The organism is Qipengyuania sp., assembly GCF_965277845.1.
In the GTDB taxonomy this organism is placed as follows: domain Bacteria; phylum Pseudomonadota; class Alphaproteobacteria; order Sphingomonadales; family Sphingomonadaceae; genus Qipengyuania.
The window spans coordinates 1855007-1965777 of record NZ_OZ255844.1 but is presented as its reverse complement, the minus strand read 5'-3'; the positions used below and the strand labels follow the sequence as shown (position 1 = coordinate 1965777).

Here is a 110771-nt window from a genome sequence, read left to right as displayed (position 1 = left end):
TCGAACGCGCACGCACGCCCCTGCTGGAGAAGATTGCGCTGAGCCGCCGCGAGAATGGCTGGTGGCTGGGTGCGATCGACGAGGCACAATTGCGCGCCGACCGGCTCGACCGCGTCCGCAGCTACGAGGACCGCATCCGCGCGGTCACGCCCGCGATGTTGCAGGACGCCGCGCGGCGCTATCTCGACCCCGCCGAGGCGCTAAGGATCCGCATTCTGCACGAAAGCCTCGTGCTCTGACCATACGAAAAGGGCCGGGAGGATCGCTCCTCCCGGCCCCTTGTCTCAATCCTTCGATCGCGCTCAATAGTTGAGGCGTGCCGAGATACCGAACACGCGCGGATCGTTGACGAAGGCGGTGTTGTTGTTGAAGTCGATGGCCCCCTTAACATTGTCCGCATCGGTGATGTTGCGGACGAACGCGGCCACTTCGAACAGGCCGTCGTTGCGGGCATAACCGATGCGCAGGCCGCCTTCGATCTGGTTGCTCGCGTTGAACTCGAGGCTTTCGTAGATCAGGAAGTTGGTCGCCCCCTGATAGGTCCAGTCGGTGAAGACGAAGACCTCGCCGGCATCGCTCACCGGGAAGGCGTAACGCGCGGTCACGTCTGCGATCCATTCGGGAGCGTTGGGGAACGGGTTGCCGTCCACCAGCGCGCGGGTAGTGCCCGAGAGCACGACTGTCGGGTCGGTCACGGTGCACTGCGCGCAGATGCCCACCGCCAGCGTGTCGTCCTGGATCTTGGTGTCGTTCCAGCTCACGCCGGCAGTGATCAGGAAATCGGGCGTGATCTGGAAAGCGCTGTCGAGCTCGAAGCCCAGGCCGCGACCCTTGTCGGCATTGACCAGCTGCACGAGATTGCCCGCACCGCCCACGGCGGTGAACTGGGGGTCCTCGATCGTGTAGTAATACACCGCGCCGTTGAGGCGGATGCTGCGACCGGCGAATTCCGACTTGAAGCCCGCTTCGTAGCTCATGATCTTTTCCGACGTCGCTACCGAAGGCGGCGAACCGAAGGCCACGTCGCGGCCCTGGATGGTCGGCGCGCGGAACCCGTTGGCCAGACGCGCATAGACGCTGGCCTCGTCGCTGACGTCGAGGAAGGCCGACAGATCCCAGCTCAGGCGATCGTCCTCGACGCTACGGAACTGTGCGCCCGGGCCCGAGATGAACGAGGGCGAGACGACGGCGAACTGCTTCTCGTCGTCCGTCCAACGCAGGCCGCCCGTGAGCTTGAGCACATCGCTTGCCTGTGCGGAAACCTGGCCGAAGACCGCCCAGGCGTCATTGGTGTGACGCACGGTCACCGACGGCGGGAAGTTGAAGCCGACCGTCGTGACGTCGAAATCGCTCTCGAACACGAACATGCCGACCTGCCAGTCGATCATGCCGCCCGGGTTGGAGGCGAGACGAACTTCATGGGTGAACTGATCGAGGTCGATCGAATCCTGCGTGTCCGACGGGAAGGGAATGAAGCCCGGGCCGGTCACGAGGTTGCCACCATCGATATCGCCGCGGCTCGAGCCTTCGCTTTCGGCATAGGCGGTGATGCTGGTCAGCGTGGCGAAATCGGCTTCGTAATCGAGACGGAAGCTGGCGATGAGGGCATCGTAGTCGGCCGGATTGCCGCCGCCCGCGTCGTAGAACACGGTGTCGCGATCGTAATTGGCGTTGAGGTCGTTATTGCCCGGACCGAGGATATTGGCCCGGAACGGCGTGGAGGTGGCGTCGAGATCGCGGAAGGCGATGGTGCCGAGCATCGACAGGCGGCTGTCGGGCGTGATCAGCAGCTGGGCACGACCGGCAAGCTCGTCGAACCCGCCGATGAAATCGTCTTCGCCGGTGAAGCCGTTGTCGATCCAGTTGTCGCGATGCTGGTAAAGGCCCGACAGGCGCAGCGAAGCGACACCGGGAGCGATCGGTACGGTCACGCCGCCGTCCATCGACAACGAGTTGAAGCTGCCATAGCTGGCCGAAAACTGCGCGGTGAATTCGTCGCCCGGCCTGGCGGTATCGATCTTGACGATCCCGGCAGGCGTGTTGCGGCCGAACAGAGTGCCCTGCGGGCCGCGCAGGACTTCGATCCGCTCGACATCGAAGATCGGGAAGGACTTGAGCGTGACATTCTCGAGCACGATCTCGTCCATGACGACCGAAACCGGCTGCGAGGCGGCAAGATCGAAATCGGTGTTGCCGAGGCCGCGAATGTAGAAGCGCGGGGCGGCGCGACCGTTCGAGCTTTCGACGAACAGGCCGGGGACGCGCGCGGCGAGCGCGGTCACTTCGGCGCCGGCATCGAAGATCGTCTTGACCGTGCCGGCATCGAGAGTGGCGGCCGAAACGGCGACGTCCTGGAGGTTTTCTTCACGCCGGTTGGCGGTCACGATGATGGTGTTGAGCTGGCCGTCGGCCGCTTCTTCGGCACCGGTTGCGGCTGCGTCCTGCGCCAGCACGGGTTGCGCGGCAAAGGCCGCCAAAGCGAGAGTGCTGGCACCGAGAAGACGGGCAGCGGTGGAACGGATGGTCATTTGGGGAGAGTTCCTGCTTGAGCACGCGCATGTCGGAGCGGGCATTTGGAGGGATGCGGCGTCATCGCCGTGCGATCCCGATAGCAGCTTGCGCGCCCAAGTGGGGGAACGACGCGGCGCTGTGCGGCAGAATCATTACAATTGTTGCAATCCCGCTACAGCCGTGACTCATATGTCACTTGCCTGACTGCTGCGGGAGGAACTGCGCGAGGCGCTTGAATGCGCGCGGCGGCTGCGCCATAGGCGCGCCAAACGAAAGGCCTCAACGCATGAAGATCCGCGTCCATGTCTCGCTCAAGCCCGGAGTCCTCGATCCGCAAGGTCGGGCCGTCCATCACGCGCTCGAGGGGCTCGGCTTTTCGGGGGTCGAGGATGTTCGCGTGGGTCGGCTGATCGAACTCGACGTCGCCGACGACACCAGCGACGCGGCGCTCGACGAGATGTGCGAGAAGCTGCTCGCCAACACGGTTATCGAGAATTATCGCATCGAGAAGGTCGGCTGATGGCTTTCCGCGCCGCCGTCATCACCTTTCCCGGTTCGAACTGCGACCGCGACATGGCGGTGGCGATCGAGACGGTATCGGGCATCGCACCGATCCGCGTGTGGCACGGCGATGCGCACTTGCCGGAGGATCTCGACTTCATCGCGCTGCCCGGCGGTTTTTCCTACGGCGACTATCTGCGCTCGGGCGCAATGGCGGCGAACAGCCCGATCATGCGCAGCGTGAAGCGCAGGGCCGAGCGCGGCGTGCCGGTCCTGGGCGTGTGCAACGGCTTCCAGGTGCTGACGGAGGCCGGATTGCTACCCGGTGCGCTGATGCGCAATGCCAGCCAGAATTTCATCTGCCGAACCGTCGCTCTATCGGTGGAGAACAACCAGTCGCTGTTTACCGCAGGCTATGACAGCGGCCAGACGATCGACATCCCCGTTGCCCACCACGACGGCAATTATTTTGCCGACGACAACACGCTAGACCGGCTCGAGGGCGATGGGCGCGTGGCCTTCCGCTATGTCGAGAATTGCAATGGCTCGCGCCGCGATATCGCCGGCGTCCTCAATGCGGCGGGCAATGTGCTCGGAATGATGCCGCACCCCGAGCGTGCGGTCGATCCGGCGCATGGCGGAACCGACGGTCTCGCCCTTTTCGAAAACGCGATAAAGGCTTTGGCCGAAGCCTGATCAGGCGCGGGCCAGCCGCTGTTCCATCGCCCGGCGAGCAAACAATCCGCAGACATCCTGAGCGGGCATCGGGCGACCGAAATGGAAGCCCTGGATCTTCGTGCAGCCCATGCCGCGGATCATCGCCGCTTCCTCCTCGTTCTCCACGCCCTCGGCGGTGGTGGTCATGTCGAGGCTGTCGGCCATGGCTATGACCGCGCGGATAATGGCGATCGATTCGGGGCTGTGCTGCGCCGCGCCCTGGACGAATGTGCGGTCGATCTTGATGGTCGAGAATTTCAGCTTGCGGAGGTAGCCGAGCGAAGAATAGCCGGTGCCGAAATCGTCGAGCGCGACCGAACAGCCCAGCGCCATGCACTGTTCGAGCGCCTTGCGGGCCACGCTGGCGTCGCGCATGAAGATGCTCTCTGTCACTTCGATCTCGAGCCGTTTGGGTTCGAGCCGGCTATGCGACAGTGCACGCACGACGGTAGCGGCGAAATCGGGTTCGAGCAGCTGCTCGGGCGAAACGTTGACGTTGACCTTGACGTGCTCGGGCCAGTTCTCGGCCGCCTCGCGGCATGCTTCCTGGAGGACCCAGGTACCGATCGGCACGATCAGCCGCGTGTCCTCGGCCAGCGGGATGAACTTGCCGGGACTGACAAAACCGTGTTCGGCGCTGTTCCAGCGGGCCAGTGCCTCGAAACTGACGATATCTTCGGTCTTGGCATTCACCACCGGCTGGAAATGCAGGAGAAATTCGTCGCGATCGAGCGCATGGCGCAGGGCATGCTCGAGCTGACGCTTCTCTTCTGCATTGGCGTGCAAGGCGGGCTCGTATTCGCGGTGCGTTCCGCCGCCTTCGTCTTTGGCGCGATAAAGCGCGAGGTCGGAATTGCGCAGCAGCTCTTCGACCGTACTTCCATCGCGCGGCCCCATTGCCGAGCCAACGCTGGCACCGACATAAAGGACGTGGTTTTCGATCTCGTATGGTTCCGACAAACGCTCGATAATGGCGCGAGCCAGAAGTTCGATCCTGCCCTTGTGCGGGGCGTCGCGGATGACGACGGCAAACTCGTCCCCGCCGAGCCTGCCGCAAATCTCGCCTTCCTGGATCAGACCCCTGAGGCGGGCTGCGACTTCGGCGAGCATCTGGTCGCCGACCAGATGGCCGAGCGAATCATTGACCGCCTTGAACCGGTCGAGGTCGATCATCAGGAAAGCGCAGCGCGAGCGCCACTTGGCGGCATATTGCAGGGCATCCCCCAACGCTTCGTTGAGCATCCGCCGGTTGGGCAATTGCGTGAGCGTATCGTAGCGCGCCAGATATTCGATCTTTTCCGATGACTTGCGCTGCTCGGTAACGTCTGAGCCGACGCCGCGAAAACCCTGATAATTGCCGAGTTCGTCGACGATCGGCGTACCCGAAAGCTCCCACCAGCGGTCTTCTCCGTCGATCGAGACCTTCACGCTGAGGTTGGAAAAGTTCTCCTTGCGCTTCAGCTTCTCGGCCAGCTCATGCAGGCTTGGCGGAAATTGGCCGCTTTCCCAACCATCGCCCGAAATCAGCTGGAGGAAGGACTGCCCTTCGGTTTCTGCGGGTTCCTTGCCAAGAGCGAAGGCGAACCGGGGCGATACGGCTTTCAGTCGGCGCCTGGTATCGACCTGCCACAACCAGTCGGCCTGACCTTCCTCGAATTCGCGCAGCAGCATGGAGACCACTTCGCTCTGTTCCTGCGATGCGGATTCGGCGAGACGCGCCGTCACGGCCACTCGCGCGCTTTCGACCACGCCGAAGCTGGCAAGCAAGGTGGTCACAAGGACTATCGCTGCCAGGGTGAATTGCAGTGTCACCAGGCTGGCTACCAGGCCGCCAATGCCGGCGGCCACTGTGAAGGCAATGGTGCTGAGCGGCGCGCTGAAACGGCTGGCACTGCTGCCCACGACCAGCATGGCGATCGCGGCCCAGACCAGAACCATCGCGGCGGCATCGGCTACGAGCGCCGAAGCTATCACGCCGAGGGACCAAACCGCGCCCTTGGCTGCGCTGGTGACGGCATGCGATTTCACTTCCGCGAGCGAAATCGGACGCCGGTCCGCATCGCCGAGCCTGATGTCGCCCCGCGCGGAATACACTACGGTGACGAGCAGGCCGATCCCCCATACCACAAGCACGGGGATCGGAACTGTGCGATAAAGCGTCGCAGCTATCAGTGCGAAACCGACCAGATGGAGCGCGAAGCGCGCCACGACGCGATCCTTGAGCACCGCATATTGCTGGCCATGGACCACCGCCCAATCGGTGCCCTCGGGCGCTTCAAGCCCGATAACCTGCCGTATCGACAGCGGCGTCGCTCCTGCGTCCGCGGATGGGGTCTGCTCGCTCACACGCGTAGGGTTAACCGCAAAGGGTTATCTCCGGGTAAAGACCCGATACACCAATTGTTACAGTCGGTTGTCCGCCTTGCGACGCTAAGTCATTCCACCGTAACGGATTTTGCCAGGTTGCGCGGCTGGTCGACATCCGTGCCTTTGACGCAGGCCACGTGATAAGCGAGCAGTTGGACCGGGATGGCATAGACCAGCGGCGCGATCAGCGGGTGGACACGCGGCATTTCGATGGTCGCCAGGCAGCCCTCGCCGGCTTCTTGCAGACCCTGCGCATCGGAAATCAGCACGATCTTCCCACCGCGGGCGCGTACCTCTTCCATGTTGGATACGGTCTTTTCGAACAGCGGCCCGGACGGCGCCAGAACGATCACCGGCACATCGTCGTCGATCAGCGCGATGGGGCCATGCTTCATCTCGCCGCTGGCATAGCCTTCTGCATGGATATAGCTGATTTCCTTGAGCTTCAGTGCCCCTTCCAAGGCCAGCGGAAAATCGGGACCCCGGCCAAGATAGAGCACGTCGCGCGCCGGGGCGATGAGATGCGCCATGCTGGCGATATCCTCGTCATGATCGAGCGCGGCATTGAGGCAGGCGGGCGCCTCGAGCAGATGTGCCACAACGTCCTGCTCCTCCTCACGGCTCATCAGACCTTTCTTGACCGCCATATGCGCGGCCAGCGCGGCCAGCACCGCCAGCTGGCAGGTGAAGGCCTTGGTCGAAGCGACACCGATCTCTGGCCCGGCATGGGTCGGAAGCAGCAGGTCCGCCTCGCGTGCCATCGAGCTCGTCGGCACGTTGACGATGACCCCGATCGTCTGGTCGTTTTCCTTGCAATGCCGCAGCGCCGCGAGCGTATCCGCAGTCTCCCCGCTTTGCGAGATGAACAGCGCAAGGCCGCCTTCTTCCAGCACCGGCTCGCGATAACGAAACTCCGACGCCACATCGATATCGACCGGTACACGCGCGAACTGTTCGAACCAGTATTTCGCCACCATGCCGGCATAGAACGAGGTACCGCAGGCGACGATCGTGATGCGCTTGATGCTGGAAATATCGAAATCGAACTGCGGTAGGGCCACCGCATTGTCCGACCGGCGCAGGTAGGAGCCGAGCGTCTGCGCGACCACGGTGGGCTGCTCGAAGATCTCCTTCTGCATGAAGTGCCGGTAATTGCCCTTCTCGACCGCCGCCGCCGAAGCTCCCGAAGCGCGGACTTCACGCTCGACCTGCTCGTTTTCGGCATCGTAAATGGTCGCGCCCTCGCGCGTGACGACCACCCAGTCGCCTTCCTCGAGATAGCTGATCTGCTGGGTCAGCGGCGCCAGCGCCAGCGCGTCCGAACCGATATAGGTCTCGCCCTCACCATAGCCGACCACCAGCGGCGAGCCGCGCCGCGCTCCGATCAGCAGGTGGGGATGGTCGCGGAAGGCGATCGCCAGCGCGAAGGCACCGCGCAGGCGCGGCAGGACATCGGCCACCGCCTCTTGCGGGCTTGCGCCCTCTTCCACCCGACGCGAGACGAGGTGGGCGACCACTTCGCTGTCGGTATCGCTTTCCAGCGTCCGCCCGGCCTCGCGCAATTCGGCGCGCAATTCCTTGAAATTCTCGATAATCCCATTGTGGACCAGCGCCACGTGATCGGTCGCATGCGGATGCGCGTTGGTGGCCGTAGGCGCGCCATGCGTGGCCCAGCGAGTGTGTGCGATACCGATCTCGCCCGGAGCGGGATTGCTCGCGAGTTCGGCAACGAGATTGTTGAGCTTGCCTTCGGCGCGCCGACGAACAAGCTGACCGTCGTGTAGTGTGCAGATCCCGGCGCTGTCATAGCCGCGGTACTCCATCCGGCGCAGGCCGTCGACGAGCCGATCCGCGACCGGCTGAGCACCGACGATACCGATAATTCCACACATGAACCCACTTCTCCAAATAGCTGATCGCGCCGAGACTTAGCCGTTATTCGGAAGCAATCAATCGGTCCACCGGAAAGGCCGCTCCGGACCCGGGAAAATCGCACGGTTTCAGGCCGTGGTCGGCAGCGTTCAGGGCCCTCGGCCATTAGGGAAAAATCAAGGTTTCCTTTCTATTCACCACGCCTAGAGAGACGGGCTTTGCCGTAGGTTCGCAAAGGCTGACTGGATCAAACTTGAGTTTCCTCGGGGGTTACCGGAATGAGCGCATTCGGACGGAAGAACGGACCGGCAGGCATGAGCGCCGGTGCCCGTCCGCAGTTCGGTGTCGCCAAGCCCATGCGTGGCGGCACGCCCACCCCCGCGCAATCGCGTAACGATGGCGACAAGGGCGGCGAGCAATTCCCGCCGCTGCCCGAAACTGACGCGCCTTCCGCTCCGACCGGCGCCGCCATGAACGGCGACGCAATGTCGCGGCTCGAAGAGCGCATGAATTCCACTCATTCGAACCAGAGCGAAGTCGGCGGGTTCGAAGCGAGCATCCACAAGATCAAGGAACAGGTGCTTCCGCGCCTGCTCGAACGCGTCGACCCGGAAGCCGCGGCCACGCTGTCGAAAGACGAGCTGTCGGAAGAATTCCGCCCGATCATCATGGAAGTGCTGGCCGAGCTCAAGGTCACGCTCAACCGCCGCGAACAGTTCGCGCTCGAGAAGGTTCTCGTCGACGAACTGCTCGGCTTCGGTCCGCTCGAAGAATTGCTCAACGACCCCGATGTTTCGGACATCATGGTCAACGGCCCCGACCAGACCTACATCGAAAAGAAGGGCAAGCTGGTCATCGCGCCGATCAAGTTCCGCGACGAGACCCATCTTTTCCAGATCGCCCAGCGCATCGTGAACCAGGTCGGCCGCCGCGTCGATCAGACCACGCCGCTGGCCGACGCGCGCCTCAAGGACGGCTCACGTGTGAACGTAATCGTGCCGCCGCTTTCGCTGCGCGGCACTGCGATTTCTATTCGTAAATTCTCCGAGAAACCCATCACGCTCGATATGCTCAAGGACTTCGGTTCGATGAGCGAGAAGATGTGTACCGCGCTCAAGATCGCGGGCGCGTGCCGTATGAACATCGTCATTTCGGGCGGTACGGGCTCGGGTAAGACGACCATGCTCAACGCCCTGTCGAAGATGATCGACCCGGGCGAGCGCGTGCTGACCATCGAGGACGCCGCGGAACTTCGTCTGCAGCAACCGCACTGGTTGCCGCTCGAAACGCGCCCGCCCAACCTCGAAGGCCAGGGCGCGATCACCATCGGCGACCTCGTTAAGAACGCCCTGCGTATGCGTCCCGACCGCATCATCCTGGGTGAGATTCGCGGCGCGGAGTGTTTTGACCTCCTCGCCGCCATGAACACCGGCCACGACGGGTCGATGTGTACGCTTCACGCCAACAGCCCGCGCGAGTGCCTCGGCCGTATGGAAAACATGATCCTGATGGGCGACATCAAGATCCCGAAGGAAGCGATTTCGCGCCAGATCGCGGAATCGGTCGACCTGATCGTGCAGGTGAAGCGGCTGCGCGACGGTTCACGCCGCACCACCAACATCACCGAGGTGATCGGGATGGAAGGCGACGTGATCGTGACGCAGGAACTGTTCAAGTTCGAATATCTCGAAGAGAGCGAGGACGGGAAGATCATGGGCGAGTTCCGCTCATCGGGTCTGCGCCCGTATACGCTCGAAAAGGCGCGTCAGTTCGGCTTCGACCAGGCCTATCTCGAAGCTTGTCTTTAGGATCGCGCCGGGCGGCGTCGAGTCCATACAATCAGGCACGGCTCCGATGTCGTATACCTCCGCAAGAGGCAGGACGACTCGATGCTCGACAAGATTCTCTTTCCGAAGGCTACGAAGGCCAAGCGCAAGCAACGGCAGCGCAGTTGCGATCGGGAAAGGCATTTCGAAGCGCTTTACATGCAGAGCTTCACCGAAATGCGCGCACGCAGCCACAAGGATTGAGCGCTAGCCCTTGATGATCCCCGGAATGGCGACGGCCAGCAATCCGCCGCCGATCACCGCGAAGACCAGGAAGAGCCCGGTCCAAGGCATCCAGCCCACCCGGTTGATCTGCGCGCGCTTCAGCCGGCGCCGCTCCATCGCCATGCAGACCAGCGCGGCGAACAGGAACGCGCCGCCCCAATAGGCGACCAGTTCGGCATCGCTGGCGAAACGCAGGAAATCGGGTTTGAACACGGCCCGGCCATATGGGTGCCGCGCCCCTTCAGCGCAACAGGCCGGGGAACCGCGGCGCCATGCTTCCGTTGTCGTATCGGAAACCCGGACGGGGTACCTTTTGGGAAGGACCGACGATGATCAAGAAAATCCTGCTCGCACTCGGCATTACCTCGATGACGCTGACCGCAGCCGCATGCAACACCGTGCGCGGTGTCGGCAGCGACCTGCAATCGGCCGCCAACGCAGTCGACGAGGAAACCTGAGCCACTCGCACAAGCGAAAGTGAAACGCCCGCCCTGACCCGGCGGGCGTTTTCTTGTGTGCGCTGGGAGCTTGCGCGGCGACCGCGCATGGTTTGGCTTGTTTTGGGGTGGAAAGCGGACCTTGCTCAGCCCGCAATTTTTCCCTGCTGCCGCTTCTGGCGAACCTTACTCTTAACTCGACGCTTCTCGAGAATTTCAAGCGCGTCTTCATCGCCCTCGGCAAACATCACGTCGATCTCAGCGGCGGATTTGTCGTCAAACACCTCTTTGTAGGTTTGGTGCTTACTACGGCTCATAAAAAGCAATGTATTGTGCAGTGCCGATGTCCGCAATGGCGTCGTTAGCGGTCATTGCGATTAATGCTTGCGATACACCAGCACGAGATTGTTTGCCGGCATTTCATGGCGGGCAGTACGGCGCAGGTCTTCGGCCGTGGCAAGGTCGTCGAGGTCGGCAACATCGCGCAGGCCCCAGCGGGGATCGCGTGCCTTAAGGCTCTGGTCGAAAGCGAGATTCGAGGGGGCCGTCTCCACATCGTTCTCGATAAACGGGCCATAGAGGATCAGCGGGGCGCCGGCGGCCAGCAGCTTGGCCGCGCCTGCGAACAGGCCCACGGTCGCCTGCCACGGGCTGATGTGGATCATATTGACGCACAGGACCGCATCCGCGCTCTCGACCGGCCAATCGCCCGCTGCCGCATCGAGCGCGATCGCGGGACGCAAATTGGAAAGCCCCGCCTCCTGCGCCCACGCATCGACCGAGTGCAGCGCATCTATTGCGCAATCGCTGGGTTGCCAATCGAGATCGGGAAAGCGCCGCGCCATGAACACTGCGTGTTCGCCGGTCCCGCTGGCCACTTCCAACACGAGGCCGGAACCCGGCAATTCGCGCGCCAGCACATCGGCGAGCGGTTCGGAATTGCGCGCGGTGGCGGGCGCGTGGCGTTTCACGCGAGCGCCCTCAATTGACCTGCCGCTCGCGGCCTTCCCAATAGGGTGCCCGCAGCTCGCGGCGCAGGATCTTGCCGCTGGCATTACGCGGCATCACTTCGATTACATCGACCGACTTGGGCACCTTGAATCCGGCCAGTCGCTCGCGCGTGAAGGCGATGATGTCCTTGGGATCGACCTCGCTGCCGGGCCTTGGCACCACGCAGGCCTTGACCGCCTCGCCCCAGGTGTCGTCGGGCACGCCGATCACCGCAACCTCGCCAACCGCCGGATGGCCGTAAATCGCGCTTTCGACCTGTGCGGGATAGACGTTCTCGCCGCCCGAAATGATCATGTCCTTGATCCGGTCCTGGATGTAGACGTAGCCGTCCTCGTCCATATAGGCGGCATCGCCGGTGTGCATCCAGCCGTCCTTGAGCGCGCTTTTCGTCGCATCGGGCAGGTGCCAGTAGCTCTGCATGTTCGACGGGCTCTTGCAGATCAGCTCGCCCACCTCGCCGCGCGGCAATTCCTGGCCATCCTCGCCCACCACCTTGAGCTCGGCGCCCGGGACCGCCCTGCCCGCCGACTTCATCCGCTCGTTGCCTTCGAGCGTATGGTCCTCGGGCGGGAGCATGGCGATGGTCCCGGTGGTTTCGGTCATGCCGTAGCATTGCAGGAAGCCCGCGCCGGGGATCGTCTGAACCGCCTCGCGCAGCAGGTCGAGCGGAATCGGCGCCGCGCCGTAGAGCACATATTTGACCGCCGACATGTCGGTATCTTTCGCGCGCGGATGCTGGATCACCATCTGCAGCGCGGCGGGAACGATGAACAGGCGGGTAATCCCCTGTTCGAACCCGTCGAGCACGCCGTCGGGCGTGAATTCCGCCTGCACGATGGCGCGAATGCCCGCCGCCATGGCCATGATCCCCAGCCCGGTCCCGCCGATATGCGCGCAAGGCATGCAGATCAGGATCGCCTCGTCATCGTCCCATTGCGACCACGGCTGCGCGGCTTCTTCGGCGGGCTGGCGGAGCGAAAACAGATTCGCATTGGTCAGCACCGCGCCCTTGGGGTTGCCAGTGGTGCCCGAGGTATAGAGCTGGAGCACGGCATCGTCGGGCCCTGCGGCAGTGAATTCGTCCGCCGGCGCGGCGGCGATCTCCGCTTGCGCCGTGGGTGTATCGATCACCGTCGGCGGGCTGTCCATTTCGGCGCAGGCCTTGGCTGCAAGGTTCTCGAAGCCATTGTCGAGGAAGAGCAGCTTGGCTCCCGTATCGCCGAGGATGTAGGCGACTTCGGGCGGGGCCAGCCGCCAGCCGATCGGCACCGTGACCACACCCATGCGCGCGGCGGCATAGAACAGTTCGAAGTAAAGCCGCGCATTCTTACCGAGCCAGGCGATCCGGTCGCCCTTCTTCAGGCCCTTTCCGCCCAGCATCGCCACGATCTGGCGCGAACGATCGTCCAATTTCGCGAAAGTCAGCGCCTCACCATCCTGTTCGAGCGCCACCTGGTCGGGCTTTTCCTGCGCCCAGTGCCGGATCAGCTCATCGAAAGTGAGCATCTCGCCGTCTGCCATTCATCCTCTCCGCTGTTTTCAGCTGTGCGAGGCATCATGGCATGGCGGTTGCTGCGCGCAACCCGATTTCGGCGCAGGATTATTGCCAGCGTCCCTGCTCGCGTGCGCGTCTCTCGCGGATCGCGAGCCACAGGAACAGGCCGAGCGGGCCGGCGAAGAATGTCGCCAGCAGGATCGGTGCCTGGAGCAGGCGCGAAAAGCCCTTCGCATCGGCATCGCGCGCGATCCACAGGCCGACGAAGAGGTCGAAGGCGAGGTAGTGGATCCAGCCGATCGTCACCCCGCCATCGCTGGCGAAGATTGCCCTTACGCCTTCGATGGTCGAGAAATCGGCCGAACCATCGGACCCGCCCGGATCGAACGCACCCGAGAGTATCCCGACGATGCCGACCGAATAGGCGAGACACAGCAGGCCCACCCCGACATACAACACCGCCGCCAGCAGCGCGGGCCAGCGCGGCGCGAGGATCAACGCCGCCCACATGACCATGGCGAGAATATTCGCAGCGCCGAAAGCCGTATCCCACATCAGACCGCCTCCCGTTCGATCTGCGGCAGGGTCTTCGCTGCGCGCAGGATTGCGTCATTGTCGTGCACGAAGCGCCCGCGCGCCGCGCGCTTGGCGAGCGCCAGCGCGGCCTGCGCGACGATCTCCGCCTTGATACCGCGATATTTCCGGTACTTGCCGTGAAGCAGCAGGTTGGCGACCGGCGCCGCCGCGATGCCGAGGCGTTCGGCGGGACGCCGGTCGTTCTCGCGCTTCCCGCGCAGCAAGCCGGGCCGCAGGATATCCAGCCGATCGAAACGCAGCTTGGTCAGATCGCGCTCCACCTCGCCCTTCACGCGCAGATAGAAGGCCCGTGCCATCGGGTCCGCACCGACCGAACTGACATGGACGAAGCGCTCGACGCCCAGTTCATTCGCTGCCCGGGCGGTATCGAGCACCAGATCGTGATCGACCGCGCGGAACGCCGCTTCGTCCTCGCCCGCCTTCTTCCAGGTCGTGCCCAGCGCGCAGATGACCGCCTTTGGACGCACCGCCTCGATCACCTCGCCCCATTTGGCGGGCTCGGCCACGAACAGCTCCATCCTGATGCCGCGCGGCAGCTTGACCTCGCGCCGGGCGATGCCCGTGAGGCGGACGTCTTCGCGACCGATGCATTGCTCGATCACGGTGGTACCGATCAGGCCGGTGGCACCGATCAGGGCGATGCGGATCGCATCAGACATTGCTCAACCCTTCCGGCGCGCGACCGTATATCCGGCGGCACTGGTCGATGGCGTAGCGATCGGTCATTCCGGCGATGAAATCGGCGATATGGCGGCTTCGTTCGGGTTCCTGTTCGGGAAGCGAGGCGAGCCAGGCGTCGGGCATGGTCGTCGGATCCTGGTGGTAGGCCGCGAACAGACGCGAAATGACATCGCGCGCACGCTCGGCGGTATCGATCTGCTCCTTGTGATAGTAGAGCCGATCGTACATGAACCGCTTGAGCGCGCGTTCCTGGTCTTGCATCGCGGGCGAGAAGCCTGCCAGCTGGCGCCCGGCGCCGCGCACGCCTTCGACGCTGTCGATATCCCCGAGCTGCCTGCGTGTGTGAGAGAGCAGATCGTTGACCATCAAGCCGATCTGCGTGCGCACCAGTTCGCGCAATTGCCGTTCGCGCGGGGCACGGGGAAAGCGCTTTTCGACCGCACGCCACTGTTCGGCGAGCCAATCGAGCGCAAGCAGGTCTTCCAGATCGAGAAAACCAGCACGCAGCCCGTCGTCGATATCGTGATTGTCATAGGCGATATCGTCCGCGATCGCAGCCACCTGAGCCTCGAGGGAAGGCCATGTCGACAGGTCGAGCGCAAAAGCCCGGTCGATTTCCGCCAGCGCCCAGTTGGGAGCAGTCACCGGCCCATTGTGCTTCGCCAGCCCTTCCAGCGTTTCCCAGGTAAGGTTCAGCCCCTCGTGATCGCAATAGGGGCTCTCGAGACGCGCCAGCGTTCGCAGTCCTTGAGCATTGTGATCGTAGCCACCGGCATTTGCCATCGCGTCTTCGAGCGCCTTTTCGCCCGCATGGCCGAAGGGCGGATGGCCGATATCGTGACCGAGGCACAGCGCTTCGGTGAGATCCTCGTCGAGGCCGAGTTCACGCGCGAGCACACGCCCGATCTGCGCAACCTCGATGCTGTGGGTCAGGCGGGTGCGATAGTGATCCCCGTCGGGTGCGATGAAGACCTGCGTCTTGGAACGCAGTCGACGAAAAGCGATCGAATGGACGATCCGGTCGCGGTCGCGCTGGAATTCGCTGCGCGGCCCGCGCGAGCCCTCGCGTTCCTCGTTGAATTCGCGTCCGCGGCTGGCGGCGGGATCGGAGGCATAGGGAGCTCTGTGCATGCCCGGGGAGGCTTAGGTGAGCGCCCCGAGTGCGACAACGTGAACGAAATGCGAACCCGCACGGTTTTCGGCAGAAAGAAGGGGCTGCGCGCCAGACGACACGCAGCCCCGTCGAGGTGAAGGTTTGCGACCCTCGTCGATCAGCGAACGCCGATCCTGTCGGCAGTGCCATCCGGGTCGCCCGCTACGGTGCGATCCCAATTGATGGTGCCGAGCAGCAGGATGCCGGCGGCATGCGGGGCCGCCATCGAGGTTCCCGAAAGCGTGGCATAGCCGCCGTCCTTGTAGGTCGAGGGTATGGCCGAGCCGGGCTCGGCATAGTCGACCGGCGGATTGCCGTAGTTCGAGAAGCTCGACCAGGTATCGCCCTGGGCGAAGCTGGAAATAGTGTAGATGTTCGGCCCATTCGCCGAAGCGGGCGACTTGGTGGTCGCGCTGGTGGATTCATTGCCGGCCGCGAGCGTAAACTTGAGGCCCGTGGAAGCAGCGGCGATCACAGCATCGTTGAGCGCCTGGCTGAAGCCGCCACCGAGGCTCATATTGGCGACATCGCCGTTACCCGCGATCTGGGCCGCGTAATCCACCCCCGCGATCACGCCGCTGGTCGAACCGGAACCGCGCCGATCGAGCACCTTGATGCCGATCACCGTGGTTCCCGGAGCAACGCCGACAACACCGATGCCATTACCCGCAATCGCAGCGATCGTACCGGCGACGTGAGTACCATGGCCGTTGCCGTCATCGGCGTTCTTGTCGCGGGTGAAATTCACCGAGAGCGAGGCATCGACGTTGAGATCGGGATGATCGAGATCGACGCCGCTATCGATCACCAATGCGCGGCCTGCCGCGGCTTGGGTCCCGCCGCCGACGCGTGTGACACCCCAGGGGGTGGTCTCGGCCGGGTCGCTGGAGCCGCCACCCGGCCCCTTGCCCGGTGGCGGGGCGACGATGCTCATCACCTGGTCCTGTTCGCAATAGGCGATGCGCGGATTCTTCGCCTGCATGTTTGCGACCCCGCGAGCCGAAGCATTCAACGCGAACCCGCGAATGGTGTTTCTATATTCGTGCTTCACCTGACCGCCCGCTGCCTGGGCGGCGCGATTGGACTCGGCCTTCACATTGCCCTTGGACACGAGGCCGGGCTGGAAGACGCAGATATAGCTGTTTTCGATCTTTTGCGCCGCGGCAGGCGCAGCAAGACTCGCACCGGCAAGCGCAATAAGGCTCGCGGTCGCGAGGCGACCCATTGTAATCTTCATAAACGCAGTCCCTTCCCTTGGATTAGGAAGGAAAACATGCCTTACGCTGCGACGACATCAATACAGCTAAAGTTAATTGCCGTCGGAAAACTTCCAACTGTCACCAAAATGTCGCGTTCTTACAAGTCGGGGCTCATTCCAGAATCCAATTCGCGGCAGCGCGGCAGTGGATATCGGTGGAGTCGAATACCGGAAGCACGTTGGCATCGGTGTCGACGACCATCTCGAGTTCGGTACAGGCAAGCACGATCGCCTGCGCGCCCTCTTTCTCCTTCATGGTGATGATCGTCTTGAGCGCGCGCTCCGCATCGCGGGTGACGCGGCCCAGCATCAATTCCTTGTAGATGATCCCGTCGACCATCTCGACGTCGTCCGGATTGGGCGGCAGCAGGTTGACGCCGTGGTCGACCAGCCGCTTGCGATAGAAGCTCTCGGTCATCACGAAACGCGTGCCCAGCAATGCCGCGTTCTGGCAATCGGTCTGCGCCATCGCGGCCCCCACGCTGTCGGCTATGTGCAGGACGGGAATCGAAACCGCTTCGGTGATCCGGTCGTGGACCTTGTGCATGGCATTGGCGGCGATCACGAGGCCTTCGGCACCGGCGCTTTCGAGGCGGCGGGCGGATTCGACCAGCGTCCCGGCGATGGCGTCCCAATCGTCGGCATTCTTGGCTGCGGCTATCGGGGCATAGTCCAGGCTTTCGATGAGCAGCGGAGGGCTCGCCAGTGGCGGGGCCTGCTTCTGCACGAATTTGTTGATCCGTTCGTAATAGGCGCGGGTCGAGATCCAGCTCATACCCCCAATGATGCCGAGCTTGCGCAAGCGTCCGTCCTTTTCCACCCTGTTGATCGCGTGATCGCGGTTGGCCCGCGTATCAGGGGCTTAGAACGGACGGGCTACGAGGCGGTTCCTTCGTTTTCGCCCGCTTCGGATGAGAGCGCTTCCGCCAGCCAGGCCTGGAGGTCGGCAACGCTGCGTTCGGGCGCTTCTTCCATCGGGATATGGCCGATGCCGGGATAGCTGGCGAGCGTGGCATTGGGCAGATGATCCATGTACCAGCCCGCTGCGGCATAGGGGATCAGGCTGTCTTCCTCGCCCCACATCACCAGCGTAGGGACTTCGACGGCGGCGACCTGTTCGGCGGAAAAGGCCTCGCGAGGCGTGGCGAAGCGCTGGCGCGTCGCCGTGCGGTTGCCCGGATAGCGGGCGAGTTCCCAATAGCGATCGACCGCTTCGGGCGTAACGATGCTCTGATTGCTGACGCTTTGCGACAGGCTGCGTTCGATCAGCGAGCGCGGCAGCAGCTGGCTCATCGCATCGCCGATCACCGGCACGCCCGCCAGCGTGAAAGCCAGATTGCCGCCGCCTTCGCGCTCGATCGGGGCACCGCTGGCATCGACCAGTACGAGACCGTCGAGCCGGTCCGGGTTCTCGATCGCGTAGCCCATCGCGATCGCGCCGCCCATCGAATTGCCTGCCAGCGTGAAGCGCTCGATATCGAGCGCATCGGCAACCGCATCGATATCCTCGATGAAGCCGTCCAGCGCGTAATTGCCGTCCGCTACCGGGCCGGTCAGTCCGTGACCGCGCTGATCGTAACGGACCACGCGATAGTCGCTCTTCAGGGCATCGGCCCAGTGCTGCCAGGTATGCAGGTCGGCGTTCGAGCCGTGCAGCAGCATAATCACCGGCGCATCGCGCGGGCCCTCGTCGCGCACATGCACGCGCCGGTCGCCGTCGATGGCGAGCATGCGCGAGGGCGCGGCGCCGTATTTCGCCTGCATCTCGGCCGGATCGGTATCGGGGACGCGCAGCACGAGGAATGCGACGACCAGCACGAGCGCCAGAACGCCGAGCACACGCCAGAACCATTTCAAGGGGCCATCTCCTCGATCCAGCGACGCACGATGTCGAGTCCTTCCTCGTCCACCGTGGCCTTGCCCAGTTCGGGCATGGCGATGCCCGGTTCGGGGCTTGCCATCCGATAGGTGAGGATCGAGCTGTCGGGCGATCCCGGCACGATATCGTACAGATGCCCGCCCGCCCCGCGCCCGGCGGCGACGGGCCGCTTGCCCACGCCGAGCGCTTCTGGCGATTGCTGTTCCCAGCGCAGGTCGAGCCCGCTGTTCGACGCCATCGCGCCGGGACGGTGGCAATGCGCGCAATTGACGTCGAGATAGGCGCGCGCAGCGGCGGTCAGATCGGCGCTTTCGCGGTGCTCCCACACGGGGAACTGATCCGCATCCTGCGGCATGCGGTCGACCAGCCCGGCCTCGACCACGCCGGCCAGCCATTCGCCGGAAAGGTTGCGCGCCTTGGGGCCGATGGGAACCACCTGGCCGTCGAGGCCGTGGCATTCCTTGCACTGGTTCTTGTTCGGAACGCGGTAGCTGATCGCCTCGCCCCTGGGCGTGGTCAGGTCGAGCCGGGCACCTGCAATGGCGAGCCGCGCCTCGGTCTGTTCCTCGTTCCACAGATAGGGCAGCGCGAGCCAGCCGCTGGCGCGATGGAGCAGCACGCGGGTTTCGATGAGGCGGCGATCAGCGCCCTCGCCGAAAGCGAAGGTCTTGATCAGCGCGGTACCGACCGGAAACTCGAGCAGCCCCTCGCCCTGCGCGCCCATCTGCGCTCCCTCGGGCAAATAGACGAAGCGCAGCTTGTCCGCCCCGTCCGAATAGAGCGGCGTGTTGAGCCGGTAGGGCGTGACGCGCGCTTGGGGGACCTGGCCCGCAGGATCGGCAAAGAACCCGAAATCGGACAGGCTGCGCGGCAGGCCTTCGTCCATGATCGCCGCATCGGTGTCGATCCGCGGCGTGCCTGTGCTCGCCACCGCCGCAACCGCACTGGCCAGTGCGGCACAGAAGATGGCGCGGCGAATCATCCGCCCAGCCTTTCGTCGAGTGCGGCGGGTGCGCCGATGCCGCTGCGGTCGAAGTCACCACTCGGCGCAGAAACCGCCAGTGGAGAGGGCTGCGCGCCTTCGAGGCCGACGCCCTGCTCCGTCAGATTGAGGCTCCATCCCGCAGTCCCCTCGACCACTGCAAGCGAACCAAGCCCGTCCCACATCACCGGCGGCAATTCGCCACCGAAAGCCGCGAGCAGCGTGTCCGCGCCATCGAGCTGCGGATCGTAGCCGCCGCCGTCATAAATGTTCTCGCCCACCACGACCTCGCGCGGGAACGGGTTGTAGCGCTCGTCCTCGAAGCTCTGCGTATAGGCGATGACCATGATCGGCGCGGTCGGGTTGCCCGAGAGGATATTGTCCTCGACCAGCACATTGTCGTTGGCCATCACCATGATACCCGTGCCGCGCCGCACGCCCGCCACGATATTTCCCGGAGGGGCGAAATTGGGCGTGTCGTTGGCGACCACGAGATTGTTCGCCACGACCACATTGCCGCCGCCCATTACCGGCAGGTCGGGGAGGTCGAACACGAGGATCCCGCCCGTATTGCGCGTGGCGATATTGTGCTCGACCAACGCATTGCGGCTGTTCTCGATCTCGATTCCAGCGACATTGGCCTCGGCGATCGAATTGCGCACGGTGATGCGGTTCGACTGGCCGACATAGATGCCCGCATCGCTCGCGCCGGTAACCTTGACCCCGTCGACCAGCACGCCGGTGCTTTCGACCGGATAGATGCCATAGGCACCGTTTTCGGGATGCGGGCCGCGGGTCCACGTCACGCGGAGGCGGTGATAGACGATATTGTCCGCGCCCTTGGACTTGATCCCGTCGCCCTTGGGATTCTCCAGCGCGAAATCGCGCAGCGTGACATTGTCGCTGGTGACCAGCATGCCCTCGCCCGAGCCCGCTTGCGTGGTGAAATCGAGTATGGTCCCGTCCATCCCCTCGCCCCGCACGGTCACACCGTCCACATCGAGGCTGAGGCCATCGGTCAGCACATAACGCCCCGCGGCGAGCACGATTTCGTCCCCCGGCTCGGCGAGAATCAGCGCTTCCTGCAACTCCTGCTGCGCGTTCTCGCCCGGCGCGATATTGTGCGTGGTGGCAAGGGCCGGTGCGGCAGTCGCCAGCAGAACGGCGGCAATCGACAGTCTGGTCATCATGAGTCTCTCCCCTGCAACCTATTGTGCCGCAAGGATTTGCGATTGCAAGCGTATCAAGTGCCGGAAAAGGCACAGATCGCCGCCGAACTGGCGGCCACCTCGACAACCTCGGGATCGTCGACGCGGCGCACGCGTTCGAGAAATCCTGCCACGCTCAGGGGAATGTCCGCCTCATCCTCCTCGGGGCGCAGGTTTTCGAGCTTCCGGATTTGTCCGACGGACAGCCGCTCCGCCATGCGGGTGGCCATGCATTCGGCCATCGGCTGCGGCAGGCCGCGCGCGACCAGTTCGTTCTCCAGCCGGTCCTCCACCGTGCCCTGTAGACCGCCGCCTATGGTAGCCCAGACGACAGCCGCGCCCGCCACCAACAGGGCCAGCACGATGAGGACGCGTTTCATGGCGGTCCGGCGTCCCTAATCCAGCGCCTTGACGATTTCCTCGACCATCTTCTTCGCGTCGGACAGCAGCATCATGGTCTGGTCCATGTAGAAGACGTCGTTGTCGACCCCGGCATAGCCGACGCCGCCCATGCTGCGCTTGATGAAGAAGACCTGTTTGGCCTTGTCGACGTCGAACACGGGCATGCCGTAGATGGGCGATGACTTGTCGGTCTTGGCGGCCGGATTGACCACGTCGTTCGCGCCGATGATGAAGGCGACGTCGGCTTGCGCGAATTCGCTGTTGATGTCCTCCAGTTCGAAGACCTTGTCGTAATCGACGCTGGCTTCTGCGAGCAGCACGTTCATGTGTCCGGGCATGCGGCCCGCGACGGGATGGATGGCGAACTTCACCTCGACGCCCTTTTCCTCGAGCAGGTCGGTCATCTCGCGCAGCGCGTGCTGCGCCTGTGCCACCGCCATGCCGTAACCGGGGATGATGATGACCTTATCGGCCTGTTCGAGCATGAAGGCCGCATCGTCGGCGCTGCCCTGTTTGTAGGGACGCTGCTCCCTCGCCTCGCCGCCGCCCGCGGCATCGTCGGCGCCGAAGCCGCCCGCGATCACCGAAATGAAGCTACGGTTCATCGCGCGGCACATGATGTAGCTGAGGATCGCGCCCGAAGAGCCGACCAGCGCGCCGGTGATGATCATCGCGGTATTGCCCAGCGTGAACCCCATCGCCGCCGCGGCCCAGCCCGAATAGCTGTTCAGCATCGACACCACGACCGGCATGTCCGCCCCGCCGATCGGGATGATCAGAAGGAAGCCGATGAGGAAGGCGAGCACGGTCAGCGCGACGATCAAGGGCAGCGTCTCCGCCGGCCCCGTCGCCATGGCGAACAGAGCGGTCAATACGAGGATCGCCACCAGCGTGCCGAGATTGATGACATGGCGCGCGGGCAGCAGGATCGGCGATCCGCTCATCCGGCCCGACAGCTTGGCGAAAGCGATGACCGAGCCGGAGAAGGTGATCGCACCGATGGCGATGCCCAGCCCCATCTCGACCTTGCTCACTGCGCCGATACTGTCGCCCACAAGCAGTCCGAAGGCGCCCGGATTGAGATAGGCCGCCCAGCCCACCAGCACGGCGGCCATACCCACCAGCGAGTGGAAGCCGGCGACCAGCTCGGGCATGGCCGTCATCGCGATACGGCGAGCGATCAGGAAGCCGATCGACCCGCCGATAACGATCGCGATGGCTATCTCGACGATGTTAGCGACGTCGTGCGTGACGAGCGTCGTGGCCACCGCGATCAGCATGCCGGCCATGCCGAAGCGATTGCCGCGGCGGCTGCTCGTGGGGCTCGACAACCCGCGCAGCGCGAGGATGAAGAACACGCCCGAAACGAGATAGGCCAGCGCGACCCAAGGATTTACTGGCTCGGCCGAAGCGGCATGGGCGGGGGTGGCGAAGGCCAGAAGCCCTAGGAAACCGGTCCACGTCACCCCGGACTTGATCCGGGGTCGGTGCTTTTCTCCCACCGCCTCGCTAGAAGAGAGCACCACCCCGGCTCGGTGGCCGGGGCGACGAAGGAGCAAGGTGAGCGCCTGCATCACTTCTTCTCCTTCTTCTTGTACATTGCCAGCATGCGCTCGGTAACGGCGAAGCCGCCGAAGATGTTGACGCTTGCCAGCACCACGCCCGCCAGGCCGAGCCACTTGGCGACATCGCTCCCCGCCTCGGCCGCCGCGATCAGCGCGCCGACTATGATCACGGAAGAAATCGCATTGGTCACCGCCATCAGCGGTGTGTGCAGCGCGGGTGTGACCGACCAGACCACGTAATAGCCGACGAAACACGCCAGCACGAAAATCGACAGGATCGAAATGAAGTCCATTACCCAGCCTCCGTCACTATTGCCGCCTCAAGGGCATCATTTGCCTCAGCATAAGCCTCGAGGCTGGATTCTTCTGGTGCATCTTGCATCTGGAAAGGGCAGATTTTATCGGTCACCGCATCGGTCTCTTCCCAAGAAGTTTTTGCAGCCATTAGCTTTTCGTCCAATCCGGCCTGCCATCCTTCGAACAACAAATTTTCGGTGCGCTCTACCTCTCCCCAGTAGGAGCGAATTTCTGTTCGCGGATCCAACGCTGCGCAAACCCGAGCGTCACGCATTGACCAATACGCATCGCTCAAAACGCCATCGGTCAATTGTTCGCCAGGCGAGGTTGCGCCCCAGGAAGCTAAGAGCAGAGCTAAAGCTATTCCCCCCTTCAACCCGCCAGCCTCTCATTGACGACCTTCCCGCCTTGCGTCAGCCGCACGGCGTCGCCGATTTCCTCGTCGAGCACGGGCTTTCCAGCCTCCTTGTCCCAGAAAGCGGAGAGGAAATTGTAGAGGTTGCGCGCGAACAGGGCCGATGCGTCGGTAGCCAGGTGCCCGGCGGTGTTGGAATAGCCGACGATGGTCACGCCATGCTTCTCGACCACCTCGTCGGGCTTCGAGCCTTCGACATTGCCGCCCTGCGCCACGGCTAGATCGAAGATCACGCTGCCCGGTTTCATGCTGGCGATCTGCGCGTCGGAGATTAGCCGCGGTGCGGGCTTGCCCGGAATCAAGGCGGTGGTGATGACGATGTCCTGCTTGGCGATATGGCCGGACACGAGCTCGGCCTGGGCGTTGCGGTATTCCTCGCTCATTTCCGAGGCATAGCCGCCCGATCCCTCGCCCTCGATCCCCTCGACATGCTCGACGAAGATCGGCTTCGCGCCGAGCGACTGGATCTGCTCCTTCGTCGCGCTGCGCACATCGGTCGCACTGACCTGTGCGCCCAGCCGCCTGGCGGTGGCGATCGCCTGCAGGCCCGCAACGCCGACGCCCATCACGAAAACCTTGGCCGCCTGCACCGTGCCGGCGGCGGTCATCATCATCGGGAAGGCGCGGCCATATTGGTTGGCCGCGGTCAGCACCGCCTTGTACCCGGCGAGGTTCGACTGGCTGGAGAGGACATCCATGCTTTGCGCGCGCGTGATGCGGGGCATGAATTCCATCGACAGCGCCTCGAGACCCGCCTTGGCATAGGCCTCGACCGTGTCGCCGTTGCGGAAGGGATCGAACGTGGCCGCGACCCACGCGCCCTGCTTCGCACCCGAAAGCGCAGCCACATCGGGGGCTTGGACGCCGAGGACGATGTCCGCCCCCTCGACCGCCTTGGGGCCGGACACCACCTCCGCCCCTGCTTCGCGATAGGCCTCGTCGGTGATCGCCGCGCCGAGACCGGCGCCTTCCTCGACCGCGACCGTGGCCCCGAGAGCGGCGAATTTCTTCGCCGTCTCTGGCGTCAGCGCGACCCGATCCTCACCGGGCGCGCGCTCTTTCAGCACCGCGATGCGTAGCGCCATGCGCTTATTCGGCGATCAGGATAATGACGAGCAGGGTAATCACCGCGATCAGCGGCACCGACCATTTGAGCAGGCCGATGAAGCTGTCGTAGGTTCGGTTGTGCGCCTTGTGGTCGTTGGCGGATTTCATCGTGGTTTGTCCCCGTGTGGAATTGATTTGACTGGTGGTCTATCGCGCGCCCGCGCGCTGCTCAAGCCCTGCTTTTGCGCCCTTCCCCGATGGACAGGCTTAATCGGCTCTTTACCCGTTTCGGATAGGACGGATGCACCCGGACGTAATGTTGCGTCCGCTGGGCCCGAGGGAGCGCACCGAACACTCATGGCGACACGCAAATCTCGCCTGTTGATGCTGATCGACGACGAACCGGCGCAAAGCCGGCTCGTGACGGCGATCGCCGCGCGCGACGGCTGGCGCACGCTGACCGTGGCCAGCGGCGAGGAAGCGCTCGAAATGCTGGCCTCGCCCGAAGGCAGCGAAGTGCGCGCAATCCTGCTCGACCAGTGGGTCCCGGGCGATGCCGCCTGCGACCTGATCCGCGAGTTGCGCGCCGCACGCCCCGAGGCACCCGTGCTGATGCTCACAGCCAGCACCTCTCCGATGCTCGCGATCGAGGCGATGCGCGCGGGCGCTACCGATTATCTCGTCAAGCCGATCGATCCCGACCGCATGCTGCAGGCGCTCGCCGGCGCGACCCGTGCCGGACGGCCGAATGCCGAACTCCAGCCGATGACCGAAAAGCTGCCGCACCCGGTCGACTTCGATGCGATGGTCGGCACTGCCGCGCCCTTCCGCACCGCCCTCGCCAAGGCCGCCACCGCCGCGCGCGGCCATGCGCATGTCGTGGTCGAGGGCGAGAGCGGTACGGGCAAGGACATGCTGACCCATGCGATGCATGCCGCAAGCACCCGCGCCAAGGCGACCATGCGTGTGGTCCATTGCGGCGGAGTCCCGCCTGCCTCGCTCGAATCGCTCCTGTTCGGCCACGAGAAAGGGGCCTTTGCGGGGGCCTTCGATCGCCAGAAGGGGCTGTTGGAGCATTGCGACGGCGGAACGCTGGTCCTCGACGATGTCGACCGCCTGCCGACCCATCAGCAGGAGCGGCTTGCCGACGTCCTTGACAGCGGGATCGTGCGCCCGACCGGCGCGACGCACGGCTTCCGGATCGACCTGCGCATCTTCGCCACCAGCGATTTCGCACTCGACGAGCTGGTCGAGGCTGGAGAATTCTCGCGGGAACTCTACGACCAGATTTCCGCCACAATCATCCGTCTGCCAGCATTGCGCGACCGTCTCGGCGATCTGCCCGCGCTGACCCGCTATTTCCTCGCCAAGATCGGCGAACAGCCTGGATTGAAGCACCATTCGATCGCCGACAGCGCCCTGAGCCTGCTCGAAGCCTACGACTGGCCCGGCAATATCCGCCAGCTGCAGGCAGTGCTGTTTCGTGCTTGCGTGTTCGAACAGCGCGAGGCGCTGACCGCTCACAGCTTCCCGCAACTCGCCGAAATGCTCGGCGACCAGGGCGACCGGGGCGAAAGCCGCATGCGCGGACTGGGCGTCCTGCTCTATACCGACGATGGCAATGTCCGCCCGCTGGAAGAGATCGAGGCCGACATCATCCGCCTCGCCATCGGCCATTATCGCGGTCGCATGACCGAAGTCGCGCGCCGCCTCGGCATCGGGCGCTCGACGCTTTACCGCAAGCTCGGCGAACTCGGTATCGACAACGCGGCATGAGCTTGCCATAGGGCGCGCAAACGACCGGGAGTACCTCAGGTGAACAAGAGCCACCGCTAAGTCGGACACATCTCCATCGGGCAGGTCCATGCCCGAAATCCCACCTGAATTTCCCGAGATAGATCAATGCAAAAACTCAACGACATGCTCTGCATGGTAACCGGCGGCGCGCGCGGCATCGGCAGGGCCGTGTGCGAAGCCTTCCTGGCGGAGGGCGCGCAGGTCGTGCTCACCGATATCGACGAGCAGGAGGGTAGGAAAGCCGCCGAGGAACTGGGCTGCACCTTCCGCAGGCTCGACGTGGCGAGCGAGGCCGACTGGGACGCTTTCGCGGCCGACTTCCCCGCCATCGACGTGCTGGTCAACAACGCCGGCATCACCGGCTTCGAGGACGGCACCGCCGCGCACGATCCGGAGAATGCCAGCCTCGCCGAGTGGCACCGGGTCCATGCGGTCAACACCGACGGCTGCTTCCTCGGCTGCCGCTATGCCCTGCGCGCGATGAAGGCCAAGGGCACGGGCTCGGTCATCAACATGTCCTCGCGCTCGGGCCTCGTCGGCATTCCCGGCGCGGCGGCCTATGCGGCGAGCAAGGCGGCGATGCGCAACCACACCAAGTCGGTCGCGCTCTATGCCGCACAGCAGGGCTGGCAGATCCGCTGCAATTCGATCCATCCCGCCGCCATCCTGACCGAGATCTGGGAGCCCATGCTGGGCGAAGGGCCGGATCGCGAGGCGAAGATGGCCGCGCTGGTCGCCGACACGCCGCTCAAGCGCTTCGGCACGGTCGAAGAGGTCGCCGCGCTCTGCGTGTTCCTCGCCAGCGACGACAGCGCCTATATGACCGGCGCCGAGCTTACGCTCGATGGCGGACTGCTCGCCGGGAGCGCCGCCTCGCCGGGCTAGCCCGGAAGGTCGCCGAAATCGGTCAGGGCGGCGTCCCTCAGACCGCGCCAGACATTGCGCGCCTGCACGGTCTCGGCCACGTCGTGGACGCGCAGCAGTTGCACGCCCGCGCGCATGCCTTCGAGCGCCAGCGCCAGACTGCCGCCGAGGCGCTGCTCGACCGGGGCCTCCTTGGACAGCGCACCGATCATGCGCTTGCGGCTGGCCCCCAGCAGCAGCGGGTGGCCGAGCGCGTGGAACAGCGGCAGCGCGTTGATCAGTGCGAGGTTTTCGGCCAGCGACTTGCCGAAGCCGATGCCGGGATCGAGCAGGATGTTGCTCGCCGCAATCCCCGCCTCCAGCGCAGCATCGCGCCGTGCGCGCAGCGCGTCGAACACCTCGAACACCACATTGTCGTAGGTCCCGCCCTCATGGAGGTCGTCGCCCGCGGCACCCGGCGCGTGCATAAGCACCACGGGGCAACCCGCCTGCGCAACCACCTCGGCGCTGCGCGGATCGTGCGCGAGGCCCGAGACGTCGTTGACGATATGCGCGCCTGCCGCGAGCGCGGCTTCCATGACGGCCGCCTTGCGCGTATCGATGCTGACCGCCGCGCCCATGCCGACGCAGGCCTCGATCGCGGGCACGACGCGTTCGATCTCGTCGCCCTCCCACAGCGTCTTCGCGCCGGGACGCGTGCTCTCGCCGCCCACGTCGATGATCGCCGCGCCCGCCTCGACCATGGCCGCAGCATGGCTGCGCCCCGCCTCGCGATCGTCGAGAAATGTGCCCCCGTCGCTGAAGCTGTCGGGCGTGACGTTCAATATGCCCATCACCTGCGGCTGGTCGAGTCGCACCGTGCGCGCGCCCAGTTCGAGCGGCGGATGCGCGAGCGTGAGGTTGGCCCACTGGGCTTCCGCATCGGCGGCGACGTCGTCGGGCAACCCGCCCATTACCCCGGCCATGGTGTCGGGCGCGGCAAGCCAGCGTTCGACGACTTGCCCCTCGCGCCGCAGCATCACGGCAAAGCGGCTCGCATAGACCATGCCGCCCGCGAGGCGGATGGCATTGCCATGCTCGCTCTGCGGACCGGGCACGAAGCCGATCGGGCGGATATAGGCGCGATCATTCATGGGTATTGGGCTCCCGATCCGCGCGATAGCGATCCCTGTCGAGCGCGTAGAACGCAATATCGCATACGCCCTTGTGCGTTTCCTCATGCGCGGGATGCAGCGCGGTGCGCGCGAAGCCGAGGCGTTCGAGCAGGCGCACAGACGGCAGGTTCTCGATATCCACCTCCGCCACCAGCCGCCGCGCACCTTCGGTGTCGAACAGGTATGCGATCAGGGCTGCGCTGCATTCTCTGGCCACGCCAGACCCCTGCCATTCGGCGCAGGTGATGTAGCCGATTTCCTCGACGCCCTCCTCCTCGTCCGGCACCGCAACGAACCGGCCCACGACCGTCCCGTCGGCATCCTCGGCAATCCAGGTGCGCCCGTTCCAGTCGGGATCGGCTAGCCAGTTCCACAATTCCTCTTGCGAGGCGAAGGCGGGCCGCGAGAGATAGCGGCACTGCGCCTCTTCACCCAATGTCGGCAACAGCGCCGCTGCATCGGTGCGGCGAAGCGGGCGCATGACGAAGCGGGGTGTCGTCAGCGTGGGAATGGCGATGCGGCTGGTCGAGGCAGCGTGTTGGATCATTGTTGGAAAGCCTTAGGCCAAGTCCCGTGACATGGACCGCATGTTACACGGTCCATTGGGAAAAACATCGAGCGGTGTCTTTCGGCTTTCGTAGAGAGGATTGGAAGGGATCGATGGGCGCATTTGCACGGGTCTATCGTGAAGACCGAATGTAGGACAGACTTGGAGGCAAGCGCCCGCTTTGGCGACCTGCGCGATTTTCGGCGTTGCAACCGCCTGCGATCGCACTATTCATTCGAGCGTCTGCCGGGCGCTGTTCGGCATTTCGTGGAAGGATCGCGACGACTTGATGATCGGAACCGTAGTGCGGCACCTGTCGCTGTTGGCGTTCTTGCTGTGCGCGCCGCTGGCCACGGTTTCCGCCAAGGTCGACCCGCCCCCGCTCGAAGCTTATGGCGAATTGCCGTCGGTCGAAGACATTGCGCTGTCGCCCACCGGGGGACGGCTTGCCAAGCTCCAATCGATCGACGAGCGGCGGATGATCCTAGTGATGGACAAGGCGCTGCAGCCGATCTTCACGGTCGACGTCGGGGATTCGAAGGTTCGCAGTTTCGACTTCGTCACCGACAATATCTTGCTGATACAGCGCAGCGATACCGATAATCTCGGCAGCCGATATGCCGGCAGAAAGATCGAACTGTTTCAGGCGCTGATCGTCGATATTGAGAACCGCACGACCGAACTGGTTTTCGACGACCGCGACGGAGTGCTGAATTCCGTTTTCGGCTTTTACGGTACGCGCATCGTCGACGGAAGACCGACAGCATTCTTCGGCGCTACCGAGCTCATGCGTGGCGGGCAATATCAAGGTGGCTACATCCTCGGTCGCAACGGGACCATGCTGTATTCCGTCGACCTTACGACCAATCGAGCGAGCCGGGTGGACATAGCGGCACGGTCGGGCACTTACAGGGACTGGCTGATCGGAGAGAGGGGCGAGATTGCCGCTCGGATGGATCTAGCGGAGGCCGACGGGGACTGGTCCATTCGCGGCCTCGACGGGCGCATCGCCAGCGGTCAGAGCCCGACGGCACGCGTGAGCCTGCAGTCGATCGGACGCGACGGATCGACCGTCATCTTCAGTAGCCAGGAAGAAGGCGCCGAGGAGACCAAATGGTACGAAGTTCCAATCGATGGCAGCGCCGCGCCGGTCGAAATCTTCGCCGACCAATCGGTCGATCGCATCTACACCGATAGCCGCTCCGGACGCATTATCGGTCATCGCAGCAATCGGGGCGACGGCGCGATCACCTTTTACGATCCTGACCTTAACGATCGAATGGCCAGTGTGCTGCGCGCCTTCGACGGATACAATCGCCAGATCACCGACTGGTCGCCAGGCTTTGACAACGTTCTCGTCCGCATCAGCGGCAATGGCGATAGCGGCTCTCATTTCAAGGTCGATCTTGCGAAGAAGAAGGCCGAAGCTATCGCCTACGAACGCGATGCAATCAAACCCGAGCAAGTCGGACCGATATCGACCTTCGCCTATACGACCGCGGATGGACTTGAAATGGACGGCATCCTGACGCTCCCGCCGGGACGCGAGCCAAAGGATTTGCCCTTGGTAATGCTGCCGCACGGCGGGCCGCACGCCCATGACATCGCGCAATTCGACTGGTGGGCGCAAGCATTCGCATCGCGCGGTTATGCCGTGTTTCAGCCCAACTTCCGGGGCTCGACCAATCGCGACGATAGCTTCATGCGCGCAGGCTATGGCGAGTGGGGGCGGCAAGATGCAGACCGACCTGTCCGACGGCCTTACGGCGCTAGCGAGAGCGGGGATCGTCGATCCCGCACGCGCCTGTATCGTGGGCGGAAGCTACGGCGGCTATGCCGCGCTGGCCGGCGTCACGCTGCAGCAGGGTATTTATCGCTGCGCAGTCTCGGTCAACGGCGTGGCCGACCTGCAGCTGTTTTCACGCGTCGCAAGGCGCTATTCGGGCCAAAGCCGCGTTTTCGTCCGCATGCTCGGCGAGATGCTCGGCCCTACGGGCGACCTGCGCAAGCGCTCCCCGCGCTTCAGTGCCGAGAGGGCCGATGCGCCGGTAATGCTTATTCATGGACGCGACGACACTGTGGTACCGTTCGAACAAAGCGCCAAGATGGCAGACGCGCTGAAGGATGCAGGCAAACCATACGAGCTGGTGCAACTGGATGGCGAGGACCACTGGCTCTCGCTCGGCCCGACACGCATGGCCATGCTGGAGGCGGCAATCGGCTTCGTCCAGCGGCACAACCCTGCGGACTGATCGCTCGCGCGAGCGGATTTCAGGTCGACTCCCTCAGTCCTCCACCGCCAGCAGATACAGCTGCCGCGCGGCGTCGATCGGCTTGAACTCGCCGCCTCCCAGTCACGGTTTGACTACCCTAGCAGGGCTCCCACAGGATAGAAGAAAACGCATAGCGACAAACAGCCTGTGAGCTAACGGATTGGGAATGCCAAACGAGTTCATTTCACGGTTGGACCGCGATGACCGGCTGTAAGATAGATCATAGCGGGCAATCAGATCCAGCCGGCCTCGCGAAGATAAGGCAGCCGCCCCCGCGCAACCGGCAGCACGTCGCCACTCTTCGTTTGAACGAAGTGGTCGCGTCCAGACCGCGAAACATGCGCGACGTGCGACCTTGCCACCCAGTGGCTGCGGTGAATCTGCAATCCGGCATCCCCCGGCAGGCTGGACACCTTATTGCGGATGGTCTCTCGTACCAGTTGAACACCTTCCGCGGTTTCAATCTTGAGATAGTGATCTTCCGCTGAAACACGCAGGATTTGCGATGACTCACCGTTACTGGAGGGTGAGGTTGCAGCTACTTCCACAACAGGATCGGTCGAGGCTTGTGTTGCGGCTTGCCGATCATATCCGAGGTGATCGACTGCTTCACAGAAACCCACTGTAATGGCCGCCAGAAAAGCCACCTTCGGCAACAGAAACACAGCAAACGCGAGAATCGGATCCGGATTTCGCGGCAACACCGGCGTGTATTTCAGCAGTTCGATTTCAACCGTGGTGAGCATCCATGTCAGGAAGAAGGCTCCGCTCCATCGCACAGCCCTTGCCATAGCCGCAGCTGAAGGCAGCGCGCGGCGCAACATCCTTTCGGCAAAAACCAGCTGACCCGCCACCAGAGAGCACATCACGATCCAGAAGACGGACCGGTGGAACCAGGGAATGTCCGATGTCCCATATGCGCCGCTCTCACTAAGCAGGAGGCCGAGCACAAGCAGGCAAAAGATTCCAAACAGGCCGGGTGCGCCAACCCGCTTGCGCAGGCCCGACAGACAGCTCGCGACAATTCCGGTCAACCCGCGACTCTGTGTTTTTATCGGCAGACCAAGCCCTCTTATCCGCCACTCAGACATCGTTCCGACGAAACTCCTTTCCTCTCTTTGCTACCAAAGGAATCAAGACATGCGAACCATTCTGCTGGCCCTATCTGCGCTCTCCATGGGATGCGCACCCGATACTGCCACAGCCACCCCTACTACCGGCGATTTTCAGGTCGCCCTTCCAGTAGACGCCGACGAGAAAATCGAGATCACAGTCCATTACGCCCGCCCGGCCGGACACGACGACGCGGGTGAAATCATCATTGTGCTGCCAGGTGGCGGGAGAAACGGAGATGACTATCGCGATGCGTGGGTTGAGTTGGCTGAACGCTATAACTTGCTGGTGGTAGCCCCATCTTTCTCTGACGATCACTTCCCCACGGCGTTGAACTACAATCTGGCAGGAATGCTGACCATGGGTGACCATCACGGCACACTGGCCAACGCAACGGTTGAGCCAGATCGTGATCAGTGGCTCTATGCGGATATCGAACGAGTATTTGACGCAGCTAGGACGCGATTCGGGCTTTCTCAGACCAGCTACGATCTCTTCGGGCACTCTGCTGGCGGGCAGATTGTACACCGGCTCGTACTATTTGCTGCCGACACACGTGTCGATCAGGCGGTTGCGGCAAATTCGGGATGGTACACCACTCCAGAGCTGGACGTCGGCTTCCCATACGGCCTTGCGAACGCGCCGCTTTCTGCGGAGCAGCTGGAAACTGCCTTTTCTCGCCCGATGACAGTAATGCTGGGTGAGACCGATGACGAGAACGAGACACGCGGGCACCTGCGCCGAACACCTGAAACCGACCGGCAAGGGCCCGGGAGAGTCCAGCGCGGCAAGTTCTTCATGCGCCAGGCACAAGCAACCGCCGCGGATCAAGGCGACGTCTTGGGCTGGCGCACTCACGTCGTTCCGGATGTTGGTCATTCCTATCGTGAAATGAGCGTTGCCGCTGCAAACTATCTGTACGGCCAGGCCGCGGAGAATTGAGCGATCGGCGCGGACTGTCAGGTTCTGGCGGTATGTCCCCACAGTCAGGCTTGCGCAAAAGGCCTTCGGAACCACAGATCATAAAAGACCAACCACAAGAGAGGGCATCTCCGCACATGTCGGAGATGCCCCGATGTTATAGACACCGACGGCCAGCTGAAACCCGCCGGGGCAAGCTCTTGCAAGGCCTACTTTCTCATGAGGATAAAAAGCGCATCTTTCGACCCCAGACAGCCGGTCATTCTTTGGTCCGCCGTTTTAGCGCAGGGTAAAGTTCCAAGCAGAAGATGACTTGCAAATTTTGGCCATTTGCCATGCCAAAGTGAGCCGCAAGGGCAACGACAATTCAAGATGCCAGTAGGAATACGACTGACTCAAAACAGCGGCCCAGGCGCGCCCGGGGCCGCCGCTCAGTCCTCCACCGCCAGCAGATACAGCTGCCGCGCGGCGTCGATCGGCTTGACTTCGCCATCGACCTCGTAGTGCCAGAAGGTCCAGCCGTTGCAGCTCGGCGCGCCCTGTAGCTCCTTGCCGAGGCCGTGGATGCTGCCGGTCTGTTTTTCATGGGCGAGCGAGCCGTCCGCACGTACCGTCGCGGTCCAGCGGCGCTTCTTGTCGAAGACCTGCGTGCCCGGGGTGATATAGCCGTTCTCTACCAGCGCGCCGAAAGCGACCTTGGGCGCGGTCTTGTGGCTCTGCATCGTGGTGAGCGCGCTTTCATCGAGCGGAAGCTCCTTCTCGATCCGCTTGTAGGCGGCGTCGCGATATCCGTCCTCGCGCTCGCAGCCGATCCACGATCTCCCCAGGCGCTTGGCCACCGCACCGGTCGTGCCGGTGCCGAAGAAGGGGTCGAGCACCACGTCGCCGCGCTCGGTGGTCGAGAGCAGCACGCGGTAGAGCAGCGCTTCGGGTTTCTGCGTCGGGTGGACCTTGTGGCCGCCCTCCTTCAGCCGTTCCGCCCCGTTGCAGATCGGCAGGACCCAGTCGCTGCGCATCTGGAGTTCGTCGTTGAGCGTCTTCATCGCGCGGTAGTTGAAGTGGTATTTCGCCTTCTCGCCCTGGCTGCACCACAGCAGCGTCTCATGCGCATTGGTGAAGCGCGTGCCGCGGAAATTGGGCATGGGGTTGGACTTGCGCCAGACGATGTCGTTGAGGATCCAGAAGCCCAGATCCTGCAGGATCGCGCCGACACGGTAAATGTTGTGATAGCTGCCGATCACCCACAGCGCGCCGTCGGGCTTCAGGATGCGCTTGGCCTCGGTCAGCCATTCGCGGGTGAACTTGTCGTACAAGGCGAAGCTGTCGAATTGGTCCCAGTGGTCGGTCACCGCGTCGACATGGCTGCCGTCGGGCCGGTTGAGATCGCCGCCGAGCTGGAGATTGTAAGGCGGATCGGCGAAGACGAGGTCCACGCTGGCATCGGGGATCGAGCGCATCGCCTCGACGCAATCGCCGTCGAGGATCTGCCCGAGCGGCAGCAGCTCTTTCGGCGTTTCCGTTTGTTTTACAACCGCTTTCGCGCGACTCTTCGTGGTCGTGATGACCCCCATGATGCATACCCCTGTCCGTAGTTATCCACAGGGTGAGTCCAAATGGATTCCCGGTCAAGCACGAAAATCCTGCCACACGATGGTTAACGCCCGGTTGCGCAGAGAGAACAGAAGGTGTCCGGCACAAGATGTTGAGTCGACGACGAATCTGCGGACTCAACATGGTGCGGTGTGGCACCGGGGACTCAATCGCCGGGCGGATTAATCGTTAGGCGAAACCGGCCGACCCTGTTAGGGGGTGCGTGCTGACGTCGAAATTTGCGACGGACTTCGGATTTTGACGACCGCCGCTTGCCCGCGCATTGCGCATGGGGCCCCGGCGTAAACCAGACGACGACTTCCTTTCATCGGACGATTTGATGCACGACCACGCCGCATGTCGCGGCGGGGCAACCCAATGCGTTCTCGAAAGGAACCAGTATGAGCAAGACCGGAACCGTAAAGTTCTTCAACACCGATAAGGGCTATGGCTTCATCCAGCCCGACGACGGTTCGGACGACAGCTTCGTCCACATCAGCGCCGTGCAGGCCGCCGGCATGCATACGCTCGATAAGGACCAGCGTCTCAACTACGAAATCGAGACCGGCCGCAACGGCAAAGCCAGCGCCGTGAACCTGTCGGCTGCCGACTGATCTTAATCCGGTCGCGCGTCGCTTCCTCCCGGATGGCGGCGCGCGGCATTTCCTCCATTCCAGCCGGAGCTGCATGATGGCCAGCCAGACATACGAGTTCTACGCCGCACGCGCTGCCGAGGCCGCAGCCGACGCGAAGGCCGCCACGCTCGACAATGTGCGCGAACGCGCCCTCAGGTCCGAAGCGACCTGGCAGGCGCTGGCCGACCAGGCCCGCTCCGTGGCCGAGCAGCGCCGCAAGATCGAGGCCAAGAAAGCCGCCGAGCGCGAGGCCGAAGCCTCCTAGCCTGCTCCGCGACTAGCTCTTCGCGGTTTCGCGCTCTTCCAAGCTTTCGGGCTTGACGACATGAACCATCGTATCGGCATCGCGGAGCGCGACATCCTGTTTCGGGATAACCGTCAGCCGCCCGTCGGTCTCGAGAACCACCCAATTGACGTTGTTGGTGGTATGACCATGCTCGCGCAGGGCGCTGCAAATCTCTTCTTCCGATATGCGCGTGCGCCGCATGGCCTGTTCGACGAATTCGCCCTTGTGAACCAGCATGGTAGGCTTGGTCTTGACCAGCCGCGCAACCCAGTCGAACCGCAGCACCAGCCACGTGAGCACGAATTGCAAGATCATGATGGTGCCGATCGCGGCGACCGCACGCAGTGCGGGGACGCTGTCGAGCAATATCCCCGAGGCAGCAAGGCTCCCGACGGTGATATTGATGATCCAGTCGAAATTGTTGAGCTGCGAAGTCGAGCGCTTGCCGATCAACCGCACCAGCATCACGATCAGGATGTAGAACAGCACCGCCGATAGAACGGTATCGACCATATCGTTCCAGTTGCCGAACCAATCCGCGGTGTCATCCATGTCGCACTCCCTCGCTGTGCCTCTTCAGCGATTGGCACGGCGGCGAAGTTCCCACCACCCTCGGGCGTATCAGCCCGTCGCGAACAGATCGCATTGCGCGACCGGCGCGAAGCTCTTGCGGTGCAGCGGTGTCGGGCCGTGGGTTCGCAGCGCGTCCATATGCGCTTTCGAACCATATCCCTTGTTGCGATCCCAGCCGTATTGGGGATGCGCATTCGCCGCCTCGCACATCAGTCGGTCGCGGTATTCCTTGGCGAGAATCGAAGCGGCGCCGATGCACTTCTCCTTGCCGTCGCCGCCGACAATCGGGCGCGCATCGGGCCAGCGCCAGTCGGGATGGCGCCCTTGCGGGGTCATGTTGCCATCGATCAGCACCGCCTCGGGTTCGCGCCCCAACGCCGCGACCAGCCGCTGCGTCGCCAGCGTCATGGCCAGCATGGTCGCACCGAAAATGTTGAGCCGGTCGATTTCCGCGGGCCCGACCGCCGCCAGCCCCCAGGCACAGTTTTCACGAATTTGCGGCTCGAGCAGGGAACGCCGCTTCGCCGAAAGCTTTTTTGAGTCATCGAGGCCGGTCGGTGCGGGCTTGCACAGCACCACCGCGGCCGCCACTACGGGTCCGGCCAGCGGCCCGCGCCCCGCCTCGTCGACGCCGACGATCAGGGGCGCTTCTCCGAGGCCGCAATCGGGAGTTGAATGAAACATGCGCATGTCCGTCCTCGTCGTCACCCTATCCCCGCTGGTCCTGCTCGCAAGCTGCGGCAACGGCTATTCCACCGATGGCAACACGCAGGCCGTATCGACTCCCGCTCCCGGCGACACGACATTCGACGGCACGTTCGCGATCACCGAACACGGCAGCTACGAGGAACCCTGGGCGGCCGCCTTCGCACCGGGCACCGGGGTGATCTTCTTCACCGAGAAGGGCGGCACGGTGCGCGGCTACGACACGGCCAGCGGCCGGGCGATCACCGTGTCGGGTGTACCGCAAGTCGATTACGGCGGCCAGGGCGGGCTGGGCGACATCGCTTTCCTGCCGAGCCAGGCCGCCGATACGCTGGAAACGCGCACGATCTATCTCAGCTGGGCCGAAGCGGGCGATGGCGATACGCGCGGCGCGGTGGTCGGGCGCGGCGAGCTGATCTGCGAAGAGGCCGATGCCTGCCGCATCGAGGGTCTCGACGTGATCTGGCGCCAGGCGCCCAAGGTCACCGGCCGCGGCCATTACTCGCATCGCATCGTATTCAGCCCCGACGAACGGTATATGTTCGTCGCCAGCGGCGACCGGCAAAAGCTCGATCCGGCGCAGGACAATGGCAACACGCTGGGTACGATCGTGCGGCTCAACCTCGACGGTACGCCCGCCGCGGGCAATCCGGTGGGCGAGCAGATCTGGTCCTACGGCCATCGCAACATCCTAGGCATGGATTTCGATGCCGAGGGGCGCCTGTGGGAGATCGAGCACGGCCCAGCAGGCGGCGATGAGCTCAACATCGTCCAGCGCGGCGCGAATTACGGCTGGCCGACGCGATCGAACGGCGATCACTACAATGGCGATCCGATCACCGATCACAGCGCGGACGATGGCTTCGTCAAGCCTGTGCTCGGCTGGACCCCGGTCATCGCGCCGGGCAACATGACCTTCTACCGCGGCGACCTGTTCGAAGGCATGCAGGGCGATATCATCGTCTCGGGCCTCAGGAGCCAGGCGCTGGTGCGCGTTGCCGTCGATGGCGACACGGCGCGCGAGACCGCCCGTTACGAGATGGACAATCGCATCCGTTCGGTGATCGAAGGGCCCGACGGCGCGCTCTGGGTGCTCGAGGATGGCGACGGCGGAAGGCTGCTCGAACTTCGCCCCGGCTAAGGCAAATTTGATCGACTCGGCTGCCCTGCGCGCCTAATCGGCGCGGCCCATGGCGACGCTCGTTCCCCTTTCCGCAATCGACCCGGTACTGGTCGAGGACCTGCTCGACGCCTCCTTTGGCGAAGGGCGGCAGGCACGTACGGCCTATCGCATCCGCGAAGGACTGGACTGGCTCGAGGGTTTGAGCTTCGCGGTGCTCGACGAGGAGGACTACCTCGCTGGCACGATCCAGCTCTGGCCGGTGGCGCTCACCGATCCCCAGGGTCGCGCGCATCCGATGATCATGGTCGGCCCCGTCGCCGTCATGCCCGGGCGGCAGGGCGAAGGCTTCGGCAAGGCGTTGATGGCGGCCAGCCTCGGCGCGATCGACGCCGGCTTCGACGATGGCGCCGCCCCGCTGCCGCAGGTGATGATCGGCGATCCGGACTATTACGGCCGCTGGGATTTCGTCGCCGACCACACCGGTGGCTGGCATTGTCCCGGCCCGTTCGAAAAGGCCCGCCTGTTGGCGCGTAGCGGAAATCCCGCGATCCTGCCTGCCGAGGGCATGTTGGGGCCGTGGAATCCTTGATGCGTGCGTAAAGCGCTTCCGCGCTTCCCTTTCGGCTGTTCCATCCCACGCCCCCTCCCGGCCACCCACGGCACGGTATTCTATGGGTGGCCGGGAGGGGGCGTGGGATGGAACAGCAAGGTCGGGACGGATGTCCTGACCGTACGCAACAAGAACCTCCATTGTTTCTCCCCGCCCCTTCTGCCATCGCTCGCTTCGTGCCCTACACGCCTCCCCCAGAACTCGCCGGACTGTCGCTCGCCCAGATCGCCGAGGCGGTCGCAGAGCGCAAATTACCGCCGATCGAACAGTGGTCGCCAGAAAACGTCGGCGAAAGCCACATGCGCATTGCCGCTGACGGGACCTGGTACCACGACGGTTCGCCGATCTCGCGCCCCGCCATGGTCCGCGCCTTCGCCGGCCTGCTCACTCGCGAAACGGATGGCAGCTATTGGCTGGTCATGCCCTACCAGAAGCTCGCCATCGAAGTTGAAGACGCCTGCTTCATCGCCACCGATGTCAGCGAAACCGAGGGTGACCTGGCATTTCGCATCAACACAGACGAGCTGGTGGTGGCCGGACCCGAGAACCCGCTCCGCGCGGCCGGCGACGCCGAGCAACCTGCGCTATACGTCCATGTGCGCCGCGGGTGCGAAGCGCGGCTCAACCGGTCGACCTATGAGCAACTGGCGCGCATCGCGCTGGAGCATGGCGACGACTGGACCGTGAGGAGCGGCGGCGAGCGGTTCACTTTGCTGCCCGCATGAGCGCGATCTTCAACCGACTGACCCAGCTTTTCGAGCATGGCCATGCGCGCGATGTGGGGGACCTCATATCGGACAGCCGGTTTGCCGACCTCGACCGCACCGCCGATGCCGCCGTGCTGATAGCGGTGACCGAACAGCCGAACCCCACCGTGCTGCTGACCCAGCGCCCGCGCACCATGCGCGACCATCCCGGTCAGGTCGCCTTTCCTGGCGGCAAGCTTGATGCGGGCGAGGATGCGGTAGAGGCCGCGCTGCGCGAAGCGTGGGAGGAGCTGGCGATCGCACCCGAGCAGGTGCGGATCGTCGGCACTACCGACCGCTACCAGACGGGCACGGGGTTCGACATCACCCCGGTCCTCGCCACCGTGCCGCACGACCTGCCGATCCGCCCCGACCCGCGCGAGGTCGAAAGCTGGTTCGAATGCCCGCTCGACAAACTGATGGATGCATCGCGATGGAGCCGCAACGAGGTCTTCTGGAAAGGGGCGATGCGCGAATATCTCGAGATGGATCACGAGGGTTACAGGATATGGGGCGTCACGGCGGCGATCTGCTGGAATCTGTCGCGCCGGATCGCATGGCTGGACTGAGACAGGCTGGACTTCCCGTTCGCCCCGAGCTTGTCGAAGGGCCGCACTTCACTTAGGCGCTGCGCAAGAAGAACCGGGACTGTGCTTCGGCAAGTTCCGCACGAACGGGATTTGTTTTGACTCAGTTGCCGAAAGCCGATTGGACGCAGCGCGCAAGCCTCGCGAAACTGGTCGAGGCGCTGGGAGCGGAGGATATCCGTTGGGTCGGTGGCTGTGTGCGCGACACGCTGCTGGGCCACGAGGCCAACGACATCGATGCGGCCACGCGGCACCTGCCCGCAACCGTGATCGACCGCTGCAAGGATGCCGGCATCCGCACCGTCCCGACGGGCATCGACCACGGCACGGTTACCGCGATACTCGAGGACGGTCCCGTCGAAATCACGACTCTGCGCCGCGACGTCGCGACCGACGGCCGGCGCGCGACGATCGCCTTCAGCGAGGAATGGCAGGAGGATGCCGCGCGGCGCGATTTCACCATCAACGCGCTCTACGCCCATCCCGATACGCTTGCGATCGGCGACTATTTCGGCGGGCTGGAGGATCTTGCCGTGCGGCGCGTTCGCTTTATCGGCGATGCGGCAACCCGGATCAGGGAAGACCATCTGCGCATCCTGCGCTATTTCCGCTTCGCCACGCGCTTCGGCGACGATTGGGACGAAGAGGCGAGCAAGGCCTGCAGCGAGCTCGCGGCGACGCTCAAAGGCCTCAGCCGCGAAAGGGTCGGCCAGGAATTGCAGAACCTGCTGGACCTGCCCAATCCTTCCGCCACTCTCGCCAGAATGCGCGAACTGGGCGTACTCGAGGAAGTGTTGCCCGAGAGCGGGCGGCGCGAGGTCGAACAACTCGCCACCCTCGTCGGCGCGGAGCAGAAGGCAGGTATCGCTCCCGATCCGATGCGCCGGCTGGCCGCGCTGCTTCCGGCGATCGTCTCGGTCGCGGAGACCGTGGCCGCGCGCCTGCGCCTGTCGCGCAGGCAGCGCGACAGGCTGATGTGCGTCGCTCGTCGCGAGCTCGCCGATGGCCAGCACCCGCATGGGCTCGCTTACGTGGTCGGGCACGATTGCGCGCTCGACCGCCTGCTGCTGATCGGCAGCGACCCGGCCCCCATTATCGGCTGGCAAGCTCCCACTTTCCCGCTCAAGGGTGGCGAGATCGTCGCACGTGGGGTCGGCAAGGGTCCCGAGGTCGCGCGCATGTTGCAGCGTATCGAGAAACGCTGGATCGAGGAGCATTTCCCGCCCCGCGCGCGCGTCGAAGAACTGCTCGAGGAAGAGCTCTTGGCACGCTGAACGAGCGCTTCGGCCCGGCTTCAGCCTGGCTTAAGGTGCAATGCAGCATAAGTGTCACGCGGTTGCAAAACGACGCAATTCGTGAAATAGAGCCCGCGTTCTCCCGGAGGGGGACTGCGGGTGGTGCGGATTACCACTCTTGCCCGCTCTTTCCATTTTGGTCGGTTTCCATGCGCGTTTCGCGCGTAGGGGAACCGCGTATTTCGAATAACAAAGCCTTGGAGTTGCATTATGAATATCGCGAAGCTGGCCCTTGCCGCTGCCGCCCTCACCACCACCGCTGCTGTCGCACCGGGCGTTGCAATCGCGCAGGAAGCTGCCGCTTCGGTGACCGCCGGCGCCACCGTCTACGGTAACGACGGCATGGAAATCGGCACCGTCGAAAGCGTCGATGGCGAAACGGCCATCCTCGTGGTCGACGACATGAAGGCCCCCGTCCCGGCTGCCGCTTTCGGCACCAATGAAAAGGGCGCCTCGCTCAACGCGACCAAGGCACAGATCGTCGGCATGCTTCAGGCGGCCCAGAAGCAGGCCATTGCCGCACGCGATGCCGCGCTGGTCGTCGGCGCCGCCGCCGTCACCGCCAAGAACGCGCCGCTCGGCACCGTTCTCGAAATCGACGGCGACAATATCATCATCGCCCGCGGTGGCGACGAGATGGCGAAGGTCACCCTGCTTCGCGAGCACTTCGCAGCCGGCCCGAACGGCGAGCTGATGGCGCTGCTGACCAACGCCCAGATCGATGCCGCCATGGCCGCATCGGCTCCCGCTGCCGACAGCGCCGGCTGATTTACCGGATACCCTTGGACGGGGTCAAAAAGAGCCGGAGGCGAGCGATCGCCTCCGGCTTTTGTTTTGCGTGGAGCTCGGCATCTTCCTCCCTACCGCACGCCGGAATCTCAGAATGTGTTGTCCCGCGGGAAGCCCTGCGGCGGGAGTCGGCCCGCCCCGCCGCGCGCGACCTTCCATTGCCACATCTCGTTCTCGGTCCGCGTGCGATCGCCCTTGCCGCCCATCTGCCATGAAAGGCCCTCGGCCAGAGTGAAGGTGGTCGCATCCGACAGGCCGCCATCGCGATAGTTCTGGAGCTTGACCCCTTGGCCCTTGGACAGGGTGGGTAGTTCCTCGAGGTTGAAGACCACCAGCTTGCGGTTGTCGCCGACCACTGCGACGTGATCGTGTTCCGCCGCTATGGGTCGAACCACCTTGAGCCGCGCATCATCCTTCAAGTTGACGACCTGCCGGCCCTTACGGGTTTCGGCGAGCAGCTCGTCCGTCGTGGTTGCGAAGCCCTTGCCGGTGCTCGCCGCGAGCAGCAGGCGCTTGCCCTCCTCGTGCACCACCACCGCCACGATCTGCGCGCTGGCATCGATGTCGAGCGTATTGCGCAGCGGTTCGCCGAAACCACGCGCCCCGGGCAGCTTGTCCGCACCCAGGGTGAAGAACCGCCCCATGTCGGTCGCCAGCAACAACTTGTCGGTGGTTTGCGCGTGAAGCACGAAGGCGGGCCCGTCGCCTTCCTTGTACTTAAACTCCTGGTCGAGCGGCAGGTGCCCCTTGGCCCCGCGAATCCAGCCTTTCTGCGACAGAATGACCGTGACCGGCTCCTTCTCGATCATCGCATCCATGCTGAACTCGACCGCGGGCGCGGCCTCCTCGATCGTGGTGCGGCGGCGGCCGAGCTCGGTCTCGGGCCCGTATTCCTTGCGCAAGGAATTGAGATCGCGCTTCAACCGCGTACGCTGGCGCGCGGGACTTCCGAGCAGTTTCTCGAGCTCGTCCTGTTCCTTGAGCAGCTCGTCCTTCTCGTTCCGGAGCTGCATTTCCTCCAGCTTGCGCAGACTGCGCAACCGCATGTTGAGGATCGCCTCGGCCTGCCGGTCGGTGAGCTTGAATTCCTCCATCATCACCGGCTTGGGCTCGTCTTTGGTGCGGATGATTTCGATCACCCGGTCGAGATTGAGGAAGGCGATGATATAGCCTTCGACCAGCTCCAGCCGCCGCGCGATCTGGTCGAGCCGGTGTTGGCTGCGGCGTTGAAGGATGTCGATCTGGCTGGCGATCCAGTGGGTCAGGACTTCCTTCAGCCCCATCACCATCGGCGTGCGTCCGGCATCGAGCACGTTGAGATTGAGGCCGAAACGCGTTTCGAGATCGGTCAGCTTGTAGAGCGATTCCTTGAGCAGTTCGGGATCGACATTGCGGCTGCGCGGGACGAGCACGATGCGGATATGTTCGTCACTCTCGTCGCGCACGTCCTCGAGAATCGGCAGCTTCTTGTCGGCAATGGCCTGGGCGATCTGTTCGATCAGCTTGCCCTTGGGAACCTGGTAGGGGATCTCGCTGATGACGAGCTGCCACTGGCCACCGCCCAGCCGCTCGATTCCCGCCTCGCGATCCTCCGCCTTCTCCGCCTCGGCGGCATGGAAACGCCCGCGCACCCGGAAGGACCCGCGCCCGGTCTCATAGGCCTGGGCCACCGCTTCCGCGCTTTCGGCGACAATCCCGCCGGTGGCGAAATCGGGACCCTTGAACAGCTCCATCAGCCGCGCATGCTCGACATGCGGATTGTCGATCACTTCGAGCGTGGCATCGACGATTTCGGCGACATTGTGCGAGGGGATGTTCGTCGCCATGCCGACCGCGATGCCGCTGGCGCCATTGGCGAGCAGGTTGGGGAAGAGGCCCGGCATGATTTCCGGCTCTTCTTCCTCGTTGTTGTAGGTCGGGATGAAATCGACCGTGCCTGCGTCGAGGCCCTCCATCAGGCGCATAGCGGTCTTGGTCAGGCGCGCTTCGGTATAACGGTATGCGGCTGCGTTATCGCCGTCGATATTGCCGAAGTTCCCCTGCCCTTCGACCAGCGGATAGCGCAGCGCGAAATCCTGCGCGAGGCGGACCATCGCGTCGTAGGCCGCGGTGTCGCCATGTGGGTGGTATTTGCCGATCACCTCGCCCACCACGCGCGCCGATTTTTTGAACCCGCTCGCCGGATCGAGCTTCAACTGCCGCATGGTCCAGAGCAAGCGGCGGTGGACCGGCTTCAACCCATCACGCAGATCGGGCAGCGAACGCGCGGTGATCGTCGAGAGCGCATAGACGAGATACCGCTCCGACAGCGCGCTGTCGAAAGGGGCATCGACGATTGCGTCGAAGGGGTCTTTTTCGTCGTCGAGAGCAGTTTCTTTGGCGGCCATGCGCCTTGCCCTATCACTGCCACGGCTCGCCTAGAAGAACGGAACGTCGCGCTTTCCCCACGCGTTGCAAAGGCAACACGAAATCAAGGAGCTACCCCATGACCAAGCGCGTAATGATCCTCGCCACCGACGGCTTCGAACAGTCCGAACTGATGAAGCCCAAGGCCAATCTCGAAAAAGCCGGAATCGAGACCGAAGTCGTGAGTCTCGAGAGCGGTGAAATCAAGGGCTGGCAGGATGGCAATTGGGGCGAAAGCGTCCGTGTCGACAAGACGGTCGACGAAGTTGCCAATTGCGAAGGCTATGACGCCCTGTTGCTTCCCGGCGGCCAGATGAACCCCGATATCCTGCGCATGAACGAACGCGCGATCGCGATCGTCCGCGAATTCGGCATGGCCGGCAAGCCGATCGCCGCGATCTGCCACGCACCGTGGTTGCTCGCCGAAGCAGGCCTCATCGACGGCAAGACCGTGACCGGCTGGCCCTCGATTCGCACCGACCTGAAGAATGCGGGTGCGAACGTGGTCGACCAGGAAGTCGCAACAGATGGCCAGATCATCACCAGCCGCAATCCCGACGACATTCCCGCCTTCAGCAAGGCGTTGATCGATAGTCTGGGTGAAACCGTCGAACAGGCAGAACTCGAAGCCGCCTGATCCGGCACGACGCATTTCACAGCGAGGGCCCCGCCGCAGCGATGCGGCGGGGCTTTTGCATGGGCGATCAGAAGGCTTTCTGCCACCCCACGGTCAGGTTCCAGTCGGCCGCCATCTGCGGGCCGTTGAGATCCTGATAGACCGGCAGACCCAGTTCGATACCCAGTCGATGTCCGGCCAGCGCTCCATGCGTGCCGACGAGATTGACGCCGGCCAGCAGGTCGACGCGTTCGCCGCCCTGGAAGTCGGGATTGGCGGTCTGCACCGGCCCCATGATGTTTGGATCGATCCCGTCTATGCGGCCCATGGTCCGCGCCTTGGCGCGACCCGACAGGCTCATCCACTGCGCAGGACGGTAGCTGGCCCAGGCGGTCGCCTCGTAAGTGTCGCCGAAAGCATAGCCCCACTTGTTCGAATCGAGCCTGATCGAGGCGGCGGCCTGCGCCCCGAAACCGATCGCACCGCGGCGCGCCTTGTAGGTGAGCGCGGGTTCGAGGTCCCAGGTCCCCGTCCCCGCCTGCATCATATAGGGCACGCGCACCGTCGGCTGCATGCCCATGGGCGTGAGAATGGTGGCGGTCTCGTCGGTCGAGCCCGTCGGCAGGCTGATACCGACCTTAAGGGTCAACTCGTCCGCCCTCATCGCGCCCGCCTCGGGAATGCCGATCAGCGGGAACAGGGCCGCCACCTTGGTGTCACCCAAGGCCTTGGGATTGGTCTGGAAGGTGCCCAGCACAGTGGTGCCCATCCCGCCCTGATAGGTGAGGTGGTCCATCTCTTTCTCGATATAGTGGCCCATGACCATCAGCGTGACCGCGTCCGACGGGGCATACATCATGCCGAGCATGTACATGTCGGTGCGCATTTCGGTGGGCACGATTCGCAGGGTGGGCGGCTGCATCGGCATGCCGGCAAAGCGGTTGGGAACGGTCGTCACGATAGTGTCGGCGGCGACATCGTCGGTGCCGATCTGGTTGCCGCTCATTTCCATATGCATGGCGCGGAAAGAGACCATGAATTCGCCCTGCTTGTGCGCGTGATCGGCCATCACGCCGATCGGCGCGTGGTCGTCGGCATAGACATTGTGTGCATGGGCAAACGTCGGAAGGGCGAGCGCCGCGAGGGCACCCGCGCAAGAAAGCACGTGTTTCATCGTAGATAATCCTGAATTGCAGAAGGAATGCACGCCGGCGTCGGGACGCGGCGCGGCGGGTTCAGGAGTGTCTGGGAGGGCCGGTCGACGGGGGCAGCGCGGCCGGGAATATGGTGGTCAGCGGGCTGGCAGGAAGCAGTTCGGTACGAATGTAGGGCTGCACATCCCCCGACGCGACGGGAGAAGGCGGAACATCGGCCTGCGCCTGCGTCCCGTAGTCGCAGAATGCATTGCCCGCATCCGCCTCGGCCTTGTCGTCACTGTCGCCCGGCGCTGCGTGATGGTGGTCGTGATGGCCGGCCATCGCCCCGGTCTGTTGCCGGGAGTGCCGCGGACCGGCGAATGTACCGTTGCCGATCTCGGTCGAGCCGGGACAGATCAGCAGCGCCGGCCCGCTCGCCGCCGCCCCCGGCATGAACCCGGCGGGCGCGGTGGCAAAGGAAAACAGTGCCAGGAGGCACAGGATGGCAATACGCCGCGACACGGCCGCAGCCCTAGAATGCCACGCGCATATGGCAAGGCCTTAAGCTACCTAGTACCGCCGCATGTCGTGGCTTTCGGCGGGGATGCGCACGGTCAGGCCGTCCATTTGCGCAGTCAGCTCGATCTGGCAGGATAGGCGGCTGGTGCGGGCGACACCGGCGGCGAGATCGAGCATGTCCTCTTCCTCCTCGCTCGCCTCCTCCAGCCGGTCGAACCATTCGGGCGCGACGATCACGTGGCAGGTGGAGCAGGCCATCTGGCCCTCGCAGGTCCCTTCCAGCGGCAGCCCTGCCGCCTGCGCTACGCGCAGCAGGTTTTCGCCCGGCTCGGCCTCGGCAGTGACGGTCTCGCCCTGCGACGTGACGAATTCGATCTTCACAGTCCCTGCGCCTCCGCTGCCGCATTGATCTTGCCCGCCGCTTCCTCGATTTCCTCCGGCGTGGTGTAGCGCCCGAAGCCGAGGCGGATCGAGTTTTTCGCTTGTTTGTCGCTTAGACCGATGGCCTTGAGCACATGGCTCGGGCGGCCCGATCCGCTGGCGCAGGCGCTGCCGGCGGAGAACATCACATCGCGCACATCGCTCATCAGGCGGGCGACATCCAGCCCCTTGCGGCGGATGTTGAGATTGCCGTGCCAGCGCGCCTCCTCGCTGCCGTTCAGGGTCCAATCCACAAAGAACTCGCGCGCACGCCGCCAGAGCTTTTCGACATGCTCGCGATCCTGTTCCATGCGGTCCTTGGCCTCGGCGGCGGCGGCGCCCATCCCCGCGATCAGCGCAGGGCTGAGTGTGCCCGAACGCAGGCCGAACTCCTGCCCGCCACCGGTCTGTACCTCGTGCAGATCGAGCCCGTCGCGCACCCACAGCGCACCCACACCCTTGGGGCCGTGGAATTTGTGCGCCGATATCGCGATCATGTCCGCGCCGGTCAGCTCGATCCGGCCATAGGCCTGCACCGCATCGCACAGGAACAGCGCGTTGTTTTCCTTGGCCTTGCGGTGCCATTCGATGGTCGGCTGGATGGTCCCGATCTCGTTGTTGACCTGCATGACGCAAACCAGCCGCGTGTCGGCCGGAAGGTCCTGCTTGGTGTTGCATTGCCCGTTCTTGGCGACGTTGAGCACATGGCTCTTGCCCGCGTCCTGCGCGGTATCGCCGACCGCCGAATGCTCGATCGCCGAATAGGAGACCGTGCCGCCCTGCCCCGACCCGCGAATGGCGAGATTGAGCGCCTCGGTCGCGCCGCCGGTGAAGATCACGCGGCCATTGGGCGGAAACAGCGCAGCAACCTGATCGCGCGCCAGTTCGATCGCGGCCCTGGCCTGACGGCCCATCCGGTGCGCGGAATGCGGATTTCCGAAACCGGTGCCGCCCGGCCCGTCGAGCCAGCGCAGCATCGCATCGCGCGCCTCGGGCGCGAGCGGGGTGGTGGCCTGGTAGTCGAGATAGATCATGCGACCCTTGCGATAGTATCTGGGTGACGAAGTTTACACCGTGTCACTTTTTGGCGGATGGTTGAAGGCCGCGGAATTGCGCGCGCTTCGCCCTGCGAGCCGCGGGTGACGGACACGGAGCGGGGGCCGCAAACGGGGTCCGGGGCGTGGAAGATTCCATGCACCGGTGGCTGTCCGATTTCTGCCGTGTAGGAAAGGGGCGATTTCGCTGCCCACTTTCGTGCGTCATCCCGGACCTGATCCGGGATCCCGCTTTTTGTCGGCTGCACTCGCAAGAAGCTGGACCCCGGCTCGGGGACCGGGGTGACGAGGAAGGTTGAGGGTCCGAAGCTCATCCCTTCGCCAGATCGCGCCACACTTCGCAGAAGCGTTCCACCTCGGCGCGTGTCGTGTTCCAGCCGACCGAGACGCGGATGGTGTTCGCGGCGATCTCCGGTTCGACCTGCATCGCCTCGAGCACGCGGCTGGTCTTCATCGTCCCGCTCGAACAGGCGCTACCCTGCGACACCGCAATCCCGGCCATGTCGAGGCGCATGACCTGCGCCGTGGCACTCATATCGGGCATGGCCATGGCTCGGATATAGGGCGTGGGATCGGACAGGGGATCGGACAGCCAGGTGCCGCCCAGCGTACGGCAATGCTCCGCAAGTTCGTTCAGCGGCGCGAGGATATGAGGATCGAGGAAAGGCTCGCCAAGGCCCTCCAGAGCCGCGACCATGCCGAGCGCGCCGGGCATGTTCTCGGTCCCGCGCCGATAGCCGCGCTCCTGCCCGCCCGAGGGGGCGAGCATCGCATAGTCCTTCACCAAAAGCGCACCGACACCGATCGGCCCGCCGAACTTGTGCGCCGATACGATCGCCATGTCGCAGGGCGGCAGGGGCATTTTGCCTGCCCCTTGCGCGCAATCGGCGAGTAACAGCCCACCCGCCTGGTGGACGATCCCGGCGATGGCAGACAGATCCTGCCGGTTGCCGGTTTCCGAATTGACCTGTTGTACCGCGACCAGCGGCCGCTCGCGCTGCACTGCCTCGCTCAGCACCTCGAGATCGAGCGCGCCGTCGCTGCGTACCGGCAGGCGCTCCGCATCCGGGGCCGCCTGCAGCATGCAATCGTGCTCTACCGTGGACACGAGCCGGGCTCGCGCATTCGCATGCTGCAACGCCAGCGCCGCCGCCTCGCTCGCCCCCGAAGTGAAAATCACCTCGCCATCCCAGCCGACCGCTTCCCTGAGCCGGTCGCGCGCATCCTCCAGCAGGCTGCGCGCCTTACGGCCAGCCGCGTGCGGGCTCGAGGGATTGGCCCACTGCGCGAAGCCCTCTTCCATCGCCGCCCGCGCCTCCGGGCGCAGCGGCATGGTGGCGGCGTGGTCGAGATAGATACGTTCCGGGATGATACAGGCTCGAAATGATTGCGAATTGGGCAGTAAACCCTATATAGCGCGCAACCTCGCGCAAGCCCTGTCGGGCGCCGCGCCCATGAAAATTTCGACCAGGGTATACCTCCCCATGCCGACCGTGATCTTTCCCGGCCCCGAAGGCCGCCTCGAAGGCCGTTTCTCTCCCGCTCCGCGTCCGCGCGCACCGGTGGCGATGATCCTCCACCCGCACCCGCAGGGCGGCGGGACGATGAACGAACAGATCACCCAGCGGCTCTACAAGACCTTCGTCAACCGCGGCTTCGCGACGCTGCGCTTCAACTTCCGCGGCGTCGGCCGCAGCCAGGGCAGTTTCGACAACGGCATCGGCGAACTGTCGGACGCGGCCAGCGCGCTCGACTGGGTGCAGCAGGTCCATCCCGAAGCGCAGGTGACCTGGGTCGCCGGCGTCAGCTTCGGCGCACTGATCGGCATGCAGCTGCTGATGCGCCGCCCCGAGATTCGCGGCTGGATCAGCATCGGCGCGCCCGCGAGCATGTACGATTTCTCCTTCCTCGCGCCCTGCCCTGCCAGCGGGATCTTCATCCACGGCGCGCAGGACACCGTGGTCCAGCCGCAGGCGGTGACCAAGCTGGTCGAGAAGCTGCGCACGCAGAAGCACATCACCGTGCATCACGAGGAAATCCCGCGCGCGAACCACTTCTTCGAAAACGAGCAGGAAGAGCTGATGAAGTCGGTCGACAACTATCTCGACTTCCGCCTCGACCCGAGCTGTCCGATCAAGTGATCGGGCGGGCTGATCGGCCTTCCAAACTGTAGGACATTGGCAAGGTTTGTTTCGCAACGCGAAACTGCTTGTCGAATTATTGTTATGTTGTAACATTTTCCAAACGAGGAGTCGCAAGAACGCCTCCCGCTTTGGAAGAGGAGCACCATCCATGTCCTATGTCGACCAATCCCGCGGGCCGTCTCCCGCAGGCATCGCCGCCGTCATCGGGGTGCATGCCGCAGTCGCCGCACTGCTCGTAACGGGTCTGACCGTGACAGGCGTCATCCCCGAGGTGAGAACCGATTGGGAGGTTCGCGATATTCCGGACACTCCGCCGCCGCTACCGCCGGAGCCGCCCGCTGACCCCGTGGAGGCGAAACCCGCGCAGCCGACCGAACCGCTGGTGCATGTTCCGCAGCCCAAGTTCGAGCTGGACACGATGGCGCCGACCATCCCGAGCACCGAATTGATCTTCCCGCCCCTGCCAACGCCTTCGCCTGGGCTGGGTACGGCCGTCCCCACGCCCGCACCGCAGCCGAGCTTCACGCCGGTTGGGGCGAAGCCGCGAAACGATCCGGCGGCGTGGTTCTCGGACAATGACTATCGTCCGGCGTGGATCAGGAAGGAACTGATCGGGCTTGCCACCTTCCAGCTTAAGATTGCGGCCAATGGGCGCGTGACCGGTTGCACCGTCACCGCATCGACCGGCCATGGCGAGCTCGACGCGGCAACCTGCCGTCTCGTCAGCAAGCGTGCCCGCTTCGAACCCGCGCGCGGCGGTACTGGCGAGGCGGTTGCGGGCAGCTACACCGGCTCGGTGCTGTGGCGCTTGCCCGACTGATCCGTGCCTAGCGTGCGCCCTGCTCGAGCCTGTCTAGCGGGGCCTCGCCACCCGCATCGGGCAGGGTCCAGATCGCGACATTCATCAGCGCCACGGCAGCCAGCAGCACCATCAGCAGCGCATTCTTCACATTGCCCGTCCGGCGCCATAGGAAGAACGCACCGATGATCAGCAGGATCGCGGCAAGGACGGTGATGGAAAGCACGGCATCGAGCATGCGCGTCGCCATACGCAGCTTGCACGGTATTTGACAGCCCTGCGCGTGCGAAGCACACCCGCGCGCATGACCATTGCCAGCACATCCATCACCCGTCGCCAGGCCCTTGCCGGTCTCGGCGCGACCTCCGCCCTCGCACTTTCCGGATGCGCCGCCACGGCCCGGCCGGAGGCCATATCGCAGGCGCGCTCGATCGGAGCGCAGCGCCTGCTCGAAGTGGTGGGCTACAATCTGCTCGAACACGAACCCGAACGTGCAACCGCGCTGGGGGTCGATACCGGGCGCTACGCCTACCTGCGCGGCAGGCTGGAAGATCAGTCACCCGCTGGACAAGAGGCTTATGCTGCGACGCTGCGCCGCGATCTGGAACGCGTGCGCGCCTTCCCACGCGAGGGACTCGACAGCGACACGCTGACCAGCCTCGATGTGGTCGAGAGCGCCTACGATCTCGCGCTCGACGGATTTGCCCTGCCCTATGGCGATACGCCGGTCGGCAACTGGCGCACCGCGCCCTATGTGGTGATCCAGAACGTCGGCGAATATCTGGCCCTGCCGCGCTTCATGCAGGCGAACCACAAGGTCGAGAACGGCGACGACGCCGATGCCTATATCGAGCGGATGGAGCAGATGCCCGCCGTGTTCGATGGCGAGCTGGCGCGCATCAGCGCGGCACGGGGCATGGGCGTGGTGCCGCCATCCTTCCTGCTCGACAAGGCGATCGGGCAGATGAAGCAGACTATCGCCAGCGCGGGCAAGGGCGAGCTCTTCGCCGCCGATCTGCGCGCCAAGCTGAATACCAGGGGCATGCCCGAGAGCCACGCCAACCGCGCCGCGATCCTCGAAGCCGGCCCGATTGCCGAAGCGCTGACGCGCCAGCTCGACGAATTGCGCGCCGAACGCGCGGTCGCGACCGACGATCCCGGCATTTCCGCAAGCCCGCACGGCGAGGAATTCTACGCCTGGGCGCTGCGTTCGAGCACGACCACGCGGCTGACGCCCGACGAGGTGCACCGGCAGGGGTTGGAGGAACTGGAGGCGCTGCACGCGCGGATGGACCCGATCCTGCGCGATATCGGCTATACCAGCGGCACGGCGGGCGAGCGCATGCAGGCGCTTTCGCAGGACCCGCGCTACCAGTTCGCCGAGGGCGATCCGGGCCGCGCGCAGATCATGGATTTCATCGCCGAGCGGATCGACTGGATCAAGGCGCAGATGCCGCGCGCCTTCAACACGCTGGTCGATCCCAATCTCGAAGTGCGCCGGATTCCGCCCGCCGAGGAAGTCGGCGCGCCGGGCGCCTATGGCGGAGCGGGAAGCAAGGACGGGACGATCCCGGGCCGCTTCTGGATCAACCTCAGGACCACCGACCTGCATCGCAAATACGACCTCGCCGATCTGACCTATCACGAGACCATTCCGGGCCATGTGTGGGAAGGCGAATATTCGAACCGTCTGCCGCTGATCCGCTCGATCCTCGCCTTCAATCCGTTCAGCGAAGGCTGGGCGCTCTACGGCGAGCAGATGGCCGACGAACTCGGCGCCTATGACGATTTCACCGTCGGCCGGCTGGGTTACCTGCAAAGCCTCGCCTTCCGCGCCTGCCGCATGGTGGTCGACACCGGGCTGCACGCAAAGGGATGGAGCCGCGCCAAGGCAGTCGATTTCTTCGTCACGCGCAATGGCAGCAAGCCGGCCGAGGTCGAGAGCGAAGTCGATCGCTATTGCAGCTGGCCGGGTCAGGCGACCGGCTACAAGCTCGGCCACAGCCGCATCGTCGACCAGCGCGCGCGGGCACAGCGCGAACTGGGCGGGGCCTACGACTTCAAGGCGTTCAACGATGCCGTCGTGCTTGGCGGGAACGTCCCGATGGATGTGCTGGAGAAGAATGTCGGGCGTTACATAGCGAGCGCGAGTATGACGCATTCGTCATAGAATTCTCATGTAACGCCATTAGGGTCCCCGGTGGACATTCAAACAGGGGTCGCAACCATGTTCAGGATTTTCGCTGCAATTGCAGCGCTTTCGCTCGCCGTGCCCGCACATGCCGACTGGCACGTCGCCGAATCCGACAATTTCGTCATCTATGCCGACGACCGCTGGCAGGACGTGCAGGAATTCGGCGAGGCACTGGAACGCTATCATACGGCGCTCGACCTGCTGAACGGGCGCGAAGCCAGCAAGCCCAGCCCCTCGAACCGCGTGACGATCTTCGTCGTCGGGGACCAGAGGAAGATCCGCAAGCTTCTCGGGGACAAATCTGGCAATGTCGCGGGCTTCTACCTGCCGCGTGCGGGGGGCTCTCGTGCCTTCGTACCGTCGATCAGCATGCGCGGGCGCGAAACCGATTTCTCGGTCACTGTCCTGCTACACGAATACGCCCACCACTATCTTATGTCGACCTCACCCTACGCCATGCCGCGTTGGGTCAATGAAGGCGCGGCCGAGTTCTTTGCTTCCGCCAAATTCGACAAGGACGGCAGCCTCGCGATCGGCCGCCCCGCTTACCATCGCGCGGCCGAGCTGCATTATGCGCGGGACGTCAGTGTGAGGGAGCTGATGGATCCCAAACTCTATGAAGAGAAGAAGGGCAAACGCTTCGATGCGTTCTATGGTCGATCCTGGGCACTGTATCACTTCCTCTTTTTTTCCGAGGAACGCCGGGGTCAGTTACGCCAATACATTACGGAGATCGCCCAGGGTACCGATCAACGCGAAGCGGCGGATAACGCATTCGGCGACCTCGACGAACTGCAGAAGGAGCTCGATCGCTATCTCAAACAGCGCCGGATGAACGTGTTCGACCTCCCCGCGGACTTGCTCCCGACCAACCCGGTGCATGTGCGCGAACTGTCCGAGGGCGAGGCCGAGGTCATGCCCCTGCGCATTCGCTCGCAGCGCGGCGTCTCTCGCGAGGAAGCGCTCGAACTGCTGCCCGATGTGCGTGAGGTGGCCGCCGAATATCCGGACGATCCGATGGTCCTTGCCGCACTGGCCGAAGCGGAGTTCGATGCTGGAAACAATGAAGCGGCCATCGCCGCCGCCGATCGCGCGCTGGCAATCGATCCGACGGTCAAGAACGCGCTCGTCCAGAAGGGCCTGGCACTGTTCGACAAGGCCGCGGATGCCGAGGACCCGGACGCCGCTTATGCTGCGGCGATGAAGCCCTTCTCGGCGCTCAACCGGCTCGAACAGGATCACCCATTGCCGCTGATTTATTACTACCGCAGCTTCGTCCAGCGCGGCGAAGCGCCCAATGAGACGGCGCGGCATGCGCTCGAACGCGCGGCGCAGCTTTCGCCTTTCGACCTCGGCCTCGCAATGAACGCCGGGCTCATGCAGGCGCGCGAGGGAAAGATTGTGCTCGCCCGCCATACGCTGGGTCCTGTCGCTGCGGACCCGCATGGCGGCCACCTCGCCCGCGAAGCGCAGCGCCACCTCGACGAACTGGCCGAAGTCTCCGAAGGCACGCAATGGACACCGCGCGCGCAACTCGACCTCACCGACGTGCTCAGCGCAGTCGCGCGCAGGGCCGCGGAAGAGGAAGAGGCCGAGGGCGAGTAGGACCGCACGCGCGGACGGTATTCTCGCCCTGTGCGTTTCCCGATCGTTCGGCTATCACGATCCGAACGGAGGCGACGCGATGGAATCACTGGGCGAAAACCTCGAGACGATGCCGCGTGTGCCGCTGGCCGAGGAGCATGTCGCTGCCATGCGACACCTCGGCAGCGAATGCAGTTACGATGCAGGCGAGATCGTCGCCGAGGCGGGCGAGAGCATGGACAGGTTCGTCTATGTCCTCGATGGCGAGATCGAAGTCGTCGATCCCTATTCACGAGAACGGCTGCTGGAAAGCTCGCTCGGCCCGACGCAATTCATGGGCGAGATCGCCTTCCTCAACGCCGGCTCGCACGTCCTGCCGATGCGCGCCGCCAGGCCGACGCGCACGCTCGAGATACCGCGGACCGACATGCTCGATCTCATGGCGCGCGTGCCTGAGCTGTCCGACCATGTCATCCGCGTCTTTTCCGCCCGACGCCGCAAGCAGTTCGAGACGAAGAACAGCGCGATCAAGCTGATCGGCGCGGATCGCGATGCGAAGGTGCAGAGGGTCGAGCAGTTTCTCAGCCGTAACCGCATCCCGTTCCAGAGCCTCGACATGGACGGGCGCGACGATGCCACGTTGGAGGCGTGCGAGCTGACCGACCACCGCCCCAGTGTGATCCTCGGCAAGGATCGCGTGCTGGATGATCCCTCCCCGCGCAAGGTCGCCCAATTCCTCAATCTCGACCTCGATGTCTGCCGCGAGACACTCTACGATTTGCTCATCGTCGGCGGCGGGCCGGCGGGCGTCGCCGCCTCGGTCTATGCCGGCAGCGAAGGGCTGTGCGCGCTGGCGATCGAGGACACCGCGATCGGCGGACAGGCGGGCACCAGCAGCCGGATCGAGAATTACATGGGTTTTCCCACCGGGATCAGCGGCGCCGACCTCGTCTATCGCGGGCAGATCCAGGCGATGAAGTTCGGAACGCGCTTCGCGATGCCGCGCGCGGTCGAGGGGCTTGTCCGGCGCGAGGACGGCACATTTTGCGCGCAGCTCGACGATGGCGACGAGGTCTGTGCCAAGGCGATCCTGGTCGCCACCGGCGTGCAATATCGCCGCCTCCCGCTAGACCGGTTGGAGGAACTCGAAGGGGCGGGCGTATTCTACGCCGCGACCGACATGGAAGCGCGCTTCTGCCACGGTACCGAGGCGGTGGTGATCGGCGGCGGGAATTCGGCGGGACAGGCGGCGATGTACCTCAGCCGCTCGGCCAAGCATGTCCATGTCGTCGTGCGCGGTGACAGCCTCGCCTCATCCATGTCGAGCTATCTCACGCGGCGGCTGGAAGCCGATCCTGCGGTCACCATCCACTACCATACGCAGGTTACCGCGCTGCATGGCGAGGATCATCTCGACGGAGTGACCTTTGCCACGCCCGAGGGCGAACGCCGGATCGACACGCGCGCATTGTTCATCATGATCGGCGCCGCGCCCAACACCGGCTGGCTCTCGGGCCTGGTCGAAACCGACGAGAACGGCTTCGTGAAGACCGGCGCGGCCGTCGGCCGCGAGACGCCCTTCGAAACCGGCACCGACGGCATCTTCGCGGTCGGCGACGTGCGCGAGGGATCGGTCAAACGCGTCGCCAGCGCAGTGGGCGAAGGCTCGGTCGTGGTCAGCCGTATCTGGGACTATATCGACCGCTTGCCCGCGCCCGGAAGCGAGGTTTAGCCGCGAAATCTCCTGATCCGCTTCACGAGGCCGGCCTCATCGTATTCGAGCGAGAGGATCCAACGTCCCGTATAAGTCACGGTCTCCTCGCCAGCGCGCTCGATCGATTCGTAGTCATACGATACCAGGGCGAAATCCTGACCCCTGACGATGCGATCCAGCGAATAGGTCAGCGAGACCACCGTTTGCGCCTTGTTCGGCAGGTTTTCCCGAAAGAAGTCGCGTCCGGTAAATTCGACGCCATAGGGCACATGCTCGTCTACCACATCCGGAGTCATAAACGCGACATATGCCTCGATGTCCTCGGGCTCGCCGGTGGAAGTGGCCTTTTGCGCCGCAGCCACGAAAGCCGCGATGCCTCGCTTGTCGGGCGTCTCGGCCAGTGCCGGGCCTGACAGAATGGCCGTCAGGCCAAGGGCTGCGATTGCTTGTATCTTGCCGGTTCGCACTTCTCTCTCCCGCAATATGGCGCTCTGTCGCGCGAATGGGGAGTAGCTGCCGGAAATGTCGGCACAAAGCCCAATTCGACGAACGGCCTCCCCTTGCCGGTTTGGCGGCGCATCGCTTCGTTCGCCACCTGGTCAGGAATACCGCGCGCCCCTTCGCCGAGAGCGTCTCCTTCCTTCTACTGGCGATCCTGCCGATTTCGGCGGAAGCCGCAGCCAGCACAGCAGTGGGACGTGAACGGTAAAGCCCCCGGTCCGCGATTGCTCGCGGCCGGGGGCCTCCTCTCCAACTCGTGGGCTCCACCTAGGGAGCCGAAATCGTCAGGCGGCGACGGCGCTCGTCGGGGCTGCGTCGCGCACGCCCTGGTCGACATGCGCCGCGAAGGGTTCGAAATTGTCGACGAAGAGCTGCACCAGCTTCTGCGCGGTGCGGTCGTATTCGTCCTTGTCCGCCCAGGTCGAACGCGGGTCGAGGATCGCATCGTCGACGCCGTCGACGCTGACCGGCACTTCGAAGCCGAAGTTCGGGTCCTTGCGGAATTCGGCATCGCCCAGCGAGCCGTCGAGCGCGGCATTGAGCAGCGCGCGAGTGGCCTTGATCGGCATGCGATGGCCGGTGCCATACTTGCCGCCGGTCCAGCCGGTGTTGACCAGCCAGCAGGCGACCTCACCCTTGGCGATGCGCTCTTTCAGCAGATTGCCGTAGACGCTCGGGTGGCGCGGCATGAAGGGCGCGCCGAAGCAGGTGCTGAAGGTGGCCTGCGGCTCGGTCACGCCGATTTCGGTGCCGGCGACCTTGGCGGTGTAGCCCGACAGGAAGTGGTACATCGCCTGGTCGGGCGTGAGCCGCGCGATCGGGGGCAGCACGCCGAAGGCATCGGCGGTCAGCATGATCACGTTGCTGGGCGGCGGGCCCATGTTCTCTTCAGAGGTGTTCGGGATCGAGGACAGCGGATAGGCGCCGCGGGTATTCTCGGCCTTCGAATTGTCGTCGAGGTCGATCTCGCCCTGCTCGTCCATCACCACGTTTTCGAGGATGGTGCCTTCCATCTTGGTCGTGGCGTAGATTTCCGGCTCGGCCTCGGGGTCGAGGCGGATCATCTTGGCATAGCATCCGCCTTCGAAGTTGAAGACCGCCGTGTCCGACCAGCCATGCTCGTCGTCGCCGATCAGCGTGCGGCTGGCGTCGGCCGACAGCGTGGTCTTGCCGGTGCCCGAAAGGCCGAAAAAGACGGCGCTCTTGCCGTCGGGGCCGATGTTGGCCGAGCAGTGCATCGGCATCACGCCCTTGGTCGGCAGCAGGTAGTTGAGGATGCCGAAGACGCTCTTCTTCATTTCGCCGGCATACTTGGTGCCGCCGATCAGGATCAGCTTCTCCGACAGGTTGACCGCGATCACGGTTTCGCTGCGCGTGCCGTGGCGGGCGGGATCGGCCTTGAAACTCGGCAGGTCGATGATCGTATATTCGGGCACGAAGCCGTCGAGTTCGGCCTCGGTCGGGCGGACCAGCAGCGTCCGGATGAACTGGTTGTGCCAGGCGAGCTCGTTGATGACGCGCACGTTCACGCGATATTCGGGCTGCGAGCCGCCGAACAGGTCGGCGACATACAGGTCGCTCTTGTCGGCAACGGCCTTGAGGAAATCTTCCTTCAGCGCGGCGAAGTGTTCCGGCGTGATCGAGGCGTTGTTATCCCACCACACGGTGGTCTCGGTCTCGGCGTCGCGGACGATGAACTTGTCCTTCGCGCTGCGGCCGGTGTGCTTGCCGGTTTCCACCACCAGCGGACCGTGCTTGGCGCGGCGGCCTTCGCCATTCTCGAGCGCGGTGGCGGTCAGCTCTTTCGAGGTGAGATTGGCATGGATCGTAGCAGAGGTCTCAATGCCCTGCGCGGCAAGCGAGTGGGAAAGCGGAAAGGTCACTGAATCCTCCAGCGCGTGGTGCGGGTTCGTCCGGGAATCGCCTTCGCATACGAATGCGCGGCCTTCCTGATCGCCAATAGTCGCCCCATGGCGTGTCGTCAAACAGGGGGCCGGCAATAAGTGCCACCTGGGGACATCGCCCGCGTTGTTTTGCCCAGACAATAGGGCTAGTCACCAGACGATGGAGAGCACAGGGTCAGAACCCACGCCCGCGGGCGAGGAAAACCGCACGGTCATCGCGCTGGTCGATGACGATCGCAACATCCTGACCACCGTGTCGATCGCGCTGCAGGCGGAAGGTTTCGATACGCGCGTTTATTCGGATGGCGCAGCGGCCTTGGGCGCGCTGCTGTCGAATCCGCCCGACCTTGCCATTTTCGATATCAAGATGCCCAAGATGGACGGGATGGAACTGCTGCGCCGCCTGCGCGAACAATCGCCGCTGCCGGTCATCTTCCTGACCAGCAAGGACGACGAGACCGACGAGGAAGCCGGTTTCGAGATGGGCGCGGACGATTACATCGCCAAGCCGTTCAGCCTGCGCCTGCTGCTCGCCCGGATCCGCGCAATCCTGCGCCGCAGCGGGGGCGATCATCCGCTGCTCCTGTCCGAACAGTTCGACGACAAGCCGGGCGAGGTTCTGGAACGCGGGCGATTGTTCATGGACCCAGCGCGCCATCATGTCACATGGGACGGCCAGGCGGTGTCGCTGACCGTGACCGAATTCCTGCTGCTCGAGGCGCTCGCCGCGCGCCCGGGCGTGATCAAGAGCCGCAACCAGCTGATGGATGCGGCCTATCCCGACGATGTCTTCGTCGACGACCGCACGGTCGACAGCCACATCAAGCGCATGCGGCGCAAGTTCCGCAGCGTCGACCCGACCTTTTCCGCGATCGAGACCCTGTACGGCGCGGGCTACAGCTTCAACGAAGGTTGAGGCGGGGCGGAAAGGCCATGTCCGAAACCGGCAGCGTCCTCAAAGGCGACCCGCGGCTCGAAAAACTGCGGTGGTCGCGGCGACTCTCGCTCACCAGCCGCATCCTGTTCGTCAACGTGCTCCCGCTGGTGCTGCTGGGCGGCGGGGTGATCTATGTCGATGCCTATCGCAAGCAATTGCTCGACGAGCGCTTCAAGCTGGCGCTGGTCGAGGCGCAGATCACCGCCGAAGCGCTCGCCGGGGCGACCCCCCAGCGCCAGGAAGCGCTGCTGATCCAGATCGGCAAGGAACAGCGTCTTCGCCTGCGTGTCTATGGCCCCGACGGAAAACTCGAATCGGACAGTTTCCAGCTCGCTCCGCCAAGTTTCACTCTCCCGCGCAAGGAAGATGTCGATCAGGATGCATTCGCGCTCCAGCTCGATCGCTGGTTCGACCGCGTAGTGGGGGCCCCCGCCCTGCCCGACTATCTCGAACCCGAAAGCGACGACGCCGAGGACTGGCCCGAGCTTCGTCGCGCGCGAGAGGAGAGCCTGACGCAGATCGTATTGCGCGACGCTCCAGACGGGACGCATGTCATCAATGCCGCCGCGCCGGTCGGGCTCGACGGCGATACATTGCTGCTCACGCGCAATCCGGTCGACATTACCGAAAGCGTGCGCGAGGCCCGGTCCACGGTCGCGCTGATCGTGCTGCTGGCGCTGGCCATTTCCACGCTGCTCTCGCTCTTCCTCGCGCAGACGATCGTGCGGCCCTTGCGCGAACTGGTCCAGGCCGCGATCCGCGTGCGCCAGGGGCGCGACCGGCAGGTCGAGGTGCCGCGCCTGCCGCAGCGCCGCGACGAGATCGGCATGCTGGCGCGCTCGATTTCCGACATGACCGCGGCGCTGCGCCAGCGGATCGATGCGGTCGAGCATTTTGCCGCCGATGTCGCGCATGAGATCAAGAACCCGCTCGCATCCTTGCGCAGCGCGACCGAGTCGCTCGGCAAGGTGGAGGATCCCGAGCTGCGCGCGCAACTGCTCGAAATCGCCATCCACGACGTGCGCAGGATCGACCGGTTGGTGACTGAGATTTCCGATGCGAGTCGCATCGATGCCGAAATGTCGCGCACCGAATTCGAACCGGTCGACCTTGCCCGGTTGCTCTGTACGATCTTCGAAAGTCGCGAGGCGCGCGACGAAAACGAGGGCCGCAGGCTCGAGATCTCCGGCGCCGACGACCCGGTCTGGGTGATGGGCGTTCCGGTACGGCTCGAACGTGTAATCGAAAACCTGCTCGACAATGCGGTATCCTTTTCGCCCCCCCAAGGCCGGATCTGGGCCGATATCTCGCGCAGTGACGACTGGGTCACGCTGGCGATCTGCGACGAAGGTCCGGGCATTCCCGAGGAGAAGCGCGAGAAGGTGTTCCAGCGCTTCCATTCCGATCGCCCCGAAGAGGAGGACTTCGGCAACCATTCGGGCCTCGGCCTGGCGATCGCACGCACGATTGCCGAGGCGCACGACGGGACGCTGGTGGCGACGACGCGCACCGATGGCGAGGACGGCGCGTGCCTCAGGCTCGGCCTTCCGGCCAAGCGATGAATCGCCCGGTCCTCGCCAATGTCACCGGAGTGGTGATCGATGGCCGGACGCTGTTGATCGAAGGATCGCCGGGGACGGGCAAATCCACGCTGGCATTGGCGCTGATCGATCGGGGGGCAACTCTGGTCGGCGACGACGCGGTTCGCATCGCGCGCGAAGGCGACGCGCTGGTCGCCTCGCCGCCACCCAATACCGCGGGCCTCATCGAAGTGCGCAATGTGGGCATCGTCGAGCTGCCAGTGGCCGAAGGTCCCGTCGGCCTGATCCTGACGCTCGATCCAGCGGCGCCACGCTTTCCCGTGGCAAGCGCCTCGCGCGAAATTGAGGGAGTGTTCATCCCGGTGCTGCCGTTCGCCCCCGGCGACGCGGTACAGGCCCTGCGCGCCGAACATGCGCTGCGTCTGCATAGCCTACCCCTCCCCAAAGCGGACAAAAAGGCATAGGCAGCGCTCGATGGACGACGAATCGCTCCCCAGGCAAGACATCCTGCTGGTCACCGGCGTATCGGGCGCAGGCAAATCCACCGCACTTCAGGTCCTCGAGGATCTCGGCTGGGAGACGATCGACAATTTCCCCATCCGGTTGCTCAATCGACTGGTGGGCGGCAGCCCGGACAACTCCCGGCTCGCGATCGGCGTCGATTCGCGCACACGTGGCTTCGTGCCGGCCAAAATCATCGAACTGTTCAAGAAGTTCGACCGGCGCGACGACGTCAACGTAACCACGATGTTCATCGACTGCGGCAGCGGCGAACTGGAACGGCGGTACAACGAAACCCGCCGCCCGCATCCCATGGCGCGCGGCCGGCCTGCGCTTGAGGGAATCAAGGCCGAGCGCGAATTGCTCGAACCGCTGCGTCGCTGGGCCGATCTGGTGATCGACACCACCGATTACGCGACCAACCAGCTGCAGCAGGTCGTCCGCGAGCGTTTTGCCGAGGAGGCAGGCCGCGAAATGACCGTAACCGTCTCCAGCTTCGGCTTTGCCCGGGGCATGCCGCCGCTGGCCGACCTGCTGTTCGACATGCGCTTTCTCGACAATCCGCATTGGGTCGAAGGCTTGCGCGAACTGACCGGCCTCGATGCACCGGTCGGCGAGCATATCTCCGCCGATCCCGCTTTCGCTCCCGCCTTCGACCGGATCGTCGATCTCCTGCGCGAGGTGATGCCGCGCTACGCTGCCCAGGGGCGCAGCTATCTCAATATCGCTTTCGGCTGTACCGGAGGAAGACATCGTTCGGTTTACAGCGCGGAACGCGCCGCGGAGGTCTTGCGCGAGGCGGGCTTTTCCCCCACGATCATCCACCGCAACCTCGGATCGCGCCCGGCCGACCCGCTCGAGCGCCGCTAGACCCGTGGGCAAGGAATGGTTAAGCGCCACGCAGGCACAATCTTCGGGCATCGTAAACGGAACTGAAGCTGCATGATCGGCATGATTCTCGTCACTCACGGCAGACTGGCCGAACACTTTATCGACGCAATGGAGCATGTGGTCGGTAAGCAGGACGGCGTTGCGACCATCTGCATCGGGCCCAATGACGACATGGAGCAGCGGCGCGCGGACATTGCCGATGCGATCAAGCAGGTGGACGAAGGCCAGGGCGCCATCATCCTGACCGACCTTTTCGGCGGCACCCCCTCCAACCTCGCCATCTCGCTGCTCGATACGGGTCATGTGGAAGTGATCGCGGGTATCAACCTGCCGATGCTCATCCGCCTTGCCGGTGCGCGAAAGAGCATGAATGTGGTCGATGCGGTCAATGCTGCACAGACGGCGGGACGCAATTACATCACGGTCGCCAGCGAGTTCCTGGGCCAGGACCTCGAAAGTGCGCGGAAAGCCTCTTGAGCGAGCTGCGCAAGAGTATCGAAGTGGTCAACCAGCGCGGGCTGCACGCGCGGGCGAGCGCGAAATTCGTCAATGCCGTTTCCGAATTGCCGAACGGCTGCACAGTTCGCGTGGCCAAGGGCGAGAACGAGGCCGCGGGCGGCTCGATCCTCGGCCTGATGATGCTGGGCGCGGCCAAGGGCGATACGATCGACCTGATCGTGGCGGGCGACAATGCCGATGCAGTGATGGCCGAGCTTTCCGCCATGGTCGAGGACGGGTTCGGGGAACCGTGACGTGACCCGCGAACGCCGGGTCATAACCGGATTTTCCAATCCTACCGTCAAGTCGCTGCGCGCCTTGCGCGAGAAGAAGCACCGCAAGGCTGCGGGCAAATTCCTTGCCGAGGGTCTGCGGCTGCTGACCGATGCGCGCGAATGCGGCCATGTGCCCGAAATGCTGGTCCTGGCCGACCGGCGCGATCCGCATCCGCTGCTGACCAGGCTGGAAGAGGCCGTCGAGGCGAGCGGCGGCGAGGTCATCGAAACCACGCCCGACATCCTCGCCAAGATTACCGGCAAGGACAATCCGCAGGCGGTGGCGGGCGTCTTTGCGGAATTCGACACGTCGCTCGCCGCGCTCGATCGGAGCAGCGCGGATATCTGGCTGGTCGCGCAGGCGCTGCGCGATCCGGGCAATCTCGGCACCATGCTGCGTACCGGCGATGCCATCGGCGCGGGCGGCCTTATCCTGATCGACGACTGCGCGGATCCCTTCAGCGTGGAGGCGGTGCGCGCCAGCATGGGCGCACTGTTCACACAGGGAATCGCGCGCGCAAGGTGGGACGAGTTCGAGACTTGGCTACGTCGAGAGGAAGGGCAGCTCGTCGCAGCATCCCTGCGCGATGCGCAGCCCTATCGCGGCGCACCCTATGCCGCGCCCTGCTTCGTCATGGTCGGCAACGAAAGCCGCGGCCTGCCCGAGGCCTATGAAATGGCCTGCGACCTGCGCGTCACCATGCCGATGAAAGGCCGCGCGGACAGCCTCAATGCTGCCGTGGCGGCGGCGGTATTGGGATATGAGGTGCTGCACGCACTGGACGGCTGAACGGCTCGTCCCGCCTCGCCTAGGCCGGTTCGCAGCTTCGCCGCAGCCCGAGAATACGCTCCACCACGGCTTCCGCATCCATGGGCTTGGCCAGGATCGGCGCCGCGAGATCGCGCAGCGCCTCGCCCGCGCGGTCGAGATCGCCCGTGTGAAGTACGAAAGGAACGTCGCGCTTGCGCAGTTCCTGCGCAACCGGTTCGCAGGTCTCGCCCTGACCGAGGTTCACGTCGAGCACCGCCCCATCGACGGCATGTCGATCCAGCGCGGTGAAGGCCTCGCTGCACGATACCGCCACGACCGCCTGCACCCCGGAATCCTCGAAGGCGAATTGCAGGTCCATGGCGATGAAGGGCTCGTCTTCCAGTATGAGAATTGTCTTCATGACTTCAGCGCCAGCGAGATGCGTGCTCGCAGGCCGTCCCCCTCCCAAATTCGATCCAGCGTCCCGCGCGAAAAGGCCAGTAGTCGATCGGCAATATCGAATCCGGTGCCGGTCGGCTCGGGCTTGGCGGTGATTGGCGGCCCGCCTTTCTCCTTCCAGTCGATGACCAGCGATTGCCGGCCATGCCGGTCTTCCTCGTGGTGCCACGATACGGTGACGGTGCCCTCGCGGTTGGAAAGCGCTCCGTATTTGGAGGCATTGGTGGCGAGCTCGTGCAGCGTCAAGCCGATGGCCGAGACCGCATTGGGTTCGGTCCTCGCACCATTGCCCTCGAAGACGATGCGGTCGCCTTCGGGATCATAGGGCGAAAGCACCGAGCGGATCGCCTGACCCACCTCGATCGTCCCGAAGGCGGCCTCGTCGAGCGTCGGCTCGTAGGCGCGACCGAGCGCCTGGATGCGTTCGTTGATCTTGCCAGAAACCGGGCGTGCATCCATCGCCCGCCCGGTGATGTTCACGATGCCGCCAATCACCGCGAATACATTCTTCAGACGGTGCGACACCTCGCGCGCCATGGCCTTGGCATGTCTTTCCTCGGCGCGGGCAAGGTGAATATCGGTCACGTCCCATTGGCTACCGAAGAAATAGCGCAGCTCCCCCTCGTCATCGTAAATCGGACCGAGGTGGAGCGCATTCCAGAATGTGGAGCCGTCCTTGCGATAATTGAGCAGCTCGACGACCAGCACTTCCTCCGAGCGGATCGCCTCGCGAATCTTGGCAACCTGTTTCTGGCTGGTCTTCGGGCCCTGCAGGAACCGGCAATTGCGTCCGACGACTTCTTCCTGCCGGTAGCCGGTAAGCCGTTCGAATGCCTTGTTGCAGAAGATGATCGGGTCGTCTTCCAACCGCGGATCGGTCAGGCACACCGCCATGCGGGTCTGAGCCATCGCCTGCTCGAACAGCAGGCCGGACGCGCCGGAAAAATTGTCCGTCTCCGCACTGAAGGGCTTGGCCACATGTTGGGCCTGCTCGAACGTATCGCGCGTTCCATCGCCGTCACCGCGATGCATGAGGTGGTTTCCTGCTTCTACCTATAGCCAATGATTGTCATGCCGATGCACGCAATCCGTCGAGGTAGAAACGCGGCTATGCCAGAGAAGGTCCCGGCCATTTTTTCCGCTCGTTATTCAGCGGCTTCGCGACCTTCTTTGCGAGCGTCCTCGATCTGGGCAGCGTCTTCGGCATTGTAGCGCGGGGTGGCTTCGACCTTGGGCACTTCATCGATCTCGCGCTTGCCGATTTCGATCCCCTTCTCGTGCAAGCGGCGCCCGGCGGAGAGCACATTGCGCTCGAAACTGCCGACGAACTTGTTGTAATTGTTGACCGCGGTCTCCAGCCCGCCGCCCACGCGCTTCATGTGTTCGGCGGCGACGGCGAGGCGATCGTAAAGCTCGGCCCCGGCCTTGCCGATTTCCACCGCCTCGCGCGCGATCGTGTCCTGCCGCCAGACCTGCGCCACGGTGCGCGCGATGGCGACGAGATTGGTCGGGGTCGCCAGCAGCACCTTATTGCGGAAGGCGAAATCCCACAATTCAGGATCGTGTTCGAGCGCGGCGGCGACGAAATGCTCGCCCGGCACGAACATCACCACATAGTCGGGCGTGTCGTCGAATTGGCTCTGGTAGCTCTTCGAACCGAGCGTCTGGACATGAGTGCGCATCGATTTCGCGTGCAGGTCGAGGTGACGCACGCGCTCGCCCTCGTCATCGGCCTCGAAGGCTGCCTGATAGGCGTTCAATGACACCTTGGCGTCGATTACGAGGCGCTTCTGACCCGGCACATGCACCACCGCATCGGGACGCAGGCGGCCTTCCTCGGTGTCGATCGCGTGTTCGAGGTTGAAATCGGTGTGCTCTGACAACCCGCATTGCTCGAGCACGTTCTGCAACGCCCGCTCGCCCCAGCGCCCGCGCGCCTTTGGGGCATTGGTCAGGCTGTTGCCCAGCCGCTGCGCCTCGCGCCGGACCTCTTCCTGTCCGCGCTGCATCTCGGTGATCTGCTGGTACAGCCGCCCGAAGGCATCGGTGCGTTTCTCTTCGAGCGCGGCGACCTGCTTCTCATAGGCTTCGAGCCGCTTGCCGACCGGATCGAGCAGCGCCTTCAATTTCTCCTCGCTGGTCTTTTCCGAATGGCCGAGCCGTTCGTTGGCGCGTTCTAGAAAGGCCTCCTGCGCCTTGGTCAGCACCGCCGAGCCGGTGTTCTGGAATTCCTTGAGCAGCTCCTCGCGCGCTTCGATCAGCAGGCGCTTCTGCTCGTCGAAATTGGCGGTCTTTTCCTTGAGCGTGGCGAGCTCGGCGGTGAGCGCACCATTGCTGCGGCGCAGTTCGTCCAGCGCCGCTTCATGGGTCTTGCGCGTCTCGCGCAACTCCGCATCGAGCGCATCGGCGCGGTCGGCGCGCACGCTGGCATTCTCGAGCTCGACGATCGCCTGGCGGAACTTCTCGTCGAGATCACTGGCACGCGCCTCACTCTCCCCATGGCGGGCCTGCCAGTCCTTGACCGGCGCCGAGCCAAAACGGTGGCCGAGAAAATAGCCCAGCCCTAGGCCGAGCACGAGTGCGACGATGGCGAGAATTGCAGGATCCATCCGTCCAGCTTAAGCGGAACGGAGAGGGAACGCTATGGGGAAGTGAGCTTTTTCCGCCGATGGTTCCGCAGCAAGCCTTTGCCGACGGCATATGCAAGGCCGAGAGCGAGAAGATGGATGGCGTAATCCACGAAATACCATCCCGACACCGGCCATTGGCTCGCAATCCAAGATGCGACGCCGACCAGCAGTACCTTCAGGACAGTATCAAGTTGGCTGAGGATCACGCCGCTTCGCGCAGCTTTTTGAGCTTCTTCAGCGCCATATTGCGCTTGAGGCGCGAGAGGTGGTCGATGAAGAGGATGCCTTCGAGGTGGTCCATTTCGTGCTGGAGGCAGGTGGCCATCAGCCCGTCGAGGTCTTCCTCGTGGGTCTCACCCTCGAGATCCTGGTAGCGAACGCGGCAGGTCGCCGGGCGATCGACATCGGCGAAGATGTCGGGGACCGAGAGACAGCCTTCCTGGTAGGTCGCCAGTTCATCCGCCGGATCGAGGATTTCCGGGTTGATGAAGACGCGCGGCTCCTTCTTCACCGGGTAGTGCACGTGCTCGTGACCGTCATGGTTGCACGGCTCGGGCTCGGCGTCGGTATCCTCGGGCTGGAGATCGATCACCAGCACGCGCTTGGGCACGCCGACCTGGATCGCGGCAAGGCCGATGCCGGGCGCGGCATACATGGTTTCGAACATGTCGGAGACGAGGGTGTTCAATTCGTCGCCGAATTCGTCGGGTTCGACCTTCGTAGACACGGTCTTGAGCCGGGGATCCGGCACTTCGAGGATTTCACGGATAGCCATGCGTGCCCAGATAGGCGCGAGCGCGGGATTCTTCAATTGTTCGTTGCGTGCGGGAAGCGCGGACGCGCTTCCCTTGCGGCTGCACCGGCCCACGCCCCCACCCGGCCACCCATAGGATACCGTGCCGTGGGTGGCCGGGTGGGGGCGTGGGCCGGTGCCGCAAGCCTTCGACGGAGGTCGAAGGCGCACCCGACAAAAACCTACCCCACCGGCCTTCTGGCCCGCAACGCCTGCGCCAGTGTGCCCTCGTCGAGGTAATCGAGCTCGCCACCCACCGGCAGGCCATGCGCAAGCTGCGTAATCCGCACCGGATGCCCCTCGAGCCGTTCTGCGAGGTAGTGCGCGGTGGTCTGGCCTTCGAGTGTCGCATTCATGGCGAGGACGATCTCGTCCACTCCGCCTTTTTCCACACGCGCCATCAGCGATGCGATATTGAGGTCCTCCGGCCGCACCCCGTCGAGCGCGGATAGCTTGCCGCCGAGCACGTGGTACTTGCCGGTGAACAGCTTCGCCCGGTCGAGCGCCCACAGGTCGGCGACGTCCTCGACCACGCAGAGCGACTTGGTGTCGCGGCGCGGGTCGGCGCAGATGCCGCAGGGGTTGGTGGTGTCGACATTGCCGCAGGTGTCGCATTCGACCAGCGCCTCGCCCACGGTGGCGAGCGCCTCGAGCAGCGCGGGCAGCGCGCTTTCGCGGCGCTTGACCAGCCACAGCACCGCGCGCCGCGCCGAACGCGGGCCGAGGCCGGGCAGGCGGGCGAGCGCTGCTGCGAGGGTTTCTATTTCCTGTGAAGCCAAGCGCCTTCATCCCTTTTCAGTTCGCCCCGAGCTTGTCGAAGGGCCGCACTTCTCTTTAAAGGCAGCGCTAGAAGAAAGGGCAGGGCTTCGACAAGCTCAGCCCGAACGGATTGAATTTCAAGGATCGATTTGTGCGCATTATCTTCATGGGTTCGCCCGATTTTGCGGTGCCAACGCTGCAGGCGCTGGTCGATGCGGCGCATGAGGTGGTGTGCGTCTATACCCAGCCGCCGCGCCCCGGCGGGCGACGCGGCAAGGAGTTGACGAAGACGCCGGTGCACCAGCGCGCGAGCGACCTGGGTATCGAGGTGCGGCATCCCAAGTCGCTGAAATCGGCCGAGGAGCAGGAGGCGTTCGCGGCGCTGGATGCCGATGTGGCGGTGGTTGCCGCCTATGGCCTGATCCTGCCGCAGGCGATCCTCGATGCGCCGAAGCATGGCTGCCTCAACGTCCACGCCTCGATCCTGCCGCACTGGCGCGGCGCGGCGCCGATCCATCGCGCGGTGATGGCGGGCGATCCGGTGACCGGCATCACGATCATGCAGATGGAAGCGGGGCTCGACACCGGCCCCATGCTCGCCACCGCACGCACCCCGATCGAGAACAAGACGACCGGCGAACTGACCGAGGAACTTGCCGAAATCGGCGCGCAGCTGATGGTCGGCACGCTGATCGATTTCGGCGTGCTTCATCCGATGGAGCAGGACGACGCCGAGGCGACCTATGCCGCCAAGATCGACAAGAGCGAGGCGCGAATCGACTGGGACCGTCCGGCACAAGAGGTCGTACGCCACATCCACGGCCTCTCGCCCTTCCCCGGCGCATGGTTCGAGCTCGGCGACACCCGCGTAAAACTGCTGCGCGCGGAGATGGTCGAAGGCTCGGGCAATCCGGGCGAAGTGCTCGACGACCGGCTGGCGATCGCCTGCAAGGAGGGCGCGATCCGCCCGCTCGAACTGCAGCGCGCGGGCAAGCCCAAGATGGATCTCGACACATTCCTCCGCGGCAATGCGGTGGACAATGGAACCGTTCTTTCCTGATCCGTTCGTATCGAGCGAAGTCGAGATACATGTCTCGACTACGCTCGACATGAACGGGTAGGGGCCTCCTTCGATGACCCGCTTCGCTCTCACGCTCGAATTCGACGGCACGCCTTTCTACGGCCTCCAGCGGCAGAAGGACGGGCCCAGCGTGCAGCAGGCGGTCGAGGAAGCCGCCGAGCGCGTGCTGGGCGAGGAGGTTCGCCTGCACAGCGCGGGGCGTACCGACACGGGCGTCCACGCGCTTGCCATGCGCAGCCACATCGACATCGATAAGGTCATCAAGCCGTTCCGCCTGATGGAAGCGCTCAATGCGCATCTGCGCCCCGATCCGGTCGCCGTCACCCATTGCGAGACGGTGGCCGACGACTGGCACGCGCGCTTTTCCTGCACGGGTCGCGCCTATGTCTATCGCATCGCCAATCGCCGCGCGCCGCTGACACTGGAGAAAAACCGGCTGTGGCAGGTGCCGCAGGAGCTCGATCACGAAGCCATGCACCGCGCGGCGCAGGCGCTGGTGGGCTTGCACGATTTCACCACTTTCCGCTCGGTCCATTGCCAGTCGGACAGCCCGGTGAAGACGCTCGACCGGCTCGATGTCGAACGCGAGGGAGAAGAGGTGCGCATCCATGCCGAGGCGCGCAGCTTCCTCCACCACCAGGTCCGCAGCATGGTCGGCTGCCTCGCGCTGGTCGGCATGGGTCGCTGGCGCGAGGAGCAGGTGGCCGAGGCGCTGGCGGTGCGCGACCGGCAGGCGCTGGGGCTCAACGCTCCACCGCACGGGCTCTATTTCGTGCGCGCGGTCTATCCCGAAGACGCTTGACGTAACGTCGACCTAGCCAAGCGCGCAGGAGAGGCGTAGCGATAGTCGCCGAAACGGATTCGAATAGGGAGAATGGACATGCCAACCACCGGAAAGCAGCTTTTCACCACTCTTGAAAGCGACGGTACGCTGACCGTCGAGATCGCGCAAAGCGAGTTTCCCGATCCCACGGGCAACCAGGTGCTGGTCAAGATGGAAGCCGCGCCGATCAACCCTTCGGACCTCGCGATCCTGACCGGCGCGGCCGATTTCGAGAATGCGGACTATTCGACGGGCAAGGTCGTCGCCAAGATGCCCGAGCCGTTCAACAGCGGCCAGAAGGCCCGCCACGGCCAGCGCCTTCCGGCGGGTAATGAAGGTGCCGGCACGGTCGTTGCCACGGGTGACAGCGACATGGCCAAGGCGCTGAAGGGCCAGCGCGTCGCCTGCGTGCCGGGCAGCGCCTATGCCGAATACGCGATTGCCGACGCCGCCATGTGCCTGCCGCTGGGCGATCACAGCGCCGAGGCCGGCGCATCGAGCTTCGTCAATCCGATGACCGCTCTGGGCTTTGCCGAAAATGCCAAGATGGACGGCCAGAAGGCGATCCTGCACACGGTCGGCGCCTCCAACCTGGGGCAGATGCTGGTCAGGATCTGCCAGGAAGACGGTCTCGCGCTGGTCAATATCGTGCGCAAGCAGGAGCATGTCGACCTGCTGAAGGGCCTCGGCGCCGAGCACGTGGTCAATTCCTCCGACGACAGCTTCTTCGCCGACCTCAAGGCCAAGATCGACGAAACCGACGCCTTCTACGGCTTCGACCCGATCGGCGGCGGGCAGATGGTCGACACCTGCTTCAAGGCGATGGAACAGGTCGCGGTATCGAAGATGACCGAATATTCGCGCTATGGTTCGAACCAGGCGAAGCGCATGTTCATCTACGGTCGCCTCGACTTCTCGCCCACCACGCTGACGCCGAGCTACGGCTTCGGCTGGACGCTGTCGGGCTGGCTGCTCACCCCGTTCCTGCAGCATGCGGGCATGGAAACCGTGATGCGGATGCGCAAGCGCGTGCTCGACAACCTCACCACGACCTTTGCCAGCAGCTACAAGACCAAGGTCGACCTCGAGGGCATGCTGACCAGGGAGGCGATCCTCGACTATCGCCAGATGAAGACCGGCGAGAAATATCTGGTCGTGCCGAACGCCTGAGCCCATGAGGCCGAGCGAAGGCTGGGGCCTCCTTCGGCCTGGCGCTTGATTTAGCGAGGTCCCAGCCTGCGCTGGGATACGGCTGCCTACCGCCCGTCGAAGGCACGCTGAATGGCGGCGGGATCGCTTGTCCCGCCCGCCAGCAGCAATTGCAGCAGGATGCGCGCCTTTTGCGGGTTGAGCGCCCGCGCGGCGACGAAGCCGTTTGCATCGTCCTCCGGCTCGCGGTCGACGAGACCTTCGTCGGCGCGGCTTGCGCGCACCACCGGGACACCGCGCGCCGCCAACCGCACCAGCGTCTGCCGCGCGCTTTCGGGCATGTTGCCTTCGCCCACCCCGGCGAGGACGACCCCGCGCGAATCCTCGGCCACCTGCCGCTCTACACCCGCACCGTCGAGCCCTGCATGGGCATAGACGATGACCACTTCGGGCAGCTTCTCGGGCCAGCCGAACGCCGCCTCGGTCCCGCTGCGCCAGGGCGCGCCGAACCATTCGAGCGAGGCGGGCGTCACCAGTCCGACCGATTCGCGCGGGAAGCCGCGAAACGCTTCGGTCCCACGCGTGCGCACCTTGTAGACGTCGCGCGCGGCGAACACGCGGTCGCCCATCACCACCAGCACCCCGCGCCCGGCGGCTTGCGCATCGCTCGCCACGCGCACGGCATTGGCGAAGTTCCTCAGCCCGTCATAACCGACCGCATCGGCGGGCCGCATCGCGCCGACCACCACCACCGGCTTGGTCGCGGGCAACGTGAGGTCGAGCAGGAAGGCGGTTTCCTCCAGCGTGTCGGTGCCGTGGGTGACGATCACCCCGTGGCAGTCCCCATCGTTCAAGGCTGCCAGCGCGGCGGCATGCAGCGGGTGCCAGACCGCGGGGCCGATATCCGCCGAATCGATATTGGCAATCTGCGTGCCCGAAAGCTCCGCCTCCAGCCCCAACCCGCCGACGCGTTCGAGATACTCCTCGATCCCGATCTCGCCCGCACGATAGTCATGCGCGATGGCAGAGCCGGCGATCCCGGCGATCGTGCCACCGGTGGCGAGGACGGTGAGTTTGGTCGTCATGGCTGCGCCGCCTAGCCGCGCCCGTGCAATCTCGGCAATTGATTTTGAAGATTTGGACGCTATGTGCAGCACACCGCCGACATGGCGGTTCCCGTGGTTGGGGCGATTAGCTCAGTTGGTAGAGCATCTCGTTTACACCGAGAGGGTCGGCAGTTCGAGCCTGTCATCGCCCACCACTTCCCGCAGATACGCCGAGAACTACTCCGCGATTGCCGCATCGATGGCCGCACGGGCTTCCTCGCTCGACCAGTCGTAATCGCCCTGTACGCGCCAGACTTCCTGACCGATGGCATCGTAGAGCACGGTCGTCGGCATCACTCCGCCGCCGATGGCGAAGCCAAGTTCGTTCTGCGGGTCCATCCATGGCTCGAGCATGGCGTAGCCAGCCTGCGCAAAGAAGGGTTCGACCTTTTCGGCGCCCTGCATGTCCTGGCTGATCGTCAGCACGCGCAGGCGCCCCTCGTAATCGCCCGCCAGATCGTCGAGCAGCGGCATTTCCTTCACGCAAGGGGCGCACCAGGTGGCCCAGAGATTGACCAGCACCGGCGTGCCCTGCAGCGCGCCGAGATTGAGCACGCGCCCCTGCGGATCGGTGACATTGGCCGCGGGCATCAGTGCGCCCGCCTCGCTCGCATCGATCCGGCCGGTTGGCGCGGGTGAAGCGCTGCTTTCTTGCGCCGCATCGGACGCGCCCCTATCGCAGCCCGCGACAGCAAGACCGAGGACGATGGCGAGCGTGAACGACAAGCGGGACACGAAAGGCTCCAATGCGATGTGGGGCGGCAGGTTCGCCGAGGGACCTAGCGCGATCATGCGCGAAATCAACGCCTCGATCCCCTTCGACAAAGCGCTGTGGCGCGAGGATATCGCGGGCAGCCGCGCGCATGTCGCCATGCTGGCGAAACAGGGCATCGTGAGCGAAGCCGATGCCAAGACGATCGACGACGGCCTGCAGCAAATCGCCGCCGAATACGAGCGCGACGGAGTGCCCGAGGACTGGGACCTCGAAGACATCCACATGACCGTGGAAGCGCGGCTGACCGAAATCGTCGGCCCCGCCGCCGGGCGCTTGCACACCGCACGCAGCCGCAACGATCAGGTCGCGACCGATTTCCGCATGTGGGTGCGCAGTGCGATGCAGCGCGCGATCGCCGGGATCGATGCGGTACTGGGTGCGCTGGTCGCGCGCGCCGAGGAGCATGCCGACAGCATCATGCCCGGTTTCACGCACCTGCAGACCGCGCAGCCCGTGACGCTCGGCCATCACCTGCTCGCCTATTTCGAGATGCTGATGCGCGATCGCTCGCGCTTTGCCGATGCGCTGACGCGGCTGGACGAGTGCCCGCTGGGTTCGGCGGCGCTGGCCGGGACCGGATTCGATCTCGACCGCGAGATGACCGCCGAGGCACTCGGCTTTGCAAGGCCGACGCGCAACAGCCTCGACGCCGTATCCGACCGCGATTTCGCGCTCGATTACCTGATGGCGGCGAGCCAGTGCTCGCTGCACCTCAGCCGCCTGGCGGAAGAGTTCATCATCTGGGCAAGCCAGCCGTTCGGCTTCGTCGAATTGCCCGACACTCTGTCGACCGGCAGCAGCATCATGCCGCAAAAGCGCAATCCCGACGCCGCCGAGCTGGTGCGCGGGCACGCGGGCCGGGTGATCGGCTGCGCGACCAGCCTAATGGTCACGATGAAGGGCTTGCCGCTCGCCTATTCGAAGGACATGCAGGACGACAAGCCGCCGGTGTTCGAGGCCGCGGGCCTGCTCGATCTCAGCCTCGCGGCGATGGCGGGCATGGTCGCCGACAGCGGGTTCGATACGGCGCGGATGCGCCAGGCCGCCGAAGCCGGGCATGCCACTGCGACCGACCTCGCCGACTGGCTGGTGCGGCAGGCGGATATCCCCTTCCGCGAGGCGCATCACATTACCGGCGCGGCGGTAAAGCTGGCCGACGAAAAACGCGTCGCGCTCGACGGACTGACGATCGAGGACCTCAAGGCGATCGACGAACGGATCGACGAGCGCGTGTTCGATGCGCTGTCGGTCGATGCCTCGGTCGCCGCGCGCGCATCCTATGGCGGGACCGCACCGGTTCGCGTAAGGGAACAGGTGGCCGCGGCGAAGCAGCGCCTCGGGATGGAGGATTGATGCGTCTACCGATCGCCCTGATCGCCCTGGCGACGCTCGCGGCATGCGGGCAGAAGACCCGGCTCGAACCGGTCGAGGGCACCACGCTGCCGCCTGCGCCCTATGGCGCCGAAGTGCTGCCCAATGCGGACGACCTTCTGGCGCTCGAGCCGACCGCCGCGCCCGATCGCAATGTCGAATTGCGCACAAGGTCCGAGGAACGCGAGGACGATCCTTTCGACCTGCCGCCCGAGTAGTTTCAATCCGGCAAGCAAGGCTTGCTCGACATCGGCCATGCCATTGGGCACAGGCGGCGCCCATGGACCATTTCCAGCTTAGAGACGGCGTGCTGCACGCCGAGGACGTGCCCCTGGTGCGCATTGCCGAAGAAGTCGGCACGCCCGTCTACGTCTATTCGCGCGCCACGCTGGAACGGCATGCGCGCGTGTTTCGCGAGGCTTTGTCGGGCCTGGACAACCCGCACATCGCCTTCGCCGTGAAGGCCAATCCCAATCTCGCCGTGCTCAAGATCCTCGCCAACGAAGGCTATGGCGCGGACGTGGTTTCGGGCGGCGAACTGACCCGCGCGCTCAAGGCGGGCATGAAGCCGGAGGACATCGTCTTTTCGGGCGTGGGCAAGACCCATGCGGAACTGCGGCAGGGGCTCGAGGCAGGCATCGGCCAGTTCAATATCGAGAGCGAGGAAGAGGGTTACGAACTGGCCGCCATCGCCGCGCGATACGGCAGGCGCGCGGCCTGCGCGCTGCGGGTCAATCCCGATGTCGATGCGCGCACGCACGAAAAGATTTCGACCGGCAAGCGCGAGAACAAGTTCGGCGTCCCGCTCGACCGCGCGACCGAGATCTACGCGCGGCTGGCGCGCGAAGAGGCCCTCGATATGCGCGGGATCGCGGTGCATATCGGCAGCCAGCTCTCGACGCTCGAACCGCTGGAAACCGCGTTCGCGAAACTCGGCAAGCTAATCGCCGAATTACGCGCGGCAGGCTGCAGCGTCACCCATGCCGATCTCGGCGGCGGCCTGGGCGTGCCCTACAAGGCAGGCGAAGAACTGCCCTCCCCGGCCGAATATGGCGCCATGGTCGCGCGCGTGACCGCGGGCTGGGACGTGCGGCTGATGTTCGAGCCGGGCCGCGTGATCGCGGGCAATGCCGGCGTGTTGCTGACCCGAGTGATCCGCTCCAAGCGCAGCGGCAACGGCCCGCCCTTCGTGGTGGTCGATGCGGCGATGAACGACCTCGCTCGGCCCGCCATGTACGGCGCCTGGCACGATTTCGAGGCGGTCGAACCCACAGGCGCGACGATGACCGCGCATATCGTCGGCCCGATCTGCGAAACCGGCGATACCTTCGCGATGGATCGCGACTGCGACGCGCTGGTGGCGGGCGACCTCGCCGTGTTCCGCACCGCCGGAGCCTATGGCGCGACGATGGCCTCATCCTACAATTCGCGCGGATTCGTGGCGGAAACGCTGGTCGATGGCGACCGCTATGCCGTGGTCGCCGACCGGATCGCGGCGAGCGCGATCATGGATGCCGAACGCGTGCCCGCATGGCTCGCCTGATGGATCCCCGCTATGCATAGCCTGCCGCTCTTCCACCGGATCGGCGGCCAGCGGGTGGTCGTGATCGGTACGGGCGACATGGCGGCGGCCAAGGCGCGGTTGGTCGAACGCGCGGGCGGCGTGCCGTGCCCCGAAACCGAAGCGCATCATGCAAGGCTCGCTTTCGTCGCGCTGGAGGACGAACGCGCGGCCAAGGCCGCGGCCTTGCGGCTCAAGCGCGCTGGGCTGCTGGTCAATGTCGCCGACCGGCCAGATTTGTGCGACTTCACGCTGCCCAGCGTGCTCGACCGCGATCCGGTGCTGGTCGCGGTGAGCACCGGCGGCGCTTCGGCCGGGCTCGCCAAGCACCTGCGGCTGCGGTTGGAGGCGATCCTGCCGCAATCGCTCGGCGCGCTTGCCCAGGCGCTCGGCGCGGCGCGCGATGCGATCCGCGCGCGCTATCCCGATGGCGACGCGCGCCGTCGTGCGATCGATGCCGCGCTGCAGGAAGGCGGCCGGCTCGATCCCTTCGAGCCGCAAGGGGACGATGCGGTCGAGCAATGGCTCGCGGGCCGGGCCGAGGCGAACCCGCAGGAGGTGCTCGGCTTCACGCTGGCGAGCGACGATCCGGAAGACCTGACGCTGCGCCAGGCGCGCGCGCTGGGGATGGCCGACACCGTGCTGCACGATCCGCACGTGCCCGAAGCGCTGCTCGTCCGCGCCCGCGCCGATGCCGTGCGCCGGGCGCTGCCCGCCGACCCGCCAGAAGACGGGCTGACCGTGATCCTGCGGCTGGGCTAGACCACCGCCAGATCGCCAACGCCGGCCTCGGCGAAATAGCGTGCCATGGCATCGGCGGTGCTGTCGGCCAGCGCGATATAGGCGCGGCGGCGATCGTGCGGGTCGGACACCCGCACCAGCAGATCGGCATCGACCATCTGGCCGATCCAGCGCAGCGCGGTGGTGGCGGGAACGCCCGCGGCAATGCACAGCGAGGTCACGCTAACCTGCTGGCGCTCGGCGCGCGCCGCCGCGAGATCGAGCAGGATGTCCCAGGCGGGATCGGCGAAGAGTTCGCCATCGAAATAGCGGGCGCGCAGCTGGCGCGCCTTTATCAATCGCCGGACGACCGCGGCATCGGGCAGGCGCGGCCGACCCTCGCCCTCGCGCGCCACGACATAATCCTGCCCCTGTTCGCGCCAGGCGGTGGCGGGGGATTCGAAACGGAAGGCGCCGCCACCTTCGCGCTGGCCGGGCGAGAGCCGCTCGAGCCGCTCGGCAATGCGGCCGACCTGTTCGGTCAGGCGGAGCAGCATCAACCGATCTTCCTCGCCCATTTCGCGCAGCCGCAGATTGGGAATCCGCGCCAAGACGCGACCGATGGCGATCACCCGTTCGGCCCGCGCCGGATCGACGAGGATTTGCGGAGCCGACATCGAGAAACAGCCGAATACGTCGTCGAGCGCGCCCATCGTGGTCGACACCACGAGCTGCGCCCCGGCCTTGCCCCCGCGCATGTCCAGCCGCGCGAGCAGCGCCAGCGCATCCGCGCTCGCCTGCGCGCAATCGACCAGCACCAGATCGCCCAGGGCGGCGAGCGGCCCCTGCGCATATTCTTCAAGGCTGCAGCAATCGAGGATGCGGAACCCGGCCGCCAGCGCATCCTCGCGCATTTCCGCGCGAACGTGATCGCGATCGGCCAGCACCGTGACCGAGAGCTGGCACCCGGCGGCATCGCACACCGGCTCGTAGTTGAAATTCGCCTGCATCGACTCGCACTCCTGTTTGAAGATCGAGAACATAGTGAGAACAAATGTGAATCACGTCAAGAAGTGGGGCAAAAAACGCCATGGCGATTGAACCATCTGTACCCCTGCTGCGACTATCGAAACATGACGGGCCGGATCGCCAAATCACCGCCAGCGGGACGGCTCTACGACGAATTGCTCGTCACGCTGGTGCAGGCGGGCGACCGGCGCGCCGGCGAGAGACTGGCGGCCCGCTGGCAGCCCCGACTCGCCCGTACCGCGCGGCGGCTGCTCGGCGATGACGAGGCGGCGCTGGGCACGGTGCAGGAGGCCTGGCTTTCGATCCTGCGCGGGATCGGCTCCCTGCGCGATCCCAGCCGGTTCGCGCCATGGGCCTTCGGCATCCTGCGGCGGCGCTGCGCGGATCATATCCGCAAGGCCCAGTCCGCCCGGCGCCACAGCGGCGAATACACGCAGGAGCCCGCTGTCGCGTCCATGGCGGACGAAGCGCTCGCCATTCGCGAGGCCTTCGCCGCGCTGCCGGCAGACCAGCGGCTCGCCGCGCAACTCTTCTTCGTCGAGGGGCTCACCCTCGCGGAAATCGCCGAGGTGCAGGAGGTCCCCGTGGGCACCGCCAAAACGCGCCTCTTCCACGCCCGCCGCAAGTTGAAGGCGGCCCTGATTGGAGACGACACATGACCGATATCGACGACCGAATCCGCGGCGCGCTCGACGCGGACGACAAGGCCTTCTTGGCGAGCCTCGACGAAGGACGCGGATTGTTCAGTCAGATGGGCGATGTGCTCGCCGGGCCTCTGGGCGGTTGGTCCAAGCTGATTTTCGCCGTCGCCTTCGTGCTCGGCATTACACTTCTCTATCTCGCGTGGCGGTTCTTCACCGCAACCAGTTTCGAAGATGCTGTGTGGTGGGGGATGGTAACTCTTGCGGCCCTGCTGATGCAGGGCTTCATCAAGGAATGGTTCTATGCGCGTATGAACCTGCTGAGCATGCTGCGCGAATTGAAGCGCCTGCAATTGCAGGTCGCCATGCTGTCGGAGGAACGCGGCTAGGGCCGGATTTCGATCGGCGTGCCGTCGGGCACGAGGCTCCACAGCTCGGCGATTTCGGCATTGGACAGGGCGATGCAGCCATCGGTCCAGTCGCCCGGCACGCGCGCGTCGAAGGGCAAGCCGTTGGGCTGGCCGTGGATGAAGATCAGCCCACCCGGAGAGCGGCCCCTGGAACGCGCATGGGCCCGATCCTGCGCATTGGGATAGTCGATATGCAGGCTGAGGTAATAGCTCGATTGCTCATTGCCATAGGAGATCGTGTAGCGCCCCTCGGGCGTGCGCTCGTCGCCCTGGAAACGTTTGTGGCCGACCGGCTGGTCGCCATATTGCAGACCCGAATAGCTGCGGATCACGCGCCCGTTCTGGTAGACCCACAGCTTGCGCTCCGACTTGTCGACGAGGACGAAATCGGCCCGTTCGCCCGCGCGTGCCTGCTGCGCATGCGCGGGCGATGCGGGGATCGCCGCGGCACCAAGAGCAATTGCCAACAGAAAGGCGAGGCTGCGCATGATGGCATGCACCATACCGCGCAATCCTCATTAATCCATGAACGGATCGCGCATCAGGATCGTATCGTCGCGCTCGGGGCTGGTCGAAACCAACGCCACCGGCGTTTCGATCAGTTCCTGCACGCGCTGGATATATTTGACCGCATTCGCAGGAAGATCGGCGAAACTGCGCGCGCCTGCCGTACTTTCCTTCCAGCCTTCCATCGTTTCGTAGATCGGCTCGACCGCGGCCTGGTCGGCTGCATGGCTGGGGAAGTAGTCGTAGACGTTGTTGCGCAGGCGATAGCCGGTGCAGATCTTAACCTCGTCCAGCCCGTCGAGCACGTCGATCTTGGTCAGCGCAATGCCGGTGACGCCGCTGATCGCACAGGTCTGGCGCACCAGCACGGCATCGAACCAGCCCACGCGACGCTGGCGACCGGTCACCGTGCCGAATTCATGACCGCGCTCGCCTATGCCTTTGCCGATGTCGTCGTCGAGCTCGGTCGGGAACGGGCCGCTGCCGACACGCGTGGTGTAGGCCTTGACGATGCCGAGCACGAAACCCGTGCTGTTGGGGCCGAGCCCGCTGCCCGCAGCCGCGGTGCCGCTGACGGTGTTGGAGCTGGTGACGAAGGGATAGGTGCCGTGATCGATATCGAGCAGCACGCCCTGCGCGCCTTCGAACAGGATCTTGGCACCCGCCTTGCGCACCTTCTTGAGCCGCTTCCACACCGGCTGCGCATATCTGAGCACGAAGGGCGCGATTTCGCGCAATTCGGCTAGCAGCACTTCGCGGTCGATCGGGTCCTGATCGAACCCGGCACGGAGCGCATCGTGATGCGCGCAGAGTCGGTCGAGCTGCGGTTCGAGATGGTCGAGATGCGCAAGATCGCACACACGGATCGCGCGGCGACCGACCTTGTCTTCATAGGCCGGGCCGATCCCGCGCCCGGTGGTGCCGATCTTGCCCTTGCCCGCCGCGGTTTCGCGCAAGCCATCGAGGTCGCGGTGCAGCGGCAGGATCAGCGGGCAATTGTCGGCGATGGCGAGATTATCGTCGGTGATGGCGACGCCCTGCCCTTCGAGCTTCTCGACCTCGGCCTTGAGCGCCCAGGGATCGAGCACCACGCCGTTGCCGATCACGCTCAGCGTGCCCGAGACGATGCCGCTCGGCAGCAGCGAGAGTTTGTAGGTCGTACCGTCGATCACCAGCGTGTGGCCGGCATTGTGCCCGCCCTGGAAGCGCACGACTGCATCCGCGCGGCTAGCCAGCCAGTCGACGATCTTGCCCTTGCCTTCATCGCCCCATTGGGCACCGATTACGGTTACATTTGCCATGAGTACGCCTTTTCCCCTGCCCGGGGATCCACGAGGTCCTTCGACAGGACTCGACCAAGGGATGGATTGGAGAAGCGGACAGCCGCTTCAAATGCGGTGCGCGGGTTAGGGGGCGCGAGGTGGCACGTCAAGCGGCATGCGCAAGCACTCGTATGCGCTGACGAGAACGATCAGGCGGCGCGCGGGATGGCACAGGCCGATGCATAGCCCAGACCGCGCTTGATCGCGGGGAACAGCCTGCCGCTGGCCGCTCCCAACGCCAGCTCCGTGCGGACCTTTCGCCCATAAAGCGCCTCGATCCGCTCGCCGAGCTCCGCCGCAACGGCGACATCGCCCGAAGATACGGCCGTGCCGAAATCATAGGCCAGCGCATCCTCGTCGCATTCCGGCTGCCCTATCAGCGCATTCTGGATGCGGTCGGAATCGAGACCGTCGGCCAAGGCGAACTGGCGGACGATCTCGACACAGGGACCGCAATCCTCCGCGCGGGTCGAGCCCAGCCGGGCCATGTGCAACAGGGCGGCAGGTGCGTGATGGCGGTGGCCGGACAGCAACATGGCGTGCTGGAACTTCTCGGTTGCGAAGCCCCCTGCCCGGTTGAGATCGTCGAGATAGGGTTCGGACTTGCCGGCGACCTTGCGCATGATGGAGAGGAACAAGGGTTTCGGCAGAGGGACAGGCGAAATGCGCTGCCGGGCCATCTGAACTCCTACGGCCAGCAGGACCAGTACCGGCGGACCGAGCACGCCGGGCGCATCCGCCCAGAAAACGTCGGGGGCGCAGATTCCGGTGGTGACTTCGTAAACGTGAAAAGCACCATGCGCGGCCAGCCAGCTCACCCCGATCAGCGCGGCGCCCCAGCGCAGCGCGAGATTGGCCGAGGCGAAGAGGAGCACCACACCCGAAAATATATAGGCAAGGCCGATATCGCCGATGAAATGGCGGTTGGCGGGTCCGGTCGTCTGCACGGTCTCGAGCGTACCGTACCAGACCAGCGGGTCGGTCAGCATGAAGACGCCATTGGCTATCGCGAAAAGCCCGACCAGTGCGATCACCGCTTGCATCAGCCGATCGAGACCATCAGGTTTGCCCAACATCGCGCTTCTCCTTATATTCGGATATTTAATATCCATTTATAAAGTTGCACGCAAGAGGGATCGGACGCATGCGGATCAACAAGGGTGTCGAATGGGCTGCGCACGCCTGCGCGCTGCTGGCGCCCCTGTGGCCCGAGCGCGGCCTGTCGCTGGCCGCGCTGGCCGAGTTTCACGGCGTTCCGGAACCCTATATGGCCAAGCAGATGCAGGCCCTTGCCCGCGCAGGGATCGTCAACGGTGGGCGCGGCCGCAGCGGCTTTTACAGCCTCGCACTGCCGCCGGCCGATATCTCGCTGCTCGACATATTGCTGGCCGTCGATGGTGAGGAACCCATGTTCCGTTGCACCGAAATCCGCCAGAACGGCCCCTGCGCCAGCAGGCCGGAGGACTGCAAGCTGCCCTGCAATATCGCCGCCGGCTTCGCACGGGCGGAGGTCGCCTATCGCGACAGCCTCGCGCGGATCGATCTCGCCACGCTGAGCAGCAGCGTCGCGGCGCAATTGGGGCCAGCCAAGGTCGAACAAGCGGCCGGGTGGATCGCGGAGAATCTGCGCTCGCGCAGCTAAGCCGTCGGAAACAAGTCTCCACTGCATGATTGATAGGCAAAGGAGATACCATGGCAGAATACCCCACGCTCACTCTCAACGACGGCCGCAAGATCCCGCAGCTCGGCTTCGGCACCTGGCAGATCGAGGAGGACGAGGCTGCGGGTGCAGTGCGGACCGCGCTCGATGTCGGTTACTGGCTCGTCGATACCGCCGCCGTTTACGGCAACGAGCGCGGTGTCGGCGAAGGGATCGGCGAGTGGTCCGACATCTTCCTCCAGACCAAGATCTGGAACGAGAGCCAGGGCTACGACCGCACGTTGAAGGCTGCCGACAAATGCCTCGAGCGGCTCGGGCGCGATCATGTCGATATGCTGCTGATCCACTGGCCTTGTCCGGAGAAGGACCTGTTCGTCGAGACCTGGAAGGCGCTGATCGAACTGCGCGACCAGGGCAAGGCGAAGTCGATCGGCGTTTCGAACTTTCGCGAAGAGGATCTGAAGCGGATTGTCGATGCAACCGGCGTGACACCTGCGCTCAACCAGATCGAACTGCATCCCGGCTTCCAGCAGCGGGCCCTGCGCAAGGTGCATGAGGAGATGGGCATCGTGACGCAAAGCTGGTCGCCGCTCGGCCAGGGTGGCGGGATGGATGCAGGCGCGATCCAGCAAATCGCAGGCGAGACAGGCCAACCACCCAGCGCGGTAGTGCTGCGCTGGCACATCCAGCACGGCCTCTGCCCAATCCCCAAATCGACCAGCCGCGACCACATCGAACAGAATTTCGCCGCGCTTTCCTTCGAACTGTCGGACGAACAGATGGCGCGGATCGACGCACTTGACGATCCTGATGGACGGCTGGGGCCCGATCCGGCGTCGTTCGAGGGATGATGCGAGGGGATGCAGCGCGCGCAAGGCGGTGCTAGGGGCGCCGCGTGACCGACGACAAGACCAACCTCCCCATCCGCATTGCCGCGCTCTACCAGTTCGCGCGGTTCGACGATCCTGCCGCGATCAAGCCCGATCTGCTTGCGGCAATGGAAAAGGCGGGCGTGCGCGGGACTTTGCTGCTCGCGCGCGAGGGTGTCAACGGGACGATCGCTGGATCGGACGAGGGGATCGAGGCGGTCCTCGACCATGTGCGTGGTCTGCCCGGCTGCGCGGAAATCGAGGTCAAGGAATCGCGTGCCGCGATCATGCCCTTCCACCGCACCAAGGTGCGGCTCAAGAAGGAGATCGTGACCATGGGCCAGCCCGATCTCGATCCGCTCGACGGTGTCGGCACCTATGTCGCGCCCGAGGACTGGAACGCGCTGATTTCCGATCCCGACACGATCCTGATCGACACGCGCAACGATTACGAGGCGCAGATCGGCAGCTTCGAGGGCGCGATCGATCCCGAGACCAAGAGCTTCCGCGAATTTCCGGAGTGGTTCCGCGCCAAGCGTGCCGAGATCGAGGCCCAGGGGCGATCGCCCAGGATCGCCATGTTCTGCACCGGCGGCATCCGGTGCGAGAAATCGACCGCCTTCGCCCGCGCCGAAGGCGTTGACGAGGTCTATCATCTCAAGGGCGGCATCCTGAATTATCTCGAGCACGTGCCCGAGGGCGACAGCCTGTGGCGCGGCGAATGTTTCGTGTTCGACGAGCGTGTCAGCGTCGGTCACGGCCTCGAAGTTGGCGAGCATTCGCTGTGCCGCGCCTGCCGCCGCCCGCTAAGCGTATCCGATATGGCGCATGAGCATTACGTGGAAGGCGTATCCTGCCATCGCTGCCACGGCGAACGCAGCGAAGAACAGCGCGCCCGCTATGCCGAGCGGCAGCGGCAGGAATTGCTGGCCGAAGCCCGCGGGGCGGAACACGTTGGCCGCCGCGAGGATGCCGAAGCCGATGGCTGAGCCGATCCTCTACAGCTTCCGCCGCTGCCCCTATGCGATGCGCGCCCGCATGGCGCTGTCGGTGAGCGACGCGCAATACGAGCACCGCGAGGTAGTGCTGCGCGACAAGCCGCCGCAGATGCTCGAGGCCTCGCCCAAGGGCACGGTGCCGGTACTGGTAGGCGAGAATGGCGAGGTCCTCGAGGAAAGCCTCGACGTCATGCGCTGGGCCTTGGGACAGAGCGATCCCGAAGGCTGGCTCGACCGCGACGATCCGGCGCTGATCGAAGCCAATGACGGCCCCTTCAAGCACCATCTCGACCGCTATAAATACGCCACCCGCTACGATGATGTGGACCCGGAAGAACACCGTGCGGCCGCTCTCGACATCCTGCGCACGTTGGAGGAAAGACTGGAGGCAGGCGCTTATCTATGCGGCGAGCAGCGCGGCTTTGCAGATATCGCGATTTTTCCCTTCATCCGCCAGTTCGCCAATGCCGACCGTGCTTGGTTCGATGTGCAGGACCTGCCGAACCTGCAGGCCTGGCTCGAGGGTCTGATCACTTCCGACCTGTTCACCGGAGTGATGCAGAAACACCCGCAGTGGAAAGCGGCCTAGAGCGCGCGGGGTTCCTTTCCCTCCAGAACGTGCGAACAGCCCAACGCTTGCGCATCGTCGCTCTCGGCAACCGCAGCCACCGTCCGCCATCCTATGGCCCGTAGCCGCGCAGCGGCATCGCGATCGTGTCCGGGCGGTAGGAAGAGCTTCTGTGCCTCGCGGTCATCGGTCGAGCCCAGCGCATCGAGCAGGGGATCGATGTAGAGCGAGAAACCTGTCGCCGCCTCATCGCTGCCCTTGATCATATAGGTACCACCCCGTCCCAGCGCGCCGCGCGCGCCTTCGCCGTAGAGCGTGAAACCGAACCAGCTCTGATACTCGAAACCGTGACGCTCGGTCGGGTCGAGCGTGACGCGCGCGCCGTCGCCGATTGCGGCGGCGATTGCGTGCAGGCCTTCAATGCGGCTTGCCAGTGCTCCACCCGCATCGATCGCGGCGAGCTTGTCGATCGCTTCGTCGAAATCGCCCGTGGCATAGAGCAATGGGAGATAGGCATCGCCGCCCGCTTCGCGCAGACCGCCGGCGTCCTTGGTGTCGAGTTCGCGGCGGACCGCCTCTCGTTCGGCCGGGCCGAGCGGCATGGCCTTGTCGGCCAAGGTATCGACGAGGTCGGGAAGCGTGAAATCGACCGAGATATTGGCGACCCCGGCCGCCTTCAGCGCGTCGATCGCGACCGAGACGATCTCGCTCGCCGCCGCGACACTGTCGGCACCGATCAACTCGGCGCCCATCTGCAGGCGCTGGCGTGCGGGATCGAGCTGGTCTGCGCTCAGAAAGGCGACATCCCCCGCATAGCAGAGGCGCAGCGGTCGCGGTGCGGAGGCCATGCCCGTCGCGGCAATACGCCCGACCTGCACCGTCATATCGCTGCGCAGTGCGAGCGTGCGCAGACTGTCGGGATCGGTAAAGCGCACCATCCGCCGCGTGGCGACACCGTCCATCCGCCCTGCCAGAGAACGCTCGAACTCGACCAGCGGCGGCCGCACGCGGTCGTATCCATGACCGTCCATCGCATCGAGCACGGCGCGCATCGCCATTGTGATGGCGCGGGCACGGTCGGGAAGAGCGTCTTCGAGACCGACGGGCAGGAGGTCGTCAGGTGTGATCATTGTTCCTCATTCGTCATCCCGGCCCATGAGCCGGGATCGCTTTCGTCCATGCGCCTAGCCGAGAGCGATCCCGGGTCAAGCCCGGGATGACGATCTGGGGTATCGTCAGAATGCCAGAGGCGTCACGACCTTGACGCCCTCGAGCGCGCAGGCCTGCCCGACGATATCTTGCGGGATCGGCGCATCGACACTGAGCAACAATACCGCTTCGCCGCCCGCCTGGCGGCGGCCGAGATGGAAGGTGCCGATATTGATGCCGTTCTCGCCGAGCAGCGTACCGATGCGGCCGATGAAGCCCGGTGCGTCCTCGTTGACGATATAGAGCATGTCCCCCGACAGTTCGGCCTCGATGCCGACGCCGAACATTTCGACGAGCCGCGGCGCGTCGGCACCGAACAGCGTTCCAGCGACCGAGCGATCGCCCTGCTCGGTGCCTACGGTGACCCGGATCAACGTGTTGTAGGCACCTTCCTTCTCGTGACGGACCGAACGGATGTCGAGCCCGCGTTCCTTGGCAAGATAGGGCGCGTTGACCATGTTCACCGTGTCCGAATACTGGCGCATCAGCCCGGCCAGCACCGCACCCTCGATCGGCTTGCCCGAGAGCTCTGCCGCGGCGCCTTCGCGCTCGATCGAAATCTTGGTGAGATTGCCATGCGCAAGCTGGCCGACGAGGCTGCCGAGGTTTTCGGCGAGCTTCATGTACGGCCTGAGTTTCGGCGCTTCTTCCGCGCTCAGGCTTGGCATGTTGAGCGCATTGGTGACGCCGCCGTTGACCAGATAATCGGCCATCTGCTCGGCCACCTGCAACGCGACATTGACCTGCGCTTCGGTGGTGCTGGCACCGAGGTGCGGGGTCGAGATGAAGCCGTGAGTGCCGAACAGCGGGCTTTCTTTCGCCGGCTCGGTCGCGAACACGTCGAGCGCTGCTCCGGCGACATGACCGCTTTCGAGCATGTCCTTCAATGCCTCCTCGTCGACCAGCCCGCCGCGCGCACAATTGACGATGCGCACGCCCTGCTTGGTCTTGGCGAGATTCTCGCGGCTCAGGATGTTGCGCGTCTCGTCGGTCAGCGGCGTGTGCAGAGTGATGAAATCGGCACGCGCGAGAAGCGTGTCGAGATCCACCTTCTCGACACCGATCTCGACCGCGCGATCTTCGGTGAGGAAGGGATCGTAGGCGATGACCTTCATCCTGAGGCCCTGCGCGCGGCTGGCAACGATGCTGCCGATATTGCCCGCGCCGATCAGGCCGAGCGTCTTGCCGGTCACCTCGACGCCCATGAAATCGCTCTTGGGCCATTCGCCCTTTTGCGTGCGGGCGTCGGCGGCGGGAATTTGGCGCGCCACGGCCATGATCAGCGCGATGGCATGCTCGGCGGTGGTGATCGAATTGCCGAACGGCGTGTTCATGACGACGACGCCCTTGCCGCTGGCATAGGGAATATCGACATTGTCGACGCCGATCCCGGCACGCCCGATCACCTTGAGGTTTTCGGCGGCATCGAGGATTTCGGGCGTGACCTTGGTCGCACTGCGGATGGCGAGGCCATCGTACTGCCCGATCACGGCCTTGAGCTCGTCGGGCGTCATGCCGGGCTTCACATCGACATCGCAGCCGCGCTCTTCGAAGATGCGCGCGGCGTTGGGATCCATCTTGTCGGAGATGAGGACTTTGGGTTTGGTCATTGGAAATTCCTAAATCGCGAGACCCAGCGAAGGCTGGGACCTCATGCGGATTGGCGCTTGGCCGAAAGAGGCCCCAGCCTTCGCCGGGGCTCACTTCGTTGTCAGCTATGGGAGGCTTTCACCTGCTCGTAGGCCCACTCGATCCACGGCAGGAGGCGCTTCAAGTCCTCCTGCTCGACCGTACCGCCGCACCAGATGCGCAGGCTCGGCGGGGCATCGCGATAGCCGTTGAAGTCGTAGCCGACATCGCGCTCTTCGAGCAGCTTGACGATCTTCTTGGGAACGGCGGCCTTATCCTCGTCGGAAAGGCTGTCGTACCACTCGCCCTGGAAGACCATGCACACCCCGGTATTGGTGCGCTTGGCCGGATCGGCAACCATGTTGCGCAGCCACGGCGTCGCCTCGATCCAGTCGAGCACGATCGCGGCATTGGCATCGGCGCGTTCGAACATCGCCTTGCGCCCGCCCATCGCCTGCGCCCATTCGAGCGCGTCGATATAGTCCTCGGTCGCCAGCATCGAGGGCGTGTTGATCGTCGCACCTTCGAAAATGCCGGTGTTGATCTTGCGGCCCTTCTTGAGGCGGAACAGCTTGGGCAGCGGCCATTCGGGGTCGTATTCCTCGATCCGCTGCACCGCCTTGGGGCTGAGGATCAGCATGCCGTGCTGGGCTTCGCTGCCCATTACTTTCTGCCAGCTGTAGGTCGTGGCATCGAGCTTGGCCCAGTCCATCTCCATCGCGAAGATGGCGCTGGTGGCATCGTTGATGGTCACGCCTTCGCGGCCCGGTGCGAGCCAGTCGGTGTCCGGGATCTTCGCGCCCGAGGTCGTACCGTTCCAGGTGAAAACGACGTCATTGTCCTGCGGGATGCTCGCAAGATCGGGAATCTCGCCGTAATCGGCGTCGAGCGTGGTCAGCTTGGGCAGCTTGAGCTGCTTGACCGCATCCTGGATCCAGACATTGCCGAAGCTTTCCCATGCCGCAACGGTCGCGGGACGGTCGGGGCGCAGCATCGTCCACATCGCGCATTCGAGCGCGCCGGTGTCAGAAGCGGGCATGATCCCGACCAGGTAATCCTCAGGCACGCCGAGCATGTCCTTCGACAGGTCGATGGCATATTTCAGCCGCGACTTGCCGAGCGCGCTGCGATGCGAGCGTCCGAGCGATTCGGTTTTGAGATTTGCGGCAGACCAGCCCTTGCGTTTGGCGGTCGGACCGGACGAAAAGAAAGGGCGCTCAGGCTTGAGCGTCGGTTCGGCAGTCATGTATTCTCTCCTTGCAGAGAGCTCGCGCGGCGTTGGGACCGCGTGGCCCGTCGGCGGCAATAAAGTTGCTTGTCGGCAAGTCAATGCGAAATAGGTATGCTTCGACCAAGCGGTGTTTGTTCCCGACAAGCGAAGCCTCGCCAAAATGGTTCCGACTCCCTAAAGGCCCCCCGATGGATGTGACCGACCTTCGCATCGCGCTGTTCAGCGGGAACTACAATTACACCCGTGACGGGGCGAACCAGGCACTCAATCGACTGGCCGACTATCTGCTGCGGCAGGGGGCGGCGCTGCGCGTCTATTCGCCGGTGGTGGCCGAACCCGATTTTCCGGCGACCGGCGATCTCGTCGACGTGCCCAATGTCCGCATGCCGGTGAAGGGACGCGGCGAATACCGATTGCCGCTGCGAATCGACGAAAGGGTGTGCCGCGACCTCGAGCGGTTCGCACCCAATACGCTGCACCTCGCATCGCCGGATCCGGCTGCGCATGGGGCGCTGAAATGGGCGCGCGAGCGGGAGATTCCGGTATTGGCCTCGGTCCACACGCGGTTCGAAACCTACCCGCGCTATTACGGCCTGGGTTTTCTGGAGCCTGCGGTCGAGGCGATCCTGCGGCGGTTCTACCAGCGCTGCGATGCACTGGTCGCCCCGTCGCAAAGCCAGATCGACGAACTAAAGGCGCAGGGGATGCATGACGACATCAGCATCTGGTCGCGCGGTGTCGACCGGACGGTGTTCGACCCGTCGAAGCGCGATCTCGAATGGCGGCGGTCGCTGGGCCTTGCCGACGACGATGTCGCGATCGTCTTTCTCGGGCGTTTGGTGATGGAAAAGGGGCTCGACGTCTTCGCCGAGACGATCGTCCAGTTGCGCAGGCGGCAGGTCCCGCACAAGGTCCTCGTTATCGGCGACGGCCCTGCACGCGGCTGGTTCGAAAAAGCGCTGCCCGGCGGGATTTTCGCCGGATTCAAGACTGGCACGGACCTTGGCATGGCGCTCGCCAGCGGGGATGTCTTCTTCAACCCATCGATCACCGAGACCTTCGGCAATGTCACGCTCGAGGCGATGGCCTGCGGGCTGCCGGTGGTCGCGGCCGGCGCCACCGGTGCGGCGAGCCTGGTAAAGGATGGCGAGACCGGTCGGCTCGTGCCGCCGGGCAAGCCCGATGTCTTCGCCCCCGCCTGCGCCGAGGCCTTGGCCCCCTATTGCACCGACGACGCGCTGCGACTCCAGCACGGGGCGAACGGCGAGAAAGCGGCCCGCGCCTATTCGTGGGATGCGATCAATCAGGCGATCGTCGACACCTACCTGCGGCTGTGCGAGGCCCGCGCAGCCGCAGGCTAGGCGATCAGCGCAATACGCCCGTGGCCGCCATCCGGCGCGCGTACCACACCAGGAACAAGGTGATCGCGAAAATCACGAAGGTGAAGATGATGGGGGTGGTCGGGTCTGTCATTCCCGGCATCGGGTTGGTCCATTGGTGGATCATTCCGAAAACCAGACCCACCAAAGAAAGCAGGAATGCGTGGAAGGCGAAGCGACTGCGCAGGAGCAGCAGGATCGAGCCGGCGACCGCACCCCATACTCCGAGCCCCCAAGCGACATTGGCCCACAATGGCATGGCATTCATGTACGCGATCGCCGCATCTACGGTCACGCCGGTGGGTTCCATCATGCTGGCGAGGTATTCGCGATTCTCGGCCTTCGACATCAGATAGTCGTAAGCGCCGAACCCGTTCCACAGCAGCGAAACCAACCCCACGACCCATAGGTGCCACGGCGTCTTGGCTCTCGTATTCATTGTTGTTCCCTCCCTCATGCGAACCCGCGGGCGAGACTAACGCCTGGCCCGCGGATGGCAATCGGGAGCGGATCAGAGCCGTTCGATCTTCTTGGCCAGCTCGTCCACCAGATCGACGATTTCGCGCATGGTCTCCTCATCGAGTTTGCCTGACCGGGCGCGGTTCTTGAGCACGCCGGCGAGATTGCCGAGCGCGCGAAACATCTCGGGCGTGGCAAAGGCACGGCGGTGTTCTCCATGGCCCGAGAGCCGCTCGAACAGCGCCTCGACCTCGTCGGCGCGTTCATCGAGTTCGGTACGACCGGCATCGGTCGCTTCATAGGCCTTGCGCGTTTCATCTCCCGCAGCCTGCGCGATCGCGCCTTCGTCCTCGAGCAGCGACAGCGTGGGATAGATCGTGCCCGGGCTCGGTGCATAGGCGCCTTCGGTCAGCTCCTCGATCGCCTTGATCAATTCGTAGCCATGACGCGGTTCGTCGGCGACGAGCTTGAGCAGCACCAGCCGCAATTCGCCCGAACCGAACATCCGGCGCCGTCTGCGTCCGCCGCCACGCGGCCCGAAATCGAAGGTCCAGCCGGGGCCGCCGAATTTCCCCGATGCACCGAGGCCGTCCTTGCATTCCGCCTCCGCCATCATCGCCGCCACGAAGGGCCAGCCACCCATCCTGCGCATTTTGCGCCACTTGTATGCCTTGTGCATGTCACGAGTCCTCGCGTTATCTTCGATAGCTCTAAGATATATCTTATTTGCCGATACGCAAGAGGCCCCTGCAATTCCTCGGCCAAGGCCCTATGTCAGCCGACCAATGGCCGATTTGTTTCCCGATGACGTGCCCCAGGCACCGGCACCCGACACCCCGCGCGAGGATGCACCGCTGGCCGATCGGTTGCGTCCGGCTTCGCTCGACGAGGTTATCGGGCAGGACCATCTGACCGGGCCGGAAGGCGCGATAGGTCGCATGGTGGCGGCAGGCCGCCTGTCCAGCATGATCCTGTGGGGCCCGCCCGGCACCGGCAAGACCACCATCGCGCGACTGCTGGCCGACAGTGTCGGTATGCGCTTCGAAAGCGTGAGCGCAGTGTTCAGCGGCGTCGCCGATCTCAAGAAGGCTTTCGCCGCCGCCGACAAGGCAGCGGAAGCCGGCCAGCGCACGCTGCTGTTCGTGGACGAGATCCACCGCTTCAACCGCGCGCAGCAGGACGGTTTCCTCCCCTTCGTCGAGCGCGGGACGGTCACGCTGGTCGGCGCAACGACCGAAAACCCCAGCTTTGCCCTCAATGCCGCGCTGCTCAGCCGCGCGCAGGTGCTCATCCTCCAGCGACTGGACCACGAGGCGCTAGGGCAGCTCCTAGACCGGGCCGAGGCCCTCGAGGGGCCGCTGCCTCTTACGCCCGAAGCGCGCGATGCGCTGGTGGCCAGCGCGGATGGCGATGGCCGTTTCCTGCTCAACCAGGCCGAGACGCTCTACAATGCGAAGATCGGTGTCGACGGCTCCGGGCCGCTCGATCCGGCCGCGCTCGGCAATTTCCTGCAACGCCGCGTGGCGGTCTACGACAAGGATCGCGAGGGCCATTACAATCTCATCTCCGCGCTCCACAAAGCGGTGCGCGGCAGCGATGTGCAGGCGAGCCTCTATTACCTCGCCCGCATGCTGACGGCCGGCGAGGAGCCGCGCTTCCTTGCCCGCCGTCTGATCCGCATGGCGGTGGAGGATATCGGCATGGCCGACCCGCAGGCCCTGGTGCAGTGCATGGCGGCCAAGGACGCCTATGAATTCCTCGGCAGTCCCGAGGGAGAGCTCGCACTGGTGCAGGCCTGCACCTATCTCGCCACCGCGCCCAAATCGAACGCGGTCTACAAGGCACAGAAGGCTGCATTCAAATCGGCGCAGGAAACCGGCAGCCTGATGCCGCCGCAGAACATCCTCAACGCGCCGACCAAGCTGATGAAGGATATTGGCTACGGTTCGGGCTACAGCTACGATCACGATGCCGAGGAAGGTTTTTCCGGCGACGATTACTGGCCCGAGGAGATGGAGCCGCAACGCTATTACGAACCGGTCGAGCGCGGATTCGAACGCGAGGTGAAGAAACGGCTCGACTATTGGGACAAGCTGCGGCGCGAGCGTGGCTAGGTTTGATCACTTCCTCGCCATCGACTGGTCGGGTGCCAGGGGACCGGTCCAGAAAGGTATCGCGCTCGCCATCGCGCATGCCGAAGGCGGCGCGCCGGTACTGGTCGATTCGGGCCGCGGCTGGTCGCGCGAGGATGTGCTCGCCTTGCTGCGCGAGGACTTGCCCGCGGGAACCCTGGTCGGGCTCGATCTCGGAATAGCGCTGCCTCACGCCGATTGCGGGGCCTATTTCCCCTGGCGGGACGTGCTCCTGCCCGACGCACCGTCACTGTGGGCGCTGATCGACGATATCTGTGCCCGCGATCACAATCTCGGCGCGCAGAGCTTCGTCGACCATCCCGATTTCGCACCCTATTTCCGCAATGGAAGCGTTACCGGCCCCCACTTTGGCTGCGACGGCGCTAAGCACGGGCGCGGGCGGTTTCGCGTGACCGAACACGCGCAGGCGGCCATGGGGTGCAAGCCCTATTCGAACTTCAACCTCGTCGGAGCCGCACAGGTCGGCAAGTCGAGCCTGACCGGCATGCGGATGCTGCATCGGCTGCGCGACCGCCTGCCCGTTTGGCCGATCGATCCCCTGCCCGCGTCGGGCTCGGTCGTGGTCGAAATCTATACCAGCCTCGCCGCAATGGATGCCGGGCGCAGCCCCTCCCGGGCGAAAATGCGGACCTTCGAAGCGCTCAATGACGCGTTGGAGGCCCTCGGCAGCCCGGGGGTCGGCGGTGACGGTTCGATCGACGACCATGCCTCCGACGCACTGCTCACTGCGGCGTGGCTGCGCACCGCGGCGGAAGATCCTTCTCGGTGGTGTCCCGAAGGCCTCGAAAGCACGATCGCCCGGACCGAAGGCTGGACCTTCGGCGCGCGCTGAAACAACAAACATGGGTCCCTGGTGGAGCCGAGCGGAATCGAACCGCTGACCTCGTCATTGCGAACGACGCGCTCTCCCAACTGAGCTACGGCCCCGTTCCAGGTTCGCCGCACCACCCACGCGGACGGTGCGCGGCGCGCCGTTTAGCGAATGGCGGCCCGCCTGAAAAGCACCAATCCCACTAATCCTGAGGCGTGTCGTCTTCGCCCGCATCATTGGGAATGGGCTGCACGATCGGCAGCGAAGCACGCGTTTCGTCGACCGGGACAACCGGGATCCGCGCGCCCGTCTCGGGATCGACGACCCTCGTTTCCTGCAAGGGGGTGGCACTCAGCTCGGCAGGATCGGCACCCGGTTGTGGCAATCGCGAGCTGCGTGCGTTCATCACCGCCACATAACCCGGTTGCGAAGCGCCGTAGCGTTCGCCGTAACGGGCATCCCAGGCCGCGGATTCGCGCTCGTACTGCTCGTAGGCCACGAAGAAGCGCTCGAACGGTCCCTCGAATGTCGCGAAATTGGCCAGGGCAAAGCCGATCGGATCGACATCCTGCGTCGCGAGATATTGCTGCGAGATTCCGAGAGCCGTACGGCAGAAATCCGCTCGGGCGGGTGGCAGGGCGAAATAGTTATAGACCATCGTCATCTGGCTTTCGCGCGCCATGATGGCTTCCCGCCGACCGCGATATTCGGTCCGGTAATCGGCATCGATGCGGTCGTTGATCCGTTTGAGCGGGCGTGCGAAATCCTTGATATAGCTGCTATAGGCATCGAGGATCGGCTGATATTGCGGATCGAGGCAATTGAGCGCCGCGACATTCCACGCCGAGCGGAAATGCCAGACCTTTTCGTCGTCGGAAATGCCGAGATTGACGGTTTCGCGCAGGCCGAGCGAATTCACCGGCGGGATCCTCATGACGTAGGACGCCTGGCCCGGCGGCAGCGGCCTGATGGGGACGGCTTCGACCGGGGGAGGTGGCGGCGGCGGAGGAGGCGGCGGAGCGGGCGTCGTACATGCACCCAATACGGCAAGGCCAGCGGCGACAGCCGCCATGCGAATGGTGATATTTGAACCGCGACTCATGGCGCGTTGACCCTCCTCGATAAACTTCTCGTTCATCCTGCGCCGCCGTCTCTTGACGGGGGATGAAGCACCTCTGCTAGCCGCTGCGGCAGGCAAAGAAAATGCCCGGAGCGCTGGTAACGCCCCGGGCACGGTCGAATGATTCCTGTGTGCGACGAGCGGTTGGGCTCTATTCGCGATTGCCCATGAACTGCAGCAGGAACATGAACATGTTGATGAAGTCGAGATAGAGGCTCAGCGCGCCCATGATGATCGCCTTGCCGGCGAATTCGGTGCCGCGCAGATACTGGTACTCGCGCTTCAGGCGCTGCGTATCGTAGGCAGTAAGCCCTGCGAAGATCAGCACGCCGATGAAGCTGATCGCCAGCGCCATCGTGCTCGACTGCAAGAAGATGTTGATCACCATGGCGATCAGCAGGCCGATAACGCCCATCACGAGGAAGGTGCCCATACCCTGCAGGTTCTTCTTGGTCGTGTAACCGAACAGGCTCAGGCCCGCGAAGGCGCCTGCGGTCGCGAAGAAGGTCGCGGCGATCGATTCACCGGTGAACCGCAGGAAGATTGTCGACATCGACAGGCCCATCACGGTCGCGAAAGACCAGAACAGCACCTGCAACGTGCCCTTGCTCATCTTGTTGAGGCCGAAGCTCATCGCGAGGACGAAGCCGAGCGGGGCCAGCGCCACGATCCACATCAGCGGGCCGCTGGCGAAAGCGAGCGCGAGGCCGCTCTGTGCGGTCAACAGGGCGACGATGCCGGTCAGCAGCACGCCCGAAGTCATGTAATTGTAGATCGACAGCATGTGCTTGCGCAGCCCAGCGTCGAACGTCTCCTGCCTGGCAACGGCGTCGCCAGCACGCGGCACGGAGCCGAAGCTCTGCCTCTGGTCGGTGTCGTTCCAATTGGCCATCTTTGTGCAACTCCTCTTGGCAGCGCGGAAATGCGCCCTGCTCCTGAACCGGAATATCGGCATTTCGTCCCGCGATTTCAAGCGAAACCGGAGCGGGCAAGGCTAACGATCCTTAACCGTCCGGCGGAATCCGATCAGGCTTCGCCCGCGGCATCGACCATCGCTGCCTCGAGCGCCTCGGTCGGCGTCCGTCCTCCCCACAGAACGAATTGAAATGCCGGGTAGAATCGGTCGCATTCGTCGACCGCGATTTCGACCAGCGCCTGCGCCTGACCGAGGCTGAGCATACCCTCGTCGCCCAACATGGTGCCATTGCGATAAAGCAGAACGCCGCCGTTCGACCAGATGTCGAAATGGCCGAGCCACATCTGTTCATTGACCAGGCTCACCAATTCGTGCGCCGACGCCATCTTGTCCTTCGAAATGCGGATGTCTGGCAGGCAAAGGATCTGCAGCACCATGTCCTCGGGCCGCCAGATGCTGCGCAGCTGGTACTTGGTCCAGCTGCCCTGGATTTCGCCGCTGATCTCCGTGGATGTCGATTCGCAAGGCCAGCCGCGCGCTTCGAACAGGGCGACCAGCATATCCAGCGGTGCAGCATCCTCTTCGACCTCGTAGCGGTCTTCTGATGGTCTCATCGCAACTGTCCCCTGCGCGTCATGTGTTGGTGGATGCCGAACCGCAGGGTCGATTGGCAATGGAGGCAGGCGTCGACGCTGGGGAGAACCGCGAAGGCTTGTGCAAAGCTTGTGAACAAAACCGCGGAACGCATTAACCCTTTGCGAGGATCATAGCGCGTCTATCGCTTCGCCTTCGGCGCTGATGAACGGGAAGGAATCGATATTCAAACGCTTGAGTTCGTTGACTATTTCACGGGCCTTTTCGGCGCTTTCATAGGGGCCGGATAGAAGCCGATTTGCCTCACCCCAAGGGGTGATGAATGGGCCTTTGCCGTCGAGACTGCCATCCGCCTTGCGCGCGATTCGGCGCCAGTCGAATTTCAGGGCATCTCTGTCCTTGCCGGTCGCCACCTGCACCCAGTGCCGCGAAGGATGGACCGGTGGCGGCGGTGGTTCGGGCCGGGCTCGCTCGCGCGGGATCTCGATCCTCGTGATGTCGACCGCTCCGTTCTCCGCTGGCGCGGGTTCGCCGGGTTCGAGTGTGAAGCTGTTGAAAGCCTCCGCAACCGAGGACGAGACGGGTGCCGGGGAGGGCGGAGGCGACGGTGTGGCCCGTGGCGGCGAAACCGTCGACGGCTGGCCGGCGGGTTCGACTGCTGCGATGACAACCGGCGATTGCTGCTCGGACGACGCAGCCCGCTCGCGCCCGGGCGGGGTCGCCGCTCCCGCGGACTGAGCTGAGGCCGTCGAAAGAGAAGGCGACGCTTGATCGGGCACCGCAGCCGGGGGCGGCGCCGTTTCCCTGCTTCCCGTCCTATCGGGACGGCGCCGGGGCTGCCGGTCGCGGGGATCGGATGCCGCGGCCGGAGGAGGGGACGCCGGCCCGGTCGCCGGGGCAGCCGCGCGCGCCACTTGTGCGGGCGGTCCCGAATATCCCGCGATCCCGGCATCGTCCCTGCCGATACTCGCGGTTCGCGGGAAGATGCCGAGATTGCCGGCGGCGGCCTGCTGGGCCTTGGTCAGTCGCGGCATATATTCGAAATAGGCCGCCATGCGCGCGCCGACACCGGCGGGCAACATGGTGTTGGCGATGTCCTTGGCTTCCTGCGCATCGCCGAGAATGGCGAGACCGAAGGCACGTGTACGGAAAGCGGCCACGTCCCCCTGCTCGAGCAGGGGCAGCAGAGCGGTCTCGAACCCTTCACGGTCACCCGAAATGGCCAGGCTCAAAGCCAAGCGACGGGTGATCTCGTGATTGACGCCATTCGCAAGGGCGAGCCGGTAAAGCTGCTGCGCGCTGGCCGTATCGCCGACGAGGTCGAAGGCGAGCCCCCGGTCCTCGGCCATTCGCACGTTCGAAACACCGGCCCTTTCGGCTTCGGCAAACAGCCGCAGCGCCTCGACGGGGCGGCGCGATCGGACGTAGGCCTTTGCCAGGCCGAGCTTGCTGCGCGCATTGCCGGGCGAGAGTTCGTTGGCGCGTCCGAAGAAGCCGGTCGCCGCGTCGATATCGCCCAGTTCGAGCGCCGCCTCACCCGCATCGAGCAAGGCCTGAACATCCGCCGCATTTCGCGCCAGCCGGGACAACGCTTCGCCCAGATCACGCTCGCCCTGCGCGGGCAAGGGTTGCACGATCTCGCGCTGGGCCGATACACCTTCCCCGTGCGCGGCAAAAGCCAGCAGCGCGAAGACAGCAGCATGGCGCGCTTTCGAGATCATGTGCCCTTCCTCGCAGCCCGGGCGTTAACCCGCGCTGACGCGGCTGTGACTACTGGTTGTTCTGACGTCCGAGGAACCGCGGGATGTTGAGCCCGCCGCTGCTGCTCTCGCCACTCCCCTCCTCCTCGTCGTCTTCGGTCTCGGCGTTGCTCGCCCCGCGTGAGAGATTGGCCATGCGCTCGAACAGCGTATTGCCGGGGAGCGATCCGGATCCGCCACCGGCGCCCTGACCGCCAGCCGGAGCATCGGTGCCGGATGCGCCGCCGGCCGAACCTTCGCCGGGTTGCGCGGGTTGTTTGCGGCCGGGCTTGGTAGCCAGCGGGCTTTCCCCGGCGAGATGTTCGTCGCCGAGTTCGAATTCGTCCTGCGGCTCCCGGGAATCCTCGCGCATGTCGCCCGACAGGTCGAGCGGCGGACGGTCCTCGCTCCAGCCACCCTCGGTCGGAGCACCGCCGAATTCGCTATCCTCGGCAGGCGGGGGAACCCCATCGCCATCGGGCCCATCGAAGCGCTCGGTATGCTCGTTGCGCAGTCCGGCCAGCGGATCGACGATCTCGTCGACATCGTCATAGCCGTCTTCGTCTTCCTCTTGGGAAGAACCCGAAGTTGCCGGCGAAAGACCGAAGGGCCGGGCACTTTCCTCGCCCTCGGCTTCATCGGTCAGGTCGAGCGCATCGGCCTCCGCGGCAACCGGCTCGGGCTCGGAGACCGGTTCAGGCGGCGGTGCAGGCTGCGGCTCGGGATCGGCCGAAAGACCCTCGTTCAGCTCGAACGGCTCTTCCTCGGCGACACTGTCGCTGGACAAGTCGAGGGCCGGGCGCTTGGGCGCGCTGCTTTCGCGCATCGAGAAGGAACGCGTGGGTGCCGCGGGCATCGAGCCATTCTGTTCGATGCCCGTTGCGACCACCGAGACGCGGATCTTGCCCTCGAGGTCGGGGTTGAACGCGGAGCCCCAGATGATGTTGGCATCTTCATCGACCAGTTCGCGAATATGATTGGCCGCCTCGTCCACCTCGAGAAGCTTCATGTCCTCCCCGCCGATGATCGAGATGATCACGCCCTTGGCGCCGGTCATCGAGACGCCGTCGAGCAGTGGATTGGCGATAGCGTGCTCGGCCGCTTCGAGCGCGCGGTTGTCGCCCTCGCCCTCGCCGGTGCCCATCATCGCCTTGCCCATCTCGCTCATTACCGAACGGACATCGGCAAAGTCGAGATTGATGAGGCCCGGCATGACCATCAGGTCGGTGATCGAACGCACGCCCTGCTGGAGCACTTCGTCGGCCAGTTGGAAGGCTTCCTTGAACGTCGTTTCCGCCTTGGCGACCAGGAACAGGTTCTGGTTGGGAATGACGATCAGCGTATCGACATGCTTTTGCAGCTCGTCGATTCCCGCCTCCGCCGCGCGCATGCGGCGCGTGCCCTCGAACAGAAACGGCTTGGTCACCACGCCCACGGTCAGCACGCCCTTCTTGCGCGCCGCCTCGGCGATGACGGGGGCCGCGCCGGTGCCAGTCCCGCCGCCCATGCCGGCAGCGATGAACACCATGTTCACGCCGTCGAGCGCGTCCTCGATCTCGTCGACGGTTTCTTCGGCGGCGGCCTTGCCCACTTCGGGACGCGCGCCAGCGCCCAAACCGCCGGTGATATCGGGACCAAGCTGAATGCGTTTTTCGGACGCGGAGGTACTGAGAGCCTGGGCGTCGGTATTGGCGACGATGAAATCGACGCCCTCGATCTCTGCCGCCATCATATTGGCGATGGCATTGCCGCCCGCCCCGCCAACGCCCACGACCATTATCTTGGGACGAAGATCATCGTCAGATGCCGGTCCGATATTGATACTCATCAAGAGTCCCCTGGGTATTCGTAAATCGCCTGCTGGCGTTATGTCACATCTCTGGCACAAAGCGAATCGCAGGTCGAAGCGATGTTTGCCTTATCCACAAGGGCTAAAGGCGGGTTTGCGCCGAGCATCAACCCTCAGAAATACTCGCGCACCGCTTGAAAGACACGGTTCACCAGACCCATGCCCCGATACCGCTTGGTAGGCTGGTAGCGCGGCCCGACCGAACGGATATCGATCGGATCGTCCGCAGCGTAGAGGCACAATCCGGCGAGCGCCGCGAAACCCGGCGTCGCATGGGCCTCGGGCAAGCCTTGCAGGGCCGGCGGCTTGCCGATGCGCACCGGCTGACCAAGTGCCCCTTGCATGAATTCGGCGATGCCGTGCAATTCCGCTCCGCCGCCGGTCAGGACCACCTGCCCTCCCTGACCGCCCGAGAAGCCCAGAGCCTTCAGGGCCTTTCCGATCTCGGCAGTCGCCAATCCAAGCCGGTCGGTGACGATCGAAACGAGTTCGGCCCGGGCGATGCGATTGTGCTCGTCCGCACCTCGGGCCAGGCGACCGCCGGGTTCTTCTCCGGGGCCGTTGACGGGAATCATCTCGCGGTGGTCGGTGGGCGTCGCGATGGCTGAGCCCGCAACGCATTTGAGCCGTTCGGCCTGGCTGCGGCGAATGCCCAGCGATGAGGCGATCGCATCGGTAATGTCGTTCGAACCACTGGGTATCGACTTGAGGCCCAGCAACATCCCCCCGGCATGGACGGAGACATTGGTCACCTGCGCACCGATCTCGACCAGCGCCACGCCGAGATCGCGCTCCTCGGCGCTCAGGCAAGCGTAAGCGGCAGCCAGCGGGCTCGCGACCACGCCTTCCACGTCGAGATGCGCGGTCTGCACCGCTTCGATCAGATTGCGCACCGGCGCGCCTTCGGCCAGCGTCACGTGGACATCGACGCCGAGCGCCTCGGCATGGAGGCCCTTGGGGTTGGCGACCCCATGCGCCCCGTCGAGCGTGTAATGCGCGGGCTGCGCGTGCAGCACCATGCGCCCGTCGGGGTGCAGATGGTCGCGCGCGGCATAGAGCAGGTGCTCGATATCGTCCTCCTCGATGCGCCTGCCGCCAATGGCGATCTCGACGCTGGCAATCTTGCTCGACAGTCCCGCCCCGGCACAGCCGATCCACACGCTTTGGATCGAGGTATTGGCATTGGCCTCGGCCTTCTCCACCGCGGTACGGATGGCGTGGCTCGCCGCCCGCATATCCGTCACATATCCACGCTTGATCCCGTCGCTCGCGCGGTGGCTCGATCCCAGCACGACCATTTCGCCGCCCTCGGCCTGCCCCATGATCATCGCCGAAACGCGGAACGAACCGATGTTCACGGCACCGAAGACGCGGGTGATGCGCGGCTGCTGGCTGGCCACTATTCGCCCCGTCCGTTGAGCGCCATCTGCTTGGGGCACGGCCCCTCCTCGCAGCGCAGATAGGCGCGATCGGGTACGCGCATGTCGATGGCGATCGGCTTGCCACCGATCAGGCGGTGCATGCCGTCCAGCTGGGCAAACTTGACCAGCGCGGGCGGGCCGAGATCGCCTTCGGGCAGCGCCAGCAGCTGGCCGGTCTTGAAGGTCAGGTTCCAGCGCCGGTTGCCGACCCATTCGGCCGAGGCGATCTGCGGTTTCAGCGCGGGGGCGGCATCGAGCAGCCTGCCCAATTCCTCAACCTGGCGCGCGGCACCCGGCCCCTCGATCAGCAACTTGCCCTCGGCATTCTCGGCACTGATCGGTTCGAGCGCATTGCCCTCCCGATCGATCAACACCAGGCGGTCGGGTCTCTTCAGTACCGCGTGAGGAACCCGCTCGACGATATCGATCTTGAGTGTGTCGGGCAGCTGGCGCGATACGCGCGCGTCGGCCACCCACGGCAATTCGAGCAACCGCTCGCGCACATCCTCCAGCTCGATCAGGGGCATCGGTCGATCGCGCTCGGACAGCACGCGCTCGTAAACCAACTGCTCGTTCATGCGCTCCACCCCCGAAACGCGCACGCGGCTGACCTCGAAGCCCGAGCGCGAGGCGGATTTGGCCAGCTCCGTCCGAGCCAGTTCGGGCACGCCGGCATAACTCGCGATGGTCCAGGCGATGCCTGCGCCGGCGACGATAATGACGAAGAGGAAGAACTTGTGCCACTGCTCCTCGGTAAAGGGGAGCGCAGCCATGGCCCGGTCGAGCAGACCGCTGGTGTGGCGCTTGGCGGCGCGGGCCTTCTGGCTGCGGTTCTGCGCCGCGGCCGAGCGGCGGACGCCGGTGGGTTTGCGCTTGACCTTAGCCATCACCGCCCCCGACATCGGCCGAATGGTGGCGTAGCGCCGCCGCGACTACCAACTCGCACAGCTCGCCATACTCGATCCCGGCATGCTTCGCCTGTTCGGGCACGAGGCTCAAGGGCGTCATGCCCGGCTGGGTATTGGTCTCGAGGACGAAGAGGCCGTCCTCGCCCTGCTCCTCGTCCCAACGGAAATCGGTCCGGCTGGTGCCGCGACAGCCGAGCACCTTGTGCGCCTTGAGCGCATATTCGAGACACAGATCAGCAATCTGCTGCGGGATATCCGCCGGGCAGACATGATCGGTCATGCCGCCGGTATATTTCGCGTCGAAATCGTAAAACCCGCTCTTGGGCTTGAGTTCGGTCACCGCCAGCGCGCGCGGTCCGTTCGCGAAATCGACCACCGCAGCCGTCATCTCGCGCCCCCTGATATAGGGTTCGGCAAGAAGTTCCGCGAATTCCTGCCAGGGACCCTCGGCATCGCGCGCGATGGGATTGCCGTAATTGCCCTGGTCGGTGACGATCGCCACACCGACCGAGCTGCCTTCGTTGACGGGCTTGAGCACATAGGGGCGCGGCATCGGGTCGCGTTCGAACAGATCGGCGCTTTTGATGATGCGCCCACCGGGCATGGGGATGCCGTGCGGCACCAGCGCCTGCTTGGTCAGCTGCTTGTCGATCGCAATCACGGAAGTGGCGAGGCCCGAATGGGTATAGGGCACGCCCATAAGATCGAGCATGCCCTGCACAGTCCCATCCTCGCCCGGCACGCCGTGAAGCGCGTTGAAGACGACATCGGGTGCGGCCTCGGCAATCCGCGCGGCAACCTGCCGGTCCATATCGATCCGCGTAACTTGGTGCCCGCGCTCTTCCAGCGCGCTGGCGACACCTTCACCCGACATCATACTGACGGACCGCTCATTGGCCCAGCCACCCATAAGAACGGCAATGTGCAATTTCCTGTCGAGGGTCACGGCCGCCCCACACGCTGGATTTCCCATTCGAGTTCGACGCCCGAATGCTCGTAGACGCGGCGCTTCACTTCCTCACCGAGTCCCTCGATATCGGCGCTGGTCGCATTGTCGACATTGATGAGAAAGTTGGTGTGCTTCTCGCTCACTTGTGCGCCGCCCATGCGCAGGCCTCGGCAGCCGGCGGCATCGACCAGCTCCCAGGCCTTCCTGCCCGGCGGGTTCTTGAAGGTCGAGCCGCCCGTCCTGGTGCGCAGCGGCTGCGAGTTTTCACGCGCTTCACCGATTTCGTCCATCTTCGCCCCGATAGCTTCGGGGTCACCGGGCTCGCCCTGGAACCGGGCACGGACCACCACGGCACCGTCCGGCAAGGCGGAATGGCGATAGGTATATTGCAGGTCTTTCGCAGGCAGCGTGATCCATTGGCCATTGGGCATGATTACGTCGCAATCGATCAACACGTCGGACACCTCGCGGCCATATGCCCCGCCGTTCATCCGCACGAAGCCCCCGACGGTTCCGGGAATGCCGCGCATGAACTCGAGCCCCGCGATACCCGCGTCGCGGGCGGTCGAGGCGACGAGGATGCCATGCGCCCCGGCGCCGCAGGTCAGCGTGTAATCGTCGCCCGCCTCGATCCCGGCAAAGGGCTTACCTAGCTTGACGACGACGCCGGGAACACCGCCATCGCGCACGATGAGGTTCGAGCCGAGGCCCAGCGCCATGACCGGCAGGTCGCCATCCAGCCGTTCGAGAAACAGTTTGAGATCGTCGAGATCGGCGGGTTCGAACAGCCAGTCGGCCGCCCCGCCGCTCTTGAACCAGACCAGCTTGGCCAAAGGCGCGTCGGGCGTGAGCTTCCCGCGCAGACCTTGGGTCTCGATGGGCGCAGCAATCCCGCCTTCCACCTCGCAATCGGGAGCCATTCCGCTGTCCGCGTTCCAGACATCGTTCGGCTGGTCGATACTGCTCATGCCGTACTGGCCTTTGCGATGCCGTTGGTGAGGCCTGCCGCCCATTGGGTGATGTCGCCCGCCCCGAGGCAGACGACGAAATCGCCAGCGCGCAGATCGGCGGCCAGCTTTTCAGCCAGATCCGTTTCGTCTTCGACCGTACGCGCCGCGCGGTGGCCTCGCGCCTTGAGACCGGCAACCAGCGCATTGGCGTCTACGCCCTCGATCGGATCCTCGCCCGCGGCATATACCGGCGTCACATAGACCTCGTCGGCTTCGTTGAAGCAGCTCTGGAACTCGTCCATCAGATCGCGCAGACGGGTGTATCGATGCGGCTGGACCACGGCGATGACGCGTCCCTCGCCGGCGCTTTCGCGCGCTGCTCCCAAGACAGCCCTGATTTCGACCGGGTGGTGGCCGTAATCGTCGATGATGGTCGCCACGCCCCCGCCGCTCGGCACTTCGCCGACCTTGGTGAAACGCCGGCGGACACCGCCGAAAGCGGAAAACCCGTTGCAGATGACATCGTCCGGGCAACCCATCTCGATCGATACGGCGATCGCGGCGAGTGCGTTCTGGACGTTGTGGCGACCGGGCATGGGAAGGCGCACGCCTTCGATCCTGCGATCCTCCTGCCCGCGCCGCCGTACAATCACGTCGAAGCAATTACCGCCCGCATCGGGGCGGATGTTCACCCCGCAGATGTCGGCCTGCAGGTTGAAGCCGTAGGTGACGACATTGCGATCGCGCACCTTGCCGATCACCGCCTGCACTTCGGGATGGTCGATGCACAGGATGGCGGCGCCATAGAAGGGCACGTTGTGGATGAACTCGACGAAGGCATCCTTCACCCCGTCGAAATCGCCGTAATGGTCGAGGTGCTCGGGGTCGATGTTGGTGACCACGGCAATGGTCCCGTCGAGCCGCAGGAAGCTTCCGTCGCTTTCGTCGGCCTCGACCACCATCCATTCGCTGTCGCCAAGCCGCGCGTTGGAGCCATATTGCTCGATGATCCCGCCGTTGATCACGGTGGGGTCGATATTGCCCGCATCGAGCAGCGCAGCGATCATGCTTGTCGTGGTGGTTTTGCCATGCGTCCCGGCCACCGCGACGGTCGATTTGAGCCGCATCAGTTCGGCCAGCATTTCCGCGCGGCGTACCACCGGGATGCGATTCTCGAGCGCATAGGCGACTTCGGGATTGGTCCGCTTCACCGCCGTGGACGTGACTACGACTGCTACCCCTTCGACGTTTTCCGGCGCATGCCCGATCGCGATAGTGATCCCGCGCTTGCGCAGGCGCTCGACGGTCGGGCTCTCCTTAACGTCGGAGCCCTGCACGCTGTAGCCGAGGTTATCCATCACCTCGGCGATGCCCGACATGCCGATGCCGCCGATCCCGACGAAGTGGATTGTGCCGATATCTGTCGGGACGCCCCTCATTCCGCCCTCTCCCGAGTGGCACCCTGCCCGGCGGGAAGGCCCTGCGACGCACCGCGCGCGGTGTTGCCGCCCACACGGATGACATCCATCATTTCCGCCCCGCCGAAGCTCTCCACCAGGTCCGCAAGGTCTTCGACCGCCTTGGGCCGGCCGCAATTCCAGGCCGCATGCGCGGCCTTGGCGAGTCCCTGGGGGTTCTCGGCGAGTGCCTTGATCTGCTTGGCCAGTTCCTTGCCGGTGAACCGTTCCTGCCGGATCATCCGCGCCCCGCCCGACTTGGCGAGTTCGCGCGCGTTGGCGGCCTGGTGATTGTCGGTCGCGATCGGCAAAGGGATGAGGATCGCCGGACGACCGACCGCCGTTAGCTCGGCAACGGTCGATGCCCCCGCGCGGCCGATGAACAGATGCGCATCGGCCAGCCGCGCGGCCATATCCTCGAAATAGGTCGCGAGTTCGGCAGGAATCCCGTGGCTCCGGTAACGTTGGCGCACTGCCTCGAGGTCTTCCGGCCGGCATTGCTGTGTGACTTGCAAACGCTGTCGCAGTGCGGGTGGTAGCATGGAGAGGCCGTCCGGAACGACTTCGGACAGCACCCGCGCGCCCTGGCTGCCGCCGGTCACCAACACGCGCAGCAGGCCATCTTCGGTAACGGCGGGAAATGGTTCGTCGCGCAAGGAAAGCACGCCCGCGCGCACCGGATTGCCGACGAGATGGACCTTATCCGCATGCTTGGCGTCGAGGCGTTCGACTTCGGGATAAGCGGTGGCAATCGCATCGACACGGCCCGCGAACAGCCGGTTCACCCTGCCCAGCACGGCGTTCTGCTCATGCACCACCGTAGGCACGCCCGCGCTGGTCGCGGCAAGGAGCGATGGCAAGGATGGATAGCCACCGAAGCCGACCACAGCGCTCGGCTCGAAACTGTCGAACAGCCGCAGCGCCATGCGGCGGCCCTCCAGCACGGCCTTCGCTCCCTTGAACCAGGTCAGCGGGTTCTTTCCGAACCGTCCGGCGGGAATGACGTGCGCGGGCATGAAGTCTGGCTTGCCGGGGATCTCGGCCCCGCGCGCATCGGTAATCAGCGCGACATGGTGGCCGCGGCGATCCAGCTCGGTGGCCAGCGCGAAGGCGGGCAGCAAGTGCCCGCCCGTACCCCCGGCCGCGAGGACATAGTGTCGGCTGGCGCCCGTCATGGCTGAATCTCCCGGCGTGCGGAACCCGTATGGTTTTTCATCGGGGCCGTCTGCCCGATGCCGAGCCTGTCGCCAAGTCCCCTGGTTTTGCTTTTCAGGAACGGGTTGCGCCGCGTGATTGCCAGCATGAGCCCGACATTCAGGCAGATGGCAATGGTCGAGGAACCACCATAGCTGACCAGCGGCAGTGTCATGCCCTTCGACGGGAAGAGCTGCAGATTGACGAGAATGTTGATGAAGGCCTGCCCGCCGAGCAGCGCGATCAGCCCCGCGCCCGCGAGCAGTGCGAACAGATCCTCCTCGTCGATCAGCCGCATCAATACGCGCACGACTATGGCCAGATAGAGCAGCACGATCAGGCCGCAGGCGATCAGCCCGAATTCTTCGCCGATCACGCTGAGGATGTAGTCGGTATGCGCTTCTGGAAGGCTCATCTTCCGGATGCCGAGGCCGTAACCCGCGCCCGTCCACCCACCCGCGAGCAATGTGCGGCTGGCAAGGTCGACCTGGTCGAAGGCCGTGCCGCCTCCGAGGAAGGCATCGATCCGGTGGCGCGCATTGTCATAGAGAAAATAGGTCGCGGTAAGGCCCGCAATCCCACCACCGACAACCGCGCCGAGCCGCTTTACGTCGACGCCCGAAAGCACGACCATCACGAACCATACGCCGCCGAACAGGATGGTGCCGCCGAAATTGGGCTGCATCATCATCAGTGCGGCGATCAGCGCGAGATAGGCGGTCACGATGCCAAGCACGGGCAGGTTGGGATCGCGCATGCGCCAGCTCAGGATCCAGGCCATGGCGACGGCAAAGCCGGGCTTCAAAAATTCGGACGGCTGGAATTGCATGCCGAGATTGATCCAGCGCCGCGCACCGTTGATCTCGACGCCGATCAGCGGGACCAGGAAGAGCAGACCGGTCATGCCTGCAGCCAGCACGATACCGAGCCGTCGCGCATTCTCGCGTGCCAGCATCGAGATGCCGAGCAGCGTGCCGAGCGCGAGCACCTGCCAGGCGAGATGGCGGTAGAAGAAATAGAGAGGGTCGAGCGTTTCGCTGGAAGTCGACAGGCGGTCTGCGCTGGCAGGGCTGGCGGCGGCGACCGCGATGGTGCCGAAGCTCATCAACAGCAACACGAGCAACAGCAGCACGCGATCGATCTCACGCCACCAGATCTTGAGCTCGGACCAGCGCGAAAGCTTGCCCTTCGGCATATGCGTGGGCTGGCGCTTTCCGGGGACATAGGGCTGCGTGGTCGAGTTCACCTCAGCCCCTCCACCAGCGCGCGGAAATGCTCGCCGCGAGCCTCGAAATCGCGATACTGGTCGAAGCTGGCGCAGGCGGGGGACAGCAGGACGGTGTCGCCCGCCCCGGCCTTCGCAGCGGCTTCGCTCACCGCACGGTCGAGCGTTTCGCACTGTTCGACCGGCACGCGGCCCTCCAGCAGCGCGGCGAAGTCCGCCCCGGCCTTGCCGATCGTATAGGCGGCTTTCACATGACCCAGCTCGGCCTCGCAATCGCCCAGCCCCGGCTCCTTGGCGAGTCCGCCGAGTATCCAGTGGATATTGTCGAATGCCGCCAGCGCGGGCGCCGAGGCGGCGGTGTTGGTGCCCTTGCTGTCGTTGACATAGGCGACACCGGAAATTTCCGCGACACGCTCCATGCGGTGCGGAAGGCCCGGATAGGTACGAAGTCCCTCGGCTATTTGCTCGTCGGTCAGGCCAAGGTCGTTACAGACTGCCAAAGCGGCAGCGGAGTTTTGCTGATTGTGCGGCCCTTGCAGTGTTGGACAATCAGACAAATGACCCACATCGACGTCGCCGATGAACTGGATCAACGGATCTTCGGCGTTTTCCAAAACGTCTTCGTCCGCTTCGGCCCGATCATCGACCACGGCAAAACGCCGAGGCGACTGCATCTCGAACAGCCGCGCCTTGGCCGACGCGTACTTCCCGAAATCCCCGTTATACCGATCCAGATGGTCGGGCGTGATGTTGAGCAGCACCGCGACATCGCAATCGAGCGAATAGGTCAGGTCGATCTGGTAGCTCGACAGTTCCAGCACATAGATCCCGACCCCAATGTCATTTGGCGTCAGCGGCTCCTGCTCGAGGATCGGCAGGCCGATATTGCCGCCCATGGTGGTCGGCAGGCCCGCCTCTTTCAGGGTGTGATGGACCAGCGCGGTGGTGGTCGACTTACCGTTGGTGCCGGTAATGCCGACGACCTTGTGCGGCGGCAGGTGCTCGCGCGCCTGGGCGAAGAGTTCCACGTCGCCGATCACCGGGACATCGAAGCTATCCGCATGCGGCTTGATCGGGTGAGTGTTCAGCGGAACGCCAGGGCTGACGACTACGCCCGCATAGCCGGTGAGGTCCGCCTCCAGCGGATCGCCAATGGCGCAGCGCCCGGCGTAAGGCTTGCGTGCTTCGGCGCGGTCGTCCCACACCAGCATATCGGCACCGGCAGCCAGCAGCGCCTCGACCGTCGCCCGGCCGGAGCGCGCGAGGCCGAGCACCGCGTATTTCTTGTCCTTCCAGGCGGGCGATGTGATCATCTGAGCTTGAGCGTTGCGAGCCCCATGAGCGCGAGCACGATCGACACGATCCAGAAGCGGATCACGACCTTGCTCTCCGACCAGCCGAGCTGTTCGAAATGGTGGTGGATCGGCGCCATGCGGAAGACCCGCTTGCCGGTGCGCTTAAACCAGAAAACCTGGATGATGACGCTGAGTGCCTCGAACACGAACAGCCCGCCGACCACCGCCAGCACGATCTCGTGATGAGTCGCCACAGCGATTGCGCCAAGCGCCCCGCCCAAGGCAAGGCTGCCGGTATCGCCCATGAATACGGCGGCGGGCGGCGCGTTGAACCACAGGAAGGCGAGCCCCGCCCCCATGATGGCAGCGCAGAAGATCGCCAATTCACCCGCCCCCGCGACATGCGGGATGCCGAGATAGTCGGAGTAATCGACGCGGCCCACGAGATAGGCGATCAGGGCAAAGGTGCCGGCGGCAATAATCACCGGCATGGTCGCGAGCCCGTCGAGTCCGTCGGTCAGGTTGACCGCATTGCCCGCCCCCACGATCACGATGGCGGCGAAAACATAGTAGAAAACGCCCAGTTCGACCCCGAAGTCATTGACGAAGGGT

Annotated in this window: 116 protein-coding genes, 2 tRNA genes and 1 pseudogene (2 of these 119 running past the window's edge); 49 read left to right on the top strand and 70 right to left on the bottom strand. The window is 64.5% G+C overall.

Translation table 11 applies throughout. The features are described 5' to 3' along the window. Positions 1-239, top strand: partial view of a M16 family metallopeptidase gene (locus ACQY4G_RS09595; protein ID WP_421990541.1) — the 3' portion only. It extends 2608 nt beyond the left edge of the window; the window shows 239 of its 2847 coding nt (coding positions 2609-2847); its start codon lies beyond the left edge, outside the window; its stop codon occupies positions 237-239. Positions 240-302: 63 nt separating this feature from the next. Here ACQY4G_RS09595 and ACQY4G_RS09590 read toward each other — a convergent pair whose 3' ends face one another. Next, positions 303-2528, bottom strand: a complete 2226-nt coding sequence (locus tag ACQY4G_RS09590) for a TonB-dependent receptor (RefSeq protein WP_421990539.1) — start codon at positions 2526-2528, stop codon at positions 303-305. 269 nt (positions 2529-2797) lie between these two features. On the opposite strand from ACQY4G_RS09590, the gene purS reads away from it, so the two are divergent. Then, positions 2798-3031 (top strand): phosphoribosylformylglycinamidine synthase subunit PurS, encoded by a 234-nt coding sequence (purS, locus tag ACQY4G_RS09585; protein WP_291169641.1) that lies wholly within the window; start codon positions 2798-2800, stop codon positions 3029-3031. Then, on the top strand, positions 3031-3708 hold the full coding sequence (gene purQ, locus ACQY4G_RS09580) for a phosphoribosylformylglycinamidine synthase subunit PurQ (RefSeq protein ID WP_421990537.1): 678 nt from the start codon (positions 3031-3033) through the stop codon (positions 3706-3708). Before purS ends, purQ begins: the two co-directional genes overlap by 1 nt. On the opposite strand, the gene ACQY4G_RS09575 is transcribed toward purQ, so the two are convergent. Both ACQY4G_RS09575 and glmS read right to left on the bottom strand, forming a co-directional pair. Then, positions 3709-6075, bottom strand: coding sequence for a putative bifunctional diguanylate cyclase/phosphodiesterase (locus ACQY4G_RS09575; RefSeq protein ID WP_421990535.1), 2367 nt, complete (start codon positions 6073-6075; stop codon positions 3709-3711). A gap of 89 nt (positions 6076-6164) precedes the next feature. Then, positions 6165-7988: a glutamine--fructose-6-phosphate transaminase (isomerizing) gene (gene glmS, locus ACQY4G_RS09570; RefSeq protein ID WP_421990533.1), complete on the bottom strand. Its 1824-nt coding sequence runs from the start codon at positions 7986-7988 to the stop codon at positions 6165-6167. A 258-nt stretch (positions 7989-8246) separates the two neighbouring features. Between glmS and ACQY4G_RS09565 the strand changes: the two genes are divergently transcribed. Beyond that, complete coding sequence (locus ACQY4G_RS09565; protein WP_421990531.1) at positions 8247-9776, top strand: CpaF family protein; 1530 nt, start codon at positions 8247-8249, stop codon at positions 9774-9776. Positions 9777-9857: 81 nt separating this feature from the next. After that, positions 9858-9998 carry a hypothetical protein gene (locus ACQY4G_RS09560; protein ID WP_421990529.1) on the top strand — a complete coding sequence of 47 codons (141 nt, stop codon included), beginning with the start codon at positions 9858-9860 and terminating at the stop codon, positions 9996-9998. Between the two features lie 3 nt (positions 9999-10001). On the opposite strand, the gene ACQY4G_RS09555 is transcribed toward ACQY4G_RS09560, so the two are convergent. Further along, positions 10002-10232, bottom strand: a complete 231-nt coding sequence (locus ACQY4G_RS09555) for a hypothetical protein (RefSeq protein ID WP_421990527.1) — start codon at positions 10230-10232, stop codon at positions 10002-10004. A gap of 116 nt (positions 10233-10348) precedes the next feature. Here ACQY4G_RS09555 and ACQY4G_RS09550 point away from each other — a divergent pair, with 116 nt between their 5' ends. Continuing rightward, the gene (locus tag ACQY4G_RS09550) at positions 10349-10477 is read left to right on the top strand and encodes an entericidin A/B family lipoprotein (RefSeq protein ID WP_157075177.1); all 129 of its coding nucleotides are present in this window, start codon (positions 10349-10351) and stop codon (positions 10475-10477) included. A gap of 125 nt (positions 10478-10602) precedes the next feature. On the opposite strand, the gene ACQY4G_RS09545 is transcribed toward ACQY4G_RS09550, so the two are convergent. The 17 genes from ACQY4G_RS09545 to ACQY4G_RS09465 form a co-directional block, all read right to left on the bottom strand. Beyond that, a complete protein-coding gene (locus ACQY4G_RS09545; protein ID WP_421990525.1) occupies positions 10603-10773 on the bottom strand; it encodes a hypothetical protein in 171 nt (56 codons plus the stop codon). 60 nt (positions 10774-10833) lie between these two features. Beyond that, positions 10834-11427, bottom strand: coding sequence for a DUF938 domain-containing protein (locus ACQY4G_RS09540; protein ID WP_421990523.1), 594 nt, complete (start codon positions 11425-11427; stop codon positions 10834-10836). A 10-nt stretch (positions 11428-11437) separates the two neighbouring features. Next, entirely contained in the window at positions 11438-12988 is a 1551-nt protein-coding gene (locus ACQY4G_RS09535) for a fatty acid--CoA ligase (protein ID WP_421990521.1), read from the bottom strand. A 79-nt stretch (positions 12989-13067) separates the two neighbouring features. Continuing rightward, positions 13068-13517, bottom strand: coding sequence for an ABA4-like family protein (locus ACQY4G_RS09530; RefSeq protein WP_421990519.1), 450 nt, complete (start codon positions 13515-13517; stop codon positions 13068-13070). After that, the gene (locus ACQY4G_RS09525; protein ID WP_421990517.1) at positions 13517-14218 is read right to left on the bottom strand and encodes an NAD(P)H-binding protein; all 702 of its coding nucleotides are present in this window, start codon (positions 14216-14218) and stop codon (positions 13517-13519) included. Before ACQY4G_RS09525 ends, ACQY4G_RS09530 begins: the two co-directional genes overlap by 1 nt. Continuing rightward, complete coding sequence (locus ACQY4G_RS09520; protein WP_421990515.1) at positions 14211-15371, bottom strand: deoxyguanosinetriphosphate triphosphohydrolase; 1161 nt, start codon at positions 15369-15371, stop codon at positions 14211-14213. Before ACQY4G_RS09520 ends, ACQY4G_RS09525 begins: the two co-directional genes overlap by 8 nt. A 140-nt stretch (positions 15372-15511) precedes the next feature. Then, positions 15512-16630: a S8 family serine peptidase gene (locus ACQY4G_RS09515; protein ID WP_067691222.1), complete on the bottom strand. Its 1119-nt coding sequence runs from the start codon at positions 16628-16630 to the stop codon at positions 15512-15514. 133 nt (positions 16631-16763) lie between these two features. Beyond that, on the bottom strand, positions 16764-17426 hold the full coding sequence (locus ACQY4G_RS09510) for an aspartate/glutamate racemase family protein (RefSeq protein WP_421990513.1): 663 nt from the start codon (positions 17424-17426) through the stop codon (positions 16764-16766). Positions 17427-17527: 101 nt separating this feature from the next. Further along, the gene (locus ACQY4G_RS09505; RefSeq protein WP_291170223.1) at positions 17528-18508 is read right to left on the bottom strand and encodes an alpha/beta fold hydrolase; all 981 of its coding nucleotides are present in this window, start codon (positions 18506-18508) and stop codon (positions 17528-17530) included. After that, complete coding sequence (locus ACQY4G_RS09500) at positions 18505-19512, bottom strand: SO2930 family diheme c-type cytochrome (RefSeq protein ID WP_428483063.1); 1008 nt, start codon at positions 19510-19512, stop codon at positions 18505-18507. Before ACQY4G_RS09500 ends, ACQY4G_RS09505 begins: the two co-directional genes overlap by 4 nt. Beyond that, positions 19509-20699 carry a parallel beta-helix domain-containing protein gene (locus ACQY4G_RS09495; protein ID WP_421993606.1) on the bottom strand — a complete coding sequence of 397 codons (1191 nt, stop codon included), beginning with the start codon at positions 20697-20699 and terminating at the stop codon, positions 19509-19511. Before ACQY4G_RS09495 ends, ACQY4G_RS09500 begins: the two co-directional genes overlap by 4 nt. A 56-nt stretch (positions 20700-20755) precedes the next feature. Then, a complete protein-coding gene (locus ACQY4G_RS09490) occupies positions 20756-21100 on the bottom strand; it encodes a hypothetical protein (RefSeq protein ID WP_421990509.1) in 345 nt (114 codons plus the stop codon). A 15-nt stretch (positions 21101-21115) separates the two neighbouring features. Further along, on the bottom strand, positions 21116-22696 hold the full coding sequence (locus ACQY4G_RS09485) for an NAD(P)(+) transhydrogenase (Re/Si-specific) subunit beta (protein ID WP_421990507.1): 1581 nt from the start codon (positions 22694-22696) through the stop codon (positions 21116-21118). Then, the gene (locus tag ACQY4G_RS09480) at positions 22696-22980 is read right to left on the bottom strand and encodes an NAD(P) transhydrogenase subunit alpha (protein ID WP_291170217.1); all 285 of its coding nucleotides are present in this window, start codon (positions 22978-22980) and stop codon (positions 22696-22698) included. Before ACQY4G_RS09480 ends, ACQY4G_RS09485 begins: the two co-directional genes overlap by 1 nt. Continuing rightward, complete coding sequence (locus ACQY4G_RS09475; RefSeq protein WP_067691237.1) at positions 22980-23258, bottom strand: hypothetical protein; 279 nt, start codon at positions 23256-23258, stop codon at positions 22980-22982. The genes ACQY4G_RS09480 and ACQY4G_RS09475 overlap by 1 nt, the downstream gene beginning before the upstream one ends. A 98-nt stretch (positions 23259-23356) precedes the next feature. Next, positions 23357-24484, bottom strand: coding sequence for an NAD(P) transhydrogenase subunit alpha (locus ACQY4G_RS09470; protein ID WP_421990505.1), 1128 nt, complete (start codon positions 24482-24484; stop codon positions 23357-23359). A 4-nt stretch (positions 24485-24488) separates the two neighbouring features. Further along, entirely contained in the window at positions 24489-24614 is a 126-nt protein-coding gene (locus ACQY4G_RS09465; RefSeq protein ID WP_083508203.1) for an aa3-type cytochrome c oxidase subunit IV, read from the bottom strand. Between the two features lie 189 nt (positions 24615-24803). Between ACQY4G_RS09465 and ACQY4G_RS09460 the strand changes: the two genes are divergently transcribed. After that, entirely contained in the window at positions 24804-26222 is a 1419-nt protein-coding gene (locus ACQY4G_RS09460; RefSeq protein WP_421990503.1) for a sigma-54-dependent transcriptional regulator, read from the top strand. A 126-nt stretch (positions 26223-26348) separates the two neighbouring features. Further along, positions 26349-27128: an SDR family oxidoreductase gene (locus tag ACQY4G_RS09455; protein WP_421990501.1), complete on the top strand. Its 780-nt coding sequence runs from the start codon at positions 26349-26351 to the stop codon at positions 27126-27128. Here ACQY4G_RS09455 and folP read toward each other — a convergent pair. The 4 genes from folP to ACQY4G_RS09435 form a co-directional block, all read right to left on the bottom strand. Continuing rightward, positions 27125-28240 carry a dihydropteroate synthase gene (folP, locus tag ACQY4G_RS09450; RefSeq protein ID WP_421990499.1) on the bottom strand — a complete coding sequence of 372 codons (1116 nt, stop codon included), beginning with the start codon at positions 28238-28240 and terminating at the stop codon, positions 27125-27127. The two genes, ACQY4G_RS09455 and folP, sit on opposite strands and share 4 nt — an antisense overlap. Continuing rightward, positions 28233-28808: a GNAT family N-acetyltransferase gene (locus ACQY4G_RS09445; RefSeq protein ID WP_421990497.1), complete on the bottom strand. Its 576-nt coding sequence runs from the start codon at positions 28806-28808 to the stop codon at positions 28233-28235. The genes folP and ACQY4G_RS09445 overlap by 8 nt, the downstream gene beginning before the upstream one ends. A gap of 484 nt (positions 28809-29292) precedes the next feature. Beyond that, complete coding sequence (locus ACQY4G_RS09440) at positions 29293-29616, bottom strand: hypothetical protein (protein ID WP_425061742.1); 324 nt, start codon at positions 29614-29616, stop codon at positions 29293-29295. Between the two features lie 150 nt (positions 29617-29766). Further along, entirely contained in the window at positions 29767-30420 is a 654-nt protein-coding gene (locus tag ACQY4G_RS09435; protein ID WP_421990493.1) for a hypothetical protein, read from the bottom strand. Here ACQY4G_RS09435 and ACQY4G_RS09430 point away from each other — a divergent pair. Further along, positions 30379-30489: pseudogene (locus ACQY4G_RS09430) on the top strand (alpha/beta hydrolase family protein); the annotation flags it as partial. The gene ACQY4G_RS09435 and the pseudogene ACQY4G_RS09430 overlap by 42 nt on opposite strands. A 34-nt stretch (positions 30490-30523) precedes the next feature. Further along, positions 30524-31060 carry an alpha/beta hydrolase family protein gene (locus ACQY4G_RS09425; RefSeq protein ID WP_421990491.1) on the top strand — a complete coding sequence of 179 codons (537 nt, stop codon included), beginning with the start codon at positions 30524-30526 and terminating at the stop codon, positions 31058-31060. 254 nt (positions 31061-31314) lie between these two features. On the opposite strand, the gene ACQY4G_RS09420 is transcribed toward ACQY4G_RS09425, so the two are convergent. Further along, positions 31315-32115: a LytTR family DNA-binding domain-containing protein gene (locus ACQY4G_RS09420; protein WP_421990489.1), complete on the bottom strand. Its 801-nt coding sequence runs from the start codon at positions 32113-32115 to the stop codon at positions 31315-31317. A gap of 106 nt (positions 32116-32221) precedes the next feature. Here ACQY4G_RS09420 and ACQY4G_RS09415 point away from each other — a divergent pair, with 106 nt between their 5' ends. After that, positions 32222-33136 carry a hypothetical protein gene (locus tag ACQY4G_RS09415; RefSeq protein WP_421990487.1) on the top strand — a complete coding sequence of 305 codons (915 nt, stop codon included), beginning with the start codon at positions 32222-32224 and terminating at the stop codon, positions 33134-33136. A gap of 410 nt (positions 33137-33546) precedes the next feature. Here the strand turns inward: ACQY4G_RS09415 and ACQY4G_RS09410 are convergent, their stop codons facing one another. Continuing rightward, positions 33547-34686: a site-specific DNA-methyltransferase gene (locus ACQY4G_RS09410; RefSeq protein ID WP_421990485.1), complete on the bottom strand. Its 1140-nt coding sequence runs from the start codon at positions 34684-34686 to the stop codon at positions 33547-33549. A 420-nt stretch (positions 34687-35106) separates the two neighbouring features. Between ACQY4G_RS09410 and ACQY4G_RS09405 the strand changes: the two genes are divergently transcribed. Together ACQY4G_RS09405 and ACQY4G_RS09400 are read left to right on the top strand one after the other, a co-directional pair. After that, positions 35107-35319: a cold-shock protein gene (locus tag ACQY4G_RS09405; RefSeq protein WP_370189408.1), complete on the top strand. Its 213-nt coding sequence runs from the start codon at positions 35107-35109 to the stop codon at positions 35317-35319. 76 nt (positions 35320-35395) lie between these two features. Then, a complete protein-coding gene (locus ACQY4G_RS09400) occupies positions 35396-35605 on the top strand; it encodes a hypothetical protein (protein ID WP_067691640.1) in 210 nt (69 codons plus the stop codon). A gap of 12 nt (positions 35606-35617) precedes the next feature. On the opposite strand, the gene ACQY4G_RS09395 is transcribed toward ACQY4G_RS09400, so the two are convergent. Further along, positions 35618-36178: a DUF421 domain-containing protein gene (locus ACQY4G_RS09395; protein ID WP_421990483.1), complete on the bottom strand. Its 561-nt coding sequence runs from the start codon at positions 36176-36178 to the stop codon at positions 35618-35620. 69 nt (positions 36179-36247) lie between these two features. Continuing rightward, positions 36248-36883: a ribonuclease HII gene (locus ACQY4G_RS09390; protein ID WP_421990481.1), complete on the bottom strand. Its 636-nt coding sequence runs from the start codon at positions 36881-36883 to the stop codon at positions 36248-36250. On the opposite strand from ACQY4G_RS09390, the gene ACQY4G_RS09385 reads away from it, so the two are divergent. The 6 genes from ACQY4G_RS09385 (at position 36882) to ACQY4G_RS09360 (ending at position 42033) form a co-directional block, all read left to right on the top strand. Further along, complete coding sequence (locus ACQY4G_RS09385) at positions 36882-38045, top strand: PQQ-dependent sugar dehydrogenase (RefSeq protein ID WP_421990479.1); 1164 nt, start codon at positions 36882-36884, stop codon at positions 38043-38045. The genes ACQY4G_RS09390 and ACQY4G_RS09385 overlap by 2 nt on opposite strands. A gap of 49 nt (positions 38046-38094) precedes the next feature. Then, the gene (locus tag ACQY4G_RS09380) at positions 38095-38616 is read left to right on the top strand and encodes a GNAT family N-acetyltransferase (protein WP_067691258.1); all 522 of its coding nucleotides are present in this window, start codon (positions 38095-38097) and stop codon (positions 38614-38616) included. A gap of 197 nt (positions 38617-38813) precedes the next feature. Further along, positions 38814-39362 carry a DUF1285 domain-containing protein gene (locus ACQY4G_RS09375; protein WP_421993604.1) on the top strand — a complete coding sequence of 183 codons (549 nt, stop codon included), beginning with the start codon at positions 38814-38816 and terminating at the stop codon, positions 39360-39362. Next, on the top strand, positions 39359-39952 hold the full coding sequence (locus tag ACQY4G_RS09370; protein ID WP_421990477.1) for a CoA pyrophosphatase: 594 nt from the start codon (positions 39359-39361) through the stop codon (positions 39950-39952). The genes ACQY4G_RS09375 and ACQY4G_RS09370 overlap by 4 nt, the downstream gene beginning before the upstream one ends. 116 nt (positions 39953-40068) lie before the next feature. Continuing rightward, the gene (locus ACQY4G_RS09365; protein WP_421990475.1) at positions 40069-41244 is read left to right on the top strand and encodes a CCA tRNA nucleotidyltransferase; all 1176 of its coding nucleotides are present in this window, start codon (positions 40069-40071) and stop codon (positions 41242-41244) included. A 231-nt stretch (positions 41245-41475) separates the two neighbouring features. Then, on the top strand, positions 41476-42033 hold the full coding sequence (locus ACQY4G_RS09360) for a hypothetical protein (protein WP_421990473.1): 558 nt from the start codon (positions 41476-41478) through the stop codon (positions 42031-42033). Between the two features lie 110 nt (positions 42034-42143). Here the strand turns inward: ACQY4G_RS09360 and parC are convergent, their stop codons facing one another. Continuing rightward, complete coding sequence (gene parC / locus ACQY4G_RS09355) at positions 42144-44441, bottom strand: DNA topoisomerase IV subunit A (RefSeq protein ID WP_421990471.1); 2298 nt, start codon at positions 44439-44441, stop codon at positions 42144-42146. A 98-nt stretch (positions 44442-44539) separates the two neighbouring features. Between parC and ACQY4G_RS09350 the strand changes: the two genes are divergently transcribed. Beyond that, the gene (locus ACQY4G_RS09350; RefSeq protein WP_421990469.1) at positions 44540-45097 is read left to right on the top strand and encodes a type 1 glutamine amidotransferase domain-containing protein; all 558 of its coding nucleotides are present in this window, start codon (positions 44540-44542) and stop codon (positions 45095-45097) included. A gap of 67 nt (positions 45098-45164) precedes the next feature. Here the strand turns inward: ACQY4G_RS09350 and ACQY4G_RS09345 are convergent, their stop codons facing one another. From ACQY4G_RS09345 to ACQY4G_RS09325, 5 genes are all read right to left on the bottom strand, one after another. Next, entirely contained in the window at positions 45165-46250 is a 1086-nt protein-coding gene (locus ACQY4G_RS09345; protein ID WP_421990467.1) for a transporter, read from the bottom strand. 61 nt (positions 46251-46311) lie between these two features. Further along, positions 46312-46734: a hypothetical protein gene (locus tag ACQY4G_RS09340; protein ID WP_421990465.1), complete on the bottom strand. Its 423-nt coding sequence runs from the start codon at positions 46732-46734 to the stop codon at positions 46312-46314. 48 nt (positions 46735-46782) lie between these two features. Continuing rightward, positions 46783-47112 (bottom strand): 2Fe-2S iron-sulfur cluster-binding protein, encoded by a 330-nt coding sequence (locus ACQY4G_RS09335; RefSeq protein ID WP_421990463.1) that lies wholly within the window; start codon positions 47110-47112, stop codon positions 46783-46785. Beyond that, positions 47109-48185: a cysteine desulfurase family protein gene (locus ACQY4G_RS09330; protein ID WP_421990461.1), complete on the bottom strand. Its 1077-nt coding sequence runs from the start codon at positions 48183-48185 to the stop codon at positions 47109-47111. Before ACQY4G_RS09330 ends, ACQY4G_RS09335 begins: the two co-directional genes overlap by 4 nt. A 331-nt stretch (positions 48186-48516) precedes the next feature. Beyond that, a complete protein-coding gene (locus tag ACQY4G_RS09325) occupies positions 48517-49539 on the bottom strand; it encodes a cysteine desulfurase family protein (RefSeq protein ID WP_421990459.1) in 1023 nt (340 codons plus the stop codon). Between the two features lie 151 nt (positions 49540-49690). On the opposite strand from ACQY4G_RS09325, the gene ACQY4G_RS09320 reads away from it, so the two are divergent. Further along, on the top strand, positions 49691-50347 hold the full coding sequence (locus ACQY4G_RS09320; RefSeq protein ID WP_067691276.1) for an alpha/beta hydrolase: 657 nt from the start codon (positions 49691-49693) through the stop codon (positions 50345-50347). A gap of 151 nt (positions 50348-50498) precedes the next feature. Further along, positions 50499-51170 (top strand): TonB family protein, encoded by a 672-nt coding sequence (locus tag ACQY4G_RS09315; RefSeq protein ID WP_421990457.1) that lies wholly within the window; start codon positions 50499-50501, stop codon positions 51168-51170. A 7-nt stretch (positions 51171-51177) separates the two neighbouring features. On the opposite strand, the gene ACQY4G_RS09310 is transcribed toward ACQY4G_RS09315, so the two are convergent. Continuing rightward, positions 51178-51399 (bottom strand): hypothetical protein, encoded by a 222-nt coding sequence (locus ACQY4G_RS09310; protein WP_083508206.1) that lies wholly within the window; start codon positions 51397-51399, stop codon positions 51178-51180. A gap of 54 nt (positions 51400-51453) precedes the next feature. Between ACQY4G_RS09310 and ACQY4G_RS09305 the strand changes: the two genes are divergently transcribed. From ACQY4G_RS09305 to ACQY4G_RS09295, 3 genes are all read left to right on the top strand, one after another. Next, the gene (locus ACQY4G_RS09305; RefSeq protein WP_421990455.1) at positions 51454-53319 is read left to right on the top strand and encodes a DUF885 domain-containing protein; all 1866 of its coding nucleotides are present in this window, start codon (positions 51454-51456) and stop codon (positions 53317-53319) included. A 57-nt stretch (positions 53320-53376) separates the two neighbouring features. Continuing rightward, positions 53377-54948 carry a DUF1570 domain-containing protein gene (locus ACQY4G_RS09300; RefSeq protein WP_421990453.1) on the top strand — a complete coding sequence of 524 codons (1572 nt, stop codon included), beginning with the start codon at positions 53377-53379 and terminating at the stop codon, positions 54946-54948. A gap of 79 nt (positions 54949-55027) precedes the next feature. Further along, on the top strand, positions 55028-56659 hold the full coding sequence (locus ACQY4G_RS09295; RefSeq protein WP_421990451.1) for an FAD-dependent oxidoreductase: 1632 nt from the start codon (positions 55028-55030) through the stop codon (positions 56657-56659). Here ACQY4G_RS09295 and ACQY4G_RS09290 read toward each other — a convergent pair. Further along, the gene (locus ACQY4G_RS09290; RefSeq protein WP_421990449.1) at positions 56656-57108 is read right to left on the bottom strand and encodes a nuclear transport factor 2 family protein; all 453 of its coding nucleotides are present in this window, start codon (positions 57106-57108) and stop codon (positions 56656-56658) included. The genes ACQY4G_RS09295 and ACQY4G_RS09290 overlap by 4 nt on opposite strands. A 318-nt stretch (positions 57109-57426) precedes the next feature. Continuing rightward, positions 57427-59025 carry a phosphoenolpyruvate carboxykinase gene (locus ACQY4G_RS09285; protein ID WP_421990447.1) on the bottom strand — a complete coding sequence of 533 codons (1599 nt, stop codon included), beginning with the start codon at positions 59023-59025 and terminating at the stop codon, positions 57427-57429. 181 nt (positions 59026-59206) lie between these two features. On the opposite strand from ACQY4G_RS09285, the gene ACQY4G_RS09280 reads away from it, so the two are divergent. The 7 genes from ACQY4G_RS09280 (at position 59207) to ACQY4G_RS09250 (ending at position 64479) form a co-directional block, all read left to right on the top strand. Next, positions 59207-59962: a response regulator transcription factor gene (locus ACQY4G_RS09280; protein ID WP_067691284.1), complete on the top strand. Its 756-nt coding sequence runs from the start codon at positions 59207-59209 to the stop codon at positions 59960-59962. A 17-nt stretch (positions 59963-59979) separates the two neighbouring features. Further along, positions 59980-61545, top strand: coding sequence for a stimulus-sensing domain-containing protein (locus tag ACQY4G_RS09275; RefSeq protein ID WP_421990445.1), 1566 nt, complete (start codon positions 59980-59982; stop codon positions 61543-61545). Beyond that, positions 61542-61988 (top strand): HPr kinase/phosphorylase, encoded by a 447-nt coding sequence (locus ACQY4G_RS09270; RefSeq protein ID WP_421990443.1) that lies wholly within the window; start codon positions 61542-61544, stop codon positions 61986-61988. The genes ACQY4G_RS09275 and ACQY4G_RS09270 overlap by 4 nt, the downstream gene beginning before the upstream one ends. A 10-nt stretch (positions 61989-61998) precedes the next feature. Further along, entirely contained in the window at positions 61999-62895 is an 897-nt protein-coding gene (gene rapZ, locus ACQY4G_RS09265) for an RNase adapter RapZ (protein WP_067691288.1), read from the top strand. A gap of 72 nt (positions 62896-62967) precedes the next feature. Continuing rightward, complete coding sequence (locus ACQY4G_RS09260; RefSeq protein ID WP_067691289.1) at positions 62968-63393, top strand: PTS sugar transporter subunit IIA; 426 nt, start codon at positions 62968-62970, stop codon at positions 63391-63393. After that, entirely contained in the window at positions 63390-63668 is a 279-nt protein-coding gene (locus tag ACQY4G_RS09255) for an HPr family phosphocarrier protein (RefSeq protein ID WP_421990441.1), read from the top strand. The genes ACQY4G_RS09260 and ACQY4G_RS09255 overlap by 4 nt, the downstream gene beginning before the upstream one ends. Position 63669: 1 nt before the next feature. Beyond that, positions 63670-64479 (top strand): TrmH family RNA methyltransferase, encoded by an 810-nt coding sequence (locus tag ACQY4G_RS09250; protein WP_421990439.1) that lies wholly within the window; start codon positions 63670-63672, stop codon positions 64477-64479. Positions 64480-64498: 19 nt separating this feature from the next. On the opposite strand, the gene ACQY4G_RS09245 is transcribed toward ACQY4G_RS09250, so the two are convergent. From ACQY4G_RS09245 to recR, 6 genes are all read right to left on the bottom strand, one after another. Next, positions 64499-64861, bottom strand: a complete 363-nt coding sequence (locus ACQY4G_RS09245) for a response regulator (protein WP_067691293.1) — start codon at positions 64859-64861, stop codon at positions 64499-64501. Further along, complete coding sequence (locus ACQY4G_RS09240) at positions 64858-65931, bottom strand: PAS domain-containing protein (protein ID WP_291170149.1); 1074 nt, start codon at positions 65929-65931, stop codon at positions 64858-64860. The genes ACQY4G_RS09245 and ACQY4G_RS09240 overlap by 4 nt, the downstream gene beginning before the upstream one ends. 113 nt (positions 65932-66044) lie before the next feature. Continuing rightward, entirely contained in the window at positions 66045-67508 is a 1464-nt protein-coding gene (locus tag ACQY4G_RS09235; RefSeq protein WP_421990437.1) for a DNA recombination protein RmuC, read from the bottom strand. A gap of 32 nt (positions 67509-67540) precedes the next feature. Then, a complete protein-coding gene (locus ACQY4G_RS09230) occupies positions 67541-67735 on the bottom strand; it encodes a hypothetical protein (RefSeq protein WP_428483062.1) in 195 nt (64 codons plus the stop codon). Beyond that, a complete protein-coding gene (locus tag ACQY4G_RS09225; protein WP_236924905.1) occupies positions 67732-68304 on the bottom strand; it encodes a peptide deformylase in 573 nt (190 codons plus the stop codon). The genes ACQY4G_RS09230 and ACQY4G_RS09225 overlap by 4 nt, the downstream gene beginning before the upstream one ends. Before the next feature lie 200 nt (positions 68305-68504). Beyond that, positions 68505-69101: a recombination mediator RecR gene (recR, locus tag ACQY4G_RS09220; RefSeq protein ID WP_421990435.1), complete on the bottom strand. Its 597-nt coding sequence runs from the start codon at positions 69099-69101 to the stop codon at positions 68505-68507. A 131-nt stretch (positions 69102-69232) separates the two neighbouring features. Between recR and fmt the strand changes: the two genes are divergently transcribed. The 3 genes from fmt (at position 69233) to ACQY4G_RS09205 (ending at position 72155) form a co-directional block, all read left to right on the top strand. After that, complete coding sequence (gene fmt, locus ACQY4G_RS09215; RefSeq protein WP_421990433.1) at positions 69233-70141, top strand: methionyl-tRNA formyltransferase; 909 nt, start codon at positions 69233-69235, stop codon at positions 70139-70141. Positions 70142-70214: 73 nt separating this feature from the next. After that, positions 70215-70964 carry a tRNA pseudouridine(38-40) synthase TruA gene (gene truA, locus ACQY4G_RS09210; protein ID WP_421990431.1) on the top strand — a complete coding sequence of 250 codons (750 nt, stop codon included), beginning with the start codon at positions 70215-70217 and terminating at the stop codon, positions 70962-70964. A gap of 78 nt (positions 70965-71042) precedes the next feature. Further along, positions 71043-72155, top strand: coding sequence for a zinc-binding dehydrogenase (locus tag ACQY4G_RS09205; RefSeq protein WP_421990429.1), 1113 nt, complete (start codon positions 71043-71045; stop codon positions 72153-72155). A gap of 86 nt (positions 72156-72241) precedes the next feature. Here the strand turns inward: ACQY4G_RS09205 and ACQY4G_RS09200 are convergent, their stop codons facing one another. Beyond that, positions 72242-73219, bottom strand: coding sequence for an asparaginase (locus ACQY4G_RS09200; RefSeq protein WP_421990427.1), 978 nt, complete (start codon positions 73217-73219; stop codon positions 72242-72244). 100 nt (positions 73220-73319) lie between these two features. Here ACQY4G_RS09200 and ACQY4G_RS09195 point away from each other — a divergent pair. After that, positions 73320-73395 (top strand) — tRNA-Val (locus ACQY4G_RS09195). Between the two features lie 22 nt (positions 73396-73417). On the opposite strand, the gene ACQY4G_RS09190 is transcribed toward ACQY4G_RS09195, so the two are convergent. Next, the gene (locus ACQY4G_RS09190; RefSeq protein ID WP_421990425.1) at positions 73418-73975 is read right to left on the bottom strand and encodes a TlpA family protein disulfide reductase; all 558 of its coding nucleotides are present in this window, start codon (positions 73973-73975) and stop codon (positions 73418-73420) included. Between the two features lie 16 nt (positions 73976-73991). Between ACQY4G_RS09190 and argH the strand changes: the two genes are divergently transcribed. The 4 genes from argH to ACQY4G_RS09170 all read left to right on the top strand — a co-directional run bounded on the left by argH (position 73992) and on the right by ACQY4G_RS09170 (position 77709). Beyond that, entirely contained in the window at positions 73992-75368 is a 1377-nt protein-coding gene (gene argH, locus ACQY4G_RS09185; protein ID WP_421993602.1) for an argininosuccinate lyase, read from the top strand. Next, positions 75368-75604, top strand: coding sequence for a hypothetical protein (locus tag ACQY4G_RS09180; RefSeq protein WP_291170128.1), 237 nt, complete (start codon positions 75368-75370; stop codon positions 75602-75604). The genes argH and ACQY4G_RS09180 overlap by 1 nt, the downstream gene beginning before the upstream one ends. Positions 75605-75666: 62 nt before the next feature. Beyond that, complete coding sequence (gene lysA, locus ACQY4G_RS09175; RefSeq protein WP_421990423.1) at positions 75667-76929, top strand: diaminopimelate decarboxylase; 1263 nt, start codon at positions 75667-75669, stop codon at positions 76927-76929. A gap of 12 nt (positions 76930-76941) precedes the next feature. Beyond that, a complete protein-coding gene (locus ACQY4G_RS09170) occupies positions 76942-77709 on the top strand; it encodes an NAD(P)-dependent oxidoreductase (RefSeq protein WP_421990421.1) in 768 nt (255 codons plus the stop codon). Here ACQY4G_RS09170 and ACQY4G_RS09165 read toward each other — a convergent pair. Then, positions 77706-78710 (bottom strand): MarR family transcriptional regulator, encoded by a 1005-nt coding sequence (locus ACQY4G_RS09165; protein ID WP_421990419.1) that lies wholly within the window; start codon positions 78708-78710, stop codon positions 77706-77708. The two genes, ACQY4G_RS09170 and ACQY4G_RS09165, sit on opposite strands and share 4 nt — an antisense overlap. A gap of 90 nt (positions 78711-78800) precedes the next feature. On the opposite strand from ACQY4G_RS09165, the gene ACQY4G_RS09160 reads away from it, so the two are divergent. Beyond that, the gene (locus ACQY4G_RS09160; RefSeq protein ID WP_291175722.1) at positions 78801-79355 is read left to right on the top strand and encodes an RNA polymerase sigma factor; all 555 of its coding nucleotides are present in this window, start codon (positions 78801-78803) and stop codon (positions 79353-79355) included. Beyond that, positions 79352-79726: a DUF6768 family protein gene (locus tag ACQY4G_RS09155; RefSeq protein WP_291170116.1), complete on the top strand. Its 375-nt coding sequence runs from the start codon at positions 79352-79354 to the stop codon at positions 79724-79726. The genes ACQY4G_RS09160 and ACQY4G_RS09155 overlap by 4 nt, the downstream gene beginning before the upstream one ends. Here the strand turns inward: ACQY4G_RS09155 and ACQY4G_RS09150 are convergent. The 3 genes from ACQY4G_RS09150 to ACQY4G_RS09140 all read right to left on the bottom strand — a co-directional run bounded on the left by ACQY4G_RS09150 (position 79723) and on the right by ACQY4G_RS09140 (position 82652). Then, positions 79723-80250 (bottom strand): L,D-transpeptidase family protein, encoded by a 528-nt coding sequence (locus ACQY4G_RS09150; protein ID WP_291170114.1) that lies wholly within the window; start codon positions 80248-80250, stop codon positions 79723-79725. The two genes, ACQY4G_RS09155 and ACQY4G_RS09150, sit on opposite strands and share 4 nt — an antisense overlap. A 15-nt stretch (positions 80251-80265) precedes the next feature. After that, positions 80266-81555 carry an adenylosuccinate synthase gene (locus ACQY4G_RS09145; protein WP_421990417.1) on the bottom strand — a complete coding sequence of 430 codons (1290 nt, stop codon included), beginning with the start codon at positions 81553-81555 and terminating at the stop codon, positions 80266-80268. 170 nt (positions 81556-81725) lie between these two features. Further along, positions 81726-82652: a hypothetical protein gene (locus tag ACQY4G_RS09140; protein WP_421990415.1), complete on the bottom strand. Its 927-nt coding sequence runs from the start codon at positions 82650-82652 to the stop codon at positions 81726-81728. 68 nt (positions 82653-82720) lie between these two features. Here ACQY4G_RS09140 and ACQY4G_RS09135 point away from each other — a divergent pair, with 68 nt between their 5' ends. Genes ACQY4G_RS09135 through ACQY4G_RS09120 form a run of 4 tightly spaced genes read left to right on the top strand, consistent with a single transcriptional unit; the run spans position 82721 to position 85692 of the window. Then, a complete protein-coding gene (locus ACQY4G_RS09135; protein ID WP_421990413.1) occupies positions 82721-83218 on the top strand; it encodes an RrF2 family transcriptional regulator in 498 nt (165 codons plus the stop codon). 50 nt (positions 83219-83268) lie between these two features. Then, on the top strand, positions 83269-84087 hold the full coding sequence (locus ACQY4G_RS09130; protein WP_421990411.1) for an aldo/keto reductase: 819 nt from the start codon (positions 83269-83271) through the stop codon (positions 84085-84087). 44 nt (positions 84088-84131) lie between these two features. Continuing rightward, a complete protein-coding gene (locus tag ACQY4G_RS09125; protein WP_421990409.1) occupies positions 84132-85094 on the top strand; it encodes a rhodanese-related sulfurtransferase in 963 nt (320 codons plus the stop codon). Next, a complete protein-coding gene (locus ACQY4G_RS09120) occupies positions 85087-85692 on the top strand; it encodes a glutathione S-transferase (protein ID WP_421990407.1) in 606 nt (201 codons plus the stop codon). Before ACQY4G_RS09125 ends, ACQY4G_RS09120 begins: the two co-directional genes overlap by 8 nt. Here ACQY4G_RS09120 and ACQY4G_RS09115 read toward each other — a convergent pair. The 3 genes from ACQY4G_RS09115 to ACQY4G_RS09105 form a co-directional block, all read right to left on the bottom strand. Next, positions 85689-86801 carry an ATP phosphoribosyltransferase regulatory subunit gene (locus ACQY4G_RS09115; protein ID WP_421990405.1) on the bottom strand — a complete coding sequence of 371 codons (1113 nt, stop codon included), beginning with the start codon at positions 86799-86801 and terminating at the stop codon, positions 85689-85691. The genes ACQY4G_RS09120 and ACQY4G_RS09115 overlap by 4 nt on opposite strands. Before the next feature lie 105 nt (positions 86802-86906). Further along, positions 86907-88490 carry a phosphoglycerate dehydrogenase gene (gene serA, locus ACQY4G_RS09110; RefSeq protein ID WP_421990403.1) on the bottom strand — a complete coding sequence of 528 codons (1584 nt, stop codon included), beginning with the start codon at positions 88488-88490 and terminating at the stop codon, positions 86907-86909. Between the two features lie 101 nt (positions 88491-88591). Next, entirely contained in the window at positions 88592-89755 is a 1164-nt protein-coding gene (locus tag ACQY4G_RS09105) for a phosphoserine transaminase (protein ID WP_421990401.1), read from the bottom strand. Between the two features lie 173 nt (positions 89756-89928). Between ACQY4G_RS09105 and ACQY4G_RS09100 the strand changes: the two genes are divergently transcribed. Continuing rightward, the gene (locus ACQY4G_RS09100; protein WP_421990399.1) at positions 89929-91101 is read left to right on the top strand and encodes a glycosyltransferase family 4 protein; all 1173 of its coding nucleotides are present in this window, start codon (positions 89929-89931) and stop codon (positions 91099-91101) included. Between the two features lie 4 nt (positions 91102-91105). Here ACQY4G_RS09100 and ACQY4G_RS09095 read toward each other — a convergent pair whose 3' ends face one another. Beyond that, on the bottom strand, positions 91106-91558 hold the full coding sequence (locus tag ACQY4G_RS09095) for a hypothetical protein (protein WP_067691357.1): 453 nt from the start codon (positions 91556-91558) through the stop codon (positions 91106-91108). 72 nt (positions 91559-91630) lie between these two features. Beyond that, a complete protein-coding gene (locus tag ACQY4G_RS09090; RefSeq protein ID WP_421990397.1) occupies positions 91631-92257 on the bottom strand; it encodes a PadR family transcriptional regulator in 627 nt (208 codons plus the stop codon). 106 nt (positions 92258-92363) lie between these two features. Here ACQY4G_RS09090 and ACQY4G_RS09085 point away from each other — a divergent pair, with 106 nt between their 5' ends. Both ACQY4G_RS09085 and ACQY4G_RS09080 read left to right on the top strand, forming a co-directional pair. Then, a complete protein-coding gene (locus tag ACQY4G_RS09085) occupies positions 92364-93692 on the top strand; it encodes a replication-associated recombination protein A (RefSeq protein WP_421990395.1) in 1329 nt (442 codons plus the stop codon). Further along, positions 93685-94563, top strand: coding sequence for a hypothetical protein (locus tag ACQY4G_RS09080; RefSeq protein ID WP_421990393.1), 879 nt, complete (start codon positions 93685-93687; stop codon positions 94561-94563). Before ACQY4G_RS09085 ends, ACQY4G_RS09080 begins: the two co-directional genes overlap by 8 nt. A gap of 19 nt (positions 94564-94582) precedes the next feature. Here the strand turns inward: ACQY4G_RS09080 and ACQY4G_RS09075 are convergent. The 15 genes from ACQY4G_RS09075 to mraY form a co-directional block, all read right to left on the bottom strand. Next, positions 94583-94658 (bottom strand) — tRNA-Ala (locus ACQY4G_RS09075). Between the two features lie 86 nt (positions 94659-94744). Beyond that, the gene (locus ACQY4G_RS09070) at positions 94745-95680 is read right to left on the bottom strand and encodes a hypothetical protein (protein WP_421990391.1); all 936 of its coding nucleotides are present in this window, start codon (positions 95678-95680) and stop codon (positions 94745-94747) included. A gap of 133 nt (positions 95681-95813) precedes the next feature. After that, positions 95814-96554, bottom strand: coding sequence for a Bax inhibitor-1/YccA family protein (locus ACQY4G_RS09065; RefSeq protein WP_067691375.1), 741 nt, complete (start codon positions 96552-96554; stop codon positions 95814-95816). A 134-nt stretch (positions 96555-96688) separates the two neighbouring features. Next, positions 96689-97192 (bottom strand): YbjN domain-containing protein, encoded by a 504-nt coding sequence (locus ACQY4G_RS09060; RefSeq protein ID WP_067691378.1) that lies wholly within the window; start codon positions 97190-97192, stop codon positions 96689-96691. A gap of 150 nt (positions 97193-97342) precedes the next feature. Beyond that, the gene (locus ACQY4G_RS09055; protein ID WP_421990389.1) at positions 97343-98893 is read right to left on the bottom strand and encodes a tetratricopeptide repeat protein; all 1551 of its coding nucleotides are present in this window, start codon (positions 98891-98893) and stop codon (positions 97343-97345) included. 49 nt (positions 98894-98942) lie between these two features. Next, positions 98943-100739, bottom strand: a complete 1797-nt coding sequence (gene ftsZ / locus ACQY4G_RS09050; protein WP_421990387.1) for a cell division protein FtsZ — start codon at positions 100737-100739, stop codon at positions 98943-98945. A 134-nt stretch (positions 100740-100873) separates the two neighbouring features. Further along, the gene (gene ftsA, locus ACQY4G_RS09045; RefSeq protein WP_421990385.1) at positions 100874-102160 is read right to left on the bottom strand and encodes a cell division protein FtsA; all 1287 of its coding nucleotides are present in this window, start codon (positions 102158-102160) and stop codon (positions 100874-100876) included. Next, positions 102160-103068 carry a cell division protein FtsQ/DivIB gene (locus ACQY4G_RS09040; protein ID WP_421990383.1) on the bottom strand — a complete coding sequence of 303 codons (909 nt, stop codon included), beginning with the start codon at positions 103066-103068 and terminating at the stop codon, positions 102160-102162. The genes ftsA and ACQY4G_RS09040 overlap by 1 nt, the downstream gene beginning before the upstream one ends. After that, a complete protein-coding gene (locus ACQY4G_RS09035; protein WP_421990381.1) occupies positions 103061-104062 on the bottom strand; it encodes a D-alanine--D-alanine ligase in 1002 nt (333 codons plus the stop codon). The genes ACQY4G_RS09040 and ACQY4G_RS09035 overlap by 8 nt, the downstream gene beginning before the upstream one ends. Then, positions 104032-104958 (bottom strand): UDP-N-acetylmuramate dehydrogenase, encoded by a 927-nt coding sequence (gene murB, locus ACQY4G_RS09030; RefSeq protein ID WP_421993600.1) that lies wholly within the window; start codon positions 104956-104958, stop codon positions 104032-104034. The genes ACQY4G_RS09035 and murB overlap by 31 nt, the downstream gene beginning before the upstream one ends. Positions 104959-105002: 44 nt before the next feature. Continuing rightward, positions 105003-106427: a UDP-N-acetylmuramate--L-alanine ligase gene (murC, locus tag ACQY4G_RS09025; RefSeq protein ID WP_421990379.1), complete on the bottom strand. Its 1425-nt coding sequence runs from the start codon at positions 106425-106427 to the stop codon at positions 105003-105005. Then, positions 106424-107620, bottom strand: coding sequence for an undecaprenyldiphospho-muramoylpentapeptide beta-N-acetylglucosaminyltransferase (gene murG / locus ACQY4G_RS09020; RefSeq protein WP_421990377.1), 1197 nt, complete (start codon positions 107618-107620; stop codon positions 106424-106426). Before murG ends, murC begins: the two co-directional genes overlap by 4 nt. Next, positions 107617-108834: an FtsW/RodA/SpoVE family cell cycle protein gene (locus tag ACQY4G_RS09015; RefSeq protein WP_421993598.1), complete on the bottom strand. Its 1218-nt coding sequence runs from the start codon at positions 108832-108834 to the stop codon at positions 107617-107619. The genes murG and ACQY4G_RS09015 overlap by 4 nt, the downstream gene beginning before the upstream one ends. 47 nt (positions 108835-108881) lie before the next feature. Beyond that, the gene (murD, locus tag ACQY4G_RS09010; RefSeq protein ID WP_421990375.1) at positions 108882-110177 is read right to left on the bottom strand and encodes a UDP-N-acetylmuramoyl-L-alanine--D-glutamate ligase; all 1296 of its coding nucleotides are present in this window, start codon (positions 110175-110177) and stop codon (positions 108882-108884) included. Then, positions 110174-110771, bottom strand: partial view of a phospho-N-acetylmuramoyl-pentapeptide-transferase gene (gene mraY / locus ACQY4G_RS09005; RefSeq protein WP_067691405.1) — the 3' portion only. It continues 473 nt past the right edge of the window; only the last 598 of its 1071 coding nucleotides appear in the window; the start codon falls outside the window, past its right edge; the stop codon is at positions 110174-110176. Before mraY ends, murD begins: the two co-directional genes overlap by 4 nt.

What these genes read in the sequence shown, in the direction of transcription:
- ACQY4G_RS09590 (WP_421990539.1), bottom strand. Translation starts at nt 2,528, where the DNA reads ATGACCATCCGTTCCACCGCTGCCCGTCTTCTCGGTGCCAGCACTCTC.
- purS (WP_291169641.1), top strand. Translation starts at nt 2,798, where the DNA reads ATGAAGATCCGCGTCCATGTCTCGCTCAAGCCCGGAGTCCTCGATCCG.
- purQ (WP_421990537.1), top strand. Translation starts at nt 3,031, where the DNA reads ATGGCTTTCCGCGCCGCCGTCATCACCTTTCCCGGTTCGAACTGCGAC.
- glmS (WP_421990533.1), bottom strand. Translation starts at nt 7,988, where the DNA reads ATGTGTGGAATTATCGGTATCGTCGGTGCTCAGCCGGTCGCGGATCGG.
- ACQY4G_RS09565 (WP_421990531.1), top strand. Translation starts at nt 8,247, where the DNA reads ATGAGCGCATTCGGACGGAAGAACGGACCGGCAGGCATGAGCGCCGGT.
- ACQY4G_RS09560 (WP_421990529.1), top strand. Translation starts at nt 9,858, where the DNA reads ATGCTCGACAAGATTCTCTTTCCGAAGGCTACGAAGGCCAAGCGCAAG.
- ACQY4G_RS09550 (WP_157075177.1), top strand. Translation starts at nt 10,349, where the DNA reads ATGATCAAGAAAATCCTGCTCGCACTCGGCATTACCTCGATGACGCTG.
- ACQY4G_RS09545 (WP_421990525.1), bottom strand. Translation starts at nt 10,773, where the DNA reads ATGAGCCGTAGTAAGCACCAAACCTACAAAGAGGTGTTTGACGACAAA.
- ACQY4G_RS09535 (WP_421990521.1), bottom strand. Translation starts at nt 12,988, where the DNA reads ATGGCAGACGGCGAGATGCTCACTTTCGATGAGCTGATCCGGCACTGG.
- ACQY4G_RS09530 (WP_421990519.1), bottom strand. Translation starts at nt 13,517, where the DNA reads ATGTGGGATACGGCTTTCGGCGCTGCGAATATTCTCGCCATGGTCATG.
- ACQY4G_RS09525 (WP_421990517.1), bottom strand. Translation starts at nt 14,218, where the DNA reads ATGTCTGATGCGATCCGCATCGCCCTGATCGGTGCCACCGGCCTGATC.
- ACQY4G_RS09520 (WP_421990515.1), bottom strand. Translation starts at nt 15,371, where the DNA reads ATGCACAGAGCTCCCTATGCCTCCGATCCCGCCGCCAGCCGCGGACGC.
- ACQY4G_RS09515 (WP_067691222.1), bottom strand. Translation starts at nt 16,630, where the DNA reads ATGAAGATTACAATGGGTCGCCTCGCGACCGCGAGCCTTATTGCGCTT.
- ACQY4G_RS09510 (WP_421990513.1), bottom strand. Translation starts at nt 17,426, where the DNA reads ATGAGCTGGATCTCGACCCGCGCCTATTACGAACGGATCAACAAATTC.
- ACQY4G_RS09500 (WP_428483063.1), bottom strand. Translation starts at nt 19,512, where the DNA reads ATGATTCGCCGCGCCATCTTCTGTGCCGCACTGGCCAGTGCGGTTGCG.
- ACQY4G_RS09495 (WP_421993606.1), bottom strand. Translation starts at nt 20,699, where the DNA reads ATGACCAGACTGTCGATTGCCGCCGTTCTGCTGGCGACTGCCGCACCG.
- ACQY4G_RS09490 (WP_421990509.1), bottom strand. Translation starts at nt 21,100, where the DNA reads ATGAAACGCGTCCTCATCGTGCTGGCCCTGTTGGTGGCGGGCGCGGCT.
- ACQY4G_RS09485 (WP_421990507.1), bottom strand. Translation starts at nt 22,696, where the DNA reads ATGCAGGCGCTCACCTTGCTCCTTCGTCGCCCCGGCCACCGAGCCGGG.
- ACQY4G_RS09480 (WP_291170217.1), bottom strand. Translation starts at nt 22,980, where the DNA reads ATGGACTTCATTTCGATCCTGTCGATTTTCGTGCTGGCGTGTTTCGTC.
- ACQY4G_RS09475 (WP_067691237.1), bottom strand. Translation starts at nt 23,258, where the DNA reads ATGCGTGACGCTCGGGTTTGCGCAGCGTTGGATCCGCGAACAGAAATT.
- ACQY4G_RS09470 (WP_421990505.1), bottom strand. Translation starts at nt 24,484, where the DNA reads ATGGCGCTACGCATCGCGGTGCTGAAAGAGCGCGCGCCCGGTGAGGAT.
- ACQY4G_RS09465 (WP_083508203.1), bottom strand. Translation starts at nt 24,614, where the DNA reads ATGAAATCCGCCAACGACCACAAGGCGCACAACCGAACCTACGACAGC.
- ACQY4G_RS09460 (WP_421990503.1), top strand. Translation starts at nt 24,804, where the DNA reads ATGGCGACACGCAAATCTCGCCTGTTGATGCTGATCGACGACGAACCG.
- ACQY4G_RS09455 (WP_421990501.1), top strand. Translation starts at nt 26,349, where the DNA reads ATGCAAAAACTCAACGACATGCTCTGCATGGTAACCGGCGGCGCGCGC.
- folP (WP_421990499.1), bottom strand. Translation starts at nt 28,240, where the DNA reads ATGAATGATCGCGCCTATATCCGCCCGATCGGCTTCGTGCCCGGTCCG.
- ACQY4G_RS09445 (WP_421990497.1), bottom strand. Translation starts at nt 28,808, where the DNA reads ATGATCCAACACGCTGCCTCGACCAGCCGCATCGCCATTCCCACGCTG.
- ACQY4G_RS09425 (WP_421990491.1), top strand. Translation starts at nt 30,524, where the DNA reads ATGGCGAGTGGGGGCGGCAAGATGCAGACCGACCTGTCCGACGGCCTT.
- ACQY4G_RS09415 (WP_421990487.1), top strand. Translation starts at nt 32,222, where the DNA reads ATGCGAACCATTCTGCTGGCCCTATCTGCGCTCTCCATGGGATGCGCA.
- ACQY4G_RS09410 (WP_421990485.1), bottom strand. Translation starts at nt 34,686, where the DNA reads ATGGGGGTCATCACGACCACGAAGAGTCGCGCGAAAGCGGTTGTAAAA.
- ACQY4G_RS09405 (WP_370189408.1), top strand. Translation starts at nt 35,107, where the DNA reads ATGAGCAAGACCGGAACCGTAAAGTTCTTCAACACCGATAAGGGCTAT.
- ACQY4G_RS09400 (WP_067691640.1), top strand. Translation starts at nt 35,396, where the DNA reads ATGGCCAGCCAGACATACGAGTTCTACGCCGCACGCGCTGCCGAGGCC.
- ACQY4G_RS09395 (WP_421990483.1), bottom strand. Translation starts at nt 36,178, where the DNA reads ATGGATGACACCGCGGATTGGTTCGGCAACTGGAACGATATGGTCGAT.
- ACQY4G_RS09385 (WP_421990479.1), top strand. Translation starts at nt 36,882, where the DNA reads ATGCGCATGTCCGTCCTCGTCGTCACCCTATCCCCGCTGGTCCTGCTC.
- ACQY4G_RS09390 (WP_421990481.1), bottom strand. Translation starts at nt 36,883, where the DNA reads ATGTTTCATTCAACTCCCGATTGCGGCCTCGGAGAAGCGCCCCTGATC.
- ACQY4G_RS09380 (WP_067691258.1), top strand. Translation starts at nt 38,095, where the DNA reads ATGGCGACGCTCGTTCCCCTTTCCGCAATCGACCCGGTACTGGTCGAG.
- ACQY4G_RS09370 (WP_421990477.1), top strand. Translation starts at nt 39,359, where the DNA reads ATGAGCGCGATCTTCAACCGACTGACCCAGCTTTTCGAGCATGGCCAT.
- ACQY4G_RS09360 (WP_421990473.1), top strand. Translation starts at nt 41,476, where the DNA reads ATGAATATCGCGAAGCTGGCCCTTGCCGCTGCCGCCCTCACCACCACC.
- parC (WP_421990471.1), bottom strand. Translation starts at nt 44,441, where the DNA reads ATGGCCGCCAAAGAAACTGCTCTCGACGACGAAAAAGACCCCTTCGAC.
- ACQY4G_RS09350 (WP_421990469.1), top strand. Translation starts at nt 44,540, where the DNA reads ATGACCAAGCGCGTAATGATCCTCGCCACCGACGGCTTCGAACAGTCC.
- ACQY4G_RS09345 (WP_421990467.1), bottom strand. Translation starts at nt 46,250, where the DNA reads ATGAAACACGTGCTTTCTTGCGCGGGTGCCCTCGCGGCGCTCGCCCTT.
- ACQY4G_RS09330 (WP_421990461.1), bottom strand. Translation starts at nt 48,185, where the DNA reads ATGATCTATCTCGACTACCAGGCCACCACCCCGCTCGCGCCCGAGGCG.
- ACQY4G_RS09325 (WP_421990459.1), bottom strand. Translation starts at nt 49,539, where the DNA reads ATGCCGCTGCGCCCGGAGGCGCGGGCGGCGATGGAAGAGGGCTTCGCG.
- ACQY4G_RS09320 (WP_067691276.1), top strand. Translation starts at nt 49,691, where the DNA reads ATGCCGACCGTGATCTTTCCCGGCCCCGAAGGCCGCCTCGAAGGCCGT.
- ACQY4G_RS09315 (WP_421990457.1), top strand. Translation starts at nt 50,499, where the DNA reads ATGTCCTATGTCGACCAATCCCGCGGGCCGTCTCCCGCAGGCATCGCC.
- ACQY4G_RS09310 (WP_083508206.1), bottom strand. Translation starts at nt 51,399, where the DNA reads ATGGCGACGCGCATGCTCGATGCCGTGCTTTCCATCACCGTCCTTGCC.
- ACQY4G_RS09305 (WP_421990455.1), top strand. Translation starts at nt 51,454, where the DNA reads ATGACCATTGCCAGCACATCCATCACCCGTCGCCAGGCCCTTGCCGGT.
- ACQY4G_RS09300 (WP_421990453.1), top strand. Translation starts at nt 53,377, where the DNA reads ATGTTCAGGATTTTCGCTGCAATTGCAGCGCTTTCGCTCGCCGTGCCC.
- ACQY4G_RS09295 (WP_421990451.1), top strand. Translation starts at nt 55,028, where the DNA reads ATGGAATCACTGGGCGAAAACCTCGAGACGATGCCGCGTGTGCCGCTG.
- ACQY4G_RS09280 (WP_067691284.1), top strand. Translation starts at nt 59,207, where the DNA reads ATGGAGAGCACAGGGTCAGAACCCACGCCCGCGGGCGAGGAAAACCGC.
- ACQY4G_RS09275 (WP_421990445.1), top strand. Translation starts at nt 59,980, where the DNA reads ATGTCCGAAACCGGCAGCGTCCTCAAAGGCGACCCGCGGCTCGAAAAA.
- ACQY4G_RS09270 (WP_421990443.1), top strand. Translation starts at nt 61,542, where the DNA reads ATGAATCGCCCGGTCCTCGCCAATGTCACCGGAGTGGTGATCGATGGC.
- rapZ (WP_067691288.1), top strand. Translation starts at nt 61,999, where the DNA reads ATGGACGACGAATCGCTCCCCAGGCAAGACATCCTGCTGGTCACCGGC.
- ACQY4G_RS09260 (WP_067691289.1), top strand. Translation starts at nt 62,968, where the DNA reads ATGATCGGCATGATTCTCGTCACTCACGGCAGACTGGCCGAACACTTT.
- ACQY4G_RS09245 (WP_067691293.1), bottom strand. Translation starts at nt 64,861, where the DNA reads ATGAAGACAATTCTCATACTGGAAGACGAGCCCTTCATCGCCATGGAC.
- ACQY4G_RS09240 (WP_291170149.1), bottom strand. Translation starts at nt 65,931, where the DNA reads ATGCATCGCGGTGACGGCGATGGAACGCGCGATACGTTCGAGCAGGCC.
- ACQY4G_RS09235 (WP_421990437.1), bottom strand. Translation starts at nt 67,508, where the DNA reads ATGGATCCTGCAATTCTCGCCATCGTCGCACTCGTGCTCGGCCTAGGG.
- ACQY4G_RS09225 (WP_236924905.1), bottom strand. Translation starts at nt 68,304, where the DNA reads ATGGCTATCCGTGAAATCCTCGAAGTGCCGGATCCCCGGCTCAAGACC.
- truA (WP_421990431.1), top strand. Translation starts at nt 70,215, where the DNA reads ATGACCCGCTTCGCTCTCACGCTCGAATTCGACGGCACGCCTTTCTAC.
- ACQY4G_RS09205 (WP_421990429.1), top strand. Translation starts at nt 71,043, where the DNA reads ATGCCAACCACCGGAAAGCAGCTTTTCACCACTCTTGAAAGCGACGGT.
- ACQY4G_RS09200 (WP_421990427.1), bottom strand. Translation starts at nt 73,219, where the DNA reads ATGACGACCAAACTCACCGTCCTCGCCACCGGTGGCACGATCGCCGGG.
- argH (WP_421993602.1), top strand. Translation starts at nt 73,992, where the DNA reads ATGTGGGGCGGCAGGTTCGCCGAGGGACCTAGCGCGATCATGCGCGAA.
- ACQY4G_RS09180 (WP_291170128.1), top strand. Translation starts at nt 75,368, where the DNA reads ATGCGTCTACCGATCGCCCTGATCGCCCTGGCGACGCTCGCGGCATGC.
- lysA (WP_421990423.1), top strand. Translation starts at nt 75,667, where the DNA reads ATGGACCATTTCCAGCTTAGAGACGGCGTGCTGCACGCCGAGGACGTG.
- ACQY4G_RS09170 (WP_421990421.1), top strand. Translation starts at nt 76,942, where the DNA reads ATGCATAGCCTGCCGCTCTTCCACCGGATCGGCGGCCAGCGGGTGGTC.
- ACQY4G_RS09165 (WP_421990419.1), bottom strand. Translation starts at nt 78,710, where the DNA reads ATGTTCTCGATCTTCAAACAGGAGTGCGAGTCGATGCAGGCGAATTTC.
- ACQY4G_RS09160 (WP_291175722.1), top strand. Translation starts at nt 78,801, where the DNA reads ATGACGGGCCGGATCGCCAAATCACCGCCAGCGGGACGGCTCTACGAC.
- ACQY4G_RS09155 (WP_291170116.1), top strand. Translation starts at nt 79,352, where the DNA reads ATGACCGATATCGACGACCGAATCCGCGGCGCGCTCGACGCGGACGAC.
- ACQY4G_RS09150 (WP_291170114.1), bottom strand. Translation starts at nt 80,250, where the DNA reads ATGGTGCATGCCATCATGCGCAGCCTCGCCTTTCTGTTGGCAATTGCT.
- ACQY4G_RS09145 (WP_421990417.1), bottom strand. Translation starts at nt 81,555, where the DNA reads ATGGCAAATGTAACCGTAATCGGTGCCCAATGGGGCGATGAAGGCAAG.
- ACQY4G_RS09140 (WP_421990415.1), bottom strand. Translation starts at nt 82,652, where the DNA reads ATGTTGGGCAAACCTGATGGTCTCGATCGGCTGATGCAAGCGGTGATC.
- ACQY4G_RS09135 (WP_421990413.1), top strand. Translation starts at nt 82,721, where the DNA reads ATGCGGATCAACAAGGGTGTCGAATGGGCTGCGCACGCCTGCGCGCTG.
- ACQY4G_RS09130 (WP_421990411.1), top strand. Translation starts at nt 83,269, where the DNA reads ATGGCAGAATACCCCACGCTCACTCTCAACGACGGCCGCAAGATCCCG.
- ACQY4G_RS09120 (WP_421990407.1), top strand. Translation starts at nt 85,087, where the DNA reads ATGGCTGAGCCGATCCTCTACAGCTTCCGCCGCTGCCCCTATGCGATG.
- ACQY4G_RS09115 (WP_421990405.1), bottom strand. Translation starts at nt 86,801, where the DNA reads ATGATCACACCTGACGACCTCCTGCCCGTCGGTCTCGAAGACGCTCTT.
- serA (WP_421990403.1), bottom strand. Translation starts at nt 88,490, where the DNA reads ATGACCAAACCCAAAGTCCTCATCTCCGACAAGATGGATCCCAACGCC.
- ACQY4G_RS09105 (WP_421990401.1), bottom strand. Translation starts at nt 89,755, where the DNA reads ATGACTGCCGAACCGACGCTCAAGCCTGAGCGCCCTTTCTTTTCGTCC.
- ACQY4G_RS09100 (WP_421990399.1), top strand. Translation starts at nt 89,929, where the DNA reads ATGGATGTGACCGACCTTCGCATCGCGCTGTTCAGCGGGAACTACAAT.
- ACQY4G_RS09095 (WP_067691357.1), bottom strand. Translation starts at nt 91,558, where the DNA reads ATGAATACGAGAGCCAAGACGCCGTGGCACCTATGGGTCGTGGGGTTG.
- ACQY4G_RS09090 (WP_421990397.1), bottom strand. Translation starts at nt 92,257, where the DNA reads ATGCACAAGGCATACAAGTGGCGCAAAATGCGCAGGATGGGTGGCTGG.
- ACQY4G_RS09085 (WP_421990395.1), top strand. Translation starts at nt 92,364, where the DNA reads ATGGCCGATTTGTTTCCCGATGACGTGCCCCAGGCACCGGCACCCGAC.
- ACQY4G_RS09070 (WP_421990391.1), bottom strand. Translation starts at nt 95,680, where the DNA reads ATGAACGAGAAGTTTATCGAGGAGGGTCAACGCGCCATGAGTCGCGGT.
- ACQY4G_RS09065 (WP_067691375.1), bottom strand. Translation starts at nt 96,554, where the DNA reads ATGGCCAATTGGAACGACACCGACCAGAGGCAGAGCTTCGGCTCCGTG.
- ACQY4G_RS09060 (WP_067691378.1), bottom strand. Translation starts at nt 97,192, where the DNA reads ATGAGACCATCAGAAGACCGCTACGAGGTCGAAGAGGATGCTGCACCG.
- ACQY4G_RS09055 (WP_421990389.1), bottom strand. Translation starts at nt 98,893, where the DNA reads ATGATCTCGAAAGCGCGCCATGCTGCTGTCTTCGCGCTGCTGGCTTTT.
- ftsZ (WP_421990387.1), bottom strand. Translation starts at nt 100,739, where the DNA reads ATGAGTATCAATATCGGACCGGCATCTGACGATGATCTTCGTCCCAAG.
- ACQY4G_RS09040 (WP_421990383.1), bottom strand. Translation starts at nt 103,068, where the DNA reads ATGGCTAAGGTCAAGCGCAAACCCACCGGCGTCCGCCGCTCGGCCGCG.
- ACQY4G_RS09035 (WP_421990381.1), bottom strand. Translation starts at nt 104,062, where the DNA reads ATGGGAAATCCAGCGTGTGGGGCGGCCGTGACCCTCGACAGGAAATTG.
- murB (WP_421993600.1), bottom strand. Translation starts at nt 104,958, where the DNA reads ATGGCTCCCGATTGCGAGGTGGAAGGCGGGATTGCTGCGCCCATCGAG.
- murC (WP_421990379.1), bottom strand. Translation starts at nt 106,427, where the DNA reads ATGAGGGGCGTCCCGACAGATATCGGCACAATCCACTTCGTCGGGATC.
- murG (WP_421990377.1), bottom strand. Translation starts at nt 107,620, where the DNA reads ATGACGGGCGCCAGCCGACACTATGTCCTCGCGGCCGGGGGTACGGGC.
- ACQY4G_RS09015 (WP_421993598.1), bottom strand. Translation starts at nt 108,834, where the DNA reads ATGCCGAAGGGCAAGCTTTCGCGCTGGTCCGAGCTCAAGATCTGGTGG.
- murD (WP_421990375.1), bottom strand. Translation starts at nt 110,177, where the DNA reads ATGATCACATCGCCCGCCTGGAAGGACAAGAAATACGCGGTGCTCGGC.